At 67.8% G+C, this 112035-nt stretch carries 124 protein-coding genes, 4 tRNA genes and 1 pseudogene (2 of these 129 running past the window's edge); 98 read left to right on the top strand and 31 right to left on the bottom strand.

Annotated features, from left to right (window positions below):
• The 13 genes in view from IE307_RS12815 to IE307_RS12875 are tightly spaced (at most 55 nt apart) and all read left to right on the top strand, a layout consistent with a single transcriptional unit that may run on beyond the window.
• A protein-coding gene (locus tag IE307_RS12815) for an NADH-quinone oxidoreductase subunit C (RefSeq protein WP_191298117.1) crosses the window boundary here: on the top strand, positions 1–223 show its 3' end. 527 nt of this gene lie to the left of the window's left edge; only the last 223 of its 750 coding nucleotides appear in the window; its start codon lies beyond the left edge, outside the window; it ends in the stop codon at positions 221–223.
• Positions 220–1623, top strand: coding sequence for an NADH-quinone oxidoreductase subunit D (locus tag IE307_RS12820; protein WP_191298118.1), 1404 nt, complete (start codon positions 220–222; stop codon positions 1621–1623). Before IE307_RS12815 ends, IE307_RS12820 begins: the two co-directional genes overlap by 4 nt.
• Positions 1620–2339 carry an NADH-quinone oxidoreductase subunit NuoE gene (nuoE, locus tag IE307_RS12825; RefSeq protein ID WP_191298119.1) on the top strand — a complete coding sequence of 240 codons (720 nt, stop codon included), beginning with the start codon at positions 1620–1622 and terminating at the stop codon, positions 2337–2339. The genes IE307_RS12820 and nuoE overlap by 4 nt, the downstream gene beginning before the upstream one ends.
• Before the next feature lie 8 nt (positions 2340–2347).
• A complete protein-coding gene (gene nuoF / locus IE307_RS12830; protein WP_191298120.1) occupies positions 2348–3628 on the top strand; it encodes an NADH-quinone oxidoreductase subunit NuoF in 1281 nt (426 codons plus the stop codon).
• Positions 3625–6075 carry an NADH-quinone oxidoreductase subunit G gene (locus IE307_RS12835; RefSeq protein WP_191298121.1) on the top strand — a complete coding sequence of 817 codons (2451 nt, stop codon included), beginning with the start codon at positions 3625–3627 and terminating at the stop codon, positions 6073–6075. Before nuoF ends, IE307_RS12835 begins: the two co-directional genes overlap by 4 nt.
• Positions 6076–6098: 23 nt before the next feature.
• Positions 6099–7394 (top strand): NADH-quinone oxidoreductase subunit NuoH, encoded by a 1296-nt coding sequence (gene nuoH, locus IE307_RS12840; protein ID WP_191298375.1) that lies wholly within the window; start codon positions 6099–6101, stop codon positions 7392–7394.
• A gap of 2 nt (positions 7395–7396) precedes the next feature.
• A complete protein-coding gene (gene nuoI, locus IE307_RS12845; protein WP_191298122.1) occupies positions 7397–7930 on the top strand; it encodes an NADH-quinone oxidoreductase subunit NuoI in 534 nt (177 codons plus the stop codon).
• Positions 7931–7935: 5 nt separating this feature from the next.
• Positions 7936–8778, top strand: coding sequence for an NADH-quinone oxidoreductase subunit J (locus tag IE307_RS12850; RefSeq protein ID WP_229904700.1), 843 nt, complete (start codon positions 7936–7938; stop codon positions 8776–8778).
• Positions 8775–9074 carry an NADH-quinone oxidoreductase subunit NuoK gene (gene nuoK / locus IE307_RS12855; RefSeq protein ID WP_030473209.1) on the top strand — a complete coding sequence of 100 codons (300 nt, stop codon included), beginning with the start codon at positions 8775–8777 and terminating at the stop codon, positions 9072–9074. Before IE307_RS12850 ends, nuoK begins: the two co-directional genes overlap by 4 nt.
• A 10-nt stretch (positions 9075–9084) precedes the next feature.
• A complete protein-coding gene (gene nuoL, locus IE307_RS12860; RefSeq protein ID WP_191298123.1) occupies positions 9085–11022 on the top strand; it encodes an NADH-quinone oxidoreductase subunit L in 1938 nt (645 codons plus the stop codon).
• Positions 11019–12587 (top strand): NADH-quinone oxidoreductase subunit M, encoded by a 1569-nt coding sequence (locus IE307_RS12865; protein WP_191298124.1) that lies wholly within the window; start codon positions 11019–11021, stop codon positions 12585–12587. Before nuoL ends, IE307_RS12865 begins: the two co-directional genes overlap by 4 nt.
• A gap of 1 nt (position 12588) precedes the next feature.
• Complete coding sequence (gene nuoN / locus IE307_RS12870; RefSeq protein WP_191298125.1) at positions 12589–14166, top strand: NADH-quinone oxidoreductase subunit NuoN; 1578 nt, start codon at positions 12589–12591, stop codon at positions 14164–14166.
• A gap of 55 nt (positions 14167–14221) precedes the next feature.
• Positions 14222–15187, top strand: coding sequence for a polyprenyl synthetase family protein (locus IE307_RS12875; protein ID WP_191298377.1), 966 nt, complete (start codon positions 14222–14224; stop codon positions 15185–15187).
• A gap of 3 nt (positions 15188–15190) precedes the next feature.
• Here IE307_RS12875 and rarD read toward each other — a convergent pair whose 3' ends face one another.
• Positions 15191–16114, bottom strand: coding sequence for an EamA family transporter RarD (rarD, locus tag IE307_RS12880; protein WP_191298126.1), 924 nt, complete (start codon positions 16112–16114; stop codon positions 15191–15193).
• Between the two features lie 145 nt (positions 16115–16259).
• Here rarD and IE307_RS12885 point away from each other — a divergent pair, with 145 nt between their 5' ends.
• The gene (locus IE307_RS12885) at positions 16260–18359 is read left to right on the top strand and encodes a sunset domain-containing protein (protein ID WP_191298127.1); all 2100 of its coding nucleotides are present in this window, start codon (positions 16260–16262) and stop codon (positions 18357–18359) included.
• Between the two features lie 103 nt (positions 18360–18462).
• On the opposite strand, the gene IE307_RS12890 is transcribed toward IE307_RS12885, so the two are convergent.
• The 4 genes from IE307_RS12890 to IE307_RS12905 form a co-directional block, all read right to left on the bottom strand.
• A complete protein-coding gene (locus IE307_RS12890) occupies positions 18463–19512 on the bottom strand; it encodes a 2-oxoacid:ferredoxin oxidoreductase subunit beta (RefSeq protein ID WP_191298128.1) in 1050 nt (349 codons plus the stop codon).
• Positions 19509–21347 (bottom strand): 2-oxoacid:acceptor oxidoreductase subunit alpha, encoded by a 1839-nt coding sequence (locus tag IE307_RS12895; protein ID WP_191298129.1) that lies wholly within the window; start codon positions 21345–21347, stop codon positions 19509–19511. Before IE307_RS12895 ends, IE307_RS12890 begins: the two co-directional genes overlap by 4 nt.
• A 211-nt stretch (positions 21348–21558) precedes the next feature.
• Positions 21559–22299: an enoyl-CoA hydratase gene (locus tag IE307_RS12900; RefSeq protein WP_191298130.1), complete on the bottom strand. Its 741-nt coding sequence runs from the start codon at positions 22297–22299 to the stop codon at positions 21559–21561.
• A 10-nt stretch (positions 22300–22309) separates the two neighbouring features.
• Positions 22310–22750, bottom strand: coding sequence for an Lrp/AsnC family transcriptional regulator (locus IE307_RS12905; RefSeq protein ID WP_089915782.1), 441 nt, complete (start codon positions 22748–22750; stop codon positions 22310–22312).
• Positions 22751–22825: 75 nt separating this feature from the next.
• Between IE307_RS12905 and ddaH the strand changes: the two genes are divergently transcribed.
• Positions 22826–23710: a dimethylargininase gene (gene ddaH, locus IE307_RS12910; RefSeq protein ID WP_191298131.1), complete on the top strand. Its 885-nt coding sequence runs from the start codon at positions 22826–22828 to the stop codon at positions 23708–23710.
• 132 nt (positions 23711–23842) lie between these two features.
• Here ddaH and IE307_RS12915 read toward each other — a convergent pair whose 3' ends face one another.
• On the bottom strand, positions 23843–24172 hold the full coding sequence (locus IE307_RS12915; RefSeq protein ID WP_191298132.1) for a hypothetical protein: 330 nt from the start codon (positions 24170–24172) through the stop codon (positions 23843–23845).
• 200 nt (positions 24173–24372) lie between these two features.
• Here IE307_RS12915 and IE307_RS12920 point away from each other — a divergent pair, with 200 nt between their 5' ends.
• The gene (locus IE307_RS12920; RefSeq protein ID WP_191298133.1) at positions 24373–25107 is read left to right on the top strand and encodes a class I SAM-dependent methyltransferase; all 735 of its coding nucleotides are present in this window, start codon (positions 24373–24375) and stop codon (positions 25105–25107) included.
• 79 nt (positions 25108–25186) lie between these two features.
• Here the strand turns inward: IE307_RS12920 and IE307_RS12925 are convergent, their stop codons facing one another.
• Positions 25187–25564, bottom strand: a complete 378-nt coding sequence (locus IE307_RS12925) for a helix-turn-helix domain-containing protein (RefSeq protein ID WP_191298134.1) — start codon at positions 25562–25564, stop codon at positions 25187–25189.
• A gap of 560 nt (positions 25565–26124) precedes the next feature.
• On the opposite strand from IE307_RS12925, the gene IE307_RS12930 reads away from it, so the two are divergent.
• The 3 genes and pseudogenes from IE307_RS12930 (at position 26125) to IE307_RS12940 (ending at position 28074) form a co-directional block, all read left to right on the top strand.
• Positions 26125–26502 carry a beta/alpha barrel domain-containing protein gene (locus tag IE307_RS12930; protein ID WP_191298135.1) on the top strand — a complete coding sequence of 126 codons (378 nt, stop codon included), beginning with the start codon at positions 26125–26127 and terminating at the stop codon, positions 26500–26502.
• A gap of 933 nt (positions 26503–27435) precedes the next feature.
• Positions 27436–27786 (top strand): annotated as a pseudogene (locus tag IE307_RS47625) (transglycosylase SLT domain-containing protein); the annotation flags it as partial.
• 138 nt (positions 27787–27924) lie between these two features.
• A complete protein-coding gene (locus IE307_RS12940; protein ID WP_191298136.1) occupies positions 27925–28074 on the top strand; it encodes a hypothetical protein in 150 nt (49 codons plus the stop codon).
• Positions 28075–28097: 23 nt separating this feature from the next.
• On the opposite strand, the gene IE307_RS12945 is transcribed toward IE307_RS12940, so the two are convergent.
• Entirely contained in the window at positions 28098–29042 is a 945-nt protein-coding gene (locus IE307_RS12945; protein WP_308436358.1) for a LysR family transcriptional regulator, read from the bottom strand.
• A gap of 312 nt (positions 29043–29354) precedes the next feature.
• On the opposite strand from IE307_RS12945, the gene IE307_RS12950 reads away from it, so the two are divergent.
• Genes IE307_RS12950 through htpX form a run of 4 tightly spaced genes read left to right on the top strand, consistent with a single transcriptional unit; the run spans position 29355 to position 31634 of the window.
• Positions 29355–29765 carry an NADH-quinone oxidoreductase subunit B gene (locus tag IE307_RS12950; RefSeq protein WP_191298138.1) on the top strand — a complete coding sequence of 137 codons (411 nt, stop codon included), beginning with the start codon at positions 29355–29357 and terminating at the stop codon, positions 29763–29765.
• Positions 29762–30304, top strand: coding sequence for an NADH-quinone oxidoreductase subunit C (locus IE307_RS12955; protein ID WP_191298139.1), 543 nt, complete (start codon positions 29762–29764; stop codon positions 30302–30304). The genes IE307_RS12950 and IE307_RS12955 overlap by 4 nt, the downstream gene beginning before the upstream one ends.
• Positions 30301–30753: a 4Fe-4S binding protein gene (locus IE307_RS12960; protein WP_191298140.1), complete on the top strand. Its 453-nt coding sequence runs from the start codon at positions 30301–30303 to the stop codon at positions 30751–30753. The genes IE307_RS12955 and IE307_RS12960 overlap by 4 nt, the downstream gene beginning before the upstream one ends.
• 17 nt (positions 30754–30770) lie before the next feature.
• Positions 30771–31634 carry a zinc metalloprotease HtpX gene (gene htpX / locus IE307_RS12965; RefSeq protein WP_191298141.1) on the top strand — a complete coding sequence of 288 codons (864 nt, stop codon included), beginning with the start codon at positions 30771–30773 and terminating at the stop codon, positions 31632–31634.
• On the opposite strand, the gene rfbA is transcribed toward htpX, so the two are convergent.
• On the bottom strand, positions 31631–32503 hold the full coding sequence (rfbA, locus tag IE307_RS12970; protein ID WP_191298142.1) for a glucose-1-phosphate thymidylyltransferase RfbA: 873 nt from the start codon (positions 32501–32503) through the stop codon (positions 31631–31633). The genes htpX and rfbA overlap by 4 nt on opposite strands.
• Positions 32500–32991, bottom strand: coding sequence for a YajQ family cyclic di-GMP-binding protein (locus IE307_RS12975; RefSeq protein WP_189160100.1), 492 nt, complete (start codon positions 32989–32991; stop codon positions 32500–32502). The genes rfbA and IE307_RS12975 overlap by 4 nt, the downstream gene beginning before the upstream one ends.
• A 119-nt stretch (positions 32992–33110) precedes the next feature.
• On the opposite strand from IE307_RS12975, the gene IE307_RS12980 reads away from it, so the two are divergent.
• Positions 33111–33191: transfer RNA gene (locus tag IE307_RS12980), tRNA-Tyr, on the top strand.
• Positions 33192–33289: 98 nt separating this feature from the next.
• Here the strand turns inward: IE307_RS12980 and IE307_RS12985 are convergent.
• A complete protein-coding gene (locus IE307_RS12985) occupies positions 33290–34084 on the bottom strand; it encodes a MerR family transcriptional regulator (RefSeq protein WP_191298143.1) in 795 nt (264 codons plus the stop codon).
• Positions 34085–34162: 78 nt separating this feature from the next.
• Here IE307_RS12985 and IE307_RS12990 point away from each other — a divergent pair, with 78 nt between their 5' ends.
• Together IE307_RS12990 and IE307_RS12995 are read left to right on the top strand one after the other, a co-directional pair.
• On the top strand, positions 34163–34513 hold the full coding sequence (locus IE307_RS12990) for a nuclear transport factor 2 family protein (protein WP_191298144.1): 351 nt from the start codon (positions 34163–34165) through the stop codon (positions 34511–34513).
• Between the two features lie 101 nt (positions 34514–34614).
• Positions 34615–35280, top strand: a complete 666-nt coding sequence (locus IE307_RS12995; RefSeq protein WP_268250370.1) for a protein phosphatase 2C domain-containing protein — start codon at positions 34615–34617, stop codon at positions 35278–35280.
• 11 nt (positions 35281–35291) lie between these two features.
• Here IE307_RS12995 and IE307_RS13000 read toward each other — a convergent pair whose 3' ends face one another.
• Entirely contained in the window at positions 35292–35645 is a 354-nt protein-coding gene (locus tag IE307_RS13000) for a winged helix-turn-helix transcriptional regulator (RefSeq protein WP_191298146.1), read from the bottom strand.
• An 82-nt stretch (positions 35646–35727) separates the two neighbouring features.
• On the opposite strand from IE307_RS13000, the gene IE307_RS13005 reads away from it, so the two are divergent.
• The 3 genes from IE307_RS13005 (at position 35728) to IE307_RS13015 (ending at position 37800) form a co-directional block, all read left to right on the top strand.
• Positions 35728–36546, top strand: coding sequence for an NAD(P)-dependent oxidoreductase (locus tag IE307_RS13005; RefSeq protein ID WP_229904652.1), 819 nt, complete (start codon positions 35728–35730; stop codon positions 36544–36546).
• Positions 36543–37277: an SDR family NAD(P)-dependent oxidoreductase gene (locus IE307_RS13010; RefSeq protein ID WP_191298147.1), complete on the top strand. Its 735-nt coding sequence runs from the start codon at positions 36543–36545 to the stop codon at positions 37275–37277. The genes IE307_RS13005 and IE307_RS13010 overlap by 4 nt, the downstream gene beginning before the upstream one ends.
• A 94-nt stretch (positions 37278–37371) precedes the next feature.
• Positions 37372–37800 (top strand): carboxymuconolactone decarboxylase family protein, encoded by a 429-nt coding sequence (locus IE307_RS13015; protein WP_191298148.1) that lies wholly within the window; start codon positions 37372–37374, stop codon positions 37798–37800.
• A gap of 115 nt (positions 37801–37915) precedes the next feature.
• On the opposite strand, the gene IE307_RS13020 is transcribed toward IE307_RS13015, so the two are convergent.
• Positions 37916–38125, bottom strand: coding sequence for a hypothetical protein (locus IE307_RS13020; RefSeq protein WP_229904653.1), 210 nt, complete (start codon positions 38123–38125; stop codon positions 37916–37918).
• Positions 38126–38266: 141 nt separating this feature from the next.
• The gene (locus IE307_RS13025; RefSeq protein WP_191298150.1) at positions 38267–39079 is read right to left on the bottom strand and encodes a GNAT family N-acetyltransferase; all 813 of its coding nucleotides are present in this window, start codon (positions 39077–39079) and stop codon (positions 38267–38269) included.
• 30 nt (positions 39080–39109) lie between these two features.
• Here IE307_RS13025 and IE307_RS13030 point away from each other — a divergent pair, with 30 nt between their 5' ends.
• The 12 genes from IE307_RS13030 (at position 39110) to rplA (ending at position 47035) form a co-directional block, all read left to right on the top strand.
• On the top strand, positions 39110–39862 hold the full coding sequence (locus IE307_RS13030) for a PhzF family phenazine biosynthesis protein (RefSeq protein WP_191298151.1): 753 nt from the start codon (positions 39110–39112) through the stop codon (positions 39860–39862).
• A 159-nt stretch (positions 39863–40021) separates the two neighbouring features.
• The gene (locus tag IE307_RS13035; protein WP_191298152.1) at positions 40022–42628 is read left to right on the top strand and encodes a putative bifunctional diguanylate cyclase/phosphodiesterase; all 2607 of its coding nucleotides are present in this window, start codon (positions 40022–40024) and stop codon (positions 42626–42628) included.
• A 75-nt stretch (positions 42629–42703) separates the two neighbouring features.
• Positions 42704–42776, top strand: a tRNA-Thr gene (locus IE307_RS13040).
• Between the two features lie 46 nt (positions 42777–42822).
• A tRNA-Met gene (locus tag IE307_RS13045) sits at positions 42823–42895 on the top strand.
• Between the two features lie 100 nt (positions 42896–42995).
• The gene (gene rpmG, locus IE307_RS13050) at positions 42996–43160 is read left to right on the top strand and encodes a 50S ribosomal protein L33 (protein WP_015105301.1); all 165 of its coding nucleotides are present in this window, start codon (positions 42996–42998) and stop codon (positions 43158–43160) included.
• A 70-nt stretch (positions 43161–43230) separates the two neighbouring features.
• Positions 43231–43680 carry a MaoC family dehydratase N-terminal domain-containing protein gene (locus IE307_RS13055; protein WP_191298153.1) on the top strand — a complete coding sequence of 150 codons (450 nt, stop codon included), beginning with the start codon at positions 43231–43233 and terminating at the stop codon, positions 43678–43680.
• Complete coding sequence (locus IE307_RS13060; RefSeq protein ID WP_191298154.1) at positions 43677–44096, top strand: MaoC/PaaZ C-terminal domain-containing protein; 420 nt, start codon at positions 43677–43679, stop codon at positions 44094–44096. The genes IE307_RS13055 and IE307_RS13060 overlap by 4 nt, the downstream gene beginning before the upstream one ends.
• A gap of 238 nt (positions 44097–44334) precedes the next feature.
• Positions 44335–44407, top strand: a tRNA-Trp gene (locus IE307_RS13065).
• 37 nt (positions 44408–44444) lie between these two features.
• Positions 44445–44858: a preprotein translocase subunit SecE gene (gene secE, locus IE307_RS13070; protein WP_191298155.1), complete on the top strand. Its 414-nt coding sequence runs from the start codon at positions 44445–44447 to the stop codon at positions 44856–44858.
• A gap of 40 nt (positions 44859–44898) precedes the next feature.
• Positions 44899–45720 carry a transcription termination/antitermination protein NusG gene (gene nusG / locus IE307_RS13075; RefSeq protein ID WP_191298156.1) on the top strand — a complete coding sequence of 274 codons (822 nt, stop codon included), beginning with the start codon at positions 44899–44901 and terminating at the stop codon, positions 45718–45720.
• 88 nt (positions 45721–45808) lie between these two features.
• The gene (gene rplK / locus IE307_RS13080; RefSeq protein ID WP_030478269.1) at positions 45809–46243 is read left to right on the top strand and encodes a 50S ribosomal protein L11; all 435 of its coding nucleotides are present in this window, start codon (positions 45809–45811) and stop codon (positions 46241–46243) included.
• An 81-nt stretch (positions 46244–46324) separates the two neighbouring features.
• Positions 46325–47035: a 50S ribosomal protein L1 gene (rplA, locus tag IE307_RS13085; protein WP_191298157.1), complete on the top strand. Its 711-nt coding sequence runs from the start codon at positions 46325–46327 to the stop codon at positions 47033–47035.
• 66 nt (positions 47036–47101) lie between these two features.
• Here rplA and IE307_RS13090 read toward each other — a convergent pair whose 3' ends face one another.
• Complete coding sequence (locus IE307_RS13090) at positions 47102–48070, bottom strand: helix-turn-helix domain-containing protein (protein WP_191298158.1); 969 nt, start codon at positions 48068–48070, stop codon at positions 47102–47104.
• A gap of 84 nt (positions 48071–48154) precedes the next feature.
• Here IE307_RS13090 and IE307_RS13095 point away from each other — a divergent pair, with 84 nt between their 5' ends.
• Entirely contained in the window at positions 48155–49024 is an 870-nt protein-coding gene (locus IE307_RS13095) for an NAD(P)-dependent oxidoreductase (RefSeq protein ID WP_191298159.1), read from the top strand.
• Here IE307_RS13095 and IE307_RS13100 read toward each other — a convergent pair.
• A complete protein-coding gene (locus tag IE307_RS13100; protein ID WP_191298160.1) occupies positions 49004–49774 on the bottom strand; it encodes a methyltransferase domain-containing protein in 771 nt (256 codons plus the stop codon). The two genes, IE307_RS13095 and IE307_RS13100, sit on opposite strands and share 21 nt — an antisense overlap.
• A gap of 9 nt (positions 49775–49783) precedes the next feature.
• The gene (locus IE307_RS13105) at positions 49784–50491 is read right to left on the bottom strand and encodes a hypothetical protein (RefSeq protein WP_191298161.1); all 708 of its coding nucleotides are present in this window, start codon (positions 50489–50491) and stop codon (positions 49784–49786) included.
• Positions 50492–50735: 244 nt separating this feature from the next.
• Between IE307_RS13105 and rplJ the strand changes: the two genes are divergently transcribed.
• From rplJ to IE307_RS13180, 15 genes are all read left to right on the top strand, one after another.
• On the top strand, positions 50736–51290 hold the full coding sequence (gene rplJ / locus IE307_RS13110) for a 50S ribosomal protein L10 (RefSeq protein ID WP_089915392.1): 555 nt from the start codon (positions 50736–50738) through the stop codon (positions 51288–51290).
• Positions 51291–51346: 56 nt separating this feature from the next.
• Positions 51347–51733, top strand: a complete 387-nt coding sequence (gene rplL / locus IE307_RS13115) for a 50S ribosomal protein L7/L12 (protein ID WP_191298162.1) — start codon at positions 51347–51349, stop codon at positions 51731–51733.
• A 706-nt stretch (positions 51734–52439) separates the two neighbouring features.
• A complete protein-coding gene (locus IE307_RS13120; RefSeq protein WP_191298163.1) occupies positions 52440–53501 on the top strand; it encodes an ABC transporter ATP-binding protein in 1062 nt (353 codons plus the stop codon).
• Complete coding sequence (locus tag IE307_RS13125; protein WP_191298164.1) at positions 53498–54280, top strand: MlaE family ABC transporter permease; 783 nt, start codon at positions 53498–53500, stop codon at positions 54278–54280. Before IE307_RS13120 ends, IE307_RS13125 begins: the two co-directional genes overlap by 4 nt.
• Positions 54280–55089 (top strand): MlaE family ABC transporter permease, encoded by an 810-nt coding sequence (locus IE307_RS13130; protein ID WP_089915380.1) that lies wholly within the window; start codon positions 54280–54282, stop codon positions 55087–55089. Before IE307_RS13125 ends, IE307_RS13130 begins: the two co-directional genes overlap by 1 nt.
• Complete coding sequence (locus IE307_RS13135; RefSeq protein ID WP_191298165.1) at positions 55086–56390, top strand: MCE family protein; 1305 nt, start codon at positions 55086–55088, stop codon at positions 56388–56390. The genes IE307_RS13130 and IE307_RS13135 overlap by 4 nt, the downstream gene beginning before the upstream one ends.
• Positions 56387–57418, top strand: a complete 1032-nt coding sequence (locus IE307_RS13140) for an MCE family protein (RefSeq protein ID WP_191298166.1) — start codon at positions 56387–56389, stop codon at positions 57416–57418. Before IE307_RS13135 ends, IE307_RS13140 begins: the two co-directional genes overlap by 4 nt.
• Positions 57415–58416 (top strand): MCE family protein, encoded by a 1002-nt coding sequence (locus IE307_RS13145; RefSeq protein ID WP_191298167.1) that lies wholly within the window; start codon positions 57415–57417, stop codon positions 58414–58416. The genes IE307_RS13140 and IE307_RS13145 overlap by 4 nt, the downstream gene beginning before the upstream one ends.
• The gene (locus IE307_RS13150) at positions 58413–59579 is read left to right on the top strand and encodes an MCE family protein (RefSeq protein WP_191298168.1); all 1167 of its coding nucleotides are present in this window, start codon (positions 58413–58415) and stop codon (positions 59577–59579) included. The genes IE307_RS13145 and IE307_RS13150 overlap by 4 nt, the downstream gene beginning before the upstream one ends.
• Positions 59576–60742 carry an MCE family protein gene (locus tag IE307_RS13155; RefSeq protein ID WP_191298169.1) on the top strand — a complete coding sequence of 389 codons (1167 nt, stop codon included), beginning with the start codon at positions 59576–59578 and terminating at the stop codon, positions 60740–60742. Before IE307_RS13150 ends, IE307_RS13155 begins: the two co-directional genes overlap by 4 nt.
• Positions 60739–61968 carry an MCE family protein gene (locus tag IE307_RS13160; RefSeq protein WP_191298170.1) on the top strand — a complete coding sequence of 410 codons (1230 nt, stop codon included), beginning with the start codon at positions 60739–60741 and terminating at the stop codon, positions 61966–61968. Before IE307_RS13155 ends, IE307_RS13160 begins: the two co-directional genes overlap by 4 nt.
• A complete protein-coding gene (locus IE307_RS13165; RefSeq protein WP_191298171.1) occupies positions 61968–62468 on the top strand; it encodes an Rv1363c family protein in 501 nt (166 codons plus the stop codon). Before IE307_RS13160 ends, IE307_RS13165 begins: the two co-directional genes overlap by 1 nt.
• A gap of 87 nt (positions 62469–62555) precedes the next feature.
• Positions 62556–63446 (top strand): hypothetical protein, encoded by an 891-nt coding sequence (locus tag IE307_RS13170; protein ID WP_191298172.1) that lies wholly within the window; start codon positions 62556–62558, stop codon positions 63444–63446.
• A gap of 848 nt (positions 63447–64294) precedes the next feature.
• Positions 64295–67780 carry a DNA-directed RNA polymerase subunit beta gene (rpoB, locus tag IE307_RS13175; RefSeq protein WP_191298173.1) on the top strand — a complete coding sequence of 1162 codons (3486 nt, stop codon included), beginning with the start codon at positions 64295–64297 and terminating at the stop codon, positions 67778–67780.
• 100 nt (positions 67781–67880) lie between these two features.
• Positions 67881–71777 carry a DNA-directed RNA polymerase subunit beta' gene (locus tag IE307_RS13180; RefSeq protein WP_191298174.1) on the top strand — a complete coding sequence of 1299 codons (3897 nt, stop codon included), beginning with the start codon at positions 67881–67883 and terminating at the stop codon, positions 71775–71777.
• 55 nt (positions 71778–71832) lie between these two features.
• Here the strand turns inward: IE307_RS13180 and IE307_RS13185 are convergent, their stop codons facing one another.
• The 8 genes from IE307_RS13185 to IE307_RS13220 form a co-directional block, all read right to left on the bottom strand.
• Positions 71833–72114 (bottom strand): DUF4287 domain-containing protein, encoded by a 282-nt coding sequence (locus IE307_RS13185; RefSeq protein WP_191298175.1) that lies wholly within the window; start codon positions 72112–72114, stop codon positions 71833–71835.
• Positions 72115–72213: 99 nt separating this feature from the next.
• The gene (locus IE307_RS13190) at positions 72214–72651 is read right to left on the bottom strand and encodes a hypothetical protein (protein ID WP_191298176.1); all 438 of its coding nucleotides are present in this window, start codon (positions 72649–72651) and stop codon (positions 72214–72216) included.
• Positions 72648–73094, bottom strand: coding sequence for a hypothetical protein (locus IE307_RS13195; RefSeq protein WP_191298177.1), 447 nt, complete (start codon positions 73092–73094; stop codon positions 72648–72650). The genes IE307_RS13190 and IE307_RS13195 overlap by 4 nt, the downstream gene beginning before the upstream one ends.
• A gap of 93 nt (positions 73095–73187) precedes the next feature.
• Positions 73188–73496, bottom strand: a complete 309-nt coding sequence (locus IE307_RS13200; protein ID WP_191298178.1) for a TFIIB-type zinc ribbon-containing protein — start codon at positions 73494–73496, stop codon at positions 73188–73190.
• Between the two features lie 40 nt (positions 73497–73536).
• Positions 73537–74361 carry a phosphotransferase family protein gene (locus tag IE307_RS13205; RefSeq protein WP_229904655.1) on the bottom strand — a complete coding sequence of 275 codons (825 nt, stop codon included), beginning with the start codon at positions 74359–74361 and terminating at the stop codon, positions 73537–73539.
• A 32-nt stretch (positions 74362–74393) separates the two neighbouring features.
• Positions 74394–74666, bottom strand: coding sequence for a hypothetical protein (locus IE307_RS13210; protein WP_191298179.1), 273 nt, complete (start codon positions 74664–74666; stop codon positions 74394–74396).
• Between the two features lie 132 nt (positions 74667–74798).
• On the bottom strand, positions 74799–75086 hold the full coding sequence (locus tag IE307_RS13215) for a hypothetical protein (RefSeq protein WP_191298180.1): 288 nt from the start codon (positions 75084–75086) through the stop codon (positions 74799–74801).
• Positions 75087–75175: 89 nt separating this feature from the next.
• Positions 75176–75637 carry an LppU/SCO3897 family protein gene (locus IE307_RS13220; RefSeq protein WP_191298181.1) on the bottom strand — a complete coding sequence of 154 codons (462 nt, stop codon included), beginning with the start codon at positions 75635–75637 and terminating at the stop codon, positions 75176–75178.
• Between the two features lie 306 nt (positions 75638–75943).
• Between IE307_RS13220 and rpsL the strand changes: the two genes are divergently transcribed.
• The 25 genes from rpsL to rplO all read left to right on the top strand — a co-directional run bounded on the left by rpsL (position 75944) and on the right by rplO (position 90480).
• On the top strand, positions 75944–76318 hold the full coding sequence (gene rpsL, locus IE307_RS13225; protein ID WP_030473471.1) for a 30S ribosomal protein S12: 375 nt from the start codon (positions 75944–75946) through the stop codon (positions 76316–76318).
• Positions 76318–76788: a 30S ribosomal protein S7 gene (rpsG, locus tag IE307_RS13230; RefSeq protein WP_030478293.1), complete on the top strand. Its 471-nt coding sequence runs from the start codon at positions 76318–76320 to the stop codon at positions 76786–76788. The genes rpsL and rpsG overlap by 1 nt, the downstream gene beginning before the upstream one ends.
• A gap of 75 nt (positions 76789–76863) precedes the next feature.
• Complete coding sequence (gene fusA / locus IE307_RS13235; RefSeq protein ID WP_191298182.1) at positions 76864–78966, top strand: elongation factor G; 2103 nt, start codon at positions 76864–76866, stop codon at positions 78964–78966.
• 148 nt (positions 78967–79114) lie between these two features.
• Positions 79115–80308 carry an elongation factor Tu gene (gene tuf / locus IE307_RS13240; RefSeq protein WP_189160157.1) on the top strand — a complete coding sequence of 398 codons (1194 nt, stop codon included), beginning with the start codon at positions 79115–79117 and terminating at the stop codon, positions 80306–80308.
• Positions 80309–80896: 588 nt separating this feature from the next.
• Positions 80897–81202 (top strand): 30S ribosomal protein S10, encoded by a 306-nt coding sequence (gene rpsJ, locus IE307_RS13245; RefSeq protein ID WP_003938093.1) that lies wholly within the window; start codon positions 80897–80899, stop codon positions 81200–81202.
• A 27-nt stretch (positions 81203–81229) separates the two neighbouring features.
• Entirely contained in the window at positions 81230–81880 is a 651-nt protein-coding gene (gene rplC, locus IE307_RS13250) for a 50S ribosomal protein L3 (protein WP_191298183.1), read from the top strand.
• Positions 81880–82566: a 50S ribosomal protein L4 gene (gene rplD, locus IE307_RS13255; RefSeq protein WP_191298184.1), complete on the top strand. Its 687-nt coding sequence runs from the start codon at positions 81880–81882 to the stop codon at positions 82564–82566. The genes rplC and rplD overlap by 1 nt, the downstream gene beginning before the upstream one ends.
• A complete protein-coding gene (gene rplW, locus IE307_RS13260; protein ID WP_090065868.1) occupies positions 82563–82862 on the top strand; it encodes a 50S ribosomal protein L23 in 300 nt (99 codons plus the stop codon). Before rplD ends, rplW begins: the two co-directional genes overlap by 4 nt.
• 19 nt (positions 82863–82881) lie before the next feature.
• Positions 82882–83715: a 50S ribosomal protein L2 gene (rplB, locus tag IE307_RS13265; RefSeq protein ID WP_089949047.1), complete on the top strand. Its 834-nt coding sequence runs from the start codon at positions 82882–82884 to the stop codon at positions 83713–83715.
• Positions 83716–83733: 18 nt separating this feature from the next.
• Positions 83734–84015, top strand: coding sequence for a 30S ribosomal protein S19 (gene rpsS / locus IE307_RS13270; protein WP_030478300.1), 282 nt, complete (start codon positions 83734–83736; stop codon positions 84013–84015).
• A 34-nt stretch (positions 84016–84049) separates the two neighbouring features.
• Positions 84050–84448, top strand: a complete 399-nt coding sequence (rplV, locus tag IE307_RS13275) for a 50S ribosomal protein L22 (RefSeq protein WP_191298185.1) — start codon at positions 84050–84052, stop codon at positions 84446–84448.
• Positions 84448–85281 carry a 30S ribosomal protein S3 gene (gene rpsC, locus IE307_RS13280; RefSeq protein WP_053733145.1) on the top strand — a complete coding sequence of 278 codons (834 nt, stop codon included), beginning with the start codon at positions 84448–84450 and terminating at the stop codon, positions 85279–85281. Before rplV ends, rpsC begins: the two co-directional genes overlap by 1 nt.
• A gap of 3 nt (positions 85282–85284) precedes the next feature.
• Positions 85285–85704 carry a 50S ribosomal protein L16 gene (gene rplP, locus IE307_RS13285; protein ID WP_030473461.1) on the top strand — a complete coding sequence of 140 codons (420 nt, stop codon included), beginning with the start codon at positions 85285–85287 and terminating at the stop codon, positions 85702–85704.
• On the top strand, positions 85704–85946 hold the full coding sequence (gene rpmC, locus IE307_RS13290) for a 50S ribosomal protein L29 (protein ID WP_191298186.1): 243 nt from the start codon (positions 85704–85706) through the stop codon (positions 85944–85946). The genes rplP and rpmC overlap by 1 nt, the downstream gene beginning before the upstream one ends.
• On the top strand, positions 85943–86224 hold the full coding sequence (gene rpsQ / locus IE307_RS13295; protein ID WP_065915974.1) for a 30S ribosomal protein S17: 282 nt from the start codon (positions 85943–85945) through the stop codon (positions 86222–86224). The genes rpmC and rpsQ overlap by 4 nt, the downstream gene beginning before the upstream one ends.
• A 70-nt stretch (positions 86225–86294) precedes the next feature.
• Entirely contained in the window at positions 86295–86663 is a 369-nt protein-coding gene (gene rplN / locus IE307_RS13300; protein WP_030478306.1) for a 50S ribosomal protein L14, read from the top strand.
• A 2-nt stretch (positions 86664–86665) separates the two neighbouring features.
• Positions 86666–86980 (top strand): 50S ribosomal protein L24, encoded by a 315-nt coding sequence (gene rplX / locus IE307_RS13305; protein ID WP_189160162.1) that lies wholly within the window; start codon positions 86666–86668, stop codon positions 86978–86980.
• A gap of 2 nt (positions 86981–86982) precedes the next feature.
• Positions 86983–87546 carry a 50S ribosomal protein L5 gene (gene rplE, locus IE307_RS13310; RefSeq protein ID WP_191298187.1) on the top strand — a complete coding sequence of 188 codons (564 nt, stop codon included), beginning with the start codon at positions 86983–86985 and terminating at the stop codon, positions 87544–87546.
• Positions 87547–87550: 4 nt separating this feature from the next.
• Positions 87551–87736, top strand: coding sequence for a type Z 30S ribosomal protein S14 (locus IE307_RS13315; RefSeq protein WP_030473455.1), 186 nt, complete (start codon positions 87551–87553; stop codon positions 87734–87736).
• A 119-nt stretch (positions 87737–87855) separates the two neighbouring features.
• On the top strand, positions 87856–88254 hold the full coding sequence (gene rpsH / locus IE307_RS13320) for a 30S ribosomal protein S8 (RefSeq protein ID WP_191298188.1): 399 nt from the start codon (positions 87856–87858) through the stop codon (positions 88252–88254).
• A 12-nt stretch (positions 88255–88266) separates the two neighbouring features.
• A complete protein-coding gene (gene rplF / locus IE307_RS13325) occupies positions 88267–88806 on the top strand; it encodes a 50S ribosomal protein L6 (protein WP_191298189.1) in 540 nt (179 codons plus the stop codon).
• 1 nt (position 88807) lies between these two features.
• Positions 88808–89209: a 50S ribosomal protein L18 gene (gene rplR / locus IE307_RS13330; protein ID WP_090015388.1), complete on the top strand. Its 402-nt coding sequence runs from the start codon at positions 88808–88810 to the stop codon at positions 89207–89209.
• Positions 89210–89243: 34 nt separating this feature from the next.
• On the top strand, positions 89244–89852 hold the full coding sequence (gene rpsE / locus IE307_RS13335) for a 30S ribosomal protein S5 (protein ID WP_030473451.1): 609 nt from the start codon (positions 89244–89246) through the stop codon (positions 89850–89852).
• Between the two features lie 2 nt (positions 89853–89854).
• The gene (gene rpmD / locus IE307_RS13340; RefSeq protein ID WP_090094710.1) at positions 89855–90040 is read left to right on the top strand and encodes a 50S ribosomal protein L30; all 186 of its coding nucleotides are present in this window, start codon (positions 89855–89857) and stop codon (positions 90038–90040) included.
• Positions 90037–90480 carry a 50S ribosomal protein L15 gene (gene rplO, locus IE307_RS13345; protein WP_191298190.1) on the top strand — a complete coding sequence of 148 codons (444 nt, stop codon included), beginning with the start codon at positions 90037–90039 and terminating at the stop codon, positions 90478–90480. The genes rpmD and rplO overlap by 4 nt, the downstream gene beginning before the upstream one ends.
• 74 nt (positions 90481–90554) lie before the next feature.
• Here rplO and IE307_RS13350 read toward each other — a convergent pair whose 3' ends face one another.
• Positions 90555–90938, bottom strand: coding sequence for a hypothetical protein (locus IE307_RS13350; RefSeq protein ID WP_191298191.1), 384 nt, complete (start codon positions 90936–90938; stop codon positions 90555–90557).
• 782 nt (positions 90939–91720) lie between these two features.
• Here IE307_RS13350 and secY point away from each other — a divergent pair.
• The 12 genes from secY (at position 91721) to truA (ending at position 100182) form a co-directional block, all read left to right on the top strand.
• Positions 91721–93037 (top strand): preprotein translocase subunit SecY, encoded by a 1317-nt coding sequence (gene secY, locus IE307_RS13355; RefSeq protein WP_191298192.1) that lies wholly within the window; start codon positions 91721–91723, stop codon positions 93035–93037.
• Positions 93038–93598: an adenylate kinase gene (locus IE307_RS13360; RefSeq protein ID WP_191298193.1), complete on the top strand. Its 561-nt coding sequence runs from the start codon at positions 93038–93040 to the stop codon at positions 93596–93598. It begins immediately after the preceding gene.
• A gap of 159 nt (positions 93599–93757) precedes the next feature.
• A complete protein-coding gene (map, locus tag IE307_RS13365; protein WP_191298194.1) occupies positions 93758–94540 on the top strand; it encodes a type I methionyl aminopeptidase in 783 nt (260 codons plus the stop codon).
• A 111-nt stretch (positions 94541–94651) separates the two neighbouring features.
• Positions 94652–95326 (top strand): hypothetical protein, encoded by a 675-nt coding sequence (locus tag IE307_RS13370; protein WP_191298195.1) that lies wholly within the window; start codon positions 94652–94654, stop codon positions 95324–95326.
• A gap of 122 nt (positions 95327–95448) precedes the next feature.
• The gene (gene infA / locus IE307_RS13375) at positions 95449–95670 is read left to right on the top strand and encodes a translation initiation factor IF-1 (RefSeq protein WP_005166804.1); all 222 of its coding nucleotides are present in this window, start codon (positions 95449–95451) and stop codon (positions 95668–95670) included.
• Positions 95671–95695: 25 nt separating this feature from the next.
• On the top strand, positions 95696–95809 hold the full coding sequence (gene rpmJ, locus IE307_RS13380) for a 50S ribosomal protein L36 (RefSeq protein WP_010148647.1): 114 nt from the start codon (positions 95696–95698) through the stop codon (positions 95807–95809).
• Positions 95810–96030: 221 nt separating this feature from the next.
• A complete protein-coding gene (rpsM, locus tag IE307_RS13385; RefSeq protein ID WP_089915254.1) occupies positions 96031–96411 on the top strand; it encodes a 30S ribosomal protein S13 in 381 nt (126 codons plus the stop codon).
• Between the two features lie 37 nt (positions 96412–96448).
• Positions 96449–96856 carry a 30S ribosomal protein S11 gene (gene rpsK, locus IE307_RS13390; RefSeq protein WP_015105236.1) on the top strand — a complete coding sequence of 136 codons (408 nt, stop codon included), beginning with the start codon at positions 96449–96451 and terminating at the stop codon, positions 96854–96856.
• Between the two features lie 23 nt (positions 96857–96879).
• Positions 96880–97485: a 30S ribosomal protein S4 gene (gene rpsD, locus IE307_RS13395; protein ID WP_191298196.1), complete on the top strand. Its 606-nt coding sequence runs from the start codon at positions 96880–96882 to the stop codon at positions 97483–97485.
• A gap of 151 nt (positions 97486–97636) precedes the next feature.
• Positions 97637–98695: a DNA-directed RNA polymerase subunit alpha gene (locus IE307_RS13400; RefSeq protein ID WP_191298197.1), complete on the top strand. Its 1059-nt coding sequence runs from the start codon at positions 97637–97639 to the stop codon at positions 98693–98695.
• A 51-nt stretch (positions 98696–98746) separates the two neighbouring features.
• A complete protein-coding gene (rplQ, locus tag IE307_RS13405) occupies positions 98747–99334 on the top strand; it encodes a 50S ribosomal protein L17 (RefSeq protein ID WP_191298198.1) in 588 nt (195 codons plus the stop codon).
• Between the two features lie 56 nt (positions 99335–99390).
• A complete protein-coding gene (gene truA / locus IE307_RS13410) occupies positions 99391–100182 on the top strand; it encodes a tRNA pseudouridine(38-40) synthase TruA (RefSeq protein WP_191298199.1) in 792 nt (263 codons plus the stop codon).
• A gap of 727 nt (positions 100183–100909) precedes the next feature.
• On the opposite strand, the gene IE307_RS13415 is transcribed toward truA, so the two are convergent.
• The 3 genes from IE307_RS13415 to eccE form a co-directional block, all read right to left on the bottom strand.
• Positions 100910–102472 carry a S8 family peptidase gene (locus IE307_RS13415; protein WP_191298200.1) on the bottom strand — a complete coding sequence of 521 codons (1563 nt, stop codon included), beginning with the start codon at positions 102470–102472 and terminating at the stop codon, positions 100910–100912.
• Positions 102473–102702: 230 nt separating this feature from the next.
• Positions 102703–103431, bottom strand: a complete 729-nt coding sequence (locus IE307_RS13420; RefSeq protein WP_089915236.1) for a hypothetical protein — start codon at positions 103429–103431, stop codon at positions 102703–102705.
• Positions 103428–104633 (bottom strand): type VII secretion protein EccE, encoded by a 1206-nt coding sequence (gene eccE, locus IE307_RS13425; protein WP_229904656.1) that lies wholly within the window; start codon positions 104631–104633, stop codon positions 103428–103430. Before eccE ends, IE307_RS13420 begins: the two co-directional genes overlap by 4 nt.
• A 273-nt stretch (positions 104634–104906) precedes the next feature.
• Between eccE and eccB the strand changes: the two genes are divergently transcribed.
• The 3 genes from eccB (at position 104907) to IE307_RS13440 (ending at position 108003) form a co-directional block, all read left to right on the top strand.
• On the top strand, positions 104907–106520 hold the full coding sequence (eccB, locus tag IE307_RS13430; protein ID WP_191298202.1) for a type VII secretion protein EccB: 1614 nt from the start codon (positions 104907–104909) through the stop codon (positions 106518–106520).
• A gap of 71 nt (positions 106521–106591) precedes the next feature.
• Complete coding sequence (locus tag IE307_RS13435; protein ID WP_191298203.1) at positions 106592–106918, top strand: type VII secretion target; 327 nt, start codon at positions 106592–106594, stop codon at positions 106916–106918.
• Complete coding sequence (locus tag IE307_RS13440) at positions 106918–108003, top strand: WXG100 family type VII secretion target (RefSeq protein WP_191298204.1); 1086 nt, start codon at positions 106918–106920, stop codon at positions 108001–108003. The genes IE307_RS13435 and IE307_RS13440 overlap by 1 nt, the downstream gene beginning before the upstream one ends.
• Positions 108004–108075: 72 nt before the next feature.
• Here IE307_RS13440 and mycP read toward each other — a convergent pair whose 3' ends face one another.
• Both mycP and eccD read right to left on the bottom strand, forming a co-directional pair.
• Positions 108076–109488 (bottom strand): type VII secretion-associated serine protease mycosin, encoded by a 1413-nt coding sequence (gene mycP, locus IE307_RS13445; RefSeq protein WP_191298205.1) that lies wholly within the window; start codon positions 109486–109488, stop codon positions 108076–108078.
• Positions 109485–110888, bottom strand: coding sequence for a type VII secretion integral membrane protein EccD (gene eccD, locus IE307_RS13450; RefSeq protein WP_191298206.1), 1404 nt, complete (start codon positions 110886–110888; stop codon positions 109485–109487). The genes mycP and eccD overlap by 4 nt, the downstream gene beginning before the upstream one ends.
• Positions 110889–111115: 227 nt before the next feature.
• Between eccD and eccCa the strand changes: the two genes are divergently transcribed.
• Positions 111116–112035, top strand: the 5' end (the start) of a protein-coding gene (eccCa, locus tag IE307_RS13455; protein WP_191298207.1) for a type VII secretion protein EccCa. It continues 3106 nt past the right edge of the window; the window shows 920 of its 4026 coding nt (coding positions 1–920); it begins with the start codon at positions 111116–111118; its stop codon lies beyond the right edge, outside the window.

Raw genomic sequence — 112035 nt, forward strand, 5'->3', positions numbered from 1 at the left:
GCCGAGCCTCGTCGAGGTCTACCCGACGGCGGACTGGCAGGAGCGCGAGACCTGGGACATGTTCGGGATCATCTACGACGGTCATCCCGGACTGACCCGCATCCTCATGCCGGACGACTGGGACGGCCACCCTCAGCGCAAGGACTACCCGCTGGGCGGCATTCCGGTCGAGTACAAGGGCGCGGAGATTCCTCCGCCGGACCAGAGGCGGTCGTACTCATGACCGAGCGGCTTTCCGACGTCACCACCGGGACGAACACCAGCTCGACCGGCAGTGACAGCACGGACGACGTCGACACGGGCACCAGCACCGGCAGCGCGGAGGTCGCGGACTCCCGCAGGACCACCGAGGGCACCGTCTACACGGTGACCGGCGGCGACTGGGACGAGGTGCTCGCGGACGCGGTCCACGACGAGCGCATCGTCATGAACCTCGGCCCGCAGCACCCCTCGACCCACGGCGTGCTCCGCCTGGTCCTGGAGCTCGAGGGCGAGACGGTCACCCACGCGCGCAGCGTCATCGGCTACCTGCACACGGGCATCGAGAAGAACCTCGAGTACCGCAACTGGGTGCAGGGCGTCACCTTCATCACGCGCACGGACTACCTGGCACCGCTGCACCACGAAGCGGCGTACTGCATGAGCGTCGAGAAGCTGCTCGGGATCACGGTCCCGGACAAGGCTCAGGCCGTCCGCGTGCTGCTGATGGAGCTCAACCGGATCAGCTCGCACCTCGTGGCGCTCGCCACGGGCGGCATGGAGCTCGGCGCCCTCACCGGCATGACCGCGGGCTTCCGCGAGCGCGAAGAGGTCCTGCACCTGCTGGAGCACCTCACCGGCCTGCGGATGAACCACGCGTTCATCCGTCCCGGCGGCCTCGCGCAGGACCTGCCGGACGACGCGATCGAGAAGATCAACTCGTTCGTCAAGGTCATGGAGAAGCGTCTCCCGGACTACGACAAGCTGCTCACCGGCCAGCCGATCTGGCGCAACCGCCTCGCGGGCGTGGGCTACCTGCCCGTCGACGCGTGCCTCGCGCTCGGCATCACCGGCCCGATCCTGCGCTCCGCGGGCCTCGCCTGGGACCTGCGCAAGATCGACCCGTACAGCGGCTACGAGAACTACAACTTCGACGTCCCCACCTCGAACGCGGCGGACTGCTTCGCGCGGTACCTGCTGCGGCTCGAGGAGATCCACCAGTCGCTCAAGATCGTCAAGCAGGTCGTGAAGAGCCTGCCGACCGGTCCGGTGATGGTCGAGGACGCGAAGGTCGCGTGGCCCGCGCAGCTCACGATCGGCAGCGACGGCATGGGCAACTCGCTCGAGCACGTCCGCAAGATCATGGGCCAGTCCATGGAGTCCCTCATCCACCACTTCAAGCTGGTGACCGAGGGCTTCAAGGTTCCGGCGGGCCAGGTGTACGTGCCCGTCGAGTCGCCGCGCGGCGAGCTGGGCTACCACGTCGTCTCCGACGGCGGCACCCGCCCGATGCGCGTGCACCTGCGCGAACCGAGCTTCGTGAACCTCCAGGCGATGCCCGCGATGTGCGAGGGCGGCATGGTCGCCGACGTGATCGCGTCCGTTGCCTCGATCGACCCGGTGATGGGTGGTTGTGACCGATGACCCAGGCTCCAGAGACCACGACGTTCGACCAGTCCGCTGTGGACAGGGCGCAGGCGATCATCGCCCGCTACCCGCAGGCCCGCAGCGCGCTGCTCCCGATGCTGCACCTCGTGCAGTCCGTCGAGGGCTACGTCTCGCAGGAGGGCATCCGGTTCTGCGCCGGGCAGCTCGACCTGACCGAGGCCGAGGTCAGCGCGGTCGCGACGTTCTACACGATGTACAAGCGCCGCCCGTGCGGTGAGCACCTGGTCAGCGTGTGCACCAACACGCTGTGCGCGGCGCTCGGCGGCGACGCCATCTACAAGACCCTCAAGGACCACCTCGGCGTGGGCCACGAGGAGACCGCGGGCGAGCCGGGCACGCCGGGTTCGATCACGCTGGAGCACGCCGAGTGCCTCGCCGCGTGCGACCTCGGCCCGGTGCTCCAGGTCAACTACGAGTTCTACGACAACCAGACGCCCGACAAGGCGCTGGGACTCGTGAAGGCGCTGCAGTCGGGGGAGAAGCCCGCCCCCACCCGCGGCGCCCCGCTCACCGACTTCAAGCAGGCCGAGCTCCAGCTCGCCGGGTTCTTCGAGGGTCGCGACGCCGACCTCGACGGCCCGTCGGCGGCGCCGGAGACGCTGGCCGGTGCGCAGATCGCCCAGGAACGCGGCTGGGACGCGCCTCAGATGCCGTCGAACGCCGAGTTCCCGGCCCTGCCGGAAAAGAAGTAGGGACGAACATGGTTGACCCGCTGACTCCCGTTCTCACCAAGCGCTGGACCGAGCCCAGGTCCTGGACGATCGAGACCTACGAGCGCACCGGTGGTTACACCGCCCTGCCCAAGGCGCTCAAGGCCCACCCGGACCAGCTCATCCAGCAGTGCAAGGACTCCGGACTGCGCGGCCGCGGCGGCGCGGGGTTCCCCACCGGCATGAAGTGGGGCTTCATCCCGCAGGGCGACGGCAAGCCGCACTACCTCGTCATCAACGCCGACGAGGGCGAGCCGGGGACCTGCAAGGACATCCCCACGATGATGGCGGACCCGCACTCGCTGATCGAGGGCGTGATCATCACGTCGTACGCGATCCGCGCGAACTTCGCGGCGATCTACGTCCGCGGCGAGGTCCTGCACTGCATCCGCCGCCTCAACGCGGCGGTGCGCGAGGCGTACGCCAAGGGCTACCTGGGCAAGGACATCCTCGGCAGCGGGTTCGACCTCGACGTCGTGATCCACGCCGGCGCCGGCGCGTACATCTGCGGCGAGGAGACCGCGCTGCTCGACTCGCTGGAGGGCCGTCGCGGCCAGCCGCGGCTCAAGCCGCCGTTCCCCGCGACCTCGGGCCTCTACGCGTCGCCCACCGTCGTGAACAACGTCGAGACCATCGCGTCGGTTCCCTTCATCGTCAACGGTGGCGCGGACTGGTTCCGCGAGATGGGTCGCGACCGGTCGCCCGGTCCGAAGATCTACTCGCTGTCCGGCCACGTCACGCGGCCCGGCCAGTACGAGGCGCCGATGGGCACCACCCTGCGGCAGCTCCTCGACATGGCCGGCGGCATGAAGGACGGCATCCCGCTGAAGTTCTGGACGCCGGGTGGCTCGTCCACCCCGCTGTTCACCGCGGAGCACCTCGACGTGCCGCTGGACTTCGAGGGCGCCGCCGAGGCCGGGTCGATGCTGGGCACCACCGCCCTGCAGATCTTCAACGAGACCGTGTCCGTGCCGTGGGCCGTCATGAAGTGGACGGAGTTCTACAAGCACGAGTCGTGTGGCAAGTGCACGCCGTGCCGCGAGGGCACGTACTGGCTCGTGCAGATCCTGCAGCGCATGGTGGCGGGCAACGGCACGGCGAGCGACATCGACACGTTGCTCGACGTCTGCGACAACATCCTCGGCCGCTCGTTCTGCGCGCTGGGTGACGGTGCCGTCAGCCCGATCACCAGTGGCATCAAGTACTTCAAGGACGAGTTCCTCGCCCTGTGCGACCAGAACTCCAAGGTCCTGGCTGGAGCGAACGCATGACCATCGCGCCTGACAAGTCGACCACCGATGACATCGTCGTGCCCGAGGGGCACGTCAAGCTCGTCATCGACGGCGAAACCGTTGTCGCGCCCAAGGGTGAGCTGCTGATCCGCACGGCCGAGCGCCTCGGCACGGTCATCCCGCGCTTCTGCGACCACCCGCTGCTGGAGCCCGCGGGCGCCTGCCGCCAGTGCCTCGTCGAGGTCGAGATGGGCGGCCGGCCGATGCCGAAGCCGCAGGCCTCCTGCACGATGACGGTCGCGGACGGCATGGTCGTGAAGACCCAGCTGACCTCGCCGGTTGCGGACAAGGCCCAGCAGGGTGTGATGGAGCTGCTGCTCATCAACCACCCGCTGGACTGCCCGATCTGCGACAAGGGCGGTGAGTGCCCGCTGCAGAACCAGGCGATCGCCCACGGCCGCAGCGACTCCCGCTTCCACGAGCACAAGCGGACGTTCCCGAAGCCGATCAACATCTCCACGCAGGTGTTGCTGGACCGCGAACGCTGCGTGCTCTGCCAGCGCTGCACCCGGTTCTCCGCGCAGATCGCCGGCGACCCGTTCATCGAACTGCTCGAGCGCGGCTCGCAGCAGCAGATCGGTGTGGCGAAGGAGAAGCCCTTCCAGAGCTACTTCTCCGGCAACACCATCCAGATCTGCCCGGTCGGCGCGCTCACGTCCGCCGCCTACCGCTTCCGCGCCCGGCCGTTCGACCTCGTGTCGACGCCGAGCATCTGCGAGCACTGCTCGTCGGGCTGCGCCGAGCGCACCGACTGGCGGCGCGGCAAGGTGCAGCGCAAGCTCGCCGGCGACGACCCGCAGGTCAACGAGGAGTGGATCTGCGACAAGGGCCGTTTCGCCTTCCGCTACGCCACGACCGGCGACCGCTTCACGCGGCCGCTGGTGCGCGACGCGGAGAGCGGTGAGCTCCGCGAGTCGTCCTGGACCGAGGCGCTGCAGGTCGCGGCGGCCGGTCTGACGGCGGCCCGTGACGCGAACGGCGTCGGCGTGCTCCCCGGTGGCCGGCTGACCGTCGAGGACGCCTACGCGTACTCGAAGTTCGCCCGGATCGCGTTGCACACCAACGACATCGACTTCCGCGCCCGGCCGCACAGCGCCGAGGAGCTGGAGTTCCTGTCCGGCACCACGGTGTTCACGAACCCGGACAACGGCGTCACCTTCGGGGGCATCGAGTCCGCACCGGCCGCGCTGCTGGTCGCGTTCGAGCCGGAGGAAGAGGCGCCGATCGTCTTCCTGCGCCTGCGCAAGGCCGCTCGCAAGGGCACCACGAAGGTCTTCCACCTCGGCCAGTTCACGACCCCGGCCGTGGAGAAGACGTTCGGCACGCTGCTCGCCTGCGTGCCCGGTGCCGAGGCGAACGCGCTGAACGCGTTGCCGGAGCATGCTTCCGACGTCGTCGACCTGCTGAGCAAGCCCGGTGCGGTGATCCTGGTCGGCGAACGCGCCGCCGTGATCCCCGGCGCGTTCACCGCGGTCGCCCGGCTGGCCGAGCGGACGGGTGCCAAGGTCGCGTGGATTCCCCGCCGTGCCGGTGAGCGCGGCGCGCTCGCGGTCGGCGCCGTGCCGAACCTGCTGCCCGGCGGTCGCCACGTCGCGAACGCCACCGCCCGCACCGAGGTCGAGCGCACCTGGGGCGTCGAGGAGGGCTCGCTCCCCGCGACGCCCGGCCGCGACACCACGGGCATCCTCGAAGCCGCCGCTGCCGGTCAGCTGTCCGGCCTGGTGGTCGGCGGCGTCGACCCGTTCGACCTGCCGGACCCGCGGCTCGCGGAGAAGGCGTTGGCAGCGGCCGGTTTCGTGGTCAGCCTGGAGCTGCGCCCGAGCGGTGTCACCGCGTACGCCGACGTCGTGCTCCCGATCGCCCCGGCGGTCGAGAAGGCCGGCAGCTACCTCAACTGGGAGGGCCGCCACCGCGTGTTCGGCACCACCCTCGAGGGCACCGGCGCGCTGCCGGACTGCCGCGTGCTCGACACCCTCGCGGTGGAGATGGACGCGGACCTGTTCACGCAGACGCCCGCGGCCTCGGCCGCCGACCTGGCCCGCCTCGGCGAGGGCGCACCGAGCGGTTCCTCGCTCAACGTCGCCGCGCCGCTGGTGTCCCCGGCGGGACCCGGCAAGGCCGTGCTCGCCACGTGGCACCGCCTGATCGGCAACGGCTCGCTGCAGGTCGACGAGCCGCACCTGGCCGGCACGGCCCGCCCGGTCGTCGCGAAGATCGCGGAGACCACCGCGGCGCAGTTCGGCCTGACCTCCGGCGGGTTCGTCACGGTCTCCACCGACCGCGGCGCGATCACGCTCCCGGTCGAGACCGACGACCTGCCCGAGGGCGTCATCTGGCTGCCCACCAACTCGGGTGACGTGACCGTCCGCGCCACTCTCGGCGCGGGCCACGGCTCCATCGTCTCCGTCAGCGGAGGAACGTCATGACCCAGCACGTCTACGCAGCGGAGATCGGCGAGACCGCCAAGCTCCTCGCGGACGACCCGTTCTGGCTGATCCTGGTCAAGGTCGTCGCGATCTTCGCGTTCCTCGTGGTCATGACCCTGTTCATGATCAACTGGGAGCGCAAGGTCGTCGCGCGGATGCAGCAGCGTCCCGGCCCCAACCGCGTGGGCCCGAACGGCTGGCTGCAGTCGCTCGCGGACGGTCTGAAGCTCGCGTTCAAGGAGGACATCCGTCCTGTCCTCGCGGACAAGTGGGTCTTCTTCCTCGCGCCGGTGATCTCCTGCATCCCCGCGTTCCTCGCGTTCTCGGTGATCCCGCTCGCGGGCGAGGTCAACCTGTTCGGCGAGCAGACCGCGCTGCAGCTCGTCGACCTCCCGGTCGGCGTGCTCGTGGTGCTGGCCTGCTCCTCGATCGGCGTCTACGGCATCGTGCTGTCCGGCTGGGCCTCCGGCTCGCCGTACCCGCTGCTCGGCGCGCTGCGGTCGGCCGCGCAGGTGATCTCCTACGAGATCGCGATGGGCCTGTCGATCGTCGCGGTGATCATGTTCACCGGCTCGATGTCGACCGGTGACATCGTCGGCGCGCAGGCGACCACGGTGCTCGGGTTCGCGCCCGGATGGTTCGGCTTCCTGCTCTTCCCCAGCTTCGCGATCTACGTCGTGTCGATGGTCGGCGAGACCAACCGCGCCCCGTTCGACCTCCCCGAGGCCGAGTCGGAGCTCGTCGGTGGTTTCCACACGGAGTACAGCTCGCTGAAGTTCGCGCTGTTCTTCCTCGCCGAGTACGTGAACATGGTGACCGTCTCGGCGCTCGCGACCACGCTCTTCCTCGGCGGCTACCACGCCCCGTGGAGCGGCGAGTTCATGAACACCGGCTGGTGGGGCCTGCTCTGGTTCATCATCAAGACGCTGGGCTTCCTGTTCATCTTCATCTGGCTGCGCGGCACGCTTCCCCGCATGCGCTACGACCAGTTCATGCGCCTGGGCTGGAAGGTGCTGGTCCCGACCAGCCTCGTCTGGATCATGGCCGTCGCGGTCATCCGCACCGGCGCGATCCAGCAGCTCTCCACGGCGCAGCGGCTCATCGCGCTGGGCGTGATCGTCGGCCTCGTGCTGCTGGTCTCGTTCCTGCTGCCGGACAAGAAGGTCCAGGACACCAAGGGCGTTCCGCTCGCGGGTTCCGGCTTCCCCGTGCCGCCGCTCGACCTCGTCGTCCCCAAGACCGCGCCCAAGCGCAAGGTCAAGGTCGCCACGCTCCCCAAGGAGACGGCAGCCGTCACCACCGGTAAGGAGGCTGAGTAGGGATGTTCGAGTCCCTGAAAGGCTTCGGCGTCACCTTCGGCACCATGTTCAAGAAGGTGGTGACGGAGGAGTACCCCGAGGTCAAGAAGGTGACCGCGCCGCGGTTCCACGGCCGTCACCAGCTGAACCGGCACCCGGACGGCCTGGAGAAGTGCGTCGGCTGCGAGCTGTGCGCGTGGGCCTGTCCCGCGGACGCGATCTTCGTCGAGGGTGGCGACAACACCGAGGAAGCCCGCTTCTCACCGGGTGAGCGCTTCGGTGCCGACTACCAGATCAACTACCTGCGCTGCATCGGCTGCGGCCTGTGCATCGAGGCCTGCCCGACCCGTTCGCTCACGATGACGAACGAGTACGAGCTGGCCGACGACAACCGCCAGGACCTGATCTTCACGAAGGAGGACCTGCTCGCCCCGCTGCTGCCCGGCATGGAGCAGCCGCCGCACCCGATGCGGCTCGGCGACAACGAGCAGGACTACTACGTGAACGGGCCGCAGCTGGCGAAGGCGGCCCAAGAAGGTAAGGGGACTCAGCAGTGAGCCTCTTGACGTTCCTCGCCCAGCAGCAGCCGGAACCCGTGCAGCGCGTGGTCGACACCGTCACCACGGGCGAGGCGGTCACGTTCTGGATCCTCGGCCCGCTCGCGCTGGCCGGTGCGCTCGGCATGCTCTTCGCGCGCAACGCGGTGCACTCCGCGCTGTGGCTCGTCGTGACGATGCTCAGCCTCGGTGTGCTGTACATGGTCCAGCAGGCGCCGTTCCTCGGCTTCGTGCAGATCATCGTCTACACCGGCGCGATCATGATGCTGTTCCTGTTCGTGCTGATGATGGTCGGCCGGGACAGTTCGGACTCGGTCGTGGAAGTCATCCGCGGCCAGCGGCTCGCGGCCGCGTTGCTCGGCATCGGGTTCGCCGTGATGCTGGTCGGTTCGGTCGGCCGCGCGCTGACCGGTGTCGACGCCCGCGGCCTCGCCGAGGTGAACACCACCAACGGTGGCAACGTCGGCAACATCGGCTCGAAGCTCTTCACGGAGTACCTGTTCGCGTTCGAGCTCACGTCGGCCCTGCTGATCACCGCCGCCCTCGGCGCGATGATCCTGGCCTTCGTCGGCCGCGACGGGAAGCCCGCCAAGAAGACGCAGAAGGAACTCGTCGAGGAGCGCTTCCAGGACGGCAAGCGGGTCGGCTCGCTGCCCGGTCCCGGCGTCTTCGCCACCGCCAACTCGGTGGCCACCCCCGCGCTGCTGCCCGACGGCACGGTCGCGGAGGAGTCGCTGTTCGACGTCATCGAGGCGACCGACAGGTCCACGCTCTCGGACGACGTCGCCGAGGTGGCCGGCACCGCGCACGAGCCCGACGCGCACGCGCTCAAGGGAAGTGAGTCGTGACCCCCACCTACTACCTGCTGCTGTCGGCACTGCTGTTCAGCATCGGCGCCGTCGGCGTCCTGGTCCGCCGCAACGCCATCGTGGTGTTCATGTGCGTCGAGCTCATGCTCAACGCGGTCAACCTGAGCCTCGTGACGTTCGCGCGGATCAACGGCTCGCTCGACGGTCAGGTGATGGCGTTCTTCGTGATGGTCGTCGCCGCGGCGGAGGTCGTCGTCGGCCTCGCGATCATCATGTCCATCTTCCGGACGCGTCGCTCGGCCTCGGTCGACGACTCGAACCTGCTGAAGTACTGAGGGGTCACCGGTGACGGAACCTGTTGTCGCCAGCGGGGTCGCGAGCTTCGCCTGGTTGCTGTTGGCGCTGCCCGCGTTCGGTGCGGCGGTGCTGTTGGTCAGCGGCAAGCGCGCTGACAAGTGGGGCCACCTGCTCGGCAGCGCCACGCTGCTCGCGTCGTTCGGCTACGCGCTCGCGCTGTTCTTCTCCACGCTCGGTGTCTCGAACCCCGAGGGCCGGGTGCAGAACCTGCACCTGTGGGACTGGATCGACGTCAACGCGCTGACCGTCGAGTTCGGACTGCGGATCGACCCGCTGTCGCTCACGTTCGTGCTGCTGATCACCGGTGTGGGCTCGCTGATCCACATCTACTCGATCGGCTACATGGCGCACGAGGAAGGCAGGCGGAAGTTCTTCGCCTACCTGAACCTCTTCGTGTCCGCGATGCTCCTGCTGGTGCTGGGCAACGGTTTCGTGACCCTGTACTTCGGCTGGGAGGGCGTCGGTCTCGCCTCGTACCTGCTGATCGGCTGGTACCAGTACAAGCCGGAAGCGGCATCGGCGGCCAAGAAGGCCTTCCTGATGAACCGCGTCGGTGACCTGGGCCTCGCCATCGCGATCTTCCTGATGTTCAACAAGCTCGGGACGACGCAGTACACCGAGGTCTTCAGCCGCGTCAGCGAGTTCTCCTCGGCCGAGGTCCTCGCGATCACGCTGCTGCTGCTCCTGGGCGCCTGCGGCAAGTCGGGCCAGTTCCCGCTCCAGGCCTGGTTGCCGGACGCGATGGCCGGCCCGACCCCCGTGTCCGCCCTGATCCACGCGGCGACGATGGTCACCGCGGGCGTGTACCTCATCGCCCGCTCGAACCCGCTGTACAACCTGAGCGAGGACGGCCGCCTGGTCGTCATGATCATCGGTGGCCTGACGCTGCTGATCGGGTGCATCATCGGTTGCGCCTACGACGACTTCAAGAAGGTCCTGGCGTACTCGACGGTCTCGCAGATCGGTTACATGATCCTCGCCGTGGGCCTCGGCCCGATCGGCTACGCGCTCGGCATCATGCACCTGCTGACGCACGGCTTCTTCAAGGCCGGGCTCTTCCTCGGCGCCGGTTCGGTCATGCACGGCATGAACGACGAGGGCAACATCCGCCGGATGGGCGGGCTCTACAAGTTCCTGCCGATCACCTTCGTCACCTGGACGCTCGGTTACCTCGCGCTGATCGGCATCCCGCCGTTCTCCGGCTACTTCTCGAAGGACGCCATCATCGCGGCGGCGTTCGGCGCGGAGGGCTGGCGCGGGTACGTCTTCGGCGGTGTCGCACTGCTCGGTGCCGCGCTGACCGCGTTCTACATGACGCGCCTGCTGATCCTGGTGTTCCTGGGCAAGCCCCGCTGGAAGGAACTGAAGGCGGAGAACGGCAAGGAATACCACCCGCACGAGTCCCCGCTGTCGATGACCGTTCCGATGATCATCCTCGCGGTCGGTTCGGTGGCGGGCGGCTGGTTCCTCTCCTCCGGCGGCAACCTGGCCGGCTGGCTGGAGCCCTCGCTGGGTGAGCTGCAGGAGTCGCACGGCGTCATCTCGCACGGCATGGTCGGCATCCTGACCGTCGCGCTGTCGCTGCTCGGCGTCGGCCTCGCGTGCCTGCTCTTCCTGCGCGGCAAGCAGCCGGTCGAGCGTCCGGAGCGCGTGTCGTTCCCGGTGCGCGCGGCCCGTGCGGACCTCTACGGCAACGCACTGAACGAGGCGCTGTTCGCGCGGCCGGGCACATGGCTCACCCGCGCACTGGTGTTCCTCGACCTGAAGGGCGTCGACGGTCTGGTCAACGGCACCGCGGCGCTGCTCGGCGGTAGCTCCGGCCGGTTGCGCAGGCTGCAGACCGGGTTCGTCCGCTCCTACGCACTGTCCATGCTGCTGGGCTCGATCTTCGTGCTCGGGGCGCTCCTGGTGGTGAGGTTCTCGTGACCTGGGTTCTGATCGCACTGCTGGTGGTGCCGCTGGTCGGCGCGCTGGTGGTGGCGTTCCTGCGCAAGGACGACAAGAAGGCCAAGCTCGTCGCACTGGCGTTCTCGGTCGTCGAGCTCGTGCTCGCCGGTCTGCTGTGGTTCGCCTACGACCCGGACGGCGACCGCATCCAGCTCGCCACGGGCGTGGACTGGATCCCGGCGTTCGGCGTGCGGCTGCAGTTCGGCATCGACGGCATCGCGCTGGTGATGATCGCGGTCATCGCGCTGCTGATCCCGCTGGTGATCGGCGCCGGCTGGACGGAGAAGCTCCCCGCCGGTCGTTCGCAGGGCGGCTACCTCTCGCTGATCCTCATCCAGGAGGCCGTGACGGTCGCGGTGTTCGCCGCCACCGACGTCTTCCTGTTCTACGTGCTCTTCGAAGTCATGCTGATCCCGATGTACTTCCTGATCGGCGGCTACGGCGGCGCGCGCAGGCAGTACGCGGCGGTCAAGTTCTTCCTCTACTCGTTCCTCGGCGGCCTGATCATGCTGGCCTCCGCGATCGGCGCCTACGCGATGGCGTCGGACGAGCTGGGCAAGGGCACGTTCGACTGGGAGACGCTGGTGAAGGTGGTCAGCGACGCCGACTCGACGACGCAGACCTGGCTGTTCCTCGGCTTCTTCCTGGCGTTCGCGATCAAGGCGCCGCTCGTGCCGTTCCACACCTGGCTGCCCGACGCCGCGGCCGAGGCGCCCATCGGCGTCACGGTGATCGTCGTCGGCATCCTGGACAAGGTCGGCACGTTCGGCATGCTGCGCTACCTGCTGCCGATGTTCCCGGAGGCGTCGAAGAACCTGGCGCCGTACGTGCTCGTGCTCGCGGTCGCCGGTGTCCTTTATGGATCGCTGCTCGCCACGGGCCAGCGGGACATGAAGCGGTTCCTCGCCTACGTCTCGATCGCCCACTTCGGCTTCATCGCGCTCGGCATCTTCTCGTTCACGTCGCAGGCGGGCGTGGGCTCGGTGTCGTACATGCTCAACCACTCGATCTCGACCGGCATGCTGATCCTCGTGGTCGGCATGGTGATCGCGCGCGGTGGTTCGTCGCTGATCTCCGACTACGGCGGCATGTCGAAGGTGGCCCCGCTGCTCGCGGGCATGCTGCTGCTGTCGGGTCTGACCACGCTGTCCCTGCCGGGCACGAACTCGTTCGTCTCGGAGTTCCTCGTGCTGATCGGCTCGTTCCCGACGCAGCCGGTGTTCACGATCATCGCGACGGTCGGCATGGTGCTCGCGGCGCTCTACGTGCTGTGGCTCTACCAGCGGATCATGACCGGCCCGCTGCGCGGCGACGCGCTGCTCGGTGCGGCCGCAGGTCCGGGCGCCGTCGGCGACCCGGAGAAGAAGACCACCATCGGCGACCTCACCAAGCGTGAGATCGCAGTGCTGGCACCGCTCGTTGTCATCGTGCTGGCCCTCGGGTTCTACCCGCAGCCGGTGCTCGACGTCATCACCCCGACCGTTGGGGCGACGCTGACCGAGGTCGGCGTGACCGACCCGGTCACCGTGCAGGAAGGCAAGTGACGTGAACCTTCTCGTCGCTCAGGCGCAGACGATCGAGGCGCCGGAGATCGATTACGGCGCCCTCGCGCCGCTGCTGATCGTGCTCGGTGCCGCGTGCGTCAGCGTGCTGCTGGAAGCGTTGCTGCCCAAGCACCAGCGCTGGGCGGTGCAGCTCGTCCTGACGCTCGTGACGCTGGTCGCCGCCGTCGGCACGCTGATCCTCTACGCGACGTCGGACCGCCCCGAACAGGGCGTGGCGACGCTGGCGGGAGCCATCGCTGTCGACTCGCCGTCGCTCTTCCTGTGGGCCACGTTGCTGGTGCTGGGCTTCGGCTCGGTGCTGCTGATCGCCGACCGCTCGGTGGAGCCCGGTGGCGCGTTCGTGGCGCAGGCCGCGATCCGTCCCGGCACCGTGCAGGACCGCGCGCAGGCGACGAAGACCGGCATGCAGACCGAGGTCTTCCCGCTCACGCTGTTCGCGCTCGGCGGCATGATGACGTTCGTAGCGGCGAACGACCTGCTGACGATGTTCATCGCGCTGGAAGTCCTGTCGCTGCCGCTGTACCTGCTGTGCGGCCTGGCTCGCCGCCGTCGCCTGCTCTCGCAGGAAGCGGCTGTGAAGTACTTCCTGCTCGGCGCCTTCGCCTCCGCGTTCTTCCTCTACGGCGTGGCCCTGCTCTACGGCTACGCCGGTTCGGTGAAGCTCTCGGCCATCGCGACCGCCGCGGGTGGCACGGACCGTTCCGACACGCTGCTGTTCGCTGGCTTCGGCCTGCTGGTGGTGGGCCTGCTGTTCAAGGCCGCCGTCGGTCCCTTCCACGCCTGGACCCCGGACGTGTACCAGGGCGCGCCGACGCCGGTGACGGCGTTCATGGCCGCGTGCACGAAGGTCGCCGCGTTCGGCGGCATCCTGCGCGTGCTCACGGTGGCGTTCGAGAACACGCAGTGGGAGTGGCGTGGCGTGCTCTACGGCGTCGCGGTCGTGTCGATGGTGATCGGCGCGATCCTGGGCCTCACCCAGACCGACGTGAAGCGCATGATCGCGTACTCCTCGGTGGCGCACGCGGGCTTCCTGCTGATCGGCTCGATCGCACTGACGCCGGAGGGCGACGCCCCCGGTGTGAGCGCGACCATGTTCTACCTGCTGGCGTACGGCTTCACCACGATCGCCGCGTTCGGCATCGTGTCGCTGGTCCGCAACTCGGACGGCGAGGCGACGCACCTGTCGCAGTGGGCGGGCCTCGCGAAGCGGTCGCCGATCGTGGCGGCCACCTTCACGTTCCTGCTGCTGGCCCTTGCCGGCATCCCGCTGACGTCCGGCTTCATCGGCAAGTTCGTCGTGTTCAGCGCGGCGATCGACGCCGGCCTGACGCCGCTCGTGGTGATCGCTCTCGTGGCCTCGGCCGTGGCGGCGTTCTTCTACCTGCGGGTGATCGTGCTGATGTACTTCAGCGACCCGGCCCCGGACGGTCCGACCGTGACGGTGCCCGGCGCGTTCACCACGATCGCGATCACGTTGGGTGCCGTGGTGACGTTGGTGCTCGGTCTGTGGCCCACCTTCGTGCTCGATTGGGCGGGTACCGGCACCTTCCTCAGCTAGGTGTACGTACGCTGCTGGTGTGACCAGTAGCGAGCAGTTGGGGCCGGGGTTCGCGATGGTGGACCCCGTGCTCACCGAGCTAGTCCAGGACGGCCTGGCCGAGGTGGAGCGCGTTCTGCACGACGTCGTGCAGAGCGAGTTCGCCCCGGTCACGGAAACCTCGCTTCACCTCGTGGAGGCGGGCGGAAAGCGGATCCGCCCGCTCTTCACACTGCTCGCATCGCAGTTCGGCGCCGACTGGGACCGGGAAAAGGTCATCAAGGCGGCCGCTGTGGTCGAGCTCACCCACCTCGCGACGCTGTACCACGACGACGTCATGGACGAAGCGACCATGCGGCGCGGAGCGGTCTCCGCGAACGTCAAGTGGGACAACAGCATCGCGATCCTGACGGGCGACTTCCTGTTCGCCCACGCGTCCCGGCTGACCGCCGACCTGGGGACGGACGCGGCGCGGATCATCGCGGAGACCTTCTCGGTCCTGGTGACCGGCCAGATGCGCGAGACCGTCGGCCCGCAGCCCGGCGAGGACGTGATCTCCCACTACCTCAAGGTGATCGAGGAGAAGACGGGCGTCCTGATCGCCACAGCGGCGAGGTTCGGCGGCATGTTCTCCGACGCGACCGACGAGCAGACGGACGCGCTGCGCCGGTACGCCGAGGTGATCGGGGCCGCGTTCCAGATCTCGGACGACGTGATCGACATCGCGTCGCCGTCCGTGGAGTCGGGCAAGACCCCGGGCACCGACCTCCGCGAGGGCGTGAAGACGCTGCCGATGCTCCACGCGCTGGCGGACCCGTCCGAGACGAGGCTCGCCGAGCTGCTGGCGGGGCCGATCACCGACGACGAACTGGTGGAGGAGGCGCTGCTCCTGCTGCGCAAGTCCTCCGGCATGGATCGCTCGCGCGAGGTCCTCGCCGACTACGCGGACCGGGCCCGCACGGAGCTGGGCAAGCTGCCGCCGTGCGCCGCGCGGGACGCTCTCGACGAGCTGGCCACGTACGTCGTGGAGCGGTCCAGGTAGGTGTCAGGCGACCGGCGCGAGCACCTGCTTGCGCCGGTTGTTGAGCGCGTCGAACGTGAAGATCGCCAAGGCCAGCCACACCAGGCCGAACCCGATCCACCGGCTGGCCGGCATCGACTCGTGCACGACGAACACGCCCCACGCGAACTGCAGGATCGGCGCGATGTACTGCAACATGCCCATGGTGCTCAGCGGGATCAGCCGGGCACCCGCGCCGAACAGCAGCAACGGGATCACCGTCACGACGCCGGTGCTCAGGAGCAGCAGGACGTGGCCGGTGCCCGCGTCGGTGAACGTGTTCGCGCTGCCCAGCGTGAACAGGTAGACCAGGGCGATCGGCGCGATGACGGCGTTCTCGGCGGTGAGGCTGGAGATCGCGTCCAGCGGCACCTTCTTCTTCAGCAGGCCGTAGACGCCGAACGAGCAGGCCAGGACCAGGGAGATCGTCGGCAGCCGGCCGTAGTCGATGGTGAGCACGATCACAGCCAGCACGGCCACGCCGATGGCCACCACCTGAGAGATGCGCAATCGTTCCTTGAGGAAGATCATGCCTAGTGCCACGCTCACCAACGGGTTGATGAAGTAGCCGAGCGCGGCCTCGACGACATGATGGCTGTTGACGGCGTAGATGTACGTGCCCCAGTTGACCGTGATCAAGACGGCCGCTGCGGTAACGATCAGCCAGCCCTTTCCTGATAGTTCGAGGAAAGGGCGCCACCGTCGGAGGATCACGACGACGATGGCGAGCGTGACGAACGACCAGACGATCCGGTGCGCGAGCACCTCGACCGGCTGGGCGGGTACGAGGAGTGGCCAGTACGCCGGGAACAAGCCCCAGAGGACGTAGGCGAATGCGCCGTAGGTGAGCCCTCGCCCCTGGGTGTGAACTTCTGGCGAAGTGATGGCCGAGGTTGTCAGAGGGGGCACAAAATCCCACTCTACGCTGGGCTTTCGACCCGTTATTTGCGCTGAACGGCGTAGTGACGGAGCATCATCAACGGCACTGTAGTTTGGCCGTGCTCACCCTTCCGAGTGAGTGGGGTCGGAGTGTGGTCTTAGAAGGGGCTTACCCGTGAACATCTTCGGGCAGGTCTGGCTGTGGAGCCTGCTGTCCTTCGTTGCGGGAGTGCTGCTCACCTGGTTGGTGATGGTGCGCCCCGCGCGGAAGCAGATCGCCGACCTGGATGATCAACTTCTGGACGCGCGCAGGTCTGCCCAGCCGGTCCAGGCGACCGCCGTCGTCGACGACTTCGTGGTCGACGACTGGGACAACGCGCCACCGAGGTCGCTGAGCGACGAGGTGCTGACACCACCCGCACCCGTTCCGGCGCTGCCGCCGGCGCCGTACGCGGAGCCGCCCGCCTACTTCGGTGAGCCCGTGAAGGCTCCCGTCCCGGTGCCGCTGCCGGTTCCGCCGCCGCCTCCCGTCGTCGAGGAGCCGGAGCCGGAACCCGCGCCGTACGAGACCACCGTCCTCGAGGCCCAGCCCGAGGTCGAGGAGGAGCCGGCCGCGCCGGTCCGCCAGTACCTCGAGCCGGAGGAGGCCCAGCGCCGCTTCGAGGAGCAGCTGGCCGAGCAGAAGGCACTGGCCGACGCCGAGGACGACCGCCCGCGGTCGCTGTTCGAGCGCCTCGGGCCGAACGAGGCCCCGCCGGAGACCCCGGCCGAGCAGACGACGGTCCTGTCGCAGTCCGGCCTCGAGGCCGCGGACTTCGACGACGAGCTCCCCGCCGAGCAGACGTCGTACGTGCCCACGGTCCCGCCGGTCGCCGAGCCCGGCGCCCTGGCAGCGCTGACCGCGGGCCCCGAGGTCGACGAGCAGGCCGACGACTTCATCTACCAGCCGCGCGAGGTCTGGGCGCACGAGGAACCCGAGACGTTCCCCGACGAGGCCGCCGAGCAGGAGGACGAGCCCACCGGCACCCGCTCCGAGCAGACGACGTTCATCGCCGTCGAGGAGAGCAGCTGGCCGGACAACGACCTCACCGGCGAGTTCCCCGGCATGAGCGACGAGCTCTCCGGCCAGCTCGACGGGTTCACCGAGCCGCGGCACGAGGTCGAACCGGAGTCCCCGGCCGAGCAGACCGGCCTGATCGAGCCGATCGACGAGCCCGCCGACCTGGACGCGCCGAGCGTCCGCAACGGCGTCTTCGAGCCCACGGCGGCCGAGGAGGAGACCTCCTCGCACGCCCTGCGCGACGAGCCCGTCGACGAGGAGCAGGAGCCTGCTCACGAGGAGCCGGCGTACCAGGAGCCCGTCTACCAGGAACCGGTCCGCCACGAGCCGGAGCCGGTCCAGCAGGCACCGGAACCGGCGTACCAGGAGCCGGTCTACCAGGAGCCGGAGCGGATCTACGAGGAGTTCGTCGAGCCCGAGTACACCGGCTCGTTCAGCCAGCCGTTCACCGCGCCGGGCGCCCCGCCACCCGCACCGTTCTCGGCCTTCGAACCGCGCGTCGAGACCGACGAGGTGCCCGAACGCACCCCACGTGCCGTAGGCGCCGCGTTCTCCCACGGCGAGCCTCCCGCGGCCCCCGCCGCACCGGTCGCCGACCGCGCGCGCTCGCTGTTCGAACCGCTGCTGGACGCCGACGAGCCGCTGCCGGCCCTCGGCCAGACCCGCACGCTCCCGGACACGTCGAACGACCAGCCGTTCGTGCCCAAGTTCGTGCCGAGCGACGAACCACTGCTCGCCGCCCCACCGGAGCCCGAACCGGAACCGGTCGACCTGCCCCAGCGCCACACCGACGCGGGCCTGCCGATCCGCGAGGCCCGCCGCACGACACCGCAGCGCCAGCAGAGCTTCCCGGCGTTCTCGGCGTTCGAGTCCCCCAAGCCGGAGGCCCCCGCGGCCCCCGCACTCCCGGCACGCCCGCGCCCGGTCGGCTTCTCGCCGTCCACCGGCGGCCGCCCGAACGGCAACCAGGGCGGCTCCGCCCCGGCGAGGTTCCAGCAGCCGGAGGGCTTCAACCCGCGCTCGCCGTTCGGCCCGGGCTCGGTGCTGCCGAAGTCGGACGGCCACGCGCCGGCCGCGGACTTCGCGGTGAAGGCCACGCTGACCGGCCGTCGCTACTACAGCGAGGGCTCGGCGAACTTCGGCGACACCCGTGCCGACGTCTGGTTCCGCACCGAGGCGGACGCGGAGAAGGCGGGCTTCCGCCCGGCTCCCTGATCCCTCGAGAACGCTGAGAGGCCCCCATCGCGCGCGGTGGGGGCCTCTCACGTCGAAGGGCCCGCCAGCAGCGCTGACGGGCCCTTCACAACGGTTCCGGGGTCTAGCCGACCACGGTCCAGGTGTCCTTGCCGTGCAACAGCTTGCTCAGGTCCGCGGCCTTGGAGGCCTTGGCCTCGTTGACCTGCGCCCGCACGCCGTCGTCGTACGTCGTGCGGTCCGCACGACGGAAAACGCCGGTGACGGTGTGCGTGAGGTCCTGCGTCGACAGTCGCGAGAGCGCGAACGACAGGTTGAGGTCCGACGCGTCGTGCACCACGACGTCCGAAGCGTCCACGTCCGCCGACTTGGCGACCGCGAGCCCGAAGCCCTCGCGCACCACGCAGTACTCGCCCTCACGACCGAACCGGATGGGCTCGCCGTCGACGACGTTGATGATCCGCCGCTGTGCCTCGTCCGCGTCCTTCAGCACGTCGAACGCGCCGTCGTTGAAGATCGGGCAGTTCTGGTAGATCTCGACGAGCGCCGAACCGCGGTGTTCCGCGGCCTGGCGCAGCACCGAGGTCAGACCGGCCTTGTCCGAGTCCATCGCGCGACCGACGAACGAGGCCTCCGCGCCCAGCGCCAGCGACACCGGGTTGAACGGGTGGTCGACCGAGCCGATCGGCGTCGACTTGGTGACCTTGCCCGGTTCCGACGTCGGCGAGTACTGGCCCTTGGTGAGGCCGTAGATCCTGTTGTTGAACAGCAGGATCTTGAGGTTCACGTTGCGGCGCAACGTGTGGATCAGGTGGTTGCCGCCGATGGACAGCGCGTCGCCGTCGCCGGTCACCACCCACACGCTCAGGTCCGGCCGCGCCACGGCGAGACCCGTGGCGATGGCAGGCGCACGGCCGTGGATGGAGTGCATGCCGTACGTGTTCATGTAGTACGGGAAGCGGGACGAGCACCCGATGCCCGAGACGAAAACGATGTTCTCGCGCTTGAGGCCCAGCGTCGGCAGGAACGACTGCACGGCGTTGAGCACGATGTAGTCACCGCAGCCGGGACACCAGCGGACTTCCTGGTCCGACTTGTAGTCCCTGGCCGACTGCTTCTCGTCGGTGGTGGGAACCCCGGTCAGGCCGGGGATCCCGAGGTCGATCGCAGTCATGCGGACACCCCCTTGATCACGTCAGCGAGCACGTCCTGCAGCTCCTCGGCCTTGAACGGAAGGCCCTGCACCTTGGTGTACGACACGACGTCCACCAGGTACTTCGCCCTCAGCAGCATCGCGAGCTGGCCCAGGTTCATCTCCGGCACGATGACCTTGTCGTACGACTTCAGCACGTCACCCAGGTTCTTGGGGAACGGGTTGAGGTGCCGCAGGTGCGCGTGCGCGACCGGGAGGCCGAGCTTGCGCACTCGACGTGCCGCGGCGCCGATCGGGCCGTAGGACGAGCCCCAGCCGACGACCAGGACCCTGGCCTCGCCGCTCGGGTCCTCGACCACGACGTCCGGCACCTCGATGCCGTCGACCTTGGCCTGGCGCAGGCGAACCATCTTGTCGTGGTTCTCCGGGTCGTAGGAGATGTTGCCGGTGACGTCCTGCTTCTCCAGACCGCCGATTCGGTGCTGCAGACCAGGGGTACCGGGCACCGCCCACGGACGTGCCAGCGTCTCGGGGTCGCGCGAGTACGGCTGGAACGTCTCCGGGTCCGTCGCGAACTCGACGGTGAGGTCCGGCAGCGTCTCGACGTCCGGGATCATCCACGGCTCGGAGCCGTTCGCGATCGCGCCGTCGGACAGGAACAGCACCGGCGTGCGGTACTTCAGCGCGATCCTGGTCGCGTCGACCACGGCGTCGAAGCAGTCCGAGGGGGACTGCGGCGCCACGACCGGCACGGGCGACTCGCCGTTGCGGCCGAACATCGCCTGCAGCAGGTCGGCCTGCTCGGTCTTCGTCGGCAGACCGGTGGACGGCCCACCGCGCTGCACGTCGATCACGAGCAGCGGCAGCTCGGTCATCACGCCGAGGCCGATGGTCTCGGACTTCAGCGCGATGCCGGGACCGGACGTCGACGTCACGCCGATCGCACCGCCGTAGGACGCGCCGAGGGCGATGCCGATGCCCGCGATCTCGTCCTCGGCCTGCACCGTGGTGATGTCGAAGTTCTTGTGCTTGCTCAGCTCGTGCAGGATGTCCGACGCCGGCGTGATCGGGTACGTGCCGAGCACGACGGGCAGCTTCGACAGCTGCGCGGCCGCGACGATGCCGTACGCCGTCGCCGTGTTGCCGGTGATCTGGCGGTACGTGCCGACGTTGAGCTTCGCGGGCGCCACCTCGTAGGTGACGGCGAAGGCCTCGGTCGTCTCGCCGTAGTTCCAGCCGGCGCGGAACGCCAGGACGTTGGCCTCGGCGATGTCCGGCTTCTTCGCGAACTTCTCGCGCAGGAACCGTTCCGTGCCCTCGGTCGGCCGGTGGTACATCCACGACAGCAGGCCGAGCGCGAACATGTTCTTCGCGCGTTCGGCGTCCTTCTTGCCGAGGCCGGTCTCCTCGAGGGCGCCGATGGTCAGCGTCGCCATGGCGATCTTGTGGACCTGGAACTTCTCGAGCGAGTCGTCTTCCAGCGGGTTCGAGTCGTAACCGACCTTCGTCAGGTTCCGCTTCGAGAACTCGTCTGTGTTGACGATCAGGATGCCGCCGTCCGGCAGGTCGACGACGTTCGCCTTGAGCGCGGCGGGGTTCATCGCGACGAGGACGTCGGGACGGTCGCCGGGCGTCAGGATGTCGTAGTCGGCGAAGTGCAGCTGGAACGACGACACACCGGGCAGCGTGCCCTGTGGTGCGCGGATCTCGGCGGGGAAGTTGGGCTGGGTGGCGAGGTCGTTGCCGAACGCCGCCGCCTCCGACGTGAACCGGTCTCCGGTGAGCTGCATGCCGTCACCGGAGTCGCCGGCGAAGCGGATCACAACGCGATCCAGCTTGCGGGTCTCAGTGCTCATTCCTACGCCGATACCTCTCTCCAAGGGTGGCCGTGCCCCACCACGAGGGTAGTCGCCAGGACCGCCTGCGAGACGGGCCGTGTACCACCAGGCGAGACGTACTGTCCCATCTGCCGCAACGGGTCCTTAACTCAACGGTAAGCACAGCACCACCAGCGGATGCCCGAATGCGGCAGACGTCACCCTCGATACCTGTTACCCAAGGTAACACCTACCGCCCGCTGATCCGAGCCTTCATCGCGGCAAGCCTCGCAGCGAACTCTGGAGTGTCGATCGAAGCGACCTGTGGCCGGAGCTCCGTCTCGACCGCCTCCGCGTGGTCGTGCATTGCATCGGTCAGGCGCATCGTCGCCTTGATCGTCCGGACGAGTTCAGCCGGGGCCTCGGCGGACGCTTTCGCCAGTTCCAAGGCCACTGCGAGTGGGTCCTCGGCCTTCGCGTAGGCGAGCCCGTGCGCGACGGCCTGGTCCGCGTCCAGGATCTGCCCGAGGAGCGTCATGGCCGTCGCCGTCTGGGGGTTGGTGATCCTCTGCAGCATCCACGTCATGCCACCGCCGGGGTGGATGCCGAGCTGCAGGAACCGCGCGTCGAACCGCGCCCTCGGCCCGGCGATCCGGACGTCCGCCGCCAGCGCGAGGTTGAGCCCGGCGCCGACCGCGGCCCCGTTGACCGCGGCGATCGTCGGGATGGTGGCGTTCGCCACCGCGAGGAACCCCTTGTAGATCTTCTTGAGGCCCTCGTCCTTGGAGTTGCCGAGCTGCGTGAGGTCCGCGCCGGCGCAGAACGCGGGCGGCGCACCCGTGACGATCAGCGCGTTGGCGTTCTCCTCCGCCTCCGCGACCTTCTCCGCGAGCTGCTCGGACAGGTCGATCGTCAGCGCGTTGCGCCGCTCCGGGTCGTTGATCGTGATCACGGCGACGGAATCGTTGTGCTCCAGCAGAACCTCAGCCATGCCCCGCACCCTAGGGCGCGATGGGCCGGTCCAGGAGCCGGGACAGCACGACCGTCGACACGGTCCGATCGATGATCTCCACGGCCCTCAGCCGCTCCAGCGCCGTCTCGAGGTGGTGGATGTCCGCGGCCCGCAGGTGCACGATCGCGTCCGCCGCCCCCGACACCGTGTAGGCGGCACTGACCTCGGCCATCGGCTCGAGCCGGTGCTGGATGTCGTGCGGCGCCACGTTCCCCTTGCAGTGCACCTCCACGAACGCCTCGGTACCCCACCCGAGAGCCTCCGGGTCCACCACCGCCGTGAACCCCCTCAACACCCCCGTGTCCAGCAGTTTGTCCACCCGCCGCTTCACCGCGGGAGCACTCAGCCCGACCTCCTTGCCGATCTCCGCGTAGCTGGAACGGGCGTTGGCCATGAGGCACGAAATGATTCGCTGGTCGATGCTGTCCACACGCAACATTCTGCCCTAATCAACGCAATGTCGCGGCGTTGTTCGATGGTCGAACCGCCGTTTACATTTCGATCCATGACCCTCTCCATCTCCGGGCCCGGCGAGCCGATCACTCTCGACATCGCACAGCCCCTCGCGTCGACGCGGGTGCCGACCACCCGTCGGTACCTGATGTGCCCGCCGACGTACTTCACGGTGGAGTACGCCATCAACCCGTGGATGGACCCCACCAAGCCCACCAGCACAACGCTGGCCGTGGAGCAGTGGACCGCCCTCAAGGAGACCTACGAGCGCCTGGGCCACCGAGTGGAGGTCATCGAGCCCGTAGTCGGCCTCCCCGACATGGTCTTCTCGGCCAACAGCGGCACCGTCATCGACGGCAGGGTCCTCGGCTCCCGCTTCCGCGCCTCCCAGCGCTCGGCCGAGGCCGACCACTTCCGCCGCTGGTTCCTGTCGTCGGGCTACAAGTCCGTCGTCATGCCCACCGCCGTGAACGAGGCCGAGGGCGACTTCACCTGGACCGGCTCGTTGTTGTTGGCCGGCACGGGCTTCCGCACCGACCCCCATGCTCATGGGGAGGCGCAGGAAGTCCTCGGCGTCCCTGTGGTGTCGTTGCAGCTCGTGGACCCGCGCTTCTACCACCTCGACGTGGCGCTGTTCATGCTCGACGACCAGTCGCCCACGCCTCTGGTGGCCTACTACCCGGAGGCGTTCTCGCCCGGGTCGCAGCAGGTTCTCCGCCGGTTGTTCCCGGACGCCGTGATCGCCAACGACGCCGACGCGGTTTGCCTGGGGTTGAACGCGGTTTCCGACGGGAAGCACGTTGTTATGCCGGTGGAGGCCGTTCATCTGGCTGAGCAGGTGGCCCGGCGTGGGTTCGAGCCGGTGTTCGTGGACATCTCGGAGCTGCGCAAGTCGGGTGGCGGCCCGAAGTGCTGCACGATGGAACTGCGCGGTTAGACCTCGCCCACGCAGCCATCCGGATCTGCGCTGGTCGGAGCCCTGAAATGGGTTCTGACCAGCGCAGATCTGTTTCTGGAGGGACGAGGCGTGCGTCGCAAGGTCGCAGACGTAACAGTCCCGGTCGTTGCGTTATGGCGCAGAGACGAAGCCAGCCGACTGGTCGACTACGAATGGCTTCCCGGGACAGCTCGATGACCAGCCAGCGGCGAGAGCCGTGCGAATGCTGTTGGCGACGTCGGCCGGCCTGACCGGAGCGGTGGGTGCGTTGATCCAGTTGCTCGGATGCGGCTGGCTGGTCTTCACGACCAGGACGGTTCCCGCGGAATCGAAGTGTTCGACTGCATAGCTCAACGGCGTCCAGGCGAGGCCTTGGCAGTACGTCGGCTTGTGTCGAACGCGCCAGCGATAGACCGTGCCGTCGACGATGATCCGCCGAGAGCGCTTTCTTGCCAGTGCCATGCTCGCCCCACGGATTTGCTTGTCAGCGTATCTGCAGCTAGGCAGCCTACTGTTCGAACGCCGCACGATGGAACTGCGCGGTTAGACCTCGCCCACGCAGCCATCGAGTCTGCGCTGGTCAAGACCTGAAAAGGGTCTCTGACCAGCGCAGATCTGTTTGCAGGTCACCGCCGAGTTGATCTTTCGGCAGTATGGAGATCATGCCTTCAGATCCCACCAGCTCCACCGACGTGGCAGCGGAGAACGACTACGACCTCTTCGCCGAGGGGTACACGGCCGTGAACGAGACAAGCCTCCTCAACGCCTACTACACCCGGCCCGCGATCGTGAACCTGGCCGGCGACGTGACCGGCAGGCGGATCCTGGACGCCGGGTGCGGTTCGGGCCCCGTGTCCGCGGCGCTGCGCGACAAGGGCGCCGTCGTGGTCGGCTTCGACCGCAGCGCGAAGATGGTGGAGCTGGCCCGGCAGCGCCTCGGCGACGACGCGGACCTGCGGGTCGCCGACATCAGCCGGCCGCTGCCGTACCCCGATGGCGCGTTCGACGACTGCGTCGCCGCCCTGGTCCTGCACTACCTGGAGGACTGGGCCGCGCCGCTGGCCGAGCTGCGGCGGGTGCTGAAGCCCGGTGGCCGGCTGATCGTGGTCGTCAACCACCCGATCATGCTCCCGTTCCTGGATCGCAAGACCGACTACTTCGCGACCACCAAGTGGACCGACGAGTACGACTTCAACGGCCAGAAGGCCACGCTCACCTACTGGCACCGGCCTCTGCACGCGATGACCGACGCCTTCACCGCGGCGGGGTTCCGCACGGCCGTCATCAGCGAGCCGCCTGTGGCGCCGGAGGCCCACGAACTCTTCCCCGATGACATGGCGAAGTTCCCGTCCGGGGCCTTCCTGAGCTTCGTGTTCTTCGTCCTGGAAGCCGCCTGACTCGGCGAGCCCCCACCTCCACGTGGAACACGGGACGTCGACGCGGTCTCGCTTCGACGTCCCGGCACTTCGAAAGAGATCACACGCCGCGCAACGGCGGATAAGGCTCCTCCGGTGCCGCCGCGGCCGCGTGCTTGGCGTTGAGCGCCTGAGCCTCGTGGAGCTGGTCTTCCAGGGTGACGATGCGGCAGGCGGCGTCCAGGCCCGTGCCCTGGTCGACCATGGCGCGGACGCGGGCCGCCAGGCGCAGCTGGTGGCGGCTGTAGCGCCGGTGCCCGCCTGCCGAGCGCTGGGGCTCGATGAGCTTCGCCTCGTCGAGGCTGCGCAGGAAGTTCGCCGACGTGTTGAGCAGTTCCGCGGCCCGGCCCATCGTGTAGGCGGGGTAGTGCTCGTCGTCGAACTTCTCCGCTGTCGTCTGTGGGTCGTCGCCCACGGGTTCGTTCGTGCCTGGGGTCATCGCGCCTCCGCATCACGAGGGGCCCCGATGCCGTAGCACCGGGGCCCCAGGGTTGTTGGGTTTCACTTCCACCTAGCCGACCGTGAGACCGGCTTCCTCTTTCCGCGTGACCCCTGCTCGAAGCGGGTGTCGCGGGGATCGCATGTGCGTAACCGAAGACCACCTTCCAATCTGATGGAACCGCGGTACCCGTTCAGCCGAGTTCAGCTGAAGGCGGGCGATCCGATGGTGTGCAACCCCTTCCCTTCTCCTCTGATCACTACTTTTCTCACGTTGGCTGTCGGTGCCGGTCCTCATGCACGTGCCGGTTTCACTTCACCGACTGCCCTTGGTCACCTGCCTGGAGCCTTCGAGCTGCTCCGGCACACCTGACCGTCCTGCACATCTCACGGGCAGTTCGTCATCTCCCGTGCCATGTTCTCTCTTGTCCGACGAGTAGAACAGTACACACGCGCAATGGAGCATGTCTACTCCCGTGGGCATAGATTTTCTCGTTCGGGTGACGCAGCTGCTTTCGCAAGCTCGTGGCCGGCCCCGAGCAGCCGCAGTAGCGTCGGGCGATGACCGACGTGCTCGTGATCGGCTTCGACCCGCACACCATCCCCGGCTACGACCCCGCACCCGTCGCGGCCGCCATCGAGCAGGGCAGCAGGCAGTTCGCCGAGCTGGGTCTCGCCGAGGACCTCTTCCTCGTCGACTTCGATGAACTGGACGGCCGCGCCCAGGCGAAGCTCGCCGAGAAGCTCACGAGCAAGCAGTACGACTGCGTCGTGGTCGGGGGCGGCATCCGCAAGGGACCGGGGCTGCTCGAGCTGTTCCAGCTCGTGGTCAACGAAGTGCACTGGCGTCAGCCGGAGGCGGCGATCGCCTTCAACGACAGCGCCGGCGACAGCCCGGACTGGGTCCTCAAGGCGCTCGAACAGAGGCGCAACCGTTAACCCACAACATTGGGTGAACCACTGAGGCGTTTTCTCCGTACCCCTCTGCAGACCCGAGAACCACGCGGTTCAGCTATCAAGTCCCCGCAGGTCAGTACCCCCACACCCAGACACAACCACGAAGCGTGACGGCACCCTTCGATCGCGTGGCCGTGGACGTACCCCATAACGAGAGCCGGGCTAGCAGCGAACTAACAGACAGCTCCGCCAGTTCGTCAGGAGGCAACGATGAGTTCACGCAATACTGATGCAGCTCGTTGACTGTCTGTCAGCAACGGATAGCCCGATTCATCGGAAACGTGACGAGAGTCACCCAACGGGTGCTCGGGCTTGCCTGAGCTCGTGACGCGAGGTTACGTTCTCGCCCGCCGATAACGGTTTGGTCACCGGTAGGACACAGGAGCTGCAGCTACTAGGGCCCTTTGTCCGCCCAGAGTCCCCCGCCCGGGTTCGCCGGCGACCAAGCTCCCCGACGCAGGAGGCTCCCCCTTGGCCCGGCACAGCAAGGCCGATGGCCGAACCGTGTACACGGTCGTGCCCCGACAGGAATTCAAGCCCGGCGCTCACCGCGTCGAGGACGACAAGGTTCCGCTGGCTCACCGCGTGAGCGCGATTGTCGTCGCAGCAGGTGTCGCCGCCGGCACCGCCGCCATCGCCAACGCTGCGACCAGCGGCCCGGCGACCGAACTCGCCGCGGGCGCGGCCGAGCTGGGTGCGGTTCCGGACCAGCAGGTCCAGAACATCCAGACGGTGCACAACGTCAATCCGGGCACCAAGGTCAGCCAGATCCTGCAGATGCAGCAGATGTACGCGCAGCAGACCTTCGAGCAGGCCTCGAAGCTCGCCGCGGACTCGCACGCCCAGCGCGAGGCGGCCGCCAAGGCCGAGGCCGAGCGCCAGATCGAGATGCGCAAGCCGGCCAAGCAGCGCGAGGTCGAGGGCTGGATCAAGGACGCCATCAAGATCCTGCAGGCCAACGGCACGAACATCGACAACAGCAGCGTCGACGAGATCTACACGATCATCATCAAGGAGTCGAACGGCAACCCCAACGCCGTCAACAACTGGGACTCCAACGCGATGCGCGGCACGCCGTCGAAGGGTCTGATGCAGTGCATCGACCCGACGTTCCGGGCCTACAAGCTGGCTGGTTACGACAACATCCTCGCGCCGGTCGACAACATCATCGCGGGCGTTCGCTACACCTACGCGCGCTACGGCGGCTTCCACAACCACCCGGGTCTGGTCAACATGAACCTGGGCGGCGGGTATCTGGGGTACTGAAAACGCTCGTCGGGGTGCGGGAAACCCATCGACGGACGATGCTGTCAAACAGGTTCACCCACAAGCATGGCGGCCCTAGCGGGCACACGCCCGGTAGTGCTCCCATCGAACGCGATCCCCGAACGCAGGGAGTGGCCGATGAACGAGCAACAGGCACGCGACGACGAGCTGGCGAAGGTCCGCTCCGAGGCGACGAGTTGGCTGGCCAAGATGGCCAAAGCCCAGCAGCGTCCCAAAGTCGAGCAACGCACGCCTGAGCACGACGCCATGACACCCGCGAAGAAGTAGAAGAAGAAGCACCAGCGCCTCGGCTACGGCCGGGGCGCTTCTGCTTGGAAGGCCGACCACAGCAGGTTCAGCGGGTGATCGGCCGGGTGCTTCGACAGCTCGTCCGTTCGGGCGAAAACGCCCACAAGCCGCTCCAGAGAGTCGTCAGCGAGTTCGACGACCCGGAGGCCCCCGCCCTCCCGGAGCTCGTTGTTCGACGCCACCACGCCCAAACCAGACGTCACGATCATGGCTCCCTGGACGAGGTTCGAGCGCAGCAGCGAGATGCCGTACTGGATCTCGTCGATCTCGGCCGCGATGTCGAGCCCCTGGCGGTAGTCCGGCCCGAACCAGCCCCGCAGGAACTCCGCGATCAGCCCCGCCCCCGGCACCACCAACGGGACCGATCTCAGCTGAGGTACCCGCACCCGGTCGCCCACAACCGTCTCGGGCAGGTTCGTCAGCAACGCGAGCCCGCCGCGTCGCCACTCGATCACGTCGAACTCGGCCTGCTCCCAGCCCGCGCCGGCCCGCGTCACGACGCTGCCGCACACGAGGTCGACCTCGCGCGTCTCCAGCTTCGTCCAGATGTCCTTGGTGCGGATGTGCACGACCTTGAGGTCCACGTCGCGCTCGCGGAACTCGTCCGACACGTGGTGCCACGCCTTCGCGAGCGTGTCCAGCATGTATCGCGTCGTGCCCACGGTGACGGTCGTACCGAGCTTGCGGCGGCACTCGTGAATTCCGTCGAGCCACTCCGCGAGCGTCTCCCGCGCCAATTCGACGATCGACTCACCAGTCGGCGTGAACAGCACGTCTTTTCCGCGTCCCTGCTTCACGACGAGCGCCTCGCCGCACAGTTCCAGGAAGTTCCTGTTCAACGTGTCGAGCTGCTTCTGCACGCTCGACTGCTCCCGTCCCAGTGCGCGGGCCGCTCGTAGGGCCGAACGGGTCTCGTGAACGGTCAACAGGGTCCTGAGCTGGTCCATCGTGGTATCCAGTAGAGCACCGGGCATGTGCAGCAAACGGTGCAGCGAGGTGCTGGTGGGAAGCACCAACTGGGACGAGCCGGACATCGGAACCCTCTCTGATGTTCTACCGATCAGTTGAACTGAACTTGACCGCATTTCGCCGACAAATTATCTCCAGATCCTGTCGGCAAATCCCTGGACACTTATAGCGCGGTGTACAAAGCTATCCGCGGCGACCACGCGTGGGAGCCGATTCCGGGGGGAATCATTGGGGGGTGGGGGTCCGCCAGGCGCAAGCCGGCGGGCCCCCAAGTATTACGCTCAGCCGTTGTGACGGCTTCCGCTCGCCTGGACTGGGGCACCACCTACCAGGTCACCGTGCTCGAACTCGGACTCGCCTGCTGCGGAGTCGAAGTGATGGCAGCTCTCGACCGCCTTCCCGACCTCGGCGTCACGCCCGTCGACGGCGCGGGCGAGGCGCACGTCCTCGTCGTTTCCGGCACCGTCACGGACGTCATGTTGCCCGCTGTCCTCCGCAGTTACGAGGCCATGCCCGAACCCCGTTACGTGATCTCCGTGGGCGCCTGCAGCAACACCGGCGGCCCGTACTGGGATTCCTACAGCGTCACCAAGGGGATCGACCAGGCCCTGCCGGTCCACGTCGCCGTTCCCGGCTGCCCGCCACGGCCCGAGGCGCTGCTCGAAGGCCTCAAAGCGCTGCACGGGCTGGTGAACGCATGACCACCCCGAAGACGGCGTTCGGTCAGACGATCCACCACGTGGAGCTCGCGGACTGGCTCACCGCCACGACCGGCCACCACGCCGAGGGCTTCGTGATGTTCGACTGGCTCGGCGTCGAGGACGCGGGCAGGCCGGGTGCCTCGGGGCAGCGCCACGCCGTGTTCCTGCACGTCATCGACCCGCGGACGCGCGAAGGCGTGATGCTGCGGACCGAGCTGGGCCCCGGCGAGGCCCTGCCGAGCGTCGCCCACCTCTGGAAGGGCGCTGGGTGGCACGAGCGCGAGGCCAGCGAAATGTTCGGAGTGGTGTTCGGCGTCGCCGCGGACGGCGAGCCCGAGCACCTGCTGCTGCCCGACAGCTTCCAGGGCCACCCGCTGCGCAAGGACTTCGTGCTCGCCTCCCGCGTCGTGCGCCCGTGGCCGGGCCGTCTCGAACCCGGCGAGGACAACACGAGCGCCCCGAGCCGCCGCCGCACCGCACCACCAGGAGTGCCGGACCCGTCCTGGGGCCCGCGCCGCGAAGAGGAGCAACAGCCGTGACGAACCTTCCGCCCCGCACGAGGGGCGTCATCGCGCTGTTGGAGGCCAACTGCACGGTCTGCATGATCTGCGCGCGCGAATGTCCTGACTGGTGCATCCACATCACGTCGCACACCGAGGTCGAGCAGCAGCCCGGCAGCGCCCGCCCGCGCAGCCGCAACGTGCTCGACCGGTTCGCGATCGACTACGGCCAGTGTCTCTACTGCGGCATCTGCGTCGAGGTCTGCCCGTTCGACGCGCTGCACTGGGCGCCGGAGTTCGGTTATCCGGGCACGGGTTCGATCGACGGCGAGGGCGCCGTCGCGGAGCTCGTCCACGAACGGGACGTGCTGTCCACCTGGGTCGAGAAGGTGCCGGCACCGCCCGCGCTCGACCCGGCCGCGGAGGCAGCGCCCGAAACGGCCGCAGGAACCGGCAGGCGCCCTGGTTCGTTGAGGGGTAGGACGTAAAACCCGGAGGCGGAACCGTGCACAAGCACTTCAACGGGTTGAAGACGGCCGTGCTGCTCGGCGGGATGAGCGCGCTGATCGTGCTGGTCAGCAGCCTGTTCGGCCGGACCGCACTGGTCATCGGCCTGCTGTTGGCCTTGGGCGTGAACGCCTACGCGTACTTCAACTCCGACAAGCTCGCGCTGCGGGCGATGCGGGCGGTGCCCGTGTCGCAAGTGGAGCAACCAGTGCTCTACGCCATCGTGCGGGAGCTGTCGCAGAAGGCGCGCCAGCCCATGCCCAGGCTCTTCCTGAGCCCGACGGTCGCACCGAACGCGTTCGCGACGGGCCGCAACCCGCGCAACGCCGCCGTGTGCTGCACCACGGGCATCCTCGACCTGCTCGACGAACGCGAACTGCGCGCCGTGCTCGGCCACGAGCTCGCGCACGTCTACAACCGCGACATCCTGATCAGCTGCGTGGCGGGCGCGCTGGCCGGCGTGATCACCATGCTGGCGAACCTGGCCCTGTTCGCGAGCATCTTCGGAGGCGGCGACTCCGACGACGAGGGCCCAGGACCGTTGGGGCTGCTGCTGATCGCCCTGCTCGGCCCGGTCGCGGCCACCGTCGTGCGCCTGGCCGTGAGCCGCTCGCGCGAGTTCCAGGCGGACCAGTCCGGCTCCGAGCTCACCGGCGACCCGCTCGCCCTGGCCTCGGCACTGCGCAAGATCGAGCAGGGGACGCGGGCGGCGCCGCTCGCACCGGAGCCGGAGGTGGTGTCGCAGAGCCACCTGATGATCGCGAACCCGTTCCGCTCGGGGGAACAGTTCGCCAGGTGGTTCTCGACCCACCCGCCGATCGCCGACCGCATCCGCAGGCTCGAGGAGATGGCGAGGCGTTAACGCCCGACCTTCGCCACGGCCATCAGGTACTCGCCGTACCCGGACTTGCCGAGCTTCTCGCCGAGCGCGTAGCACTCCTGCGCGGAGATGAAGCCCATGCGCAGCGCGATCTCCTCGGGACACGCGATGCGCACGCCCGTCCGGTGCTCCAGCACCTGCACGAACTGCCCGGCCTCGAGCAGCGAGTCGTGCGTGCCGGTGTCGAGCCACGCGAACCCGCGGCTCAGGTCCACGAGCTGCGCCCGCCCGTCGCGCAGGTAGTGCAGGTTGACGTCGGTGATCTCCAGCTCGCCCCGCGCCGACGGCTTGAGGTTCCGCGCGACGTCCACCACACCGTTGTCGTAGAAGTAGAGCCCGGTGATGGCCCTGTTCGACTTCGGCTTCGCGGGCTTCTCCTCGATGGACAACAACTTGCCCGACGCGTCCACCTCGCCCACGCCGTACCGCTCGGGGTCCTTCACCTGGTAGCCGAACAGCACACACCCGTCCAAAGTGGACGCGTGGTGCTGCAACGTGGTGGAGAAGCCCTGGCCGTAGAAGATGTTGTCGCCCAGCACCAGCGCCACGTCGTCACCACCGACGAAGTCCGCGCCGATGACGAACGCCTCCGCGAGCCCGTTCGGGGCGGCCTGCTCCGCGTAGGAGAAGGCCATGCCCCACTGGGACCCGTCACCGAGCAACCGCCGGAACAACGGCAGGTCGGTCGGCGTGCTGATGATCAGCACCTCCCGGATGCCGGCCAGCATGAGCACCGACAGCGGGTAGTAGATCATCGGCTTGTCGTACACCGGCAGCAACTGCTTCGAGACGGCCTGCGTGATCGGGTGCAGGCGCGTCCCGCTGCCACCGGCGAGGACGATGCCTTTCACCGGTAGTTGGTGAACTGGAGGGCGATGCCGAAGTCGGAGCCCTTCAGCAGCGAGATCACGTCCTGCAGGTGGTCCTTCTTCTTGCCGGAGACCCGCAACTGGTCGCCCTGGATCTGCGCCTGCACGCCCTTGGGCGCCTCGTCGCGGATCTTCTTGGCGATCTCCTTGGCCTTCTCGGACGTGATGCCCTGCACGAGATTTCCCGTGACCTTGAACACCTTGCCCGAGATCGCGGGCTCACCCACCTCGAACGCCTTCATCGAGATGTTGCGCTTGACCAGCTTCTCCTGGAAGACGTCGATCGCCGCCTTGCAACGCTCCTCGGTCTCGGAGGTGAAGGTGATCGCCTCCTCGCCGGCCCAGGCCACTGTGGTGTTGGTCCCGCGGAAGTCGAAGCGCGTGCTCAGCTCCTTGGAGGCCTGGTTGAGCGCGTTGTCGACCTCCTGCCGGTCCACCTTGCTCACCACGTCGAACGACGGGTCCGCCACGACTTCACTCCTCAACGATCTCGGGGTCACAGCCAGCGTCGATGCTACTGGGGTACCCCGATTTGGGGCTCCCCGAAGGGGTTATGTATTGTTCCGCCTGCACCGTTACGGCGGTGTGGGGCGGGTTGCCCGAGCGGCCAATGGGAGCGGACTGTAAATCCGTCGCGAAAGCTACAGAGGTTCGAATCCTCTACCCGCCACATCGAAAGGTCCCTGTGACTCAGCGCGCGCTGAGTCACAGGGACCTTTCTGTTGTTCGCGGTCGATTCCGGCGGTCCTGGACTGAGCATTGACCGCATCAGGTGACGTGGAAGACCGGCCAGCCGATCTCGGTGCGCCACGCGGAGGGATCGCTCGAGTCACGAGGGCCGACGAGGTACACCTCCCGCACCGGCCCGGCCACCGACATCGCGTTCTCCACCACCCAGGTTCCGAGGGCGCCGTAGGTGACGTCGACGCCGTCGTGCTCGCCGACGTGGGTTGCGACGGCCAGTTCGGCGGCGGGGAGGGTCACCGGGTGCACGCGTCCGGTGCGGGGTGGTGCGGCGGTCGGAAGGTAGACGAGGGCGTGGCCGCGCTCGTGTTCGAAGAGGGCGTTGTCGTAGTTGCCGCCTGGTGGTCCGGTCGCGGTGGAGCCGACGGCCGCGTCCAGTTCGGCCATCGCGCCCGCGAACCAGGCCTCGACGTCGCCGTGCTCGACCACGGCCTCCACCGCCGCGACCGCGCGGGCGGGCTCCGCGCGCAGTTCGACGTCGATCGGCGCGGGGTCGGGACGGAGCAGGCGTCGCAGCGACACGACCGCGGCCCGCGTGCGGTCGAGCACGTGTTCGAGGCGTTGCAGGTGGTCTGCGACCAAGGCCGCCCGGACGCCGGGGTCGGGGGTTCGCAGGATTCGCTGCACGTCGTTCAGGGGGACGTCGAGTTCGCGGAGCCGGTGGATGACCTGTGCGGTCGGGATCTGGTCTACGCCGTAGTAGCGGTAACCGGTGACGTCGTCCACCACGGCGGGTTCCAGCAGGGCTGCTTCGTGGTACCGGCGGAGGGTCCGCACGCTCAAGTGGGTCAGCCGCGAGAACTCCCCGATGGTCAGCACCCGTTCATTGTGGACTCTCCCCCTGGGAGAGGGTCCACGCCTTGACCCTCCCGCGCCGCGAGGTCGCACGGTGGGCTCATGACACAGCACACCGAACTGCTCCCGGCCACCGTGCGTGAGTTCCTCGCCGCCCACGTCGGGCGCGACGCCGACACGGCCTCGTCGTTCCTCGCCGAGGACGTGGTGGTCGTCGACCAGGACGAGACCTTCCGCGGCAGGGAGGAGGTCCACGCGTTCCTGCGGGACGCCGGGTCCGAGTTCGAGTACACGACCGAGCAGGTCGGTGCCCGCCGCGTTGATGACGCCCACTGGGTGGTGACGGTGCGGCTCGAGGGCACGTTCCCGGGTGGCGTCGCTGAGCTCGACTACCGGTTCGCGTTGCGGGGTGGGCTCGTCGCCGAACTCGTCATCGCCAACCACACGGCCTGACCGAATCCTTCACCCACACACAGGGCCTCTGACCGAACAGGTCAGGGGCCCATCGTCGTATCGTCTTACACGACCGAGGGGGGATCTCAGTGCGCACGCAGATGGCAACCGAGGCCGGCAGGACGACCGCGCCGAGCGAGGACCGCGCTCTGGTCGGGCCGAACCTGCTCGCCGTGCTCGACGGCGTGACGGCGAAGCCCGAGACCGGGTGCGCGCACGGGGTCGGGTGGTTCGCCGACCAGCTGTCGGCGGAGATCCTGCGGTTCGCCCACCTCGAGCCGGCGGCGGCGCTCGCGGAAGCCATCAAGCATGCCGCTGAGCTGCACGTGAGCACGTGCGACCTCGATCATCCCGACTCGCCGAGCGTGGCTGTCGCGGTGGTGCAGATCAAGGACGACGTGCTGCGGTACCTGGTGTTGGGGGACTCCACGGTGGTGATCGACACGAAGCGCGAGTTGCTCGTGGTGAGTGACAGGCAGACGAATCGCACGGCTGGTGCGAAGGTTGCTGATGTCGAGCACGCGCTCACCGGTGAGGTGGCGATGCAGGACGTGCGGCGGGTGGCGGTCCTGTCGGACGGGGCGGCGCGGGCGGTGGACCTGTTCAACCTCTTCGATTGGCGTCAGGCGTTGGAACTGATGGCGGCGAACGGGCCGGATGACCTCATCCGCAAGATGCGCGCCGTCGAAAAGGAAGACGCCAAGGGTGTGGATTGGCCTCGCGAAAAGATTTCCGACGACGCGACTGTCGTTTACCTCGACCGGTGATGGTCTGACCATCAATGGCGGGGCGCGGGTTCCACGCCTCGGCGGCGTGCGATCGCCTTCATGTTGTCCTCGCCCCAGTCGCCCAGGGGGAGCAGCGCCTCGTTGAGGCGGACGCCCAGCGCGGTCAGTGAGTACTCGACGCGGGGTGGGACCTCGTGGAAGACCTCGCGGTGCACGATCTCGTCCGCTTCCATCTCGCGCAGCACCTGGATCAGCATCTTCTCGCTGATGCCGGAGACGGAGCGGCGCAGTTCGCCCGTGCGCACGGGGCCTTCGTGCAGCGCCCACAGGATCAGGGCCTTCCACCGGCCGCCGATCACGTCGATCGCCGCGTCGAGGCCGCACACGTAGTTTCGGGGCTTCATCAGGATCCTTACCGAAAAGTGGGTACCTGACAAAATAGTAGGTACTTGTCGATCCGCCAGTGCCAGAACGAGCATTCAGGGCATGGGGATCAAGGAAACCGTGAGCGTGCTCGGCCTCGGTCGGATGGGCAGCGCGCTCGCGAAGGCTCTCGTTGAAGAGGGCTACGAAGTGACGGTGTGGAACCGCACGCCGAAAACCGTCCCGAACGCCAGAAGTGTTGGCACGCCGCAGGAAGCGTTCAAGAGCGATGTCGTCGTCACGTGCCTGTCGACGTACGACGTGCAAGAACCGTTGCTCACCAACGAGATCAAGACGCTCGTCAACCTGACGTCCGGTACGCCGGAGGAGGCCCGCCGGACCGCGCAGTGGGCGAAGGCGAACGGGGTCGAGTACGTCGACGGCGTGATCATGGCCGTGCCGCAGCAGATCGGGACGGAACAGGCCAGGATCCTGTTCAGCGGCAACGAGAAGCATCACGTCCTGCACGCGTTCGGCGAGCCGGTGCACGTCGGTGAGGACGCGGGGCTCGCGGCGCTGTACGACCTCGCGTTGCTCGGCATCATGTGGGCCACGTTCGGCGGCTACCTGCAGGCGGTCGCGTTGATGGGCAGCGAGGGCATCACGCCGGAGCGGTTCACGCCGATGACCACGAGCTGGCTGAACGAGATGAGCACCCTGCTGCCCGAGATGGGCGAGGAGACGCGGACCCGGCGCTACGAGACCGACGTGTCCGCGCTCGACATCAACGTGTCCGGGCTGCGCCTGCTCACCGAGGCCAGCCGCGCGCAGGGCCTCGACACCACCCTCCCGCAGGCCCTGCACGGCCTGTTCGAACGCGCCCAGGGCAACGGCCACGGCGCGCACAGCATCGCGAGCGTCATCGAGGAGATCCGGAAGTGAAGTACCTGGGCAAGAAGGCGGTCGTCACGGGCGGCACGCACGGCATGGGCCGCGCCACGGTCGACAAGCTCATCGAACAAGGTGCCGAGGTGCTGCTCACGGGACGCACGACAGACAAGGCCGAAGGCATCAAGGCGCACGCCGTGGCGTCGGACGCGGCGAACCTCCAGGACATCGCCCGGCTCGAAACCGAGGTGCGGGAACGGCTCCAGGAGATCGACCTGCTCTTCGTGAACGTCGGCCACGCGACGCTGACCCCGTTCGCGGACGCCACCGAACCCGAGTACGACCGCACGTTCGACATCAACACCAAGGGCGCGTTCTTCACGGCGCAACGCCTGGCGCCGCTCATCAAGGACGGCGGCGCGATCGTCTTCACGACCAGCGTCGCCACCGGGCAGGGCGCCGAGGGGCTGACCCTCTACGCGGCGGCCAAGGCCGCGGTGCGGTCCTTCGCGCGCGGGTTCGCCGCGGAGCTCGCGCCTCGGGGGATCAGGGTCAACGTGGTGAGTCCCGGCTTCATCGACACCCCGTCCATGGGTGTCGTGGGCGCGCCGCCGGAGGTGTTGCAGCAGTTCAAGGAGGAGGGCGACCGCATCACGCCCCTCAAGCGCCACGGCACGATGGACGAGGTCGCGGACGCCGTGCTGTTCCTCGGTTTCGACGCCACCTTCACGACCGGTGCGGAGCTCGCGGTCGACGGGGGACTGGGCCAGGGCGTCAGCGCCTGAGAAGAAATCTCCTGACAAAAATCTTCGGGGAAACCTGTCACACCTCCGTCTCCTGCCGGGTCGACCAGGAAACAGGAGACGAAGGAGAACGAAGATGAGGATCGCGAACCCGATGATGTCGGTGCCCGGCGCCATGAAGGCGATGCTGGACCTGTCCGCGGCCGCGGCGGCGACGGGACTGGACGCGGACTTCGTGGAGCTGATCTGCCTGCGGGTCAGCATCATGAACGGCTGCGGGGCTTGCATCGACTACCACACCAAGTTGCTGCGCAAGGCGGACGTGGCGGACGAGCGGGTCTACGCCGTCGCCGGCTGGAGGGACGTCCCCTACTACACCGACGCGGAGAAGGCGGCGTTCGCGCTCGCGGAGGAGATGACGCACGTGCAGGTCAGCGACGCCGTGTGGGCGGAAGTCGCGCGGCACTGGACCGAGCAGCAGCTCGCCGGTCTGATGCTGGCGATCTGTGCGATCAACACGTGGAACCGGCTCAACATCGCGTCACAGCAGAAGGTGTCCGCCTAGGACGGACAGAGAGAGACCGGCGCGCAAGAGCTTCCTCTCTCTTGCGTGCCGGTCTCAGCGCGAAGCGTACCCCATGTCGAACAAATGTTCGATCATTGGGCGATCAACACGCCCGTCAGCTGGCGGCGAGTGCCGCTCGGCCGTCGTCGGTCAGTTCAGCACAGACGCGAAGGCCGAAGCTGGTCGGCTGCGCGGCGCGCAGCAGGCCCGCGTGCACGAGGTCGTGCGTCGCGGTGCGGTCGCAGCACGGCAGCCCGTCGACGTACAGGTCGGGCTCCGCACCGCCCGTCACCTCGGCACGTCCCGCGGCGACAGCCCGCAGCATCGATCTCGCTCTTCCGCTGAGTTCCATCTCGGCCCCCCGGGAGTGATGTCCGAATCCACTTACCCCTTTGTCGAAATAGAGGCCGGATTCGTTCCACAAGTACGGGTTCGTTCGGGTTCTTCGCTTGTGTGAACGGGTAGATCATGTCCCACTAGGCCGTTCGGGTCGGGAAGACACGCCGGGGGACGGGCGCAGCGCGGGGCGGCGTGCCCACACCGTCCAGCGCGGGCGGTAGCCGTTCGAGTACCAGAACGGCGTCGAGCGCGGGTTCGGCAAGGCGTGGTGGAGCAGTGTTGCTGCCACTCCGGCGTCGTCCAGCACCGAGTGCGCGTGTGCGACGAGAGCGCTGCCCGCGCCCGTGCCGCGCGCATCGGGCCGCACGCCGAGATGGCCGAGGTATGCGAACGGCTGCGCTGAGGCGAACCGCTCCATCCACCCCGCGTCCTGCGGCATGTCGACGTAGATCATGCCGACGGGCGTGTCTCCCGAGACCGCGAGCCACATCGCCTCGTGGTCGCGGTCGAGGACCTCGGCCAGTGCCGACCGCAGGTGCTCCGCGGTGTTCGGGCGTTCGGTGACCATGCCGAACGCGGTGTCGTACCGGACCGTGTGCATGTTCAGGTCGACCACGACGTCCAGGTCGTCCCAGGTCGCCGCCCGCACGCCCACCTCCGACGGCCGCGGCGCGGGGGAGCGGCCGGCGAGGCGTTCGGCGATCACGGTGAGAGGGGCGAAGCCGCGGTGGATCAGCGGTAGCGCGTCGGCGTGGCTCGGCAACGTCACCACCGCCGCGGTGTCGGGGTCGCCGGGGTGGGTGAGCCGCGGTTCCCACTCGTCGAGCAGCGCGGGCAGGTCGCAGCCGGGCTGCCAGTGCAACCGGTGCAGGCGCAGGGGTCCCCAGGTCGCTCCCAGCGAATCCGGATCGGTCTCGGTGAAGGAAAAGATGTCGGCCACGCCCCATCTGAGCATGGCAGGGTCGGCCTCGTGGAGATCTACGTCGTGGACTCGTTCACCAGCAAGCCCTTCGCGGGCAACCCCGCCGGGGTCGTGCTCCTCGCCGAACCACGTGACGACGCCTGGATGCAGGCCGTCGCGGCCGAGATGAAGCACGCCGAAACCGCCTTCGTCACCCCTGACAACCACCTCCGCTGGTTCACGCCGGAGACCGAGGTGGACCTGTGCGGGCACGCCACCCTCGCCACCGCGCACGTGCTGGGCGGCGAGCAGTCGTTCACCACGCGTAGCGGGGTGCTCACATGCACAAATGACGATGGATGGGTCCGGATGGACTTCCCCGCGGACCCACCAGAGTTGATTGACCCGCCAATCGGTCTAGCGGAAGCGCTGCCACATGCGACGATCAAGTCCGTGTCGCGCGGGCGCTTCGACTTCCTGATCGAGTTGGAGAGCGCCGCGGAGGTCCGTTCCCTGCGACCCGACGTCCAAGGACTGACACAAATCCAGTCACGCGGAGTGATCGTGACGGCCGTCGGCGACGGAGATGCGGACGTCGTCAGCCGCTGCTTCTACCCGTCCGTCGGCATCCCGGAGGACCCCGTCACCGGATCGGCCCACTGCACCCTTGCGTCCTATTGGGTGCCTCGGCTCCAGCGCGCTGACCTGCTCGCGGAGCAGGCGTCGCCGCGCGGGGGGTTCGTCAGGGCGACCCTCGCCCAAGATCGCGTGCTGCTCTCGGGGCAGGCCGTGACGGTGCTCCAGGGGCGCCTCAGCGTCTAGCCACGTCTGGGTGAATCGACGTCACCAACCGTGCTCGACCTGCCATTTCGTCCCCCGAGCGGGGTACATTGGTGCCCCTGGAGGGGTCCTGATCGCCAAAGGCGGGACCCCTCAGTCACGCCTAGAGGATCCCCTCACCCAGGCCGACGAGGAGGCTGGATGTCCGACCGAGCGTCGGCCCCCGTGTCGGACTCGGCCGCCTGGTCGGCCAAGTCGACCAACCGCGCGTTCAGCGCGTTCGCCGTCACCCTCCTGGTGGCAGGCGTCGTCTGCGCGGGCATGGTCGCGGCGTGGCTCCCGGAGCGGGAGACCACCTCCCTGTTCTGGATCGGCCCCCTCCTCGTCGTCGGCTTCCTGCTGGCGGAACAGCTCGCGATCAACGTCGACGTCCGCAGCGGCGTCGCGTGGACGATCTCCTTCACCGAGATCCCGCTGGTCCTGGGCCTGCTCGTCGCCCCGTTCGAGATCGTGCTCGCCGCGCACGTGGTCGCGGGCGTGGGCACGTTGCTCGGCAGGCGGATCCTCGACAGGGCCGTCTACAACGCGGGCCTCATGTTCATGGAGATCTCCGTGGCGTTCGCCGCCGCGGAGGCCGTGAACCGCATGATCGGCGCCGGCGGCCCGTTCTGGGCAGGCGCCTTCGTCGGCACCATCACCGTGCCGATGCTCGCGAGCGTGCTGGGCCTGTGCGCACTGCGCCTCATGGGCAAGTCGATGCGCGTCGGCAACAGCCTCCGTCTGGTGCTGCAGACGCTGGTCGTGGCTCTGCTGAACACCTCGATCGGCCTCGTCGGCTACCAGATCGTCGCCACCACCGAGTGGGGCGGCGTCCTGATCATCCTGGTGCTCGCGGGAATCGTGGCCACCTACCTCGCCTACTCCGGGCTGCTGCGCGAACAGCGCGACCTGGAGGCGTTGAGCGAGGTCAGCCTCAGCGTCGCGAGGTCGGGACAGCTCGGCACCGGCCCGCGCCAGCCCGACGACGACCTGAACGCGGGCGTCGAAGAGGACGAGTGGCAGCAGATCGCGGAACGCATCCGCGAGCAGCTCAACGCGAACAGGGTCGTGCTGCGCCTGCGCACCGACCCGCAGGAAGCCATGATCACCCTCGTTGCCGGCGAACCGCTGCCCGAGGAGATGACCGCGACGGACCCCCGTGCCGTGCGCGAAGACCCCGTTCTCCAGCTGCCGGGCACGCACGTCCGCTACTACCGCGTCGCCGACGCGACCGAGGACGTCACCGAGGCCCTGCTGCGCCGTGACGCGCAGGAGGCCCTGGTCGTCCCGTTGCGCGGCGCGACCCAGCTGCTCGGCGCCGTCGAGGCGCACGACCGGCTCTCGCGCTGGCGCGGTTTCGGCAAGGCGGACATCCAGCTGCTGCGCACGCTGGCCTCGCACCTCGCGACGGCCGTCGACAACCGGCGCCTGCTCGCCCGCCTGCGCCACGACGCCTACCACGACCCGCTGACCGGCCTGCTGAACCGGGCCGGCCTTCGTGAGGCCTGCGCCGAATCCCTGCGCGAGTCCCAGCGGGGCGTGGTGCTGCGCATCGACCTCGACATCCTGTCGACGGTCTCCGACGCGCTCGGCCAGGCCTGGGGCAACCGGATGGTCGTCGCCGCCGGACGCCGGCTGCGCGACGCCCTCGGCGCCGACGTGCCGCTCGCACGGCTCGAGGGTGGCGCGTTCGCCGCGTACCTCGACGACGAGCGCGCGGCGACCGCCCACGAGACCGCGGAACGGTTGCGTGCCGGGCTTTCCGTGCCGTACCCGGTCGACCGCCTGACCGTCGAGGCCTCCGCCGTCGTGGGATACGCGTCCAAGGCGGACTCCGAGACCGAGGACCCGGACCCCGACGCGTTGCTGCAGCGGGCGGACGTCGCCGTGCGCGCGACGTCCGAGGGCACGCCGGTGAAGGCCTACGCACCGTCGATGGGCCACCTGTTCCTGCGCCGCTTCCAGCTCGTGACGCAGTTCCGCCAGGCCGTCGAGACCGGCCAGATCTCGGTGCACTACCAGCCGAAGGTCGCCCTGCCGTCCCGTCAGGTCGTGGGCGCGGAGGCCTTGGTGCGCTGGACGCATCCGGAGTTCGGCCGCGTCGACCCGGACGAGTTCGTGCCGGCCGTCGAGGCCACCGGTCTCGTGGACGTGCTGACGGACTTCGTGATGGACCGCGCGCTGGAACGCGTCCGCCGCTGGCTCGACCGCGGGCTGCGGATGTCCATCGCGGTGAACCTCTCCGTGCGGACGCTCGGCGACGAGGACTTCCCGAACCGCGTGGAAGCCGCGCTGGAGCGCCACGACGTGCCTTCGGGGCTGCTGACCTTCGAGCTCACCGAGTCGGGCGTCATGGCCGATCCCGAGCGCGCTCTGCCGGTGCTGAGGCGCCTGCACGCGATCGGCGTCGTGCTGGCGGTCGACGACTTCGGCACCGGCTACTCGTCGCTCGCGTACCTGCGCCAGCTGCCGGTCGACGAGGTCAAGATCGACAAGTCGTTCGTGCTCGGGATGGGCACGGACCTCGGCGACATGGCCGTGGTCCGCTCGATCGTGGAGCTCGGGCACTCACTCGGCCTCGTGGTCGTCGCGGAAGGCGTGGAGGACGACGCCGCGCGCGACCAGCTCGTCGGGATGGGCTGCGACGTCGCGCAGGGCTACCTGATCTCCCGGCCGCTCTCCGAAGATCGCTTCGAGGCGTGGCTGCGGGCACGAACCGTGCAGGTCAGGGGTGCTCGCGATGAGACGGTGCTCACCTTGGTCCACTAGAGGGACCCCCGGATTTCGTTCTTGGTAGACGCGTGTTGTAGAGTTCTAGACAGCTCAGCAAGAACGAAAGAGCAAGCCCCTTTAGCTCAGTCGGCAGAGCGTCTCCATGGTAAGGAGAAGGTCTACGGTTCGATTCCGTAAAGGGGCTCTACAACTGGCCGCAGTGCTGAGCGCTGCGGCTTGAGTTGTGTTAAAGCGGTGTAGCTCAGTTGGTAGAGCAAGCGGCTCATAATCGCTGTGTCGCCGGTTCAAGTCCGGCCACCGCTACTCAGCAACATCTCGGGCGACGTCAGTCGCCCACCCCGCCAGACGGTAAGCCCGGACTGGGTTCTCACGGGGTTCGCGTGCTCTCAGGAAGGCAAGGACCGTGGCTGCAACCGACGTACGCCCGAAGATCACCCTCGCGTGCGAGGAGTGCAAGCACCGGAACTACATCACCAGGAAGAACCGGCGCAACGACCCGGACCGCCTGGAGATCAAGAAGTTCTGCCCGAACTGCAAGACGCACCGCGCGCACAAGGAAACCCGCTGAGCGCGTAGCAGCTTTCGACCGAGGCCCGTCCCACACGTGGGGCGGGCCTCGTCGCATATAGGCTCATTCGGTGCCTCTCGACCCCGCTTTCATCGGACGTAGTTATCCGCCGTCGCAGCCGTACGACGTGAGCCGCGAGAAGATCCGCGAGTTCGCCGACGCCATCGGCGCGACCAGCCCGGCCTACCGCGACGCCGACGCGGCGAAGGCGCTGGGGCACGGGGACGTCATCGCACCGCCGACGTTCGCGATCGTCGTGTCGATGAAGACGAACGAGACGGTCATGTTCGACCCGGAGCTGGAGCTCGACTACAGCCGCGTCGTGCACGGCGACCAGAACTTCACGCACCACCGCCCCATCACCGCGGGCGACCAGCTCGTCAGCACCACGCACATCGACGCCATCACGTCCCGCATGGGCAACGACATGGTGACCGTGCGGACGGAGATCAGCACGGTGGGCGGCGAGCCCGTCACCACCGCCAAGTCCATGCTCGTCGTGAGGGGAGAAGACGCGTGAGCGCGGCAGTCAGCACCGAGGTGGGCACCGAACTGCCAGCGCTGTCCGTGCGCCTCAAGCGCGACGACCTGGTGCGCTACGCAGGCGCCTCGCTGGACTTCAACCCGATCCACTGGAACGAGAGGACGGCCAGGGAGGTCGGCCTGCCGGACGTCATCGCGCACGGCATGCTGACCATGGCCGTGGCCTCGCGGATCGTCGCGGAGTGGATCGGCGACCCCGGCGCGATCGTCGAGTACGGGTGCCGTTTCGGCAGGCCCGTGGTGGTGCCCGACGACGGCGAGGGCGCGCTGGTCGAGGTGACGGCGAAGGTCACCAAGGCCTTCGACGACGGAACTGTGAAGGTCAACATCAACGCGGCTTTTGACGGCAAGTCGGTGTTGACAGGCGCTTTCGCCCGCGTGCGCGTCAGCTGATCTTGTGATCAAGAACACCACCGGACAACCCGGTCCGGTGGTGTTTGCGGTGCTCACGCCGGAATCGGGGCTTCGCGAGCCCTCGGTTGCACGACCCTGATTCGTGTTCTCGGTTCGCGTGTGGGTAGGCTGTGCGACAGGCCGCTGGGCAAGTGTCTGAGCGGTCTGGTTGGAATGGACGGGGCAGGCTCCCGTACACTTCCTGCGTTGGCCAGGGGATTTCGTGACGAGATCTCAAAGGGGCGTAGCTCAACTGGCAGAGCAGCGGTCTCCAAAACCGCAGGTTGCAGGTTCAAGTCCTGTCGCCCCTGCTGTCGAAGCGCGTCATGGGTGGAGTGGAGGCACGGCATGAGCGAGGGCCGCGAGCAGGACCAGCCGGAGGAGCGCGAAGGCGCTGTCCGGCCGTCCACTGCTGCGGCGCGACGTGAACGTCGTGCCTCCTCTCGCCCGGCCGCCCGCAAGGACGGCAGCAGCGCTGAGTCGAAGAAGAGCGTCGCCAAGTCCGAGGATTCGGACGACGACGCGAAGAAGAGTCGCCCGACCAAGTCCCGTGACGGGCAGGAGAAGCGTCCTTCGCTGATCGGGCGGGGTTTCCGCTACATCCGCGAGGTCGTCAGCGAACTCCGCAAGGTGATCTGGCCGACGCGCAAGCAGTTGGTCACCTACACCGGCGTCGTGCTGGTGTTCGTGGTCTTCATGGTGGCGCTGGTGTGGGCTCTCGACCTCGGCTTCGGCGCGGCTGTTTTCGAGTTGTTCGGCTGAGCCGGACAGCTGCCGCTGCAACCAGGAAGCGAGATCCACAGTGAGCTCCGACAACGGCGTTGACGCCCAGGAGAAGACCGACCTCATCGACGACGAGGTGTCCGAGGACACCGCGACGGACGAGACGGTCGAGTCGGAGGCTGTGGACTCCGAGGCCGACGCTGTCGACGCCGGCACCGAGGACGAGAGCGACGAGGAGTCCGAAGAGGACGCCGACGTTCTCGCGATCGACGAGACGCCGATCGACGAAGAGCCCGAGGACCCCGCCGAAGAGCTGCGCCAGGCCCTGCGCCGCGCGCCCGGCGACTGGTACGTCGTGCACTCGTACGCCGGCTACGAGAACAAGGTCAAGGCGAACCTCGAGACTCGTATCCACACGCTCGACATGGAGGACTACATCTTCCAGGTCGAGGTGCCGACCGAAGAGGTCACCGAGATCAAGAACGGCCAGCGCAAGCTGGTGCAGCGCAAGGTGCTGCCCGGCTACATCCTGGTCCGCATGGAGCTCACCGACGCGTCCTGGAGCGCCGTCCGCAACACGCCGGGCGTGACCGGGTTCGTCGGAGCCACCTCGAAGCCCTCGCCCCTCACGATCGACGAGGTGCTGAAGTTCCTGCTCCCGCAGCAGGAGCAGAAGCCGGCCGAGGGCAAGAAGGCCGCCTCCGCCACCGTGTCGAAGCCGACCATCGAGGTCGACTTCGAGGTCGGCGAGTCGGTCACCGTCATGGACGGCCCGTTCGCCACGCTGCCGGCAACGATCAGCGAGGTCAACGCGGACGGCCAGAAGCTGAAGGTCCTGGTGTCGATCTTCGGCCGGGAGACGCCGGTCGAGCTGTCGTTCAGCCAGGTCTCCAAGATCTGAGCGGTCCTCCCTCAACCGGAAGACCGATCGGCCACGCGGCGGCTGGCAGAGCCACGCGCGGACACCGCAATAACAGGAAGTACGGACAATGCCTCCCAAGAAGAAGAAGCTGTCAGCGATCATCAAGCTGCAGATCAAGGCTGGTGCCGCCAACCCGGCGCCGCCCGTTGGTCCCGCGCTGGGTCAGCACGGCGTCAACATCATGGAGTTCTGCAAGGCCTACAACGCCGCGACCGAGTCGCAGCGCGGTCAGGTCGTGCCGGTCGAGATCTCCGTGTACGAAGACCGCTCGTTCGACTTCAAGCTGAAGACCCCTCCGGCCGCGCGACTCATCCTCGCCGCCGCTGGTGTCGACAAGGGCAGCGGCGAGCCGCACCGCGTCAAGGTCGCCAAGGTGACCATGGAGCAGGTCCGCAGCATCGCGCAGGTCAAGATGGTCGACCTGAACGCGAACGACATCGACCAGGCCGCGAAGATCATCGCCGGCACCGCCCGTTCCATGGGCATCACGGTCGAAGGCTGACCCACCCCTTTCTTTTCTCGCAAGCGTGGGAGAGCCGAGCGCGGCTCATTCACCACGAACTGATCCACGAAGGACAGAGTTATGAAGCGCAGCAAGGCCTACAAGGCCGCCGCCGAGCTGGTGGACCGGGATCGGCTGTACTCGCCGCTCGAGGCCGCCAAGCTCGCCAAGGAAACGTCCAAGGTGAAGCTGGACGCCACCGTCGAGGTCGCGATCTGCCTCGGCGTCGACCCTCGCAAGGCCGACCAGATGGTCCGCGGCACCGTGAATCTGCCGCACGGTACGGGCAAGACCGCCCGCGTGATCGTCTTCGCAGTCGGCGACAAGGCCGCTGAGGCCGAGGCCGCCGGTGCGGACGCCGTTGGCTCCGAGGACCTGATCGAGCGCATCCAGGGTGGCTGGCTCGACTTCGACGCCGCGATCGCGACCCCCGACCAGATGGCCAAGGTCGGTCGCATCGCCCGCATCCTGGGCCCGCGTGGCCTGATGCCGAACCCGAAGACCGGCACCGTGACCCCCGAGGTCGCCAAGGCCGTCAACGAGATCAAGGGCGGAAAGATCAACTTCCGCGTTGACAAGCAGGCCAACCTGCACTTCGTCATCGGCAAGGTCTCGTTCGACTCCGAGAAGCTGGTCGAGAACTACGCGGCCGCGCTGGACGAGATCCTCCGCGCGAAGCCGTCCGCGGCCAAGGGCCGATACGTCAAGAAGGTCGTCGTCTCCACGACGATGGGCCCCGGCATCCCGGTCGACCCGAGCCGCACCCGCAACATGCTGGTGGACGAGGCCTGAGCCTCCCCCGCTCACAGCTGGACCTCTGAGAAAGGCCCCCGGTTCGCCGGGGGCCTTTCTGCTGTTTCAGCGGTGCCGGCGGCGGTAGTCGCCGGGGGCCACGCCCACCTGCTTGAGGAAGTGGTGGCGGAGGTTGTTGGCCGTGCCGACGCCGCTCAGGCCCGCGATCTTCTCCACGGACAGGTCGGTCGACTCCAGCAAGGCCTGCGCTCGCGCGAGGCGTTCGTTGAGCAGCCACTGCAACGGCGTCGTGCCGGTGGTGGCCTGGAGCCTGCGGTAGAAGGTCCGCGGGCTCATCGCGGCACGGGCGGCCAGGTCGTCGATCGTCAGCGGCTCGTCCAGGCGGGAGCGCGCCCAGTCGAGCACCGACTCCAGGCTCCGGTTGTCGCTCGGGGGAACCGCGAGGTCGATGACCTGGCTCCGGCTGCCGGGGCGGTGTCCCGGCACGATCATCCGGCGGGCCAGCTGGTCGGCGACGTGGGCGCCGAGGTCGCGGCGCACCAGGTGCAGGCACAGGTCGAGTCCCGCTGTCATGCCCGCGCTGGTCAGCACGTCACCTTCGTCGACGTAGAGGACCGAGTCGTCGACCTGGACCTCCGGGTAGCGCTCGGCCAGCAGAGCTGTGTGCATCCAGTGCGCGGTCGCTCTTTTGCCGTCCAGCAGGCCTGCTTCGGCCAGCGCGTAGGCGCCGACGCACTGCGAGACGATGCGGGCGCCGTTGGCGTGGGCCTTGCGCAGGGCCGAGACCAGCTCAGGAGGAACGGGCGCGTTCTCCTCGATGACCTCCTCCGGCACCCACGACACGAAGACCGTGTCCGCGTTCACGACGTCGTCGAGGCCGTGCGTGGCGTGGAGGGTGAAGCCGGGGCCGGTGCCGCGCGTGCTGTTTCCCGTGCCGCACAACCAGAAGTCGTACCAGGGGTCGGCGAGGTCGGGCTGCGGCGTGCCGAAGACGGCGGCGGGGATGCCCAGTTCGTAGAGGTCGGCCACGCCGAAGTCGCTGGGAACGATCAGGGCGACGGAACCAGCGCTCATGAGGACCAGCCTATGGCAGGAATTTGGTGACAGGGGTCATTCCGGTCACTGGTTGAGTCGATCACGCGTGGCGAAGCTGGAGCCATGACATCTGAAGCGATCACCGTGCTGGGCCTGGGCAACCTCGGACGCGCGCTGGCGGAGGCGTTCGTGCGCGCGGATCAGGCCGTCACCGTCTGGAACCGTTCTGCGGCAAGGGCTTCGGGGCTGGAGGCCACTGTCGCGGGCAGTGCCGCGGAGGCGGTGGCCGCCAGCGGTCTCGTGGTCGTAGCCGTGCTCGATCACCAGGCCGCACAACAGGTTCTGCACGGCGTGGACGTGCGCGGGCGGGCCTTGGTGAACCTCACCTCCGGCACTCCGGACGAGGCTCGCGAGCTGGCCGGCTGGGCTGCCGCGAACGGTGCCGAGTACCTGCACGGCGCTGTGTACGCGGTGCCCCAGACGATCGGCACCGACGCGTCGTCGATCATCTACAGCGGTTCGCAGGCGGTGCACGAACGCTGGCGGGAAGCGTTGGCGCTGCTGGGAAAGGTCACGTTCCTGGGTGCCGACGCCGGCCGCGCCTCCGGGTACGACGTGGCGATCCTCTCCGGCATGTACGGGCTCCTCGGCGGCTTCCTGCACGCCGCCGCGCTGGCGCGAGCCGGTGGCATCAAGGTCACCGAGCTCACGCCGATGTTGTTGTCGTGGCTGGAAGATCTCCAGCCGGCGCTCACGACGTTCGCGGAGGAGATCGACGGCGGGAGCTACGACAGCGCGGAGTCGAGCATCGCCATGAACCGGTCGGGAGTGGCCACGCTCATCCGGGCCACCGAGGCCCAGGGGGTGCCGTTCGCCGCGCTCGACGCCCTCAAGGCCCTCGTCGACCGGCAGATCGACGAGGGACACGGGGAGGCGAGCCTCTCCCGTGTCGTCGAGTCGTTCGGGCGGGTCTCACAGGGGTTTGCGGGCTGACAGCAGGAAGATCGTGATGGACGCCAGGAAGTCGCCGGTGCGCAGTTCCGCCAGCCAGCGCTCCCCGTCCTCGCGGTCGATCGCCTCCGCGCGGATCGCCCGTTCGGTGTTGCGGGTCAGGGCGAGGGTGTAGTCGGCCCTGGCGAAGTCGCGCACGACCGTCGTCGCCGCGCGGACGCCCTCGACCTCGAAGCCCGCTTCCCCCGCGAGACGGGGGAGTTCGCGGCCGATGGTCGCGTTGCGGACCATGGTCGAGCAGACGAACCGGTTGAACGCCCTGTTCATCTCGAGGTCGCCGTCCACGACCAGGGCGTCCCAGTCGGGTTCGGCGATGCGCAGCAGACCGCCCGGCTTCATGACGCGGTGGAGCTCGGCGAGGACGCCGGCCGGGTTCTCGACGTGCTGCAGCGCGCGGTCCGTGCGCACCCGGTCGGCGGTGCCGTCGTCCACGGGCAGCGCGTGCGCGTCACCCCGGCGGACGTCGATCTGCGGGTAGAAGTGGGAGAAGCTCCTGGCCGCGGCCACCATCGTCGGGTCGACGTCGACACCGATGACGCGGCCGGAGGTGGTGACCGCGTCGGCCATGACCGGTAAGTCCGTGCCGGGGCCGCAGCCGACGTCGAGAACCGTGTGACCGTGCCTCAGGCCGAGCGAGACGAGCAGCTGGTGCTTGTAGTCCCGGCCGAGGTCCGCGGCGTCCGCCATGTACTCGACCTTGTCGGGGCTGGGCACCCCCAGTGCGTTTGCCATGCACCCCAATCAACCACAGGTGCTGGGGCTCCAGTCGGTGATCACCCAACCCGCGTTGATCTTCTCGACGACGAACGAGCCGAGGCGCGGCCCGCCCTCGACGGTCAGGGCGCAGGAGTCGATGGTGACCTTGGTGGAGGTCGGGGTCTTGAGCATGTCCGGCGGGAACATGACCTGCTGGTAGCGGTCGACGCTCGTCACCTGGGCCTTCAGCGTTTTGACCGCACCCGCGCAATCGGTTGCGCCGTAAGCGTTCGCGAACTTCTGGCGGGTGTCGTCGCGCAGGAAGAGCGTGCAGGCGCGGGTGGTGTCGGCGAACGACACGTGCTTGTAGAACATGCCGACCGTGCCCTGCAGGCCGGCCGGCGCGGAGAGGCCCTGGGCCGGGCCGGTGACGCCGCCGCTGTCCTGGGCGATGTCGCCGGGGTCGTCCACGCCGAAGAAGTGGTTGTAGGCCCACATCGCGCTGAAGACGACCAGGAGGAAGAACAGGGCGCGCCAGAAGATGCGGCTCCCGAGGACGACGAGCCACCAGCGCTTGCCCTGCTGCTTCGGGACTTGGGGCGCCTGACCCGTCGCCTCCTGGTAGCGCTGGTACTCCTGGAAGCGCTGGAACTCCTGGAACTGCCGCAGCTGCTCCGGGTCCACCTGCGGTGCGGGCGGTTGCGGCGGCTGCGGCTGGCGGGGCGCGAGGTCCTTGCCGGGCTCGTCGGTCACAGGTCACATCATGCCGATTTGGAACCCCGGTACACAGTCGAGTACTGTTTTACCTGGTTCTACCGAAGACCGCAGGTCGTCTCCGCGAGGAGAACGAAGGCCCCGTTGCAACACGGGCGGCCCGCGCAGGGAGGACGAGGCCCAGCTTCTTGTGACGCCCCGTGCTGCTTGTGCGCGAGGGCGTTTTTGTTGTTTCGGGACCTTCTCGATCGGCGGTCTAACCCAGCCCAGAGAGGAGGCGATCATGGCGAAGCCCACGAAGGTTACGGCGGTCGCTGAGCTCGCGGACCAGTTCCGCAGCAGCTCGGCAGCGGTTGTCACCGAGTACCGTGGCCTCTCCATGGCGCAGCTCACCACGCTGCGTCGCGCTCTCGGCGCGGGCACCAAGTACACCGTTGCGAAGAACACGCTGGTCAAGCTGGCCGCCGCGGACGCCGGTGTGGAGGGCCTCGAGGCCCTTCTTTCCGGTCCGACCGCAATCGCGTTCGTCGAGGGCGAGCCCGTCGACGCCGCCAAGGCGATCCGCGACTTCGCGAAGGACAACAAGGCCCTGGTCATCAAGGGCGGCTACATGGATGGCCGCCCGCTCTCGGTCGACGAGGTCACCGCTATCGCGGACCTCGACAGCCGTGAGGTGCTGCTCGCGAAGCTCGCGGGCGCGATGAAGGGCAACCTGGCCAAGGCCGCGGGTCTGTTCAACGCCCCGGCTTCCCAGGTCGCTCGCCTGGCTGCTGCCCTGCAGGAGAAGAAGGCCGCTGCGGCACCCGCCGCCGAGGCCGACGCTCCCGCCGAAAGCTGATCACCCGAAGACACGCCCGGCGCTTTCGCGCGGGAGATTAGAAAGGACCGCCGATCATGGCGAAGCTCAGCACCGACGAGCTGCTCGACGCTTTCAAGGAGATGACCCTCCTGGAGCTGTCCGAGTTCGTCAAGCAGTTCGAGGAGACCTTCGAGGTCACCGCCGCCGCTCCCGTCGCCGTTGCCGCTGTTGCGGGCCCCGGTGCGGCTGCTGCCGAGGTCGAGGAGCAGACGGACTTCAACGTCGTCCTCGAGTCGGCCGGCGACAAGAAGATCCAGGTCATCAAGGTCGTCCGCGAGGTCGTCTCGGGCCTGGGCCTGAAGGAGGCCAAGGAGCTGGTCGAGTCCGCTCCGAAGGCGATCCTGGAGGGTGTGGCGAAGGACGTCGCCGACGCCGCCAAGGAGAAGCTCGAGGCTGCCGGCGCCAAGATCACCCTCAAGTGATCTCAGCCCCTTTTGGGGCTGGTGCTTTGCAGTTTTGAACGGGCGTGTGTCCCCATTTTTGGGGGTGCACGCCCGTTTTGTTTGCTCGTTGTTCGGTGGGTTGGGTTGCGTGCGGCCTGTTGCGGTTGCGTGCTTCCCCTGGGGCTCTGCCCCAGACCCCGGCAATCTGAGATGGGGGTCTGCGCCGCTGGTGGGTTGATGGCACGCCTGTTGCGTTGGGCGGCTGCCTGTTGCTTAGAAGGTTGCGTTGGCGGTGGGTCCCATCACGAGTCGCACCAAGAGCGGGCCACATGCAGGTAGGGGTGTCAAGCGGACGAAGAGCGTGTCCGCTTGACACCCCTACCTGCATGCAGCAAGAGCTATGGCGCGACTCGTGATGGGACCCACCGCCCGAGCCTCTTGGTAAAGACGGCTCGCCTTCGGCATCGCGTGTGAGGGTGGCTCGCCTTTGGTGTCGCGGGCGGCGGACCCGCCTCGCCGCGCCCTTGTAGAGGTATGGTGTGTTGCGAGTCACAGTGGTCTCGGAAATCCCGGTTGTCAGGCAGTGGTCCAGGGGTTGGTGACCGTTTTGCGAGGTCACGCAGCGTGCTGTTATCTGAACGCAACCGGCGTTAGGCCAACTGGTGAGTAACCTCCCGCGAACGAACTCGTTGCCCAGGTGTGACGCCGATCGCCACGGCGTCGCCTGGCTTGTGCGGAGGTGCGGATGGGCGTCGAGGTGGTCGTCGAGGGTCTGACCAAGTCCTTCGGCAAGCAGACCATCTGGCAGGACGTCACGCTCACGTTGCCGCCGGGTGAGGTCAGCGTGATGCTCGGGCCGTCCGGTACGGGCAAGAGCGTGTTCCTGAAGTCGTTGGTCGGGTTGCTCAAGCCCGAGCAGGGCAAGATCGTCATCAACGGCACGGATCTGGTGCGGTGTTCTGAGCACAAGCTGTATGAGATTCGGAAGATGTTCGGCGTGCTGTTCCAGGACGGTGCGTTGTTCGGGTCGATGAACTTGTACGACAACATCGCGTTTCCGTTGCGGGAGCACACTCGCAAGACCGAGGCCGAGGTTCGGCGGATCGTTCTCGAGAAGATGGAGATGGTCGGTCTTGTCGGGGCGGAGAAGAAGCTGCCCGGTGAGATTTCCGGCGGTATGAGGAAGAGGGCCGGGCTCGCGAGGGCGCTGGTGCTCGATCCCGAGATCATTTTGTGCGACGAGCCCGACTCCGGGCTGGATCCGGTGCGCACCGCGTACCTGAGTCAGTTGCTGATCGATCTGAACGCGCAGATCGACGCGACGATCCTGATCGTCACGCACAACATCAACATTGCTCGTACCGTGCCGGACAACCTGGGGATGTTGTTCCGGCGGGAGCTTGTCATGTTCGGGCCGCGCGAGGTGTTGCTGACCAGTGACGAGCCTGTTGTCGAGCAGTTCCTGAACGGGCGGCGGCTCGGGCCCATCGGCATGTCCGAGGAGAAGGACACGGCGACGATGGCGGCTGAGCAGGCGCACGCGGACGCCGGGCACTCGGACGGGTCCACGTCGGAGGACGTGCGGGGGATCATCCCGCAGATCGAGCCGACGCCCGGGTTGCCGTTCCGGGACGCCGTGCGGCGGCGCAAGGACCGGGTCATGTCGATCATCCACCGGCTGCCGCACCAGGCGCAGCAGGGGATCATCGAAAGCCTCACCGCCGAGGAGCAGGTGCGGTACGGGGTGCACGCGGGGGTGTCGGCCGTGACGCCCAGCCCGTGGCCTCGTCAGGGTGGTGTTCTGTGACCACGCAGACGTTCCCCGGTGCCGGTGCGCTGCGGGAGACCGGGAAGCTGTGCCAGCTCGGGATCGACGTCGTGCGGACCACGTTCCGGCGGCCGTTCCAGTTCCGGGAGTTCATCCAGCAGAGCTGGTTCATCGTCAGCGTGACGGTGTTGCCGACGGCGCTGGTGTCGATCCCGTTCGGTGCTGTCATCGCGTTGCAGCTCGGGTCGTTGACGCGGCAGATCGGCGCGCAGTCGTTCACGGGTGCGGCCAGCGTGCTCGCGATCATCCAGCAGGCCAGTCCGATCGTGACGGCGTTGCTGATCGCTGGAGCCGGTGGTTCTGCCATCTGCGCTGATCTCGGGTCTCGGAAGATCCGGGAAGAGATCGACGCGATGGAAGTGCTCGGTGTGTCGCCGATCCATCGGCTCGTGGTGCCGCGGGTGCTGGCGGCGATGCTCGTGTCCGTGCTGCTCAACGGCATGGTGAGCGTCGTCGGTGTGATGGGTGGCTACTTCTTCAACGTGGTCATGCAGGACGGCACGCCTGGCGCGTATCTCGCGAGTTTCTCCGCCTTGGCGCAGCTGCCGGACCTGTGGATCAGCGAGCTGAAGGCGCTGATCTTCGGGTTCATCGCGGGCATCGTCGCCGCCTACCGGGGGCTCAACCCCGCCGGTGGGCCCAAGGGCGTGGGGGACGCGGTCAACCAGGCCGTGGTCATCACGTTCCTGCTGCTGTTCTTCGTCAACTTCGTCCTCACCACGATCTACCTGCAGGTCGTGCCCGCGAAGGGGAGCTGATGGCGAACAAGGTGCTGTCCACCCTGGACGGGTTCGGCGACCAGCTGTCGTTCTACATCAAGGCGCTGGCCTGGACGCCCCGCGCGCTCAAGCGGTACTCCAAGGAGACGTTGCGGCTGCTGGCCGAGGTCAGCTTCGGGTCCGGGGCGCTCGCGGTCATCGGCGGCACGATCGGCGTGATGGTCGGGCTGTCCGTGTTCACGGGCACGGTGGTCGGTCTGCAGGGCTTCACTGCCCTGAACCAGATCGGTACCAGCGCCTTCGCCGGGTTCGTGAGTGCCTACTTCAACACGCGTGAGATTGCGCCGTTGGTCGCGGGGCTGGCCCTCAGTGCGACGGTCGGGTCCGGGTTCACGGCTCAGCTCGGCGCGATGCGGATCTCCGAGGAGATCGACGCGCTGGAGGTCATGGGCATTCCCAGCCTGCCGTTCCTGGTGACCACGCGGATCATCGCCGGGTTCGTCGCGATCATCCCGCTGTACGTGATCGGCCTGCTGACCAGTTATCTGGCGGCCAGAACGATCACCGTGGAGTTCTACGGGCAGTCGGCGGGCACGTACGACCACTACTTCAACCTGTTCCTACCTCCGGTCGACGTGCTCTGGTCGTTCGGCAAGGTGCTGGTCTTCGCGGTCGTGATCATCATGACCCACTGCTACTACGGGTACCGGGCGTCCGGTGGCCCCGCCGGTGTCGGGGTGGCGGTCGGGCGCGCGGTGCGGACCGCGATCGTCACGACGGCGCTGCTCGACTTCTTCCTCAGCCTCGCGATCTGGGGCGCGACGACGACGGTGAGGATCGCCGGATGAAGAAGCGCGTGCTGGGCATCGCCTTCATTCTCGCGATCGCCATGTTCCTGTCGCTCACGGTGGCGCTCTACAAGGACGTCTTCAGCGACTACGTGAAGGTCACGCTCAAGACCGACCACATCGGCAACCAGCTGCAGACCGCGAGCGACGTCAAGGTGCGCGGGCTGATCGTCGGGTCTGTGAAGGCCGTCCGCACCAGCGGGAACGGCGCCGAGCTGGAGCTCGCACTGCTGCCGGACAAGGTCGGGCAGATCCCGGGCAACGTCAGCGCGCGCCTGCTGCCCAAGACGTTGTTCGGCGAGCGGTACGTGAACCTGGTGCTGCCGCAGCAGAAGAGCGCGGCGATCACCGAGGGCGCGGTGATCGAGCAGGACCGCACGAGCAGTGCGATCGAGCTCGAACGCGTGCTGGAGAACCTGATGCCGGTGCTGCAGGCGATCCAGCCGGAGAAGCTCGCCACCACGCTGACGGCGTTGTCGCAGGCGCTCGACGGGCGGGGCAAGCCGCTCGGCGAGACGCTGGTGTCGCTCGACTCCTACCTCGGTGAGCTCAACCCGCAGCTGCCCGCGTTGAAGGAGAACATCTCCCGGCTCGCGGACGTCTCGAACGTCTACGCCGACGCGGCGCCGGACCTGCTGCAGGCGCTCAACGACATGACCACGACGACCAAGACCGTCGTCGAGCAGCGCGACAACCTGCTCGCGCTCTACGGGTCGCTGACCACGACGTCGCAGGACCTCACCAGCTTCGTCACGGTCAACAAGAACAACATCATCGCGCTCGCCGACACCGGCCGGCCGACGCTCGAGCTGCTCGCGAAGTACGCGCCCGAGTACCCGTGCCTGCTCAAGGGGCTCGCGGAGTTCGAGCCGATCATCAGCAAGGCGTTCGGCGCGGGCACCGGCAAGCCCGGCCTGCACATCACGCTGGAGATCACGCAGAACCGCGGCAAGTACAAGCCGAACCTCGACGAGCCCGAGTACAGGGACAAGCGCGGGCCTCGTTGTTACGACCTCGTCCCGCGTCCGGACCCGTTCCCGCAGTACCCGCCGGACGGTCCCGTGCAGGACGGGTCGAGCTCGCCGCCGCCCGCCCGCAACGCGAGTGACGGCCTCATCCCGCCCGGCGCGACCGTGCCGCAGTCCGCGGACGTGCTGCGCCTCGCCAACTCCCCGGAGGAGGCCAGGATGGTCGCGGCCCTGTTCGGGCCGCGCGTCGGCGTCGACCCGCAGGACATGCCCGGCTGGTCGAGCCTGCTGCTCGGCCCGCTCGTCCGCGGAACGGAGGTGACGGTCAAGTGAAGGGCCTGCTCGCCCCGCTGCTCAAGCTGATCGCCTTCGCCGTGGTCACGATCCTCGCCACGTCGCTGCTCGCGGTCACCATCGCCAACGTGAACCTGGCCAGTGCCACCGGCTACAAGGCCCGGTTCACCGACGTCACCGCGCTCAACGAGGGTGACGACATCCGCATCGCCGGCGTCCGCGTCGGGCAGGTCGACGGGATCCAGGTGGTCGACCGCAAGACCGCCGAGGTGGAGTTCTCGATCGACGGCGACCGCAGGCTGCCGGAGGCCGTCACCGCGACCATCAAGTACCGCAACCTGGTGGGACAGCGGTACATCGCGCTGGAGTCCGGCACCGGCGACACGAAGGCGGTGCTGCCGGAAGGCGGCACGATCCCGTTGGAGCGCACGAAGGCCGCGTTGGACCTCACGGTGCTGTTCAACGGCTTCAAGCCGCTGTTCCAGGCGCTGTCGCCCGACGACGTGAACAAGCTGTCGTTCGAGATCATCCAGGTGCTGCAGGGAGAAGGCAGCACGATCGACAGCCTGCTGCAGCGCACGGCCTCGCTGACCAGCACGCTGGCGAGCAAGGACAAGGTGATCGGCGAGGTCGTCGACAACCTCAACACCGCGCTGGAGACCGTGAACTCGCGCGACGAGGACTTCAACAACCTCGTGATCACGTTGCAGACGCTCGTCTCCGGGCTCGCGCAGGACCGCCAGCCGATCGGCGACGCGATCTCCGCGCTCGGCGACCTCACGAACGCCACGTCGGGGCTGCTGGAGCAGGGCCGCGAGCCGTTGCGCAACGACATCGCGCAGCTCGGCATCGTCTCGAAGACGCTGGGGGACAGCGAGGCCGTCGTCGACGGCATGCTGCAGCGCCTGCCCAACAAGCTCGAGACGATCACGCGGACCGCGACCTACGGCTCGTGGTTCAACTTCTACCTGTGCGAGGCCAGCGGCCAGGTCGCCGTGCCGCCGCTCATCACCAACCCGATCCCCATCACGGCGTTGCCGGTGACACAGCAGAGGTGCCGCCGATGAAGACCGCCAACCCGATCAGGACCGGCGCGATCAGCCTGACGCTGATCGCCCTGTTGCTGCTGGCCGCGTTCTACTCCGACGACCTGCCGATCGTCGGCGGTGGCACGAGCTACGCCGCGGACTTCAGCGAGGCCGCGGGACTGGTGCCGGGCAACGAGGTCCGCGTCGCCGGCGTGAAGGTCGGCAAGGTCACGAAGGTCAAGCTCAACGGCGACAGGGTGCGGGTGACGTTCAAGGTCAAGGACGCCTGGGTGGGCGACCGGACGACCGCGACGATCCGCATCAAGACGTTGCTGGGCCAGAAGTTCGTGGCGCTGGACCCGCAGGGCACGCAGCCGCTCTCGCCCGGCGACCCGATCCCGAAGGAACGCACGCTCGCGCCGTACGACGTGAACGAGGCGTTCAACGGGCTCGCGACGACGGTCGGGCAGATCGACACCAAGCAGCTCGCGGACAGCTTCACGGTCCTGTCCGACACCTTCAAGAACTCGCCGGAGCACGTCCGCGGCGCGCTGGACGGCCTGTCCGCGTTGTCGAAGACGATCTCCTCGCGCGACGAGCAGCTGGCGAAGCTCCTGGACAACACCCGGCAGCTGACCAAGACGCTCGCCGACCGCAACGCCGAGTTCGAGAAGCTGCTGTCGGACGGCAACCTGCTGCTCGGCGAGCTGCGCAAGCGCCGCGAGGCGATCAGCGCGCTGCTGACCGGCACGCGCGACCTGTCCCGCGAGCTCAGCGGTCTGGTGAACGACAACCAGAACCAGCTCAAGCCGGCGCTGGAGCAGCTCGCGCGGGTCACCACGGTCCTGGAGCGCAACCAGGAGAACCTCGACCGCAGCCTCGCGCTGATGGCGCCGTTCTACCGGGTGTTCGCGAACACCCTGGGCAACGGTCGCTGGTTCGACACCTACATCTGCGGTCTGCTGCCGCCCTCGGTGAACCTCGGCGTCGTCGGGTTCAACGAGGAAGGCTGCCTGCCTCCGGGGGTGCAGCGATGACTGACGTGGCTCAGAGCAAGGTCGGCCGGTTCATCGCGATCGCGTGCGTGCTCGCGCTGGTCGTGACGGCCGCGTTGTGGTGGGTCTTCGAGGGGATGAACGGGCGCAAGGTCACCGCGCACTTCGCGGCGGCCGTCGGCGTCTACCCCGGCGGTGACGTGCGGGTCCTCGGCGTGAAGGTCGGCACGATCGACGAGGTCACGCCCGAGGGCAAGACCGTGAAGGTCGTGTTCACGCTCGACCGCGACGTGCGGGTGCCGGAGAACGCGCAGGCCGTCGTCGTCTCGCCGAGCGTGGTCTCCGACCGGTACGTGCAGCTCGCGCCCGCCTACACCGGCGGGCCGACGCTGGGCGACAACGCCGAGATCCCGCGCGAGCGCACCGCGACGCCGGTCGAGCTGGACGAGCTGTACTCGTCGCTCGACAAGCTCACGACCGCGTTGGGGCCCAACGGCGCGAACGCCGACGGGGCGCTGGCGGACCTGCTGAACTCGGCCGCCCGCAACCTCGAGGGCAACGGCCAGGCGCTCAACGACACGTTGAAGAACCTCGGCCAGGCCACGCGCACGCTGTCGGGGTCCAAAGAGGACCTGTTCGCGACCGTCGACAACCTGCAGAAGTTCACGGCGATGCTGGCCGCGAACGACAGCCAGGTGCGCGACTTCAACAAGCAGCTCGCGGACGTGTCCAAGATGCTCGCCGACGAACGCGGCGACCTCGGTGCGGCGCTGTCCGAGCTCGCGACCGCGCTGGGGCTGGTGCAGGGGTTCGTCAAGGACAACCGCGAGGTCCTCAAGTCCAACGTGGACAAGCTCGCCTCGATCACACAGGTGCTGGTGAACCAGCGGGCGGCGCTGGCCGAGACGCTCGACGTCGCCCCGCTGGCCCTGGGCAACCTGCAGAACTCCTACAACGCGGCCTCCGGCACGCTCGACGTCCGCGCGGACATCAACGAGCTGAACCAGCCGCCGATCGTGCTGGTCTGCAAGCTGGTCCAGCAGGCGACGCCGAACAACGTGCCGCCGATCCTGGCGGACACCTGCAAGCAGCTGGAACCGTTGCTGACCGGCGCGATCCCGCTGAAGTCGCCGGCCGAGGTGCTCGGAGACCTGAACGCGGGCAAGCTGCCGCTGCCCCTGCCGCTCGCGGGGGTGCCGCAATGACGTCAGGTGTGGCGAAGAAGCTCGCGATCGCTGTGACGGCGCTGGTCCTGGCCGGCTGCGGGTCCGGCGGGTTCGACGGCGTCTACAACATGCCGCTGCCCGGCGGCGCTGACGTCGGTGACCACCCGTACCGGGTCAAGGCGCAGTTCAAGGACGTCCTCGACCTCGTGCCGCAGGCCGGCGTGAAGGTCAACGACGTGCCGGTCGGGCGGGTCGAGAAGATCGACCTGGGCTCCGACGGCTGGACCGCCGAGGTGACCCTGCTGGTCAACGGGGACGTGCAGCTGCCGGCCAACGCGTTCGCCAAGCTGCGGCAGTCGGCGTTGCTCGGCGAGAAGTTCGTGGAGCTCGGGAAGCCCAAGGACGGCAGCGGGAAGCTTGCCGACAACGCCGTGATCCCGCTGGACAGGACCAACCGCAACCCCGAGGTCGAAGAGGTCTTCGGAGCGTTGTCGATGCTGCTCAACGGCGGTGGTGTCGCGCAGCTGCAGAACATCACCAAGGAGCTCAACGCGGCGATGCAGGGCAACGAGCAGGAGATCCGCTCGCTGCTGGGCAACCTCAACACGTTCGTCGGGGAGCTCGACAAGCACAAGGCGGAGATCGTCCGCGCTCTCGACTCCCTCAACCGGCTGTCCGGGACCCTGGCGCTGCAACGGGACAAGATCGCGGTCGCGCTGACGGACCTGGAGCCCGGCCTGAAGGTGCTGGCGGAGCAGCGGACGCAGCTCGTGACGCTGCTGCAGTCGCTGACCAAGCTCTCCGGCGTCGCGACCGACACGGTGAACCGGAGCCGTGACGACATCGTCGCGGATCTGAAGGCGTTGCAGCCGATCCTGACGAAGCTCGCCGAGTCCGGGCAGAACCTGCCGAAGTCGCTGGAGCTGGCGCTGACCTACCCGTTCCCGGACGAGGCGCTCGACGGCATCAAGGGCGACTACACCAACGCGTTCATGAACCTCGACCTGAACCTCGGCACGGTGCTCGACAACCTCGGGCGGTCGCGGCAGTCGCCGATCGACTCGCTGGTCCCGACGCCGGGGACGCCGTTGCCGCTGCCGAACATCCCGTTGCCGAACATCCCGCTGCCCGGCCTCGGGCAGGGCACCGGGTCCGGGCTGGGAGACCTGCTCGGAGGCCTGCTGGGAGGTGGCCGCAAGTGATCCTGCGATCGACCAAGCTCAAGATCGGCGCGTTCGTGCTGGTCGCGTTGCTCGGCATCTCCTACGTCAGCGCCACCTACGTCGGTCTGTTCAAGTCGGCCTCGACGGTCGTGACGATGCAGCTCGCCGATTCGGGCGGCATCTTCAGCAACGCCGAGGTGACCTACCGCGGCGTGACGATCGGCCGGGTCGGGCAGCTGCGGCTGACGTCCGACGGCATCGAGGTCGACCTCGAGCTGGACGCGGACGCCCCGCGCGTGCCGTCCGCGGTCGAGGCCGTCGTGGCGAACCGGTCGGCCGTGGGCGAGCAGTACGTGGACCTGCGGCCGAAGAGCGACGACGGCCCGTACCTGGAGGCCGGGTCGGTCATCCCGCGCTCGGCCACGAAGACGCCGCCGCCCGTCGACGGGCTCCTGTCCAACCTGGACGCCTTCGCCTCCTCGGTGCCGACGGACTCGTTGAAGACCGTGGTCGACGAGCTGCACACCGCGTTCAGCGGGACCGGCGGCGACCTGCAGGTGCTGATCGACAACACCGCGGCGTTCACCGCGGCCGCCCGCGAACACCTGCCGCAGACGACGCAGCTGCTCAAGGACGGGCGGATCGTGCTGGCCACGCAGGCCGCGGCCGGTGGCGCCATCCGGTCGTTCAGCGGTGACCTGCGGTTGCTCGCCGAGCAGCTCAAGGCCTCCGACGGCGACCTGCGGCGGTTGATCGTGGCGGTGCCGCCCGCGTCCGAGCAGGTGTCGGCGCTGCTCAAGGAGAGCGGGCCGAACCTCGGGGTGGTGTTCGCGAACCTGCTGACGACCTCGAACATCCTCGTGACCAGGCGCGACGGTTTGGAACAGATCGCGGTGACGTACCCCATCGCCGTCGGCGGCGGGTTCTCCGTGGCGCCGGGCGACGGGACGGCGCACTTCGGGCTCGCGCTGAACGTGTTCGACCCGGTGCCGTGCACCGTCGGCTACGAGGGCACGACCATCCGGCCGGGCAACGACACCTCGGCCGCGCCGCTGAACACGCAGGCGTACTGCGCTCTCGCGCGCGGTTCCGCGACGTCGGTGCGAGGCTCGCAGAACGCTCCGTACGGCGGAACGCCGACCACGCCGGTCGGCAACGCGACGACCCAGCCCGGTCAGGAACCGACGGGCCAGGCCGCCGTGCCGGAGTTGCCGTTGCTGACGTCGCTGGGCCAGCTGCTGGGTTTGCCGGAGGGGAAGAAGTAGTGCGGATCTTCACGGTGGTCGCCGCGGTCGCGGCGGTGCTCGCGTTCGGCTTCGCCGCCTACGCGGGCGTGGCCTGGTACTCGGCGTCGAACTCGTCGGAGTCGTCGTTCGCCTCCGCGCGCGACGAGGCCCTGCGCTCGGGTCAGGTGGGCGTCACGAACTTCCTGACGCTCGACTACAAGAAGGTGGACGAGGACCTGCAGCGCTGGCTCAACTCGTCCACCGGCGACCTCCGCGCCGAGATCGACAAGGACAAGGACTCGCGCAAGAAGCAGCTCGTCGACGCCAAGTCCGTGACGACGTCGAAGGTCCTCGACGCGGCCGTCACCGAACTGGACGACCGCGCCGGCAGCGCGTCGATGATCGCCGTGGTCGAGAGCACCGTCACCCCCGACGGCGGCCAGAAGGTCACCAAGATCAACCGGTACCTGACCAAGCTCACCCGCACCGAGGACGGCTGGAAGCTGAGCCAGCTGGGCCCGCTGCGGTCAGGCGTCTGATCCGGCCAGAGCTGATTGGAACGAGTGCACGTGCCTCCATCCCGCCGCCGCCCCATCCCCACGCCACCGGCAGGAGGCCGCCCGAAGGTGGCCGGCCTGAACCGCCGCCCGCCGTCCGGGTCCGCCGCGGACCCCGCCGCCGAGTCCGCGGCCGAGTCTGCGGTCGAGCCTGTCGTCGAGCCTTCGGTGGAACCGGCTGTGGAGCCCGCGGCCGGGCCCTCGACGCCGCCCGTCGCCGAGCCCGTGGACGACGACGCCGTCGAGGACGTGCGGGCGGCTGAGCCCGGGGAGGCGGCACCCGAGGCGCCGGGGGTGATCGAGTGGCCGCCTTCCGCCACGTCGAAGCCGACGGGGGAGCCCGCGGAGAAGAAGGCGGCGGAGAAGAAGGCGGTCGAGGTCGTCGCCGAGGAGGAGCCAGAGTCGTCCGAGGAACCCGAGCCGCCCGCGAAGCCGGCCTGGCTGCTGCCCGCGGCCCTGCTCCTGGTGGCGGTGCTGCTGGGCGGGCTGGGCACGTTCTTCCTGGTGAGGTCGCAGTCGGTGTCCTACGACGCCGCCCTGGTCGACTCGGCCACCACCTCGGAGGTGAACGGCCAGATCCGCGAGGCCGTCGAGAAGTCGTTCTCGTACAACTTCGCCGACGTCGAGTCCACCGAGAAGGCGGCCAGGGAGCTGCTCACCGGCAAGGCCCTCTGCCAGTACAACGCCGTGTTCGGCCCCGTGAAGGAGGTCGCGCCGCAGCAGAAGCTGGTCGTGACCGTCCGCGTGGTCTCCTCGGCCGTGTCGTCGCTCAAGGACGACCGGGCCACCGTGCTCGTGTTCGCCGACCAGGTCACCACCCGCACCACCGACAACCAGTCGGGCGGCGGCACCGCCATGCTCCGCGTGAGCGCGATCGACGACGCCGGCCGCTGGAAGATCGACAACATGGAGATGTTCGGCGCGACCGCCGACCAGAACCGCCAGCTCCAGGGCTGCTGACCGCCCGGCCCCGCGAAGGCCGCGCCCTCCGAGACCGCACGCGCGGTGGCCGCACCTCCGAGACCGCCCCGGTGGCCGCACCTCCGGGGCCGCACCCTCCGAGCCCGCGCCCGCAGTGGCTGCGCCCGCGGTGGCTGCGCCCGCGGTGGCTGCGCTCACGATCGTGGCACTCGCAGTGGCTGCACTCATGGTGGCCGCACCTTCATGGCCGCACCCTCTGAGCCCGCACCCTCTGAGCCCGCGCTCACGGTGGCCGCACCCGCGTCGTGCGAACCCAGGAGCGAGCCTCGGGCCACCTCCAGCTCACCCGGCCCCACGCAGGCCCCACTCCAGGCGCAAACCTCCGGCCCGGTCGTTTGACCCGGCCCGACAGCGGGTAAAAGATCTTCATCCCCTAAGATCAACTCCGCTGGGAGGACGTCACAGGTGCCCCAGAAGCACCAGGAACACACCCTCCGCCAGCCCCGACACGCGTGATCTCGGTCACAGCAATTCTGGTGGCTCTCTGCAAGCCGACTTGAGGCCGCCAACTTCCCACCAAAACGGCCGCACACGTGTTTGTGCAGGTCAAATGGGTGACTTCAAGTAAACGGCGCTCCATCCAGAGAGTGGATCGGCGCGCAACATCTTGACTGCGCGCTCATGCAGGGTCACTCTGTCGGTGAGCAACAGGAGGGTCCTTCCAGGTGCCTCTCGACAGTCGCCGTGCGCGTGGCTAGACTGCCCCTTTGCGCTGCCCATTTTCCGCTTGCCCTTCGCCGAGAGCGTGGATTAGTCGAGCAGCGCCGCACCCTTGACAGCCGTGCTAGTTCGCTCTAGCCAGCTATTTGTCCCTGGAAGGACGCATCTTGGCGATCTCTCGCGCGACCAAGGCCACTGCTGCGACCAACTCCACGTCGGGGATCCCTGGAGCGCCGAAGCGGGTCTCGTTCGCGAAGATTAACGAGCCGCTTTCGACGCCCAACCTGCTTGACCTGCAGATCCAGTCCTTTGAGTGGCTGACCGGCGATGAGGCGTGGTTCCAGCGCCGCGTCGACGCCGGCGACGAGACCCCGACGGGCGGCCTCGAAGAGGTCCTCAACGAGATCTCGCCGATCGAGGACTTCTCCGGCTCCATGTCACTGTCCTTCTCCGACCCGCGCTTCGACGAGGTCAAGGCCTCGACCGAAGAGTGCAAGGACAAGGACATGACGTACGCGGCACCTCTGTTCGTCACGGCGGAGTTCACCAACCACACCACTGGCGAGATCAAGAGCCAGACGGTGTTCATGGGTGACTTCCCGATGATGACGAACAAGGGCACGTTCATCATCAACGGCACCGAGCGCGTGGTGGTCTCCCAGCTCGTGCGTTCGCCCGGTGTGTACTACGACACCGCGGTCGACAAGACGACCGACAAGGACGTCTTCAGCGTCAAGATCATCCCGTCCCGGGGTGCTTGGCTGGAGTTCGACGTCGACAAGCGCGACACCGTCGGTGTCCGCATCGACCGGAAGCGTCGCCAGCCGGTGACGGTGCTGTTGAAGGCTCTGGGCTGGAGCACGGAGCAGATCCGCGAGCGGTTCGCGTTCAGCGAGACGTTGCTGACCACGCTCGAGAAGGACCACACCGCAGGCACCGACGAGGCGTTGCTCGACATCTACCGCAAGCTGCGTCCGGGCGAGCCGCCGACGAAGGAGTCGGCGCAGGCCCTGCTGGAGAACCTGTTCTTCAAGGACAAGCGCTACGACCTGGCGAAGGTTGGCCGTTACAAGGTCAACAAGAAGCTGGGCCTGGACACCGAGATCAACACCGGTGTCCTGACCGAGGACGACATCGTCACGACGATCGAGTACCTCGTTCGCCTGCACGCGGGTGAGACGATGATGGACGCCGCCGCCGGTGGCGACGTGCCCGTCGAGGTCGACGACATCGACCACTTCGGCAACCGTCGTCTGCGCACCGTGGGCGAGCTGATCCAGAACCAGATCCGCGTCGGTCTGTCCCGCATGGAGCGCGTCGTCCGCGAGCGCATGACCACGCAGGACGTCGAGGCCATCACGCCGCAGACCCTGATCAACATCCGTCCCGTCGTGGCGGCGATCAAGGAGTTCTTCGGCACCTCGCAGCTCTCGCAGTTCATGGACCAGACCAACCCGCTCGCGGGTCTGACCCACAAGCGCCGCCTGTCGGCGCTGGGTCCGGGCGGTCTGTCCCGTGAGCGCGCAGGCATGGAGGTCCGCGACGTCCACCCGTCGCACTACGGCCGCATGTGCCCGATCGAGACGCCGGAAGGCCCGAACATCGGTCTGATCGGTTCGCTCTCGAGCTACGCGCGGGTCAACCCGTTCGGCTTCATCGAGACGCCGTACCGCAAGGTCACCGACGGCCGGGTCACCGACCAGATCGACTACCTGACCGCGGACGAGGAAGACCGCTTCGTCAAGGCGCAGGCGAACTCGCCGACCGACGACGAGGGCAACTTCACCGACGACCGCGTCCTGGTCCGCAAGAAGGGCGGCGAGGTCGAGTTCATCGACCCGACCGACGTCGACTACATGGACGTCTCGCCGCGCCAGATGGTGTCGGCCGCGACGGCCATGATCCCGTTCCTCGAGCACGACGACGCGAACCGCGCCCTGATGGGTGCGAACATGCAGCGCCAGGCCGTGCCGCTGCTCCGCTCCGAGTCGCCGCTCGTCGGCACCGGCATGGAGCTGCGCGCCGCGGTCGACGCCGGTGACGTCGTCGTCGCGAAGAAGACGGGTGTGGTCGAGGAGGTCTCCGCCGACTACATCACCGTCATGGCCGACGACGGTGCGCGCAACACCTACGCGCTGCACAAGTTCCGTCGCTCGAACCAGGGCACCTGCATCAACCAGAAGCCCATCGTCAACGAGGGCGACCGCGTCGAGTCGGGTCAGGTGCTGGCCGACGGTCCTTGCACCGAGAACGCCGAGATGGCGCTCGGCAAGAACCTGCTCGTGGCGATCATGCCGTGGGAAGGCCACAACTACGAGGACGCGATCATCCTGTCGCAGCGCCTCGTGCAGGACGACGTTCTCACCTCGATCCACATCGAGGAGCACGAGATCGACGCCCGCGACACGAAGCTGGGCGCCGAGGAGATCACCCGGGACATCCCGAACGTCTCCGAAGAGGTCCTGGCCGACCTGGACGAGCGCGGCATCATCCGCATCGGTGCCGAGGTCCAGCCGGGCGACATCCTCGTCGGCAAGGTCACGCCCAAGGGCGAGACCGAGCTGACGCCGGAGGAGCGGCTGCTCCGCGCGATCTTCGGTGAGAAGGCGCGCGAGGTCCGCGACACCTCCCTCAAGGTGCCGCACGGTGAGTACGGCAAGGTCATCGGCATCCGCGTCTTCTCGCGTGAGGACGACGACGAGCTGCCTCCGGGCGTGAACGAGCTCGTCCGCGTCTACGTGGCCCAGAAGCGCAAGATCCAGGACGGTGACAAGCTCGCCGGCCGCCACGGCAACAAGGGCGTCATCGGCAAGATCCTCCCCGCGGAGGACATGCCGTTCCTCGAGGACGGCACGCCGGTCGACATCATCCTGAACACCCACGGTGTGCCGCGTCGTATGAACATCGGCCAGGTGCTGGAGACCCACCTCGGGTGGATCGCCAAGCAGGGCTGGAGCATCAACGGGGACCCGGACTGGGCGAAGAACCTGTCCGAGGACCTGATGGAGGTCGAGCCCGGCACCAAGACCGCGACCCCCGTGTTCGACGGCGCGAAGGAAGAGGAGATCACGGGCCTGCTCGGCTCGACGATCCCGAACCGCGACGGCGAGCGCATGGTCAAGGAGAACGGCAAGGCGCAGCTCTTCGACGGTCGCTCCGGCGAGCCGTACCCGTTCCCCGTGTCGGTCGGCTACATGTACATCCTGAAGCTGCTGCACCTGGTGGACGACAAGATCCACGCGCGTTCGACCGGCCCGTACTCGATGATCACGCAGCAGCCGCTGGGTGGTAAGGCGCAGTTCGGTGGTCAGCGCTTCGGTGAGATGGAGTGCTGGGCGATGCAGGCGTACGGCGCCGCATACACCCTGCAGGAACTCCTCACCATCAAGTCCGACGACGTGCTCGGCCGCGTGAAGGTCTACGAGGCCATCGTCAAGGGCGAGAACATCCCGGAACCCGGTATCCCGGAGTCCTTCAAGGTGCTGCTCAAGGAGCTGCAGTCGCTCTGCCTCAACGTCGAGGTCCTGTCTTCGGACGGTGCCGCGATCGAGATGCGCGACGGCGACGACGAGGACCTGGAGCGCGCGGCCGCGAACCTCGGCATCAACCTGTCGAGGTCCGAGTCGCCCTCCGTGGACGACGTCGTCAACTAGTCACCTCGTCGGCCGGTGAAGAGGACGCCTCCCGCGTCCTCTTCGCCGGCCCTCAGACCAGCTCCTTTGCCACCGATCTAAAAAGGGGAAGAGAGTAGACGTGCTCGACGTCAACTTCTTCGATGAGCTCCGTATCGGTCTCGCGACCGCGGACGACATCCGCCAGTGGTCTTTCGGCGAGGTCAAGAAGCCCGAGACCATCAACTACCGCACGCTCAAGCCTGAGAAGGACGGCTTGTTCTGCGAGAAGATCTTCGGTCCCACCCGGGACTGGGAGTGCTACTGCGGCAAGTACAAGCGCGTTCGCTTCAAGGGCATCATCTGTGAGCGCTGCGGCGTCGAGGTGACCCGCGCGAAGGTGCGTCGTGAGCGCATGGGCCACATCGAGCTCGCCGCTCCCGTCACGCACATCTGGTACTTCAAGGGCGTCCCGAGCCGGTTGGGCTACTTGCTCGACCTGGCCCCCAAGGACCTCGAGAAGATCATCTACTTCGCCGCCTACGTCATCGTGGGCGTGAACGCGGAGCTGCGCCACAACGACCTGCCGACGCTCGAGAGCGAGATGCAGGTCGAGCGCAAGCGCGTCGAGAACCGCCGCGACGCCGACGTGGAGGCCCGCGCCCAGAAGCTCGAGGCCGACCTGGCCGAGCTCGAGGCCGAGGGCGCCAAGTCCGACGTGCGCCGCAAGGTCAAGGAGGGTGGCGAACGTGAGATGCGCCAGCTCCGCGACCGCGCCCAGCGCGAGCTGGACCGCCTCGACGAGATCTGGTCCACGTTCACCAAGCTGGACAAGGCCCAGCTGATCGCGGACGAGCTGCTCTACCGCGAGCTCTACGACCGCTACGGCGACTACTTCACCGGTGCCATGGGCGCGGAGGCCATCCAGAAGCTCCTGGGTGACTACGACGTCGACGCCGAGTCCGAGATCCTGCGCGAGACCATCCGCAGCGGCAAGGGCCAGAAGAAGCTGCGTGCGCTCAAGCGCCTCAAGGTCGTTGCCGCCTTCCAGGCGACCCGCAACAACCCGCAGGGCATGGTCCTGGACTGCGTCCCGGTCATCCCGCCGGACCTGCGCCCGATGGTGCAGCTCGACGGTGGCCGTTTCGCGACGTCCGACCTGAACGACCTGTACCGCCGCGTGATCAACCGCAACAACCGCCTCAAGCGACTGATCGACCTCGGCGCGCCCGAGATCATCGTCAACAACGAGAAGCGGATGCTGCAGGAGGCCGTCGACGCGCTGTTCGACAACGGCCGCCGCGGTCGCCCGGTGACGGGTCCGGGCAACCGCCCGCTCAAGTCGCTGTCCGACCTGCTCAAGGGCAAGCAGGGCCGGTTCCGCCAGAACCTGCTCGGCAAGCGCGTCGACTACTCCGGCCGTTCGGTCATCGTGGTCGGCCCGCAGCTCAAGCTGCACCAGTGCGGTCTGCCCAAGCAGATGGCGCTCGAGCTCTTCAAGCCGTTCGTGATGAAGCGGCTCGTGGACCTCAACCACGCGCAGAACATCAAGTCCGCCAAGCGGATGGTCGAGCGTGCGCGCCCGGCCGTGTGGGACGTGCTGGAAGAGGTCATCACCGAGCACCCGGTGCTGCTCAACCGCGCACCCACGCTGCACCGCCTCGGCATCCAGGCCTTCGAGCCCCAGCTGGTCGAGGGCAAGGCCATCCAGCTGCACCCGCTGGTCTGTGAAGCGTTCAACGCCGACTTCGACGGTGACCAGATGGCAGTCCACCTGCCGCTGTCCGCCGAGGCGCAGGCCGAGGCCCGCGTCCTGATGCTGTCGTCGAACAACATCCTGTCCCCGGCGTCCGGCAAGCCGCTGGCCATGCCGCGTCTGGACATGGTGACGGGCCTGTACCACCTGACCCGTCACAAGCCCGGCGACCTCGGCGAGGGCCACTCGTACTCGTCGCCCGCCGAGGCCCTGATGGCGTTCGACCGCAAGGTCCTGGGCCTGCAGTCGATGGTGAAGATCCGGGTCTCCGACAAGAACCCGCCCAAGGGCCAGGAGCCCGAGGGCTGGGAGCCCGGTCAGCCGTGGCTCGCGGAGACCACGCTGGGTCGCGTGCTGTTCAACGAGATCCTGCCGCAGGACTACGCCTTCATCAACGAGGTCATGCCCAAGAAGCGGCAGGCCATCATCATCAACGACCTGGCCGAGCGGTACCCGATGGTCACCGTCGCCCGGACGCTGGACAAGCTGAAGGACGCCGGCTTCCACTGGGCCACCCGCTCCGGTGTCACGGTCGCGATCTCGGACGTCCTCGTCCCCGCCGCGAAGCAGGACATCCTCGAGGAGCACGAGCGCCTCGCGGACGCGGTGGAGAAGCGCTACCAGCGCGGACAGCTCTCGCACGACGAGCGCAACTCCGAGCTGGTCAAGGTGTGGACCAAGGCCACCGAGCAGGTCCACGAGATCATGGAAGACAACTTCCCCGAGGACAACTCGATCCGCGTCATCGTGCAGTCCGGTGCTGCCGGCAACATGACGCAGGTCCGTTCGCTCGCGGGTATGCGTGGTCTCGTCACCAACCCGAAGGGTGAGTACATCCCGCGCCCGATCAAGAACTCGTTCCGCGAGGGCTTGTCGGTGCTGGAGTACTTCATCGCGACGCACGGTGCTCGCAAGGGTCTGGCCGACACCGCGCTGCGCACCGCCGACTCGGGTTACCTGACCCGTCGTCTGGTGGACGTCTCGCAGGACGTCATCATCCGCGAGGTCGACTGCGGCACCACCCGTGGTGTGCAGATGACCGTCGGCGAGCAGCTGGGCGACAAGGTCGGCCTGCACGAGTTCGCGCAGACCTCGGTCTACGCCCGCACGGTCGCGGACGACATCACCGACGCCCAGGGCAACCTGGTCCTGAACCGCGGCGACGACCTCGGCGACCCGGCACTCGTGTCGCTGGTCGAGGCCGGCATCGTCCGCGTGAAGGTGCGCTCGGTGCTGACCTGCGAGTCCCCGGTCGGTGTGTGCGCGTCCTGCTACGGCCGCTCCATGGCCACCGGCCAGCTGGTCGACGTCGGCGAGGCCGTCGGCATCGTCGCCGCCCAGTCGATCGGTGAGCCCGGCACGCAGCTGACGATGCGCACCTTCCACCAGGGCGGTGTGGCCGGTGACGACATCACGACCGGTCTGCCCCGTGTCCAGGAGCTCTTCGAGGCCCGCGTCCCGAAGGGCAAGGCGCCGATCGCCGACGTCGACGGCCGCGTGCGCATCGAGGACGGCGACCGCTTCTGGAAGATCACGCTGATCCCGGACGACGGTTCCGAGGAGATCGTGTTCGAGAAGCTGTCCAAGCGTCAGCGTCTCGCCAACACGGCCACCGGCCCGCTGCAGGACGGCGACCACGTGTCCGTCGGCCAGCAGCTGCTGGAAGGTACTCCCGACCCGCACGAGGTCCTGCGCGTCATGGGCCCGCGCGAGGCGCAGCTGCACCTCGTCGGCGAGGTCCAGAAGGTGTACCGCGCCCAGGGTGTGGCGATCCACGACAAGCACATCGAGGTCATCGTCCGGCAGATGCTCCGCCGGGTGACGATCATCGACTCCGGCGCGACCGAGTTCCTGCCGGGTTCGCTGGTCGAGCGTGCCGACTTCGAGTCGGGCAACCGCGCGGTCGTCGCCGAGGGTGGCGAGCCGGCTGCCGGACGTCCGGTGCTGATGGGTATCACGAAGGCCTCGCTGGCGACGGACTCGTGGCTCTCCGCCGCGTCGTTCCAGGAGACCACTCGTGTGCTGACCGACGCCGCCATCAACGGGCGTTCGGACAAGCTCATCGGTCTGAAGGAGAACGTGATCATCGGTAAGTTGATCCCGGCTGGTACGGGCATCAACCGCTACCGCAACATCCAGGTCCAGCCGACCGAGGAGGCGCGTGCCGCTGCGTACGCGATCCCCTCGTACGACGACGGGTACTACACCCCCGACGTCTTCGGCACGGGCACTGGTGCCGCGGTGCCGCTGGACGACTACGACTTCGGTCGCGACTACCGCTAGTCGGTTGTCTTCGAACGGCCCTCGGAGCCTCGCGCTCCGGGGGCCGTTCGGCGTTTCACCGGTAGGCGATGCCGTCGAGGTGCAGCGTCGTCGACTCGTCGCTGTGACTGCCCTTGGTGCCGACGTGCTTCGCGCTGATCTGCGGGCCGTTCTTCAGCACGTGGTAGAGCGCCATCCCGTGGCCCCGGCCCAGGTCGTAGTCGGTCTTCAGCCACTCCAGGAACACGCCGGCCTTGGTGTCGCCGCCGTACCCGCGCTCGGTGGCGGCCGCCAGCAGTTCGGCCGGGGTCTTGCCGGTCTTCTTCTCCGCGCCGTCGAGGTAGGCCTGGAAGGACATCGTGGGCTCCGTTCGTCGTTGACCGGAGCCTAGGACAACTACGGCTGTCTTGACAAGAAAATTTGTCGGTGACGCCTCGAAGGGGGTTCGGGGGACGTCTTAACGGCGGCGTGCGCGGGCCAGGGCTCGGGCGCGGATGACCAGGTCGTCGACCAGGTGGGCGTCCACCAGGGGTGGGATGCCGCTCTCGTCGGTGCAGCAGCGGGGTTTGGTGCGCTTCTCCGACAGTCGTGGCCTGACGCCGGCCATCTCGTACAGGGCCTCGTAGAGGTCGAGGCCCGGATCGTCGTCGTGCGGGCCGACGAGGAGCACCCACACGACTTCGGGGGAGGGGAAGGCGACGACGACCCGGTCGGCGCCCCGGAGGTGCTTCACGCACAGGCGTGGGAGTGGCTCCGGGCCTGTCACGCGGTAGCCCAAGGCGGCGCAGCCGGAGTGGGCGAGCTCGTCCAGGAAGCGTTCGTAGGCCACGCGGGCGCGGCCGCGCAGGCCGTTGGCCTGGGCGTGAGCGGTGGGGGTCTCGACTACCTCGATCAAACCGGGCGGACCACGCGTCCCTTGCCGCTGCGCATCTCGGCCAGGGAGTTGGCGAGGTCTTGGCGGTCCAGCAACGACTGGTCGCTCAGGCGGCGGTGGACTTCGTCGATCAGGCCGCGGGTCTTGCCCGCGCGGCGGAGGTCGGAGACCAGGTGGAGGACCTCGTGCAGGCGCACGGTGTCGAGGAGCATCCGCGGTTCCTGGCTGTGGATGGCGAGCACGCCTTCTCTGGCCCAGGCCTTCACGGTCTTCTCGGTGAGGTCGAGGAGCTCGCCCGCCACCACGGGACGTACCGGCGGGGCCTGGCGGAGGGTCTTGGCCACCACGCCGTCGAGGCGGCGGCGGCGGTCGTCGTCCTCGGACATCGACGACGCGACGGCTTCCAGCTCTTCGATCGTGTCGAAGAGGTCGCGGATGTGGGCGGCCTCGGTCGCGACAGACATGGCTACTCCTCCCGTTGACTACCGATTATCCACTACTTTTTCGGTAGTCGTCAACGGCCCCGGAGCAGGGATCCGGGGCCGTTGCGAACGTGATCAGGAGGAGAAGAAGAGACCGCCGAGGCCGCGGTGCTTGCGGTGGCCGTAGCCGTAGCCGGCGTGACCACCGTGGTGGTGGTGCACCTGCTGCGGCGCGGCGCCCCAGGCGGGCTGGGCCGGCTGCGGGTAGGCGGCGGGCGGCGGCGCGGCGACGGGCGGCGGGGCCTGCATCTGGGCCTCGAGGCGCGTGATCGACTCGAGCTCGCCGTAGTCGAGGAAGACCCCGCGGCAGCCGTCGCACTGCTCGATGTGAACGCCCATGCGGTCGAACGTGCGCATGTTCGCATGACACTTGGGACACTGCATCGTGGTGAGCCTCCTGCGGTGGGACCGGACAAATACGATATTAGCCGCGGTCACTGCTCTCGTGCGTCGAGACGATCCGACGACAGGCTTCAACCAGCGGTTCCACTGCCTGCAACCCGGACATGAGTGCCCTGGCTGCCATCTGCACAACGTACGCCTGAGCCGGGATGTTGAGCGCTTCCCATTCCGATGTCGGCAGCGCCACACCACCCGTTTCACGGTAGGCGTTCAGGAACCGCGCCCACAGATCACCCGGCAACACCCCCGCGGCGAACAAAGCCGCAGGTCGAGCGAGGTCCCACACCGGATCGCCGACCCCCAGGTCGTCCACGTCGATGAGCCGCCAGGCCCCCCGGTGCACAAGCTGCCCGAGATGCCAATCGCCATGAATCAACGCACGCCCGTTCACGTCCAACGGCGGCAAGACCTCATACGCACGCAACACCACATCGGCGTACGGCAACTCCGGCGGCAACGCCCGAATAGCCCGAACAATCCGTTCGGGTGTACCCGCCACAGGCCCTCGCACGGGCAATGCGTGCAGCTTCGCCAGCAGCGCCGCGCTCTCCTCCCACGGCGCGCCATCAGGATCGTCCTGACTCACCGGCGTTCCGTACGGCCACACCGTCACGGGCCGGTCGTCCACGAACTGCAACGGCTTCAACGGCCGCACGAACAACTCGGGGTGCGCCGCCGCGATCTCCAGCCGCTGCTCGAGAGCCTCGACGTCGGTGTCCGCCGGCAACGCCTTGGCCACCACGTCACCGACGCGCACCACCACGACGTCGCCGCGGTCACCGCCGAGCACCTCGGGGTCGGCCGAAGAGCCGGTCAGCGAGGCCATCGCCGCGATCAGGTCGTCCACGCGCACAGTGAATCAGGCGGTCGCGGCCGTGGTCAGACCGGCTGTCGCAGGGCGTTGTGGTACGAGATCAGGTACGTCACCGCGTCGCCGGGGCCGTCGAACTCCGCGTAGAAGCGGCGCTGGCCGTCGTGCTGCCAGAACACCGAGTACCGGTCCTGCACCCGCACAGGCACAGAGCGCCGTCGACGGCTTCGCCCAGTGAGCTGACATCCGGCGAGCGCGTCGCAGTCGATCCGGATCTCCGCCCACCCGGCGGGTGCGTGCTCTGCCGCCAGCGCGGTGATCCGGTCGACGATCTCGCCCACCGGCGTGGGCGCGTGGCCCTCTTCGGGACCGGCACCCGCTGCCAGGAAGGGGATCGGGCCCCGTGGTCACCATCTTCGCCGCCGCCGCCGAGCGCACGCCGGCGGCCTCCGCGTACGTGCGGCCACCCGCGTTCACCAGCTGTTCCCCCTGCCCATGATCGAGTTGCCGCCGAAGTCGTCGTCCTCGTCGGTGCCGGCCGCGCGTTGCACCGGGCGGGACTTCTTGCGCAGCACCGAGGAGCCGAAGTCCTCGTCGGACGGTGGGAGCGGCGCGGCAGGCTCCTCGCGTTGCTCGACCCTGAAGATGTCCTTGATCGACGGCGCGCCCGGCACGACGTCCAGCACGCCCTCTTCCGAGGTCAGCGCGGCCATGCGGGCGTTGACCTGGTCGCGCACGTCCATCGCGGCGCGGCGGGTCACCTGTGTGATCGTCTGCGCCAGTTGTTCGGGGGTGACGCGCTCGACCGGCGCGACGTACCGAACGCCCGCAGGACGTGTCGGCGGACGGCTCAGTTGGTGATGCAGATCGTCTTCACCGGCTGCGGGTACGTCTTCGCGTCGTCCCCGTTGCACAGCGCCCTGTCCTGCTTGCCCTGGACGACCTTGGTGACCTTGCGCGTCCCGGTGCCGCACGCCACCCGTTCGAAGTACTGGTTGACCGCCTTGAGGCAGTCGCCCTCCTGCACGTTGAGGACGTAGCAGAGCCGCGTCTTGCCGTTCGTCCTCGAACGTCCGGACGACTCGGTCAGGTAGTCGCCGGTCGGGCACATCGTGCGTCGCTCACGGGAGGACACGCGGTACACGGCCTCCTGTGAGGCACAGTCCACTTCGGCCATGTCGACGGTCGTGTCGTTGAGGTCGACCTGCTTCGCGCACTCACCGACGCCCGCCGGCTCGTGCCAGCCGGAGCAGCCGGACGCGAACAACACCAGTGCGGCTACCGCCGCGATGGCCCTCCGGTTGACCTGCACAGTGCGTTCTCCGTCACACGAGTAGCCTGCTTCCTGGGGCCATGTCTACTGCAGGTGCGATTGCGGTACCCCCGTTTTGACCCCGGTAGACGTGGGCGGGTATCTTTGCTACTCGTGCCCGACCCATGTCGGGCCGCTCCGCGTGCCCGTGAGGCAGCGGTGTCCTCCACTCGCAGTGGCAGTTGAACTGTTGCTTGCGGACCTTGGGAGCGGGCGACACGCCCGACCTCGGGTGCAGAGAGGGATCAAGAAACACGAGGGTGAACCGGAAGGCGAACCCTCAAAGACGGAAGAAGCAGCCGGCGAATGCCAACGATCCAGCAGCTGGTCCGCAAGGGCCGCCAGGACAAGGTGGCCAAGCAGAAGACGGCGGCCCTCAAGGGCTCGCCGCAGCGGCGCGGTGTGTGCACCCGCGTTTACACCACCACCCCCAAGAAGCCGAACTCCGCACTGCGCAAGGTCGCTCGCGTGAAGCTGACCAGCGGTATCGAGGTCACGGCCTACATCCCCGGTGAGGGTCACAACCTCCAGGAGCACTCGATGGTGCTCGTGCGCGGCGGTCGTGTGAAGGACCTGCCGGGTGTTCGCTACAAGATCATCCGTGGCTCTCTCGACACGCAGGGTGTCAAGAACCGCAAGCAGGCTCGCAGCCGCTACGGCGCGAAGAAGGAGAAGAGCTAATGCCCCGCAAGGGACCGGCCCCGAAGCGGCCGCTTATCTCTGACCCGGTCTACAGCTCGCCCCTCGTCACGCAGCTCATCAACAAGGTGCTGGTCGACGGCAAGCGCTCGGTGGCCGAGAAGATCGTTTACGAAGCGCTCGAGGGTGCTCGCGAGAAGACCGGCACCGACCCGGTCGTCACGCTGAAGCGCGCGCTCGACAACGTGAAGCCGTCGCTGGAGGTCAAGAGCCGCCGCGTCGGTGGTGCGACCTACCAGGTGCCGATCGAGGTCAAGCCCGGTCGTTCCACCACGCTGGCGCTCCGTTGGCTGATCACCTTCTCCCGGCAGCGCCGTGAGAAGACCATGGTCGAGCGTCTGATGAACGAGCTGCTCGATGCGAGCAACGGTCTCGGTGCGAGCGTCAAGCGCCGTGAGGACACGCACAAGATGGCCGAGTCCAACAAGGCCTTCGCCCACTACCGCTGGTGATCTGACGCCCGGCCTGCGAAGGCCGGGCTCTCCCAGCCCTAGTGAGCTCACTAGCTCAAGACAGGGGAAAGACCCGTGGCACAGGACGTGCTCACTGATCTTGCCAAGGTCCGCAACATCGGGATCATGGCCCACATCGACGCGGGCAAGACCACGACGACTGAGCGGATCCTCTTCTACACGGGGATCAGCTACAAGATCGGCGAGGTGCACGACGGCGCTGCCGTGATGGACTGGATGGAGCAGGAGCAGGAGCGCGGCATCACGATCACGTCGGCCGCGACGACCTGCTACTGGAAGAACCACCAGATCAACCTGATCGACACGCCTGGCCACGTCGACTTCACCGTCGAGGTCGAGCGCAACCTGCGCGTCCTCGACGGCGCCGTTGCCGTCTTCGACGGCAAGGAAGGCGTCGAGCCGCAGTCCGAGCAGGTCTGGCGGCAGGCGACCAAGTACGACGTCCCTCGCATCTGCTTCGTCAACAAGATGGACAAGCTCGGCGCGGACTTCTACTTCACGATCAAGACGATCCAGGACCGGCTGGCCGCCAAGCCGCTGCCGCTCCAGATCCCGATCGGTGCCGAGAGCGACTTCATCGGCGTCGTCGACCTGATCGAGATGCGCGCGCTCACCTGGCGCGGCGAAGTCCAGAAGGGCGAGGACTACGCCATCGAGGAGATCCCCGCGGATCTGCTCGAGAAGGCCCAGGAGTTCCGCGAGCAGCTGCTCGAGGCCGTCGCCGAGACCGACGACGACCTGACCGAGAAGTTCTTCGAGAACGGCGACCTGTCGGTCGAGGAGATCAAGGCCGGCCTGCGCAAGATCGTGGCCGCGGGTACCGCGTACCCGATCCTGTGCGGCTCCGCGTTCAAGAACAAGGGCGTCCAGCCCATGCTCGACGCGGTCATCGACTACCTGCCGTCGCCGCTCGACCTCCCGCCGGTCGAGGGCACGCTGCAGGACGGCGAGACGGTCGTGAAGCGCAGCCCTTCGAGCGACGAGCCGTTCTCGGCTCTGGCGTTCAAGATCGCCGTGCACCCGTTCTTCGGCAAGCTGACCTACATCCGGGTGTACTCGGGCAAGGTCGCTGCGGGCACCCAGGTCGTCAACGCGACCAAGGACCGCAAGGAGCGCATCGGGAAGATCTTCCAGATGCACGCCAACAAGGAGAACCCGGTCACCGAGGCCATCGCGGGCCACATCTACGCCGTGATCGGTCTGAAGGACACCACGACCGGTGAGACCTTGTGCGACCCGGCACACCCGATCGTGCTCGAGTCGATGACCTTCCCCGAGCCCGTCATCCAGGTGGCCATCGAGCCCAAGACGAAGGCGGACCAGGAGAAGCTCGGCACCGCGATCCAGAAGCTGGCCGAGGAGGACCCGACGTTCCGGGTCAACCTCGACCAGGAGACGGGCCAGACCATCATCGCCGGCATGGGCGAGCTCCACCTGGACATCCTGGTGGACCGCATGCGCCGCGAGTTCAAGGTCGAGGCCAACATCGGCAAGCCTCAGGTGGCGTACCGGGAGACCATCCGCAAGGCGGTGGAGAAGTACTCCTACACCCACAAGAAGCAGACCGGTGGCTCCGGCCAGTTCGCGAAGGTGCTCGTCACCGTCGAGCCGCTGGAGAAGAAGGAAGACGGCGCGCTCTACGAGTTCGTCAACGCCGTCACCGGTGGTCGCATCCCCCGCGAGTACATCCCGTCGGTCGACGCGGGTGCGCAGGACGCGCTGCAGTACGGCGTGCTGGCGGGTTACCCGCTGGTCGGCGTGAAGGTGACGCTGCTCGACGGCGCCTACCACGAGGTCGACTCCTCGGAAATGGCGTTCAAGATCGCTGGTTCGATGGCCCTCAAGGAAGCCGCCCGTCAGGCGTCTCCCGCGATCCTCGAACCGCTGATGGCCGTCGAGGTCACGACGCCCGAGGAGTACATGGGCGACGTGATCGGCGACCTGAACTCCCGCCGTGGCCAGATCCAGGCCATGGAGGAGCGCAGCGGTATCCGTGTCGTCAAGGCACTGGTCCCGCTGTCGGAAATGTTCGGGTACGTGGGTGACCTGCGGTCCAAGACCCAGGGTCGTGCCAACTACTCGATGGTGTTCGACTCCTACGCCGAGGTGCCCGCAAGCGTCTCGAAGGAGATCATCGCGAAGGCGACCGGGGAGTAACTCCCCACCGGAGCACCGCAGTTCCACCGCGGGCTCTCCGGGGGTGAATCCCTGGGGTCCGCTACTTTCAGACCCTGACGTGTAAGTCCGGCGGGTGGCCACAGATGCCCGCCGGACCAGCAAAAAAGAAGTCCAGGAGGACAATCCAGTGGCCAAGGCGAAGTTCGAGCGGACGAAGCCGCACGTCAACATCGGCACCATCGGTCACATCGACCATGGCAAGACCACGCTGACCGCGGCGATCTCCAAGGTTCTGCACGACGCGTACCCCGATGTGAACGCCTCGTTCGCGTTCGACCAGATCGACAAGGCGCCGGAAGAGAAGCAGCGCGGCATCACGATCTCGATCGCGCACATCGAGTACCAGACGGAGAACCGTCACTACGCGCACGTCGACTGCCCCGGGCACGCCGACTACATCAAGAACATGATCACCGGTGCGGCGCAGATGGACGGCGCCATCCTCGTGGTCGCGGCGACCGACGGTCCCATGCCGCAGACGAAGGAGCACGTCCTCCTGGCCCGCCAGGTCGGCGTCCCCTACATCGTCGTCGCCCTGAACAAGGCCGACATGGTGGACGACGAGGAGATCCTGGAGCTCGTCGAGCTCGAGGTCCGCGAGCTGCTCTCCGAGTACGAGTTCCCGGGCGACGACCTGCCGGTCGTGCGCGTCTCGGCGCTGAAGGCGCTCGAGGGCGACGAGCAGTGGGGCAAGTCCGTCCTCGAGCTCATGGCCGCCGTCGACACGGCGATCCCGGAGCCGGAGCGCGACACCGAGAAGCCGTTCCTCATGCCCGTCGAGGACGTCTTCACGATCACCGGCCGCGGCACCGTGGTGACCGGTCGCATCGAGCGCGGCATCATCAACGTCAACTCGGAAATCGAGATCGTTGGTATCAAGGAGACGTCGAAGAAGACGACGGTCACCTCGATCGAGATGTTCAAGAAGTTCCTCGACGAGGGCCGCGCGGGCGACAACGCCGCGCTGCTGCTCCGCGGCATCAAGCGCGAGGAGGTGGAGCGCGGCATGGTCATCGTGAAGCCGGGCACCACGACCCCGCACACCGAGTTCACCGCGCAGGTCTACATCCTGTCGAAGGACGAGGGTGGCCGCCACACGCCGTTCTTCAACAACTACCGTCCCCAGTTCTACTTCCGGACGACGGACGTGACCGGCGTTGTGACGCTGCCCGAGGGCACCGAGATGGTCATGCCGGGTGACACCACCGGCATGGACGTCAAGCTCATCCAGCCGATCGCCATGGACGAGGGCCTCCGCTTCGCGATCCGCGAGGGTGGCCGCACCGTCGGCGCCGGCTCGGTCACCAAGATCCTCAAGTGACCTAGCTCGACCCAGTTCGGCGACAGGCCGGGTCAACGATCTTCGTTGGCCCGGCCTTCGTCGTTCGTGCGCACGAGTGTGCGTCAGCTCACCCCGAAATCTTCTGGAGGAGCGGGAGCGGACCCGTTCGGGGGATTCCGTTGCCGGACAACGCAACCGGTCCGCCCGTCGGTCCACACGCGACAGATGTGGCGGCTCACCGGCCAAGATCCGGACGTGATCTGGCTCCAACTCACCCACCCCGATTTGGATCGCCTCGTTCCCGTGTGGCATCCTTTACGGGTTGCTCGATGAAGGGCCGGGTTCGCCTTGTGCGTGCCCGTGTATTTCGATCGAGCGTCCGCGCCCTGTTAGTGAACGCCTCCTTGCGGAGATGGGCATCAGGGTGCATGGGCTGTGTGGTAGGCCCAATCCCACCGGGGAGACCTTGAGTGGGACCGGTATGCGCACCGGGCGCGACACGCCCGACCGCGTGGACCGGGCACCATGACACTTCAACAGGGGCGGAGCGCGCCAAGAGGCTGTAAAAGGCCTCATCCGAGGCACCGCCCGCAGCGGTTACGAGAAGCAGAGGAACGGCAAGCCATTATGGCGGGACAAAAGATCCGCATCCGGCTCAAGGCCTACGACCACGAAGCGATCGACGCGTCTGCGCGCAAGATCGTGGAGACCGTGACGCGCACCGGCGCTCGGGTCGTCGGACCTGTGCCGCTGCCCACTGAGAAGAACGTGTACTGCGTCATCCGCTCGCCGCACAAGTACAAGGACTCGCGCGAGCACTTCGAGATGCGCACGCACAAGCGGCTGATCGACATCCTCGACCCGACGCCGAAGACGGTGGACGCGCTCATGCGCATCGACCTGCCGGCCAGCGTCGACGTCAACATCCAGTAAGCGTTGGGCGCGGAGAGTAACGGACCAATGTCTGACAGGCAGATGAAGGGCATCCTGGGCACCAAGCTCGGCATGACTCAGGTCTTCGACGAGAACAACCGGGTCGTCCCGGTGACCGTCGTCAGGGCTGAGCCCAATGTCGTGACCCAGGTTCGCACCGAAGAGAAGGACGGCTACACCGCCGTCCAGCTGGCGGCCGGCGCGATTGACCCGCGCAAGGTCAACAAGCCCGTCGCGGGCCACTTCGCCAAGGCCGGGGTCACGCCCCGTCGCCACCTGGTGGAGCTGCGCACGGCGGACGCCGGCGAGTACACGGTCGGCCAGGAGATCACCGCTGAGGTGTTCGAGGCCGGCGCTGTTGTCGACATCACCGGCACCAGCAAGGGCAAGGGCACCGCGGGTGTCATGAAGCGCCACAACTTCCGGGGCCTCGGCTCCAGCCACGGCACCCAGCGCAAGCACCGCTCGCCGGGTTCCATCGGTGGCTGTGCCACTCCGGGTCGCGTCTTCAAGGGTCTGCGCATGGCTGGCCGCATGGGCCACGAGCGCGTCACGACCCAGAACCTGAAGGTGCACAAGATCGACGTGGAGAACGGGCTGCTGCTCATCAAGGGCGCGGTTCCCGGTCCCAAGGGCGGTCTCGTGTTCGTCAAGACTGCTGCGAAGGGCGGTGCCTGATGTCGACTGTTGAGATCCGCACCCCGGACGGCAAGACCGCGGGCTCCGTCGAGCTCCCGGCTTCCGTCTTCGACGCGCAGGCCAACGTCGCGCTGCTCCACCAGGTCGTCGTGGCCCAGCAGGCCGCCGCGCGCCAGGGCACGCACTCGACGAAGACCCGCGGCGAGGTGTCCGGCGGTGGCAAGAAGCCTTACCGCCAGAAGGGCACCGGCCGTGCCCGCCAGGGTTCGACGCGTGCGCCGCAGTTCGCCGGCGGTGGCGTCGTCCACGGCCCGCAGCCGCGTGACTACTCGCAGCGGACGCCCAAGAAGATGAAGGCCGCCGCTCTGCGTGGCGCCCTGTCCGACCGGGCCCGCGCCAACCAGGTCCACGTCGTGTCCGGCCTGGTGGACGGGGACACCCCGTCGACCAAGACCGCGCGCAAGGTCCTGGAGTCGGTCACCCAGGCTCGTCGCGTTCTCGTGGTGCTCAACCGCACCGACGAGGTCGCGTGGGTCAGCGTGCGCAACCTGCAGCACGTCCACGTGATCGCGCCGGACCAGCTCAACACCTACGACGTGCTCGTCAACGACGACGTGGTGTTCACCAAGGACTCGCTCGACGTGTTCCTCGCCAGCAAGGCCCAGCAGGGTCGCGGCTCGGCTGAGGCGACGGCGACGGCCGTGGACGAGGAGGGTTCCAAGTGATCCCCGACCACAGGGACATCTTGCTCGCGCCGGTGATCTCCGAGAAGTCCTACGGGCTCCTCGAGGAGAACAAGTACACCTTCTTGGTGGCGCCGGGTTCGAACAAGACCCAGATCAAGATTGCCGTGGAGAAGGTCTTCGGCGTCAAGGTCGTCAGCGTCAACACCATCAACCGCCAGGGCAAGCGCAAGCGGACCAAGAGCGGTTTCGGCAAGCGCAAGGACACGAAGCGCGCGATCGTCACGCTGTCTGCCGACAGCAAGTCGATCGAGATCTTCGGCGGCCCTGCCGCCTGATGACGAGGACTGCGTAGAGATGGGCATTCGCAAGTACAAGCCGACGACGCCTGGTCGTCGCGGTGCGAGCGTCTCCGACTTCGCCGAGATCACTCGGTCGACTCCGGAGAAGTCGCTGATCCGCCCGCTGCACAAGCTGGGTGGACGCAACGCGTCGGGCAAGATCACCACGCGTCACAAGGGCGGCGGTCACAAGCGGGCTTACCGCCTGATCGACTTCCGTCGCAACGACAAGGACGGCGTGCCGGCCAAGGTCGCTCACATCGAGTACGACCCCAACCGCACCGCTCGCATCGCGCTGCTGCACTACGCGGACGGCGAGAAGCGCTACATCATCGCCCCGGAGAAGCTCAAGCAGGGTGACACGGTTGAGAACGGCCCCAAGGCCGACATCAAGCCGGGCAACAACCTGCCGCTGCGCAACATCCCGGTCGGTTCCGTGATCCACGCGATCGAGCTCCGCCCCGGTGGCGGCGCGAAGATCGCCCGCTCCGCCGGTGCCTCGGTGCAGCTCGTGGCGAAGGACGGCCCGTACGCCCAGCTGCGGATGCCTTCGGGCGAGATCCGCAACGTGGACGTGCGCTGCCGCGCCACGCTCGGCGAGGTCGGCAACAAGGAGCACCAGAACATCAACTGGGGCAAGGCCGGCCGCATGCGGTGGAAGGGCAAGAAGCCCACCGTCCGCGGTGTCGCCATGAACCCGGTTGACCACCCGCATGGTGGTGGTGAAGGTAAGACCTCCGGTGGTCGCCACCCGGTCAACCCGGCTGGTAAGCCCGAAGGCCGTACCCGCCGCCGTAAGCCAAGCGACAAGCTCATCGTCCGGCGTCGTCGCACCGGTAAGAAGCGCTGAGCAGGGAGGGAGTGAAGGATGCCTCGCAGCCTTAAGAAGGGTCCCTTCGTCGACGACCACCTGCTCAAGAAGGTGGACGTTCAGAACGAAGCGGGCAAGAAGACCGTCATCAAGACGTGGTCCCGCCGGTCCACGATCATCCCGGACATGCTGGGCCACACCATCGCGGTGCACGACGGCCGTAAGCACGTCCCGGTGTTCGTGACCGAGGCGATGGTCGGGCACAAGCTGGGCGAGTTCGCCCCGACCCGCACCTTCAAGGGTCACATCAAGGACGACCGGAAGTCTCGTCGCCGCTAGGCGTCGAACTGAGAAGAGCAAGGGAAAAGCAGCGATGAACGCCCGTAAGGACGCTGAGGCAGCGGAGTTTCCGCGCGCCGTGGCTCGGGCTCGCTACGTCCGCGACACCCCCATGAAGGTCCGTCGCGTCGTCGAGCTCATCAAGGGTCGTAACGCAAGCGAGGCCCTGGCCGTGCTCCAGTTCGCGCCCCAGGCAGCTTCTGAGCCGGTCGCGAAGGTGCTCGCCAGCGCCATGGCCAACGCCGAGAACAACCTGTCCCTGGACCCGTCCACCCTATGGGTGTCGGCGGCGTTCGTGGACGAGGGTCCGACCCTCAAGCGTTTCCGCCCGCGTGCCCAGGGCCGCGCGTACCGGATCCGCAAGCGGACGAGCCACATCACCATCGAGGTGGAGTCTCGTCCCAAGAAGACCAGCGTGAAGGGAACGCGGTAGTGGGCCAGAAGATCAACCCGCACGGCTTCCGGCTGGGGATCACCACCGACTGGAAGTCCCGCTGGTACGCAGACAAGCAGTACGCCGAGTACGTGGCGGAGGACGTCAAGATCCGCCGCCTGCTCAGCAAGGGCATGGAGCGTGCCGGCATCTCCAAGGTGGAGATCGAGCGGACCCGTGACCGGGTGCGCGTCGACATCCACACCGCCCGGCCGGGCATCGTCATCGGCCGTCGTGGTGCCGAGGCGGACCGCATCCGCGGTGAGCTCGAGAAGCTCACCAAGAAGCAGGTCCAGCTGAACATCCTCGAGGTCAAGAGCCCCGAGTCGGACGCGCAGCTCGTGGCACAGGGTGTCGCCGAGCAGCTGTCCAACCGCGTCGCCTTCCGGCGCGCGATGCGCAAGGCCATCCAGTCGGCCATGCGTTCGCCGCAGGTCAAGGGCATCCGCGTGCAGTGCGGCGGTCGCCTCGGCGGCGCCGAGATGTCCCGCTCGGAGCACTACCGCGACGGCCGCGTGCCGCTGCACACGCTCCGCGCCAACATCGACTACGGCTTCTTCGAGGCCCGCACCACGTTCGGCCGTATCGGCGTGAAGGTGTGGATCTACAAGGGCGACATCGTCGGTGGCATCTCGGCCAAGCGCGCGCTCGACGCGGCCCCGGCTCAGGGAGCCGACCGCGCCCCGCGCCGCGACCGCAACGAGCGTCCGAACCGTGCCCGTCGCTCCGGTGCCAGCGGCACCACCGCGACGAGCACCGAGGCCGGCCGCGCCGCCGCTGACGCCACGGCGTCGGCCGAGGCCCCGGCTTCTGCAGAGAAGACGGAGAGCTGAGCCATGCTCATCCCTCGTAGGGTCAAGCACCGCAAGCAGCACCACCCCAAGCGGTCGGGTGCTGCCAAGGGCGGCACGAAGGTCACCTTCGGTGAGTACGGCATCCAGGCTCTCGAGCCCGCCTACGTCACCAACAGGCAGATCGAGTCCGCTCGTATCGCCATCACGCGCCACATCCGTCGTGGCGGCAAGGTCTGGATCAACATCTTCCCGGACCGTCCGCTGACGAAGAAGCCGGCCGAGACCCGCATGGGTTCCGGTAAGGGTTCGCCGGAGTGGTGGGTGGCCAACGTCAAGCCGGGCCGCGTCCTCTTCGAGATGGCGTTCCCGAACGAGCAGGTCGCTCGCGAGGCGCTCCGCCGCGCGATCCACAAGCTCCCGATGAAGTGCCGCATCGTTACGCGTGAGGGTGGTGAGTTCTGATGGCAGCGGGTACCACCGCTTCCGAGCTGCGTGAGCTCACCGAGGAAGAGCTCGTGCTGCGTCTGAAGGAATCGAAGGAAGAGCTGTTCAACCTTCGTTTTCAGATGGCCACGGGCCAGCTCGACAACAACCGGCGTCTGCGCACGGTCCGGCATGACATTGCCCGGATCTACACCGTGATGCGGGAGCGGGAGCTCGGGCTCTCCATCACGCCGGATTCCACTGGTGAGGGTGCGGCATGACCGAAAGCAACGAAGTCCAGACCGAGAAGCGCAACGACCGCAAGGTCCGCGAGGGCCTCGTCGTGTCCGACAAGATGGACAAGACGATCGTCGTGGCGCTCGAGGACCGCAAGAAGCACCCGCGTTACTCCAAGATCATGCGCTCCACCACCAAGGTGAAGGTGCACGACGAGGAGAACGCGGCGGGCATCGGCGACCGCGTCCTGCTCATGGAGACCCGGCCCCTGTCGGCGACCAAGCGCTGGCGGCTCGTCGAGATCCTCGAGAAGGCCAAGTAAGTCCTTTCTAGACAGACCGAGCCCGTCGGGTCGGAAATCCGGCGGGCCAGGAATGGTCAGGAGCAAGTAAGTGATTCAGCAGGAGTCGCGACTTCGTGTCGCCGACAACACCGGTGCGAAGGAAATCCTTTGCATCCGTGTTCTCGGTGGTTCGGGTCGCCGCTACGCGGGCATCGGCGACATCATCGTCGCGACCGTCAAGGACGCGATCCCCGGTGCCGGTGTGAAGAAGGGTGACGTCGTCAAGGCCGTCATCGTCCGCACCGTCAAGGAGCGTCGCCGTCCGGATGGCTCGTACATCCGCTTCGACGAGAACGCCGCCGTGCTCATCAAGAACGACAACGAGCCCCGCGGTACCCGCATCTTCGGCCCGGTCGGCCGCGAGCTGCGCGACAAGAAGTTCATGAAGATCATCTCGCTGGCTCCGGAGGTGCTCTGACCATGAAGGTGAAGAAGGGCGACACGGTCGTCGTCATCGCCGGCAAGGACAAGGGCGCGAAGGGCAAGGTCATCCAGGCCTACCCGGAGACCGGCAAGGTCCTGGTCGAGGGCGTCAACCGGATCAAGAAGCACACCAAGATCACGCAGACCCAGCGGGGCGCGCAGTCTGGTGGCATCGTGACCCAGGAAGCTCCGATCAACGTCTCCAACGTGATGGTGGTCGACTCGGACGGCAAGCCGTCCCGCGTTGGTTACCGGACGAACGACGAGGGCAAGCGGGTCCGCATTTCCCGTCGTAACGGGAAGGACATCTGATCATGACCACCGCAGAGAAGATCATCCCGCGGCTCAAGACGCGCTACCGCGACGAGGTGAAGGGCGAGCTGCTCAAGCAGTTCAACTTCGCCAACGTGATGCAGATCCCGGGCGTCGTGAAGGTCGTCGTCAACATGGGTGTCGGCGACGCCGCCCGTGACGGCAAGCTGATCGAGGGGGCCGTCAAGGACCTCTCGATCATCACCGGCCAGCGCCCCGAGGTCCGTCGGGCCCGCAAGTCCATCGCGCAGTTCAAGCTGCGTGAAGGCATGCCGATCGGCGCGCGCGTCACGCTGCGCGGCGACCGCATGTGGGAGTTCCTCGACCGTCTGCTGACGATCGCGCTGCCCCGTATCCGCGACTTCCGCGGCCTCTCGGGCAAGCAGTTCGACGGCAACGGCAACTACACGTTCGGTCTGAACGAGCAGTCGATGTTCCACGAGATCGACCCGGACGCTATCGACCGGCCTCGCGGCATGGACATCACCGTCGTCACCACCGCCACGAACGACGAGGAGGGCCGGGCGCTGCTGAAGCACCTGGGCTTCCCGTTCAAGGAGAACTGACTCGATGGCCAAGAAGGCGTTGATCAACAAGGCCGCGAAGAAGCCGAAGTTCAAGGTCCGGGGTTACACCCGGTGCCAGCGTTGCGGCCGCCCCCACGCGGTGTTCCGCAAGTTCGGCCTCTGCCGGATCTGCCTGCGCGAGATGGCTCACCGCGGTGAGCTGCCTGGCGTGAGCAAGTCCAGCTGGTAATTCCAAGCTTCATTACTTCGCTGTAGGCCCGCACACGACCGTCCAGTCCCTCCCTCCGGGGAGGGCTGGTCTGGACCCTGAGCCGGTGAACCGCAGCGAGAAAGGTTGACCAGGTCACCATGACGATGACCGATCCCATCGCAGACATGCTCACTCGTCTGCGGAACGCGAACTCGGCTTACCACGACAAGGTCGTGATGCCGCACTCCAAGATCAAGGCGAACATCGCCGAGATCCTCAAGCGCGAGGGCTACATCGCCTCGTACCGCGACGAGGACGGCGACGTGGCCAAGAACTTGGTCGTCGAGCTGAAGTACGGCCCGAACCGTGAGCGCAGCATCGCCGGCCTCCGCCGCGTGTCCAAGCCCGGTCTGCGCGTGTACGCGAAGTCCACCGGCCTGCCCCGAGTTCTCGGTGGCCTGGGCGTGGCGATCATTTCGACCTCTGGTGGTCTCATGACCGACCGCCAGGCCAACAAGGCAGGCGTGGGCGGAGAAGTCCTCGCCTACGTTTGGTAAGGGGGAGTAGACATGTCGCGCATCGGTAAGCAGCCGATCATTGTCCCCTCCGGGGTCGACGTGAACATCGCCGGTCAGGACGTCAGCATCAAGGGCCCCAAGGGTGTCCTGACGCTGTCGCTCGCTGAGCCGATCATCGTCGAGAAGGCCGAGGACGGCACTCTCGAGGTCAAGCGCCCGAACGACGAGCGCCGCAACCGCGCGCTCCACGGCCTGTCGCGCACTCTCGTGCACAACATGGTCGTCGGCGTGACCCAGGGCTACGAAAAGAAGATGGAAATCCACGGCGTCGGTTACCGCGTCGCGCTCAAGGGCTCTGAGCTCGAGTTCGCGCTCGGTTACTCGCACCCCGTCAAGGTGGAGGCCCCCGCGGGCATCACCTTCGCGGTCGAGACCCCGACCCGGTTCTCCGTCTCGGGTATCGACAAGCAGCTGGTCGGTGAGGTTGCCGCCAACATCCGCAAGCTGCGCAAGCCCGACCCGTACAAGGGCAAGGGCGTTCGTTACTCGGGCGAGAAGATCCGTCGCAAGGTCGGAAAGACGGGTAAGTGACATGAGCGAGTCGACTGTTACGAAGCGCAAGCCGGTGGGCAAGGACATCTCCACCAGGCGTCGTGTTGCGAAGGCCCGTCGCCACTTCCGCCTCCGCAAGAAGGTCAACGGCACCGCCGAGCGTCCGCGCCTGGCCGTGCACCGTTCGTCGAAGCACATCACCGTGCAGATCATCGACGACCTGAAGGGCCACACGATCGCGTCCGCTTCCTCCATGGAGGCCGACGTCCGTGCCCTGGACGGCGACAAGAAGGCCCGTGCGGCCAAGGTCGGCCAGCTGGCCGCGGCCCGCGCCAAGGACGCCGGCGTCACGGCGGTCGTGTTCGACCGCGGTGGCAACGCGTACCACGGCCGGATCGCTGCTCTGGCGGATGCCGCTCGCGAGGCGGGGCTGGAGTTCTGACAATGATCATTTCTGGAATTGAGAGGGACGCCTGATGCCAGGACGTACGCGTCGCGAAGGCGGCGGGGGCGAGCGCGGAGAGCGCCGCGACCGTCGTGACGGCGGCCGCGGCGGCGCGGCCCAGGAGAAGACCCCCCACCTCGAGCGCGTGGTTGCGATCAACCGCGTCTCCAAGGTGGTCAAGGGTGGTCGTCGCTTCAGCTTCACCGCGCTCGTCGTGGTGGGTGACGGCGACGGCATGGTCGGCGTCGGTTACGGCAAGGCCAAGGAAGTTCCCGCGGCCATCGCCAAGGGTGTCGAGGAAGCGAAGAAGAACTTCTTCCGCGTTCCCCGCATCGCCGGCACCATCCCCCACCCGGTCCAGGGTGAGAAGGCCGCTGGTGTGGTCCTGCTGCGTCCGGCCTCGGCCGGTACCGGTGTCATCGCGGGTGGCGCTGTCCGCGCCGTCCTCGAGTGCGCCGGCGTGCACGACGTGCTGTCGAAGTCGCTCGGCTCCGACAACGCGATCAACATCGTGCACGCGACCGTGGCGGCCCTCAAGGGTCTGCAGCGTCCGGAAGAGGTCGCGGCCCGTCGTGGCCTGCCCCTCGAGGACGTGGCTCCCGCCGGCATGATCCGCGCTCGCGCGGGCCAGGGGGTCTGATCATGGCTCAGCTGAAGATCACCCAGGTCCGCAGCACCATCGGTACCAAGCACAACCACCGCGAGTCGATGCGCACCCTCGGGCTGCGCAAGATCCGCCAGTCGGTCGTGCGTGAGGACACCCCCCAGGTTCTCGGCCTGATCAACGCCGTGCGCCACCTGGTGGTTGTCGAGGAGGTCCAGTCGTGACCATCAAGATTCACGATCTGCGTCCGGCCCCCGGAGCCAAGACCGCCAAGACCCGCGTCGGTCGTGGTGAGGGCTCCAAGGGCAAGACCGCCGGCCGCGGTACGAAGGGCACGGGCGCTCGCAAGAACGTCTCGCCGCGCTTCGAAGGTGGCCAGATGCCGCTGCACATGCGGCTCCCGAAGCTCAAGGGCTTCAAGAACCCGTTCCGCACCGAGTACCAGGTCGTGAACGTCTCCGCCATCGCTGCCTCGTTCCCCGAGGGCGGTTCGGTCGACGTCGCGGCTCTGGTCCTGGCGGGCCTCGTCCGCAAGGGCAAGCTCGTCAAGGTGCTGGGCGACGGCGACGTCAGCGTCAAGCTGGACGTCACCGCTGACAAGTTCTCCAAGTCCGCTGTGGAGAAGCTGGCCGCTGCTGGTGGGTCGACCACCATCGCGTCCTGATGTTCTGACACCGGAACTCGTTGAAGGGCCCCGAGGCTTCTGCCTCGGGGCCCTTCGGCGTCGAGCGGTCAGGTTCAGCAGTTGAAGCGGCGCTCCTCCGAGATCGCGCGCCTCGGGTTGGCGCTGCCCTCGTACCACTGGACGAGCGTGCGGTAGGAGTAGTGGCCCGTTCCCGAGCAGTTGTACGACGCGACCGCGCTGCCGGGGCCGTTGTAGTGGGCCTCGGCGTAGATCTCCCAGCTCCAGCCGAAGCGCTGGACGAAGACGTCGACGCTCTGCTTGCAGTCGCCCCAGCCCTTGCCGTGCACCCAGCCCCCGCCCGAGGTGGGGGCGTCGGCGTTGTGGCAGGCCAGGACCGAAGCGGGGATGGAGTCCACCGTCGTGGCGCCGGCCGGTGCGCTCAGGAGCGCCATCGCGGCACCAGTGGCCAGGGCGAGTGAAGCGAGACGACGAATCATGACTGACTCTCCTTTTTTCGGGTCGCCAACAACGTGAATGGGCGAGAGTTGAAGTCGAACGAGCGCGCCTGAACCCCACTGGTGCGCGCATTGTTGCGCGCACGAGCGGATTACTGGTTCTGGTGCGAAAATGTGCGGAGCAGGGCCTGGCCCATGCGCGTGCGACGACGCGCCACAGGCCCTCGCACCCGGCTCACCGGCCTAAACGGCGGGCTCTCTCGCCGGCGGGCCGCATCAGCGGCAGCGGCGCGGCAGTCGTCCTGGTGTGCGAAAGCATGATCGAGCCCCCAGCTCCCATGTTTCCAGCTCCGGGAACACTCCGGACATCTCGTGTTCCCCATGCCGAGAGTAGGGGAGGGGCAAATGCGCCACAACCTGACTTCGGTCCGCGGCATTTCCGCCGTTTGTCGGTGCTGGTCAGGGTGCATTCCGGGGTGTGCAAGTGCGCCGTTTCGACTAACGGGCGCACCGCCGAACGCGGTCGCTCCCACGCGATCCGCCCACCCGGCGACCACGTCCTCGCGGCGTTCGCTATCGGCGTATTGCCGCTGGTAGCACGGAAATGTGCGTCGCGGTACCCCGGATGGCCTAGTGATCAGGTCAGAGATCAACCGGTTGGAACCTGTGATTGGCCACTGGGTACGGCCCGGCGCTGGAGGGCTGTTAGTGTTGCGGGCTGAACCCGGATGTCCTCCGGGTCGCTTGGTCGTGGCTACCTGACTCGGCCTGCCAACTACCGCATGTGCCGGTCCCTGGGGGTCGGCAACGCTCAGGAGGTTCGCGTGCTCGGCGCATTCCGCTCGGCTCTCGCGACGCCGGATCTACGCAAGAAGATCCTCTTCACGCTCGGGATCATCATTGTGTACCGGCTTGGTGCGACCATGCCCGCGCCGGGCGTGTCCTTCAAGAACGTGCGGGCGTGTGCAGAAGCGCTCGAGGGCCAGAACATCTACTCGCTGATCAACCTGTTCAGCGGTGGTGCTCTGCTCAACCTGTCGGTGTTCGCGCTCGGCATCATGCCGTACATCACCGCGAGCATCATCATTCAGCTCCTCACCGTGGTCATCCCGCGGTTCGAGCAGCTGAAGAAGGAAGGCCAGGCGGGCCAGGGCAAGCTCACGCAGTACACGCGCTACCTGACGATCGGTCTCGCGATCCTGCAGTCGACCGGCCTCGTGGCGCTGGCCGTGCGCGGTCAGCTGTTCGGTGAGTGCGACCAGGACGTCATCCCCGGCAAGGACAGCATCTTCACCCTCATCGTGCTGGTCATCACCATGACCGCCGGTACCTCGGTCATCATGTGGCTGGGCGAGCTGATCACGGAGAAGGGCATCGGCAACGGCATGTCGTTGCTGATCTTCACCGGCATCGCGGCCCGCATCCCGGCCGAGGGCAAGAACATCTGGGAGAAGGACGAAAGCCGGATCACGTTCTTCCTCGTCCTCGCCGCCGCTCTCATCATCATCGCGAGCGTCATCTACGTCGAGCAGGCCCAGCGCCGCATCCCGGTGCAGTACGCCAAGCGCATGATCGGCCGCCGCATGTACGGCGGTACCTCGACGTACCTCCCCCTCAAGGTGAACCAGGCCGGCGTCATCCCGGTCATCTTCGCCTCTTCGCTGCTGTACCTGCCGGACCTGATCGTGCGCCTGACCCAGGGCACGTCGACCGAGACGAACTGGTTCTCGACCTTCGTCCAGACCTACCTGGTCAAGCAGTCGAGCTGGGTGCACATCGCCTCGTACTTCCTGCTCATCGTCTTCTTCACGTACTTCTACGTCGGCATCACGTTCAACCCGGACGAGCGTGCGGACGAGATGAAGAAGTTCGGTGGCTTCATCCCCGGCATCCGTCCGGGTCGCCCGACCGCCGAGTACCTCAAGTTCGTCCTGGGTCGCATCACGCTCCCCGGTTCGCTCTACCTCGGCATCGTGGCGATCCTGCCGAACCTGTTCCTGGACCTGACCGGCGACGGCCAGAACCAGAACTTCCCGTTCGGCGGCACCGCGGTTCTGATCATGGTCGGCGTCGGTCTCGACACCGTGAAGCAGATCGAGAGCCAGCTCATGCAGCGCAATTACGAAGGGTTCCTCCGCTAGATGCGACTCGTTCTCGTTGGCCCGCCCGGTGCGGGCAAGGGCACCCAGGCCGAAGTTCTGAGCCGCAAGCTCGGCGTGCCGCACATCTCGACGGGCGACCTCTTCCGGTCACACATCAGCAACCAGACCGAGCTCGGGCTGGAGGTGCAGAGCATCCTCGACGAGGGCGCTCTCGTGCCGGACTCCATCACGAACGAGATGGTGCGCAAGCGCTTGGCCGAGTCCGACGCGACGGACGGGTTCCTGCTCGACGGGTTCCCCCGCAACGTCGCGCAGGCCGACAAGCTGGGCGAGTTCCTGGCCGTCGGCGGCCACTCGCTCGACGCGGTGCTGGAGTTCCGGGTCGACGAGGACGTCGTGGTGGAGCGGCTGCTCGCACGCGGTCGCACGGACGACAAGGAAGAAGTCATCCGGCACCGCCAGCAGGTGTACCGCAACGAGACCGCGCCGCTGCTGAGCTACTACGCGGAGAAGGTCGTCTCCATCGACGCGGTGGGCGAGATCGACGAGATCAGCGAGCGCGCGCTCGCCGCGCTGAACTCGTTGCGCGACGAGAAGTAAGCAGCTTGACGAGGCGGGCTTCGGTGCTCGTCGGCCTCCAGGTCGACGTCGCCGGGGCCCGCTGTTCTTTGCAGTGGGGGCGAGACCCCCTGGCCCCCCGCGGGTTCGCCGCGCTTGAGCGCTTCGTGAACCCGCCCAGTCGAGTCATCCGGTGAAAGCATGAGCAAGATCGAGATCAAGACCCCCGGCCAGCTGGAGGCCATGCGCGCCGCCGGTCTGGTCGTGGCGAGGGCGCTGCACAACGTCGTCGCGGCGGTGAAGCCCGGTGTGTCCACCTGGGAGCTCGACGAGATCGCCGAGCAGACCATCCGCGACGCCGGCGCCGTTCCGTCGTTCAAGGGCTATCACGGCTTCCCGGCGAGCATCTGCGCGTCGGTGAACGACCAGATCGTCCACGGCATCCCCAGCAAGCAGCAGGTGCTGGCCGAGGGAGATCTGATCTCCATCGACTGCGGCGCGATCCTCGACGACTGGCACGGCGACTCGGCCGTCACGGTCGGCGTTGGCGAGCTGTCGCCCGCGGACCACAAGCTCTCCGAGGCGACCAGGCTGTCGATGCTCGCGGGCATCGCGGCCGCGGTGCCCGGTGGCCGGCTCACGGACATCTCGTTCGCCATCGAGTCCTCGGCCGTCGAGTCGGGGGAGCGCGACGGCATCGAGTACGGCATCGTCGCGGACTACGGCGGCCACGGCATCGGTTCCAAGATGCACATGGACCCGTTCCTGCCGAACTACGGCAAGCCGGGCAAGGGGCCGAAGCTCAAGGTCGGCATGGCCATCGCGATCGAGCCGATGCTGACGCTCGGCACCGACGACTCCCAGGAGCTCGAGGACGGCTGGACCGTCATCACGCTCGACGGCACGCGCGCCGCGCACTGGGAGCACAGCGTCGCGATCACCGAGAACGGCCCCTGGGTGCTCACCGCGCCCGAGGAGGACTGACAGCCCCACGCTTCGCGCGTAGCCCCGTTCGCCTTCCGGTGAACGGGGCTATTTCGTTTGCCACCACGGATACGGTCGAGGTGACGAGCGAGTCCAATGCTTGGGGGCATTGTGGGGGTAACCCGTGTCGTCCTGTCCGCGCTTCTGATTCCACTTGCAGGCTGTGCTGCCTCTAAGCCGGCCACCGACTTCACCTACCAGGACGTACCGGCGGAACGCATCGCCGACCGGCTCTTCCTGGCCGACGTCATCGCGGAGACCGAGGGCTGCGACCCGCCGTTCTCCGACGTCCTGGTCCGGCGTCCGAACTTCATCAGCCCGCCACCTCCGGCCGACGGTGGATGCGGCGGCAGCGTGCGTGCCGCGGCGCCGTACGAGTACGGCGACGCAGTGAAACGCATCACGGCCCTGCACGACGTCGTCGTGCAGGAGTGGCAGGCGTTGCTCCAGTCCGGTCCGGAGGCCGCCGAGACGAGGGCGACCGGCGCCACGTTGCTGCAGTGCCTCGACCGGGCGGGGTTCACCCAGCGCGAGCAGGGCGATCCGAGTCTGCGCAGCTACGGCCTGGAGCAGGGGGATCCCGCGCTCGCCAACGCAGCTCAGAGGTGTTCTGACGAGTCCGGTTACGGGTCCAGGACCGCCGCTCAGCGCCTGCGGACGCTGCGGTCGGTGCTCGGCAGGCACGAGTCCGAGTTCAACGACGTCGCGCGGCTGCGGCCCGTGCTCGAGCGCGGAGCGGAGCCCGGCGGAGGTGCGGAGCGGGCCCGATTTGGGTTGCCGCTGTGAACTGCGTACACTGGTCAGGTGGCGCATCTGTCGCGCCGGTTCTGTCATGCCCTCGCAGGTGAGATCGAGCCGAGCTGGGACGCGTCCAAACGTATTTATCACCGTCACGAAACGCGGAGGACATGGGCAAGAAGGACGGGGCCATTGAGGTCGAGGGCCGCGTAGTCGAGCCGCTCCCCAACGCGATGTTCAGGGTCGAGTTGGAGAACGGTCACAAGGTACTCGCGCACATCAGCGGCAAGATGCGACAGCACTACATCCGCATCCTCCCTGAGGACCGGGTTGTCGTGGAGCTCTCGCCCTACGACCTGTCCCGCGGGCGCATCGTCTACCGCTACAAGTGACCTCCAGTAGCAGGAGATCTCAGGCGTGAAGGTTCAGCCGAGCGTCAAGAAGATCTGCGACAAGTGCAAGGTGATCCGCCGTCACGGGCGTGTCATGGTGATCTGCGAGAACCTGCGCCACAAGCAGCGCCAGGGCTGAGCAGATCCACTCGCGCTCGTCGGGATCTTCTGATGACGCAGTAACGAGAAGCCTCCTCGCACCTACCGCACGCAAGGTTCATCGGCGTGCGGACACCCCCGGATTCCAGGCCGGGGCCGGGACACCGGCTGTGAGAGCAGCCGGAACGACACACAGCGAGTCAGTCACCGGAACTGGGCGAGGAGCAGACCTGGAAGTAACCGACAGGAGTTAACCGCCACATGGCACGACTCGCTGGCGTCGACCTCCCCCGCGAAAAGCGGATGGAGATCGCGCTCACCTACATCTTCGGCATCGGTCGTACGCGCTCCAAGGAGCTGCTCGCCGCCACGGAGATCTCCCCGGACCTCCGGGTGAAGGATCTGACGGACGACGACCTCGCCAAGCTGCGGGACCACATCGAAACGAACTACAAGGTCGAGGGTGACCTCCGCCGCGAGGTTCAGGCCGACATCCGTCGCAAGATGGAGATCGGCTGCTACGAGGGTCTTCGGCACCGTCGCGGCCTGCCCGTTCGCGGTCAGCGCACCAAGACGAACGCCCGTACCCGCAAGGGTCCGAAGAAGACCGTCGCCGGCAAGAAGAAGGCCGGCAAGAAGTAAGACCTCGCGTCTACTGCCCTCAACTTAGGAGTTCGTTTTGCCACCCAAGTCCCGCACGGGCGCCGGGGTCAAGAAGGTCCGGCGCAAGGAAAAGAAGAACGTCTCGCACGGCCAGGCGCACATCAAGAGCACGTTCAACAACACCATCGTGTCCATCACGGACCCGCTGGGCAACGTGATCAGCTGGGCGTCCGCCGGCCACGTGGGCTTCAAGGGCTCGCGCAAGTCCACGCCGTTCGCGGCGCAGATGGCTGCCGAGAACGCCGCCCGCAAGGCCGCCGAGCACGGCATGCGCAAGGTGGACGTGTTCGTCAAGGGCCCCGGCTCCGGCCGTGAGACCGCGATCCGTTCGCTGCAGGCCGCCGGTCTCGAGGTCGGCACCATTCAGGACGTGACCCCGCAGCCCCACAACGGCTGCCGCCCGCCCAAGCGGCGCCGGGTCTGAGGAACGGGGAGGAGTAAGAACTCATGGCTCGTTATACGGGACCCGCGACGCGCATCTCGCGTCGCCTCAAGGTCGACCTCGTTGGTGGGGACCAGGCGTTCGAGCGCCGTCCGTACCCGCCCGGCCAGCACGGTCGTGGCCGGGTCAAGGAGTCCGAGTACCTGCTGCAGCTCCAGGAGAAGCAGAAGGCTCGTTACACCTACGGCGTTCTTGAGCGTCAGTTCGTCCGGTACTACAAGGAAGCGGTTCGCCGCCCCGGCAAGACCGGCGAGAACCTGCTCCAGATCCTCGAGGCCCGCCTCGACAACGTGGTGTACCGCGCGGGCCTCGCCCGCACGCGTCGCCAGGCTCGTCAGCTCGTCGCCCACGGCCACTTCATCGTCAACGGCCACAAGGTGAACATCCCGAGCTACCAGGTGTCGAAGTTCGACATCATCGACGTGAAGCCGAAGTCCATGCCGACGCTGCCCTTCGAGGCTGCCCGCGCGTCCTTCGGTGACCGCCCGATTCCCGCTTGGCTGCAGGTCGTTCCCTCGAACCTGCGCATCCTCGTGCACCAGCTGCCCGAGCGCGCGCAGATCGACACGCCTGTCACCGAGCAGCTCATCGTCGAGCTCTACTCGAAGTGATCCTCTCCGGACCACCGTCCCTCGTGGACGGTGGTCCGGGTCGGGTCCCGCATCGGCGCGAATGGTGTGCCGAGTGCGTTTGCCGGTCTCCGCGACTGGCCGAAGTTGGCGGCGTCAAATAGCGGGCGTCGTTGTAGAAAGGTTGAATCCAGTGCTGATTTCCCAGCGCCCCTCGCTCGCCGAGGAAGCGGTCTCCGAGACCCGTTCCCGGTTCGTCATCGAACCGCTGGAGCCGGGCTTCGGTTACACGCTCGGCAACTCGATCCGCCGCACGCTGCTCTCGTCGATCCCCGGTGCTGCTGTCACGAGCATCCGCATCGACGGCGTGCTGCACGAGTTCACCACGGTTCCCGGGGTGAAGGAGGACGTCACCGACGTCATCCTGAACCTCAAGGAGCTCGTCGTCTCGTCCGAGGAGGACGAGCCGGTGACCATGTACCTGCGCAAGCAGGGCCCCGGTGTGGTGACCGCGGGCGACATCGTGCCTCCGGCCGGTGTCACCGTGCACAACCCCGACCTGCACATCGCGACCCTGAACGGCAAGGGGAAGCTGGAGATCGAGCTCGTCGTCGAGCGCGGTCGCGGCTACGTCCCGGCTGTCCAGAACAAGCAGGCGGGCGCCGAGATCGGCCGCATCCCCGTCGACTCGATCTACTCGCCGGTTCTCAAGGTGACGTACAAGGTCGAGGCCACGCGTGTCGAGCAGCGGACGGACTTCGACAAGCTGATCCTCGATGTGGAGAGCAAGCCCTCGATCACCCCGAGGGACGCGGTTGCCTCCGCTGGTAAGACCCTGGTTGAGCTGTTCGGTCTCGCTCGCGAGCTGAACATCGACGCCGAGGGCATCGAGATCGGCCCGTCGCCGGCCGAAGCCGACACCATCGCCGCGTTCGCGATGCCTATCGAGGACCTGGACCTCACGGTCCGGTCTTACAACTGCCTCAAGCGGGAAGGCATCCACACCGTCGGCGAGCTCGTGTCGCGCAGCGAAGCGGACCTGCTGGACATCCGCAACTTCGGTGCGAAGTCGATCGACGAGGTCAAGATGAAGCTCGTCGGTCTCGGCCTCGCGCTGAAGGACTCGCCTCCTGGATTCGACCCGTCCGCCGCCGCTGCCGACTACCACGCCGGTGACACCGGCTGGGGTGCCGGCGCCGGCCTGGACTCCCACGACGACGGTCAGGACTACGCGGAGACCGAGCAGCTCTGACGCTCTGATTCAGAGCTAGAGGATCTCTTTTAGTAACTACAGGAGCAAGCGATGCCCACCCCTACCAAGGGCCCCCGGCTCGGTGGGTCTCCGGCGCACGAGCGGCTGCTGCTCGCCAACCTGGCGACGGCGCTGTTCCAGCACGGCCGGATCAAGACCACTGAGGCGAAGGCGAAGCGGCTGCGTCCGTACGCCGAGAAGATCATCTCCAAGGCCAAGGCCGGCGACCTGCACAACCGTCGCGAGATCATGAAGGTGATCCGCGACAAGGACGTCGTGCACAAGCTGATCGCCGAGATCGGTCCGTTCTTCAGCGACCGTTCCGGTGGCTACACCCGCATCACCAAGACGCTGGCGCGCAAGGGCGACAACGCCCCCATGGCCATCATCGAGCTGGTGCAGCAGAAGCTCGTCTCCACCGAGGCCGAGGCTGCGCGCAAGACCAAGTTCGCCAAGGACGAGAAGCCGGCGGAGACCGCCGTCGTCGACCAGGACGCCGAGGCGCCCGAGTCCGCGACCAAGGACGCCGCCGACCAGCCCGCTGAGGGCGCTGTCGAGGTCGACGGTGAGCCGTCGGCCGAGGACGTCGAGGCGGAAGAGGCCAAGGACGCCAAGGACGAGTCCAAGGACAAGTCCTGAGCGGTTTGAACGCTGATGAGCCCGTCGCTCCCCTTGGGGGCGGCGGGCTCGTTCGTGTGCGGTTCGACCTGGGGTATGACGGGACCGACTTTTCCGGGTGGGCTCGGCAGCCTGCTCGCCGGACTGTTTGTGGCGTTCTCGAGGACACGCTTTCCATGGTGTTGCGGGAGGACGTGTCTTTGACGGTGGCTGGGCGTACTGATGCCGGGGTGCACGCCTCCGGTCAGGTCGCTCATGCTGATCTGCCTGCTTCGGTTGACGTTCCCGGGTTGCCGAAGCGGTTGGCTCGGGCGTTGCCTGCTGATGTTCGGGTGTTCTCGGCTCGGGTGGTGCCTGTTGCCTTTGACGCTCGGTTTTCGGCGTTGAGGCGGCATTACGAGTATCGGGTTGCTGACGCTGACTTTGGTGCGGATCCGTTGCGGCGGTTGGACACTCTTGCCTGGCCCCGGCCGCTTGATGTCGCGGCCATGAACGTTGCGGCTGGGTTGTTGTTGGGGGAGCACGATTTTTGTGCTTTTTGCAAGAGGCGGGATGGGGCTACGACCATCCGGGAGTTGCAGCGGCTCGAGTTGGTGCGGTCTGCTGTTGACGGGGTGGTCACGGCGTTTGTGTCTGCTGATGCGTTCTGCCACTCGATGGTTCGGTCGTTGATCGGGGCGTTGTTGGCTGTTGGGGAGGGGCGCAAGGCTGTTGAGTGGCCTGCGTCGTTGTTGTCTTTGAGTGGGCGGGCTTCTGGGGTGACTGTGGCTCCTGCTCATGGGTTGTGTCTGGTGCGGGTGGATTTTCCTGGGGATTCGGAGTTGGCGGCTCGGGCTGAGATGACTCGGCGGGTTCGTACGTTGTCCTGACTCGTTGTTGGGCTCGCCTTGCGTGCTTCCCCCTGGGGGCTCTGCCCCCAGACCCCCGGCAATCTGATCCGGGGGGTGGCGCCGTGGGTGGGTTGATGGCACGCCTGTTTGTGTTGGGCGGCTGCGCGTTGCGTTGTTTGTTGCGTTGGCGGTGGGGTCCCGCCACAAGTCGCACCAGGAGCTGGCCACACCTGAGTAGGGGTGTCAACTCGACGAAAAGCGTGTCGAGTTGACACCCCTACTCAGGTGCAGCAAGAGCTGTGGCGCGACTCGTGACGGGACCCCACCGCCGAGGCCTCTTGGTAAGGACGGCTCGCCTGCGGCATCGCGAGCGATCTGCGTGCTTGTTGCGCGTGCTCTGACGGCTCGCCTTCGGCATCGCGGGGATGGGCGGCTCGCCTTCGGCCTTGCTGGTGTCCCCAGCCCAGCCTCAGTCGCGATCCCAACCCGCCCGAGCCTGCCCGGCCGCCTGCTTGGCCGCGCGCCCGGCCCGGTCCAGCCAGCCCTGCTGCCCTGCTGGCTCCGCTTGTCCTGCCGCGCCTGTCCTGCCCGGCTGCTCTTGCCTGCCCGGCCCGTCCAGAGCCAGCACAGCCCAGCCCGCCGGGCAGCCCTGCTCGGTCCGCCTGCCCTACCGAACCCGCACCGGAAGGGAGGAGCCCCCGGCGGGGGGACCGGGGGCTCCTGGTGGTGCGGCTTGGCTCAGAGGTCGAGGGTCAGCGGTCGTGGGTCAGAGGTCGAGGGTCCACGAGTCGATGTGGCCCGTGTCCTGGCGGTAGTTGTCGCGCACCCGCAGCTGCCAGGTGCCGTTGGCGTCCTCGGTGGAGAGGTTGACGGTGTAGGTGGCGTTGAGGTCGTCCGCGCTGTCGGAGCCGTTGGGGACCTTGAGGGTCTTGGTGGCGCCTGAGGGGGCGATGAGGGCCAGGTCCAGGTCGCCTCGGTAGGTGTGCTTGATGGCGACCTTCACGGTGGCCGTGGCGCCTGCCTTGCCGTTGCAGTCGGCGATGGTGATGGCGGACTTGACCTCGCTGGCGTCCGGGATGGCGGTGTCTTCGTCGTTGGTGACGGCGGGGCACTGGCCGGGCGGGTTGCCGGGGGCCGTGCCGGTGATGTGGAGGAGCTTGTTCGGGGACTCGGTGCCGGGGTTGGTGACCACGTCGGAGGTGGCGTTCTCGACGAGGGCGTCCCTGACCTGCTGCGGGGTGGCCGTGGGGGTGGAGCCCAGGTAGACGGCTGCGGCGCCCACGACGTGCGGGGTGGCCATGGAGGTGCCGCTGATGGTGTTGGTGGCCTCGTCGTTGGTGAGCCAGGCGCTGGTGATGTCGCGGCCCGGGCCGAAGATGTCGAGGCAGGGGCCGATGTTCGAGAACGACGAACGGGCGTCGGTGCGGTCCGTGGAGCCGACGGTGATGGCTTCCGGGGTGCGGGCCGGGGAGGTGTTGCAGGCGTTGGCGCCGCTGCCGTTGCCCGCTGCTAGGCCGTAGGTGACGCCTGCCGTGATGGAGCGCCTCACGGCGTTGTCGACGTCTGCGTTCGCGCCGCCGCCGAGGGACATGTTCGCCACCGCGGGCTTGCGGGCCGGGTTGGTCTGGACGTCGTTGGTGACCCAGTCGATGCCGGCGATGACGCCCGCGAACGTGCCGGAGCCCGTGCAGTCCAGGACTCGGACGGCCACCAGCTTCACGTCCTTGGCGACGCCGTACTTCGTGCCGCCGACGGTGCCCGCGACGTGGGTGCCGTGGCCGTCGCAGTCCGAGGCGTCGGCATCGTTGTCAACGGTGTCGGTGCCGGACACGGCGCGGCCGCCGAAGTCGGTGTGGGAGAAGCGGATGCCGGTGTCGATGATGTACGCGGTGACGCCCGCGCCCCGGTTCGGGTAGGTGTAGCTGTTGTCCAGCGGGAGTGCTCGCTGGTCGATTCGGTCGAGGCCCCAGGACGGGGTCGGGGTCTGCGTTTCGGACTTGCTGACCACGCCGTCCTGCGTCACGTGGTCGACGCTCGGGTCGGCGGCCAGGCGCTTGGCCTGGGTTTCCGACATCTGTGCCGAGAAACCGCGCAAAGCGGACTTGTAAGTGTGCTTCACCTTCGCGCCGTACTTAGCGCTGAGGTTCTCCGCACTGGCCGTGCTGAAGTCCTTCAGGACGACGATGTAGCTGTCCTTGACCGCGTTGGACGCACCGAGGTTCCGAATCTCCCCCTCGGGCGCAGCGGTGGCGGAGACGGACGACAGGACGAGCGCAGTGCCCGCCACCAGTCCGATTCCGCCCGCTCGTCTGGCCCACGATTCTCCCATAGCAGCAAGCTCCCTCGTCGCAGGGTTGTGCAGTGAGAGTTTTCTTAGTGGCGCGGACTGATTCCACACAAGACGGTCCACGAAATTGCCTTCGAATGCCGAATCAACAGATTTGCGGGTGCCTGTGAACCGGTTGGTGCCGCTGATCTCTTTACAAAACAATTGCGCCCCGAACGATGAACCGTTCGGGGCGCAAGTGTCGTCTATTCGTGCGAGTTCGAAGACCGCTCTCAATCGCCGCGGCGGACCGCTCCGAGGATCTGCTGTTCACCGGGGGTGGTGTACAGGCGCAGGTGCGCCCACATGTCCTGGCCCATCGCGATGACCTGGTCGTCCTTGAGCTGGGTCAGCTGCTGGAACATCTGCGGGCGCAGGCGCCACATCTGGCCCGCGAGCTGCGCCTGGCCCATCGGGAGGCGCTGCAGCAGCACGAGGTCCGCGTTGTTCGCCGTGGACGACGCCTGCGGGTGCAGGTACGGCAGCACGTACATCGTGGTCTGCCACGGGGCGCGCGGCGGGAACAGCTCCTGCGGGACGTGGCCGCCGTCGTGGATCACCAGCAGCGGCATGTCCTCGGTCGGGCGCGGGAGGTCCGCCGGGGACAGTCGGCGCAGCTGCACCAGTTGAGACGGACGGCCGTCCGGGCCCTGGCCCGCGGCGCGCACGACCGGCTGCCACGCCTGCGGCCGGCCGGTGGCGATGATGATCCACGCGCCGGTCGCCATGGCGCGCAACGCGATCTGGCGGGCCAGGTACAGGCCGCCCACGACGACCATGCGGGTCGGCGTGGGACGCAGGACGGACACGCTGAGCGGCTCGCCCTTCGTGCCCTGGCCGAGCATCATGCCGCCGCGGTCGCCGCTGGGGCTGACCAGGTCGAGCATGGACGGTGACACCAGGAACTCCGGTGCCACCGCGCCTCGGCCGCGCGAATCCAGCAGACGGGACGACGAGCTCATGCGACACCTCCCAGCGGCAGCGTCGCGGCGAGACCCGCGAGCTGCATGCCCCGCAACGGGGTCAGCGTGATGTCGAGCTTGTCACCCAGCTTCGAGAGCTGGTCCTCGGCCCTGTCCAACTCGCTCGGCGTGCGGGCGCTCACCCGCACCAGGCCGCGCAGCGAGACCTGACCGTCCTCGCGCGACGGTGAGATGGACATCGCGAGCGTCGACGAGAGAGCGCGCACACCGGTCAGCGAGTTCAGGTTGCCCTTGAGGCCCTTCGACGGCCAGCCGGTGATCGCGTAGCTCGCGTGACCGACGCCACCCGCGGTGACGCCCTTCCACTTCTCGCGCAGCGACACCGGGTTCGTGCCGCCGACGGCCGCGGTCAGCTCGGCCGACGAGATCGCCGCGCGCAGCAGCTCGTCCGAGTCGAGGGGGCGGATCGTGACGCCCGCGGACTCCAGGGCGTTGCGGACGCGGGACAACGCGCCGATCAGCGCGCGGTGGGCGCCGACGACGCCGCCGCCGCGCTCCCGGATCGCCTCGCCACAGCGGCGCGGGTCCAGCCGGACGGTGATCCACGTGGTGCGCCGGGCCGCCGCGGGCAGCGGGCCGAGCACCTCCATGTACGAGCTGACGGCCGGCGAGTTCGGCGGGAGTGCCGCGCTGCCGGGGTAGCAGTGCCAGATCACGGTGATCGCGTCGAGCACGACACCCCGGTCCTCGAGGCACGGTGTGAGCGCTCCCAGCGGCAGCGACGGCGCCGAGCCGACCGCGGAGATCAGCGGCGGCGTCGGGTCGACCAGCAGCACCGCGGTCCACACGCCGTCGTGCCACGACAGCGCGAGCGGACGGCGTTCGTGGTCGACGCCCTTCGCGATCACCAGGTCCGGGATCGCGAGGCGCAGCAGCGCGACGCGCGGGTCCTCCGGGCCGAGCACCTGCAGCTCGTCGTCACCGGGCTTGGACTCCGTCTGCTCCTGGCGGTTCGCGGTGCGGGTGTGCGACCGGAAGTTGTAGCGCAGGCGGACGCCGATCCACTGGGTGAGCCAGCGGCCGCGCGACCGGGTGAAGGCCAGGACCAGTGCGACGAGGAGCACACCGCCGGCAATTGAGACGGAGACGACGTTCAGCGCGTCGCCCTGCTTCACGCCCATGATCGCGAGCACGAGGAGGGCGATGGCGAGACCGACCTCGATCGTGACTACGTTCGACACGGGCAACGAGCCGAGGCTCACGCCCGCGGCTCTGCGACGGACACGCCCGACCGGACGCGGAGGCGCGGGTGCCTGCTGGCCGGGAGGACCGCCAGGTCCCTGCGGCCGTGCCATCCCTGGGTTGGGCCGGGGCGGATGTGGAGTGGTCACGGACATCCGTTGTGGTCTCTTTCCCCTCGATGGTCGGTGGGCTTGGCGAACCGGCCCACGGAGCAACCTGCGTCCGGCTATCCTGCCGAACCGTACCGCGACTGGGAGAGCAGCGAGCCGAGAATGGCATCAACACCCACCACCAAGGCACAGGTCCAGGCTTACCAATTCGTCCTGAAGCGGATGCAGTCAGCTCTTGTCCGCCGAGACGCGGTGATGCTGCATGACCCCATGAGCATCCACTCGCGTGCTACAGCGGTGGGTATCGTGCTGGGCGTCCTCGGTCTGATCGTGTTCCTCATCATCGGGCTCTTCAGCCCGGCGCCGAAGCTGGACGACCAGACGCAGATCGCCATCAGCAAGGAGACCGGCCAGGTCTACGTCGTGGACAACGCCCCGCGGCGGTTGATCCCGATGACGAACCTGGCGTCGGCCCGGCTGCTCTGGTTCTCGCGCAACAACCCCGACGCCCAGCAGGGCGTGGGTGGCGGTGACGCCCCCGGCGGCACGGCGGGCCCGCAGGAGGCCGCCGGTGGCGCTCCGAAGCTCGTGAGCGAGAAGGCTCTGGCGAACCTGCCGCGCGGCCGGCTCACGGGTCTGCCCGACGCTCCGGACGTGCTGCCGAAGGGCGACATGCGGATCGACGCGCAGTGGTCGGTCTGCGACACGCTCGACCTGGACGAGTTCCGCGAGAACCAGGCGGCCGAGAACCAGATCAAGACCTCCGTGATCGCGGGCGTCAGCGAGGGCAACCCGCAGCTCGGCGACGAGGCGGTGCTCGTGCAGCAGCGCACCGGCGCCAAGAAGGCCTACCTGATCTACAAGAAGCCGGACAGCCGCACCGACATCTCGTCGTCGACGGTCCGCGCCGAGGTCGACCTCAAGAACGACAAGGTCGTCAACGCCCTCAAGCTGACCGGCAAGCAGGCGCGCTCGATCAGCACCGCGCTGCTCACGACGATCCCCGAGGTCGCCCCGCTGGCCGCGCCGCAGATCCCGAACCAGGGCAAGCAGGCCACCTACATCACCGAGGCGAAGGTCAACATCGGCGACGTGATCCGCGTCGAGCGGCAGGGCGGCCTCGAGTCCATGGTGGTGCTGGAGGACGGCTTCCAGACCGTGGGCGAGACCGTCGGCGACCTCCTGCGCTGGTCGTACGCGAACAACAAGGAGTCGGTGCTGCTCTCGCCGAGCACCGTCTCGAACCGCCAGGCCCCGAAGAACCCGCCCAGGCTCGACTCCTACCCGGTGAACATCCCGGGCACGCTCGAGGCGAACGCCGGCAACACGGTGCTGTGCCTGGGCTGGAAGGCCGACAACGTCACCGAGCAGACCAAGGCCGAGCACACCACGGTCACGATCGGCTCGAAGCTGCCCGGCCCCAAGGACATGACGCCGGTCGAGCTGAACGCGGCGGGCGCCGCCGGTGAGATCGTCGACCAGTTCCTGATGCTGCCGGGCAAGGCCGCGGTCGTGCGGGCGAGCCAGGGCAAGGGCGACTTCGGCACCGGTCCGGTCCAGATCGTCACGGGCCGCGGCGTGCGCTACGGCGTGCCGGACGCGGGCACCGCGACGGCGCTGGGTCTCGACGGGACGTTCCCGCCGGCGCCCAACCAGATCCTGAGCCTGTTGCCGATGGGACCGCAGCTCAACAAGAACGAGGCCAACCGCAGCTACGACTCGATCCCGGTGCCCGGTGGCGTCCTCAAGGATCCGCAGGCGGCCGTTCAGAAGTAGCGGAACCGCTCCGGGTGCATCACCGTCGAAAGGGACGAATGCACCCGGAGTTCTGGTAGGGGGACTGAGCCTTGGCCGGTCGGATCAGCGTCGATGCCGAGTGGTTGGAGAAGTACGCCGACCGCATCGACGGGACGACGGACGATCTCCGGCGGGTGCGCGACACCATGAAGGTGTCCCCGTTGCGCCCGCAGTCGTTCGGGGAGATCGGCAGGACCGTCGGCACCGCGCAGGGCTACGCGCGGGCGGCCGAGTTGCTCAACTCGCAGCTCGCCCGTGCCTGCGACTCCCTCGACGCGGCCGCGAAGGGGCTGCACGCCGTCGCCGCGCAGTACGGGCGGGGCGACGAGGAGAGCCTGCAGGCCATCAAGAAGGTCGAGCGGCGGCAGGGGCTGTGATGGTCGGCGGCAAGGCGGACGGCAGGCAGATCGCGGCCGAGGTCGGTCCCGAGCTCGACTACCTCTCGCGGGTCAGCCGCGAGCTCGGCGTCGTCGACCTCGTGCACGACTTCTTCGACCCGCTGGTGGGCGACTGGGACGACCTGCGCGAGGAAGCCGAGCGGTGGCGCAAGGCCGCGAAGGTGACGGAGGCGGTCACCGGGCACGTCTCCGCGCCGCTCGGCGGGGTCGACGCGCGGTGGGAGGGCAAGGACGCCGACGCGTTCCTCGACCACATGCGCAAAGTGAGTCTCGCGGGCGGCGACATGTCCGACGCGATGAACGCCATGGCGGACGCGCTGGAGGAGACCGCGGACGGCGTCCGCGTCATCGTGCAGGACATGGCTCACGTGCTCGCCGACGCCGCCGATTCGGTGTCCGGCACGGCCGCGCTGCCGCTCGACGGCGACCAGCGCGCGATCAGGCACATCGAGGAGATCAAGCACCCGGTCCGCGAGCTGCACGAGTCCGCGCGGCAGGTGCTGGAGGCGTTCCTCAAGCTCTGCGACGGGGTGTCCGGTGAGGCCGGCGGGTTCGACGCCGTGCGGATGGAGCACGAGTACCCCGAGAAGAACTGGACCTACTCGGCGCCCGCCAAGCCCGAGGCCAAGACGCCCGAACCGGCTGGGGCGTCGGCCACGGCCGCCGCGGGCACCGATGCGTCTCCGGGTGGCGGTGGCGGCCCGGTCGGCGGCGGTGGCGGAGGCGTCGGAGCCGGTGGTGTCGGTTCGGTCGGCGCTCCCGCCGCGGCGGCCCAGCAGCAGATGCAGTTCGGTGGCGCCACAGGCGTCGCTGAGCAGGTTCCGGCCGCGGACGGGGGTGCGAGTGCCGGACAGGCCGCCGCGGCCGCCGGTGGCCGTTCTGGGGCCGCTCCCGGCGGCGGCGCGATGATGGGCGGCATGGCACCGATGATGGGTGGCATGGGCGGCGGGCAGCAGGGCGGCGACAAGGAGCACAAGCCGAAGCAGCGGATCACCGGTTCGATCGAGGACCTGCTCGGCAAGCCCAAGAAGGCCGCGCCCAAGTCGATCGGCGACGACGACTGACCGTGCCGCACCCGCGAACGTGAAACGGCCCCGCTGAAGGACTTCAGCGGGGCCGTTCGACGTTCGCGGGGGCTAGGCGGGGCTGCCGCGCTTGCGGTTGAGCGAATTCCTGATGAACAACGTCAGCGCCAGCAGCAGACCGCCGACGCCGATGCCGCTCAGCGCCACGATGATCGGCGGCCAGTCGAGCCCCTTCGGCGGGGTGACGCTGGTGGTGATCTCCCGCGGCTGCTGCGCCTTGAAGCCGGCGGCCTCGGCGGGCAGCACGGCGGTGAGCGCCGCCATGGGGTTGACCATGCCGAAGCCGGTCTTGTTGTCCTTGCCGGTCAGGCCGCCGGGGTGCAGCGCCGTCGCCTTGAGGCGTTCCATCACCTGGCGCGCCTTGAGGTTCGGGAACCGCTCGCGCACCAGCGCCGTGATGCCCGCGACGTACGGCGAGGCGAAGCTGGTGCCCTTGATGTCCTGCACGCCCTGCGCGGTGACGTTCGCGTTCGTCAGGCCGGTGCCCTTGGGGTCGACGGAGATGATCTCCTCGCCCGGACCGGCGATGCTGACCCACGGACCCCACACGCTGAACGAGGAGACCGCGCCCGACTGCGCGATGGACGCCACGGACAGCACGTCGTTGGCGAACCAGGCCGGCGACGACACCGAGTTGACGGTGGCCGGGTCCATGTTGTTGTTCTGCGCCGCGCAGCCGACGCCCTGGTCGCTCAGGTTGCCCGCCGCGGTGACGACCACGACGTCCTTGACGTCCACGGCGTACCGGATCGCGGCCTGCAGCTTCTGGTCGTCCGCGCTGAAGCCCTTGGGGTTGCTGCAGTTCGTCAGCGAGATGTTGATGACCTTGGCGTCCTTGTCGGCCGCCCGCACGATGGCCTGGGCCAGCGTGCCGACCTTGCCGGCGCTGGCCCGCTTCTCCGGGTTGGCCGCGTTGCCCTCGAACTCGAAGCGGTCGCTGGTCTGGCGGATCGCGAGGATCGTCGCCTCCGGCGCCGCGCCGACGAAGTCGCCCTCGGTCTTGGCCGCGGCGGCGACGCCCGCGACCTCGGTGCCGTGGCCGTCGCAGTCGTCGATGCCGTTCTTGTCGGCGACGTAGTCACCGCCCGGCTCGACCCTGGTGCCGAAGCGCGGGTTGCGCGGGTCGACACCGGTGTCGATGATCGCGATCTTGATGCCCTTGCCGGTCGCGAACCGGTGCGCCTGGTCGAGGTTGAGCTGGACCTGGCCCCAGGGCTTGGTCTTGATCAGCTCGCTCTTCGTGTCGGACTCCACGCACCCCTTGTTCGTCCGCTTGTACGGGACGTCCGGCTTGCCCTCGTCCTTCGGGGGCTGGGTACCGGGTGGCAGGTCCGGCGGCACCGAGTTCGGCCGCGCGGTCGCCGGGGTCGACGACGGCTGAGCGGAGGCCTGCGGCAGGGGCCCCGTCAGCAGAAGCAGTCCGGCGGTCGCTGCCGCCGTGGTGCGCCTGATGCCGGTCCTCATAGCGTGATCAGACCTCGGAAGACGGTGTACATGTCCATGACGGCCAGCGCCAGCGGCAGCACCGAGGCGATCAGGATCGCCTCGAGGATGTCGACGGTGCGGCGCAACGGCGGCGAGAACTTCTGGCCGGGGAAGATCACACCGAGCACCAGCGCGAGCGCGCCCAGCACCAGCAGCGCGCCGAAGACGAACGCGATGCGGTTGAACGACGACGTCGAGATCAGCCAGCCGAGCAGGATGCCCGCGCTGGCGAACATGCCGGTCGACAGCAGTGCCACGGCCTGCGCGCCGTTGGCGTACGCCCGGCCGCGCATCATCAGCACGATCGCGACGACGACGCCGTAGATCGGGCCCCAGACCGTGTCGGCGGACGCGGCGACGATGGCGGCCAGTGCCGCGACCACGCCGGTGCCGATGATCATGCCGGTCAGGTACTCGTGGGCGACGGCCGTGCGGCGCTCGATGACCGCGTACTCCGGGAAGCCGCTGTCCTCCTTGAGGTCCTCGGCGTTCGTCGGCACGACGGGCGGCGGGATCTTGGCCAGCTGCAGCGTGAGCCTCGGCAGCATCGACAGCGCGCCGAGCGCGACGGCGCCCGTCGCGGCGGCGACACCGGTCAGCGGGTGCTCCACGAACGTCGCGACGAGGAACGCCAGCGCCACGAGGGTGCCGCCGGTCGCCGCGGCGATGAACACCGTGATGCCCTGCCCGATCAGCAGGATGCCGCCCCACGCGAAGATCATCATCAGCGCGGAGGCGAGCAGCATCTTCGGGTTGAAGCCCGCGCCGGGCACGGCGTGGAAGCCCGAGACGAACGCCAGCGGCAGCGAACCGCACGCGGCGATCAGCACACCGGTCGACACCGAGCTGTAGGCCCGCGAGATGGTCGCGCCCGTGGCCAGCAGTGCGATCGCGCCGACACCACCGGCGATCGCGGCAGCGAGACCGCTGCCGGCGCCGTTCTCGGTCAGCGGGCCGGACAGGAACAACGCCACCGCGGCCGCGATCAGCGCGAGCGCGCCGGCGATGTGGCCGAACCGCTGCGCGGTCTCCTTGGTCCACGGCCGGAACGAGTCCGGGTCGGACTCCGCGATCGCGTCGACGACGTCGTCGTACAACGGCGGCGGCGGGTTCTCGTTGCGGCGCCGCAACTGCAGCAGGTCGCCGTCGACGACGCCGAGCGACGCCAGCGTGCGCGCCGGGTCGAGCGGGTTGTCGCCGAGCTTGGCGAGGCACCAGCCACCGTGCCGGACGCCACCGTCCGGAGTGGCCTCTCTCGCCATGTCCAGCAGCATCGGCAGGAGATCGGCCACCGCCACGTCGGCGGGCAGCGCAACGTCGATACGCGTTCGCGGTGCCACCACCGTGACACGGCTGAACACCGTCGTACCGGTCGCCACCAGGCCCCCTAAGTCAGATCAGTGCTTACAAATCAACGGCCCGACCTTATTGGTCCACCTGGGCGGTTGTCGGGCGGCCCTAGTATGGACGCACCGACGCATCTTGCACGTGTGGTTCGCAGAACACGTTCGACTGGGTTTGTCCGACCCACCTTCGTGACGCCCGCGGATGCGCAATAGTGTCGGTTGCTACTGGTGGCGTAACGAGTCGAAGAGGTGCCTGTCAGTTGAGCACGCTGCAGTTCAAGCGAACGGCACGCCTTGCTGCTCCCCGGCCTCCTGGCGGTGAGGTCCACCTCGAACCGCCACCCGAGGTCCCCCGGATCATCCCCGGCAACATCATGATGAAGGCGATGCCCGTCGTCATGATCGTCGCGTCCGTCGGCATGATGGGCATGATGCTCGTCTTCATGCCGCGGCAGCCCGCGGCGATGATCATGCCGGGCATGATGATGATCTCGACCATCGGCATGATGGCGAGCGGCATGGGCTCGGGCAAGGGCCAGAAGAAAGCCGAGATGAACGAGGACCGCAAGGACTACCTGCGGTACCTCGGCCAGATGCGCGACCGCGCCCGCGAGGCGGCCGACGAGCAGCGCGCCGAGCGCGAGTGGGTGCACCCGGACCCGCAGATGCTGTGGTCGCTCGCCACCACCCGCCGCATGTGGGAACGCCGCCAGAACGACCCGGACTTCTGCCACCTGCGCGCGGGACGGGGCTCGCAGCGCCTCGCGACTCGTTTGGTGCCACCGCAGACCGGTCCCGTCGAGGAGCTCGAGCCGATCGCGACGCTGGCGCTGCGCCGTTTCGTGCGCGCCCACTCGCTCGTGCCCGACCTCCCGATCTCCATCGCGCTGCGCGGGTTCGCCGCGGTCGGCCTGCTCGGCGAGATCGAGGACCGCCGCGACCTCGCGCGCGCCCTCATCGCCCAGCTCGTCACCTTCCACGCCCCGGACGACCTGCTGATCGCGATCGTCAGCGCGGGCCGCACCAAGCAGCTGTGGGAGTGGGCGAAGTGGCTGCCGCACGCGCAGCACCCCACCGACATCGACGGCATCGGCCAGCGCCGCATGATGGCGAACTCGCTCGCCGAGATCGAGGCGATGCTGGACGAGAACCTGCGCGACCGCCAGCGGTTCACCCGCAA

Origin of the sequence: Lentzea cavernae (assembly GCF_014653695.1) — a bacterium.
Taxonomy (GTDB): domain Bacteria; phylum Actinomycetota; class Actinomycetes; order Mycobacteriales; family Pseudonocardiaceae; genus Lentzea; species Lentzea cavernae.

Coding starts and splice junctions, on each gene's coding strand:
- rplP (WP_030473461.1), top strand. CDS start 85,285: ATGCTCATCCCTCGTAGGGTCAAGCACCGCAAGCAGCACCACCCCAAG.
- IE307_RS13315 (WP_030473455.1), top strand. CDS start 87,551: ATGGCCAAGAAGGCGTTGATCAACAAGGCCGCGAAGAAGCCGAAGTTC.
- IE307_RS13195 (WP_191298177.1), bottom strand. CDS start 73,094: ATGTCTGTCGCGACCGAGGCCGCCCACATCCGCGACCTCTTCGACACG.
- rplX (WP_189160162.1), top strand. CDS start 86,666: ATGAAGGTGAAGAAGGGCGACACGGTCGTCGTCATCGCCGGCAAGGAC.
- IE307_RS13005 (WP_229904652.1), top strand. CDS start 35,728: ATGGGGATCAAGGAAACCGTGAGCGTGCTCGGCCTCGGTCGGATGGGC.
- IE307_RS12930 (WP_191298135.1), top strand. CDS start 26,125: ATGACCGACGTGCTCGTGATCGGCTTCGACCCGCACACCATCCCCGGC.
- IE307_RS12915 (WP_191298132.1), bottom strand. CDS start 24,172: ATGGCACTGGCAAGAAAGCGCTCTCGGCGGATCATCGTCGACGGCACG.
- eccB (WP_191298202.1), top strand. CDS start 104,907: ATGGCATCAACACCCACCACCAAGGCACAGGTCCAGGCTTACCAATTC.
- IE307_RS12925 (WP_191298134.1), bottom strand. CDS start 25,564: ATGACCCCAGGCACGAACGAACCCGTGGGCGACGACCCACAGACGACA.
- rplC (WP_191298183.1), top strand. CDS start 81,230: ATGTCTGACAGGCAGATGAAGGGCATCCTGGGCACCAAGCTCGGCATG.
- nuoF (WP_191298120.1), top strand. CDS start 2,348: ATGGTTGACCCGCTGACTCCCGTTCTCACCAAGCGCTGGACCGAGCCC.
- IE307_RS13150 (WP_191298168.1), top strand. CDS start 58,413: ATGACTGACGTGGCTCAGAGCAAGGTCGGCCGGTTCATCGCGATCGCG.
- rplA (WP_191298157.1), top strand. CDS start 46,325: ATGAAGCGCAGCAAGGCCTACAAGGCCGCCGCCGAGCTGGTGGACCGG.
- IE307_RS13090 (WP_191298158.1), bottom strand. CDS start 48,070: ATGAGCGCTGGTTCCGTCGCCCTGATCGTTCCCAGCGACTTCGGCGTG.
- rpmD (WP_090094710.1), top strand. CDS start 89,855: ATGGCTCAGCTGAAGATCACCCAGGTCCGCAGCACCATCGGTACCAAG.
- IE307_RS12890 (WP_191298128.1), bottom strand. CDS start 19,512: ATGACTGCGATCGACCTCGGGATCCCCGGCCTGACCGGGGTTCCCACC.
- ddaH (WP_191298131.1), top strand. CDS start 22,826: ATGACCCTCTCCATCTCCGGGCCCGGCGAGCCGATCACTCTCGACATC.
- IE307_RS13440 (WP_191298204.1), top strand. CDS start 106,918: ATGGTCGGCGGCAAGGCGGACGGCAGGCAGATCGCGGCCGAGGTCGGT.
- rpsS (WP_030478300.1), top strand. CDS start 83,734: ATGCCTCGCAGCCTTAAGAAGGGTCCCTTCGTCGACGACCACCTGCTC.
- rpmC (WP_191298186.1), top strand. CDS start 85,704: ATGGCAGCGGGTACCACCGCTTCCGAGCTGCGTGAGCTCACCGAGGAA.
- IE307_RS12990 (WP_191298144.1), top strand. CDS start 34,163: ATGACACAGCACACCGAACTGCTCCCGGCCACCGTGCGTGAGTTCCTC.
- IE307_RS12955 (WP_191298139.1), top strand. CDS start 29,762: ATGACCACCCCGAAGACGGCGTTCGGTCAGACGATCCACCACGTGGAG.
- nuoI (WP_191298122.1), top strand. CDS start 7,397: ATGTTCGAGTCCCTGAAAGGCTTCGGCGTCACCTTCGGCACCATGTTC.
- IE307_RS12895 (WP_191298129.1), bottom strand. CDS start 21,347: ATGAGCACTGAGACCCGCAAGCTGGATCGCGTTGTGATCCGCTTCGCC.
- rplL (WP_191298162.1), top strand. CDS start 51,347: ATGGCGAAGCTCAGCACCGACGAGCTGCTCGACGCTTTCAAGGAGATG.
- IE307_RS12940 (WP_191298136.1), top strand. CDS start 27,925: ATGAACGAGCAACAGGCACGCGACGACGAGCTGGCGAAGGTCCGCTCC.
- IE307_RS13095 (WP_191298159.1), top strand. CDS start 48,155: ATGACATCTGAAGCGATCACCGTGCTGGGCCTGGGCAACCTCGGACGC.
- IE307_RS13185 (WP_191298175.1), bottom strand. CDS start 72,114: ATGTCCTTCCAGGCCTACCTCGACGGCGCGGAGAAGAAGACCGGCAAG.
- rpsM (WP_089915254.1), top strand. CDS start 96,031: ATGGCACGACTCGCTGGCGTCGACCTCCCCCGCGAAAAGCGGATGGAG.
- rplE (WP_191298187.1), top strand. CDS start 86,983: ATGACCACCGCAGAGAAGATCATCCCGCGGCTCAAGACGCGCTACCGC.
- rplF (WP_191298189.1), top strand. CDS start 88,267: ATGTCGCGCATCGGTAAGCAGCCGATCATTGTCCCCTCCGGGGTCGAC.
- nuoE (WP_191298119.1), top strand. CDS start 1,620: ATGACCCAGGCTCCAGAGACCACGACGTTCGACCAGTCCGCTGTGGAC.
- IE307_RS13015 (WP_191298148.1), top strand. CDS start 37,372: ATGAGGATCGCGAACCCGATGATGTCGGTGCCCGGCGCCATGAAGGCG.
- IE307_RS13360 (WP_191298193.1), top strand. CDS start 93,038: ATGCGACTCGTTCTCGTTGGCCCGCCCGGTGCGGGCAAGGGCACCCAG.
- IE307_RS12820 (WP_191298118.1), top strand. CDS start 220: ATGACCGAGCGGCTTTCCGACGTCACCACCGGGACGAACACCAGCTCG.
- IE307_RS12875 (WP_191298377.1), top strand. CDS start 14,222: ATGGTGGACCCCGTGCTCACCGAGCTAGTCCAGGACGGCCTGGCCGAG.
- IE307_RS13350 (WP_191298191.1), bottom strand. CDS start 90,938: ATGATTCGTCGTCTCGCTTCACTCGCCCTGGCCACTGGTGCCGCGATG.
- rplV (WP_191298185.1), top strand. CDS start 84,050: ATGAACGCCCGTAAGGACGCTGAGGCAGCGGAGTTTCCGCGCGCCGTG.
- IE307_RS12835 (WP_191298121.1), top strand. CDS start 3,625: ATGACCATCGCGCCTGACAAGTCGACCACCGATGACATCGTCGTGCCC.
- rplJ (WP_089915392.1), top strand. CDS start 50,736: ATGGCGAAGCCCACGAAGGTTACGGCGGTCGCTGAGCTCGCGGACCAG.
- IE307_RS13100 (WP_191298160.1), bottom strand. CDS start 49,774: ATGGCAAACGCACTGGGGGTGCCCAGCCCCGACAAGGTCGAGTACATG.
- rplK (WP_030478269.1), top strand. CDS start 45,809: ATGCCTCCCAAGAAGAAGAAGCTGTCAGCGATCATCAAGCTGCAGATC.
- IE307_RS13130 (WP_089915380.1), top strand. CDS start 54,280: ATGGCGAACAAGGTGCTGTCCACCCTGGACGGGTTCGGCGACCAGCTG.
- rpsL (WP_030473471.1), top strand. CDS start 75,944: ATGCCAACGATCCAGCAGCTGGTCCGCAAGGGCCGCCAGGACAAGGTG.
- mycP (WP_191298205.1), bottom strand. CDS start 109,488: ATGAGGACCGGCATCAGGCGCACCACGGCGGCAGCGACCGCCGGACTG.
- secE (WP_191298155.1), top strand. CDS start 44,445: ATGAGCGAGGGCCGCGAGCAGGACCAGCCGGAGGAGCGCGAAGGCGCT.
- rpsE (WP_030473451.1), top strand. CDS start 89,244: ATGCCAGGACGTACGCGTCGCGAAGGCGGCGGGGGCGAGCGCGGAGAG.
- IE307_RS13145 (WP_191298167.1), top strand. CDS start 57,415: ATGAAGACCGCCAACCCGATCAGGACCGGCGCGATCAGCCTGACGCTG.
- IE307_RS13135 (WP_191298165.1), top strand. CDS start 55,086: ATGAAGAAGCGCGTGCTGGGCATCGCCTTCATTCTCGCGATCGCCATG.
- IE307_RS12995 (WP_268250370.1), top strand. CDS start 34,615: ATGGCAACCGAGGCCGGCAGGACGACCGCGCCGAGCGAGGACCGCGCT.
- rpsH (WP_191298188.1), top strand. CDS start 87,856: ATGACGATGACCGATCCCATCGCAGACATGCTCACTCGTCTGCGGAAC.
- IE307_RS12920 (WP_191298133.1), top strand. CDS start 24,373: ATGCCTTCAGATCCCACCAGCTCCACCGACGTGGCAGCGGAGAACGAC.
- IE307_RS13155 (WP_191298169.1), top strand. CDS start 59,576: ATGACGTCAGGTGTGGCGAAGAAGCTCGCGATCGCTGTGACGGCGCTG.
- infA (WP_005166804.1), top strand. CDS start 95,449: ATGGGCAAGAAGGACGGGGCCATTGAGGTCGAGGGCCGCGTAGTCGAG.
- rplD (WP_191298184.1), top strand. CDS start 81,880: ATGTCGACTGTTGAGATCCGCACCCCGGACGGCAAGACCGCGGGCTCC.
- rpsG (WP_030478293.1), top strand. CDS start 76,318: ATGCCCCGCAAGGGACCGGCCCCGAAGCGGCCGCTTATCTCTGACCCG.
- rpsJ (WP_003938093.1), top strand. CDS start 80,897: ATGGCGGGACAAAAGATCCGCATCCGGCTCAAGGCCTACGACCACGAA.
- IE307_RS13035 (WP_191298152.1), top strand. CDS start 40,022: ATGTCCGACCGAGCGTCGGCCCCCGTGTCGGACTCGGCCGCCTGGTCG.
- map (WP_191298194.1), top strand. CDS start 93,758: ATGAGCAAGATCGAGATCAAGACCCCCGGCCAGCTGGAGGCCATGCGC.
- rplB (WP_089949047.1), top strand. CDS start 82,882: ATGGGCATTCGCAAGTACAAGCCGACGACGCCTGGTCGTCGCGGTGCG.
- IE307_RS12945 (WP_308436358.1), bottom strand. CDS start 29,042: ATGGACCAGCTCAGGACCCTGTTGACCGTTCACGAGACCCGTTCGGCC.
- rplR (WP_090015388.1), top strand. CDS start 88,808: ATGAGCGAGTCGACTGTTACGAAGCGCAAGCCGGTGGGCAAGGACATC.
- rplQ (WP_191298198.1), top strand. CDS start 98,747: ATGCCCACCCCTACCAAGGGCCCCCGGCTCGGTGGGTCTCCGGCGCAC.
- rpsD (WP_191298196.1), top strand. CDS start 96,880: ATGGCTCGTTATACGGGACCCGCGACGCGCATCTCGCGTCGCCTCAAG.
- IE307_RS13000 (WP_191298146.1), bottom strand. CDS start 35,645: ATGAAGCCCCGAAACTACGTGTGCGGCCTCGACGCGGCGATCGACGTG.
- IE307_RS13200 (WP_191298178.1), bottom strand. CDS start 73,496: ATGCAGTGTCCCAAGTGTCATGCGAACATGCGCACGTTCGACCGCATG.
- IE307_RS13420 (WP_089915236.1), bottom strand. CDS start 103,431: ATGAGCTCGTCGTCCCGTCTGCTGGATTCGCGCGGCCGAGGCGCGGTG.
- IE307_RS13415 (WP_191298200.1), bottom strand. CDS start 102,472: ATGGGAGAATCGTGGGCCAGACGAGCGGGCGGAATCGGACTGGTGGCG.
- IE307_RS13120 (WP_191298163.1), top strand. CDS start 52,440: ATGGGCGTCGAGGTGGTCGTCGAGGGTCTGACCAAGTCCTTCGGCAAG.
- IE307_RS12900 (WP_191298130.1), bottom strand. CDS start 22,299: ATGGCTGAGGTTCTGCTGGAGCACAACGATTCCGTCGCCGTGATCACG.
- IE307_RS13020 (WP_229904653.1), bottom strand. CDS start 38,125: ATGCTGCGGGCTGTCGCCGCGGGACGTGCCGAGGTGACGGGCGGTGCG.
- rpsQ (WP_065915974.1), top strand. CDS start 85,943: ATGACCGAAAGCAACGAAGTCCAGACCGAGAAGCGCAACGACCGCAAG.